At 61.5% G+C, this 112,625-nt stretch carries 106 protein-coding genes, 6 tRNA genes and 1 pseudogene (2 of these 113 only partly in view); 55 read left to right on the top strand and 58 right to left on the bottom strand.

Translation table 11 applies throughout. The features are described from left to right. Positions 1-14, bottom strand: the beginning of a protein-coding gene (locus AC0IYH_RS14870; RefSeq protein ID WP_116629129.1) for a tryptophan--tRNA ligase. It extends 1,339 nt beyond the left edge of the window; 14 of the gene's 1,353 nt are visible here — the first part of the coding sequence; it begins with the start codon at positions 12-14; its stop codon lies beyond the left edge, outside the window. 24 nt (positions 15-38) lie between these two features. Continuing rightward, the gene (locus AC0IYH_RS14865; RefSeq protein WP_471834976.1) at positions 39-668 is read right to left on the bottom strand and encodes an alpha/beta hydrolase; all 630 of its coding nucleotides are present in this window, start codon (positions 666-668) and stop codon (positions 39-41) included. Positions 669-815: 147 nt separating this feature from the next. Between AC0IYH_RS14865 and AC0IYH_RS14860 the strand changes: the two genes are divergently transcribed. Beyond that, the gene (locus tag AC0IYH_RS14860; RefSeq protein ID WP_017138275.1) at positions 816-1,253 is read left to right on the top strand and encodes a Z-ring associated ZapG family protein; all 438 of its coding nucleotides are present in this window, start codon (positions 816-818) and stop codon (positions 1,251-1,253) included. A gap of 207 nt (positions 1,254-1,460) precedes the next feature. Here AC0IYH_RS14860 and AC0IYH_RS14855 read toward each other — a convergent pair whose 3' ends face one another. From AC0IYH_RS14855 to AC0IYH_RS14845, 3 genes are all read right to left on the bottom strand, one after another. After that, positions 1,461-3,185 (bottom strand): ABC transporter ATP-binding protein/permease, encoded by a 1,725-nt coding sequence (locus tag AC0IYH_RS14855; protein ID WP_471834928.1) that lies wholly within the window; start codon positions 3,183-3,185, stop codon positions 1,461-1,463. 99 nt (positions 3,186-3,284) lie between these two features. After that, complete coding sequence (locus AC0IYH_RS14850; protein ID WP_116629131.1) at positions 3,285-3,845, bottom strand: response regulator transcription factor; 561 nt, start codon at positions 3,843-3,845, stop codon at positions 3,285-3,287. Next, positions 3,838-5,100, bottom strand: coding sequence for an ATP-binding protein (locus AC0IYH_RS14845; RefSeq protein ID WP_116629132.1), 1,263 nt, complete (start codon positions 5,098-5,100; stop codon positions 3,838-3,840). Before AC0IYH_RS14845 ends, AC0IYH_RS14850 begins: the two co-directional genes overlap by 8 nt. A 205-nt stretch (positions 5,101-5,305) precedes the next feature. Here AC0IYH_RS14845 and AC0IYH_RS14840 point away from each other — a divergent pair, with 205 nt between their 5' ends. From AC0IYH_RS14840 to AC0IYH_RS14795, 10 genes are all read left to right on the top strand, one after another. Further along, positions 5,306-6,019 carry an SIMPL domain-containing protein gene (locus AC0IYH_RS14840; RefSeq protein WP_471834925.1) on the top strand — a complete coding sequence of 238 codons (714 nt, stop codon included), beginning with the start codon at positions 5,306-5,308 and terminating at the stop codon, positions 6,017-6,019. Positions 6,020-6,109: 90 nt separating this feature from the next. Continuing rightward, entirely contained in the window at positions 6,110-7,711 is a 1,602-nt protein-coding gene (locus AC0IYH_RS14835) for an ABC transporter substrate-binding protein (RefSeq protein ID WP_116629134.1), read from the top strand. Positions 7,712-7,969: 258 nt separating this feature from the next. After that, positions 7,970-9,598 carry an ABC transporter substrate-binding protein gene (locus tag AC0IYH_RS14830; RefSeq protein WP_116629135.1) on the top strand — a complete coding sequence of 543 codons (1,629 nt, stop codon included), beginning with the start codon at positions 7,970-7,972 and terminating at the stop codon, positions 9,596-9,598. A gap of 365 nt (positions 9,599-9,963) precedes the next feature. After that, positions 9,964-11,508 carry an ABC transporter substrate-binding protein gene (locus tag AC0IYH_RS14825; RefSeq protein WP_471834974.1) on the top strand — a complete coding sequence of 515 codons (1,545 nt, stop codon included), beginning with the start codon at positions 9,964-9,966 and terminating at the stop codon, positions 11,506-11,508. Between the two features lie 173 nt (positions 11,509-11,681). Beyond that, on the top strand, positions 11,682-13,097 hold the full coding sequence (locus tag AC0IYH_RS14820; protein WP_471834922.1) for an OprD family outer membrane porin: 1,416 nt from the start codon (positions 11,682-11,684) through the stop codon (positions 13,095-13,097). 80 nt (positions 13,098-13,177) lie between these two features. Continuing rightward, positions 13,178-14,776, top strand: a complete 1,599-nt coding sequence (locus tag AC0IYH_RS14815; protein WP_116629138.1) for an ABC transporter substrate-binding protein — start codon at positions 13,178-13,180, stop codon at positions 14,774-14,776. A gap of 76 nt (positions 14,777-14,852) precedes the next feature. Next, entirely contained in the window at positions 14,853-15,863 is a 1,011-nt protein-coding gene (locus tag AC0IYH_RS14810; protein WP_017739471.1) for an ABC transporter permease subunit, read from the top strand. 10 nt (positions 15,864-15,873) lie between these two features. Continuing rightward, complete coding sequence (locus tag AC0IYH_RS14805; RefSeq protein ID WP_116629139.1) at positions 15,874-16,785, top strand: ABC transporter permease subunit; 912 nt, start codon at positions 15,874-15,876, stop codon at positions 16,783-16,785. Positions 16,786-16,795: 10 nt separating this feature from the next. Then, positions 16,796-17,764 carry an ABC transporter ATP-binding protein gene (locus AC0IYH_RS14800; protein ID WP_116629140.1) on the top strand — a complete coding sequence of 323 codons (969 nt, stop codon included), beginning with the start codon at positions 16,796-16,798 and terminating at the stop codon, positions 17,762-17,764. Continuing rightward, a complete protein-coding gene (locus tag AC0IYH_RS14795; RefSeq protein WP_124422362.1) occupies positions 17,764-18,735 on the top strand; it encodes a peptide ABC transporter ATP-binding protein in 972 nt (323 codons plus the stop codon). Before AC0IYH_RS14800 ends, AC0IYH_RS14795 begins: the two co-directional genes overlap by 1 nt. A gap of 117 nt (positions 18,736-18,852) precedes the next feature. Here AC0IYH_RS14795 and AC0IYH_RS14790 read toward each other — a convergent pair whose 3' ends face one another. The 3 genes from AC0IYH_RS14790 to AC0IYH_RS14780 all read right to left on the bottom strand — a co-directional run bounded on the left by AC0IYH_RS14790 (position 18,853) and on the right by AC0IYH_RS14780 (position 21,247). Continuing rightward, positions 18,853-19,116: a hypothetical protein gene (locus AC0IYH_RS14790; RefSeq protein WP_116629141.1), complete on the bottom strand. Its 264-nt coding sequence runs from the start codon at positions 19,114-19,116 to the stop codon at positions 18,853-18,855. An 83-nt stretch (positions 19,117-19,199) separates the two neighbouring features. Then, positions 19,200-19,445 carry a hypothetical protein gene (locus AC0IYH_RS14785; RefSeq protein WP_122773680.1) on the bottom strand — a complete coding sequence of 82 codons (246 nt, stop codon included), beginning with the start codon at positions 19,443-19,445 and terminating at the stop codon, positions 19,200-19,202. 218 nt (positions 19,446-19,663) lie between these two features. Continuing rightward, the gene (locus AC0IYH_RS14780) at positions 19,664-21,247 is read right to left on the bottom strand and encodes a peptide chain release factor 3 (RefSeq protein ID WP_116629143.1); all 1,584 of its coding nucleotides are present in this window, start codon (positions 21,245-21,247) and stop codon (positions 19,664-19,666) included. 331 nt (positions 21,248-21,578) lie between these two features. Between AC0IYH_RS14780 and AC0IYH_RS14775 the strand changes: the two genes are divergently transcribed. From AC0IYH_RS14775 to AC0IYH_RS14755, 5 genes are all read left to right on the top strand, one after another. Then, complete coding sequence (locus tag AC0IYH_RS14775) at positions 21,579-22,295, top strand: ABC transporter permease (RefSeq protein ID WP_025856261.1); 717 nt, start codon at positions 21,579-21,581, stop codon at positions 22,293-22,295. Between the two features lie 20 nt (positions 22,296-22,315). Then, positions 22,316-23,209 carry a glycine betaine ABC transporter substrate-binding protein gene (locus AC0IYH_RS14770; protein WP_116629144.1) on the top strand — a complete coding sequence of 298 codons (894 nt, stop codon included), beginning with the start codon at positions 22,316-22,318 and terminating at the stop codon, positions 23,207-23,209. A gap of 11 nt (positions 23,210-23,220) precedes the next feature. Continuing rightward, entirely contained in the window at positions 23,221-23,874 is a 654-nt protein-coding gene (locus AC0IYH_RS14765) for an ABC transporter permease (RefSeq protein ID WP_027604864.1), read from the top strand. Beyond that, on the top strand, positions 23,871-25,028 hold the full coding sequence (locus tag AC0IYH_RS14760; protein ID WP_099587069.1) for an osmoprotectant ABC transporter ATP-binding protein OsmV: 1,158 nt from the start codon (positions 23,871-23,873) through the stop codon (positions 25,026-25,028). Before AC0IYH_RS14765 ends, AC0IYH_RS14760 begins: the two co-directional genes overlap by 4 nt. Before the next feature lie 481 nt (positions 25,029-25,509). After that, positions 25,510-26,673, top strand: a complete 1,164-nt coding sequence (locus tag AC0IYH_RS14755) for a type III PLP-dependent enzyme (protein ID WP_116629145.1) — start codon at positions 25,510-25,512, stop codon at positions 26,671-26,673. A gap of 59 nt (positions 26,674-26,732) precedes the next feature. Here AC0IYH_RS14755 and AC0IYH_RS14750 read toward each other — a convergent pair whose 3' ends face one another. The 4 genes from AC0IYH_RS14750 to AC0IYH_RS14735 form a co-directional block, all read right to left on the bottom strand. Beyond that, positions 26,733-27,008 carry a type II toxin-antitoxin system RelE/ParE family toxin gene (locus AC0IYH_RS14750; protein ID WP_471834916.1) on the bottom strand — a complete coding sequence of 92 codons (276 nt, stop codon included), beginning with the start codon at positions 27,006-27,008 and terminating at the stop codon, positions 26,733-26,735. Further along, a complete protein-coding gene (locus AC0IYH_RS14745; RefSeq protein ID WP_471834914.1) occupies positions 27,008-27,274 on the bottom strand; it encodes a CopG family ribbon-helix-helix protein in 267 nt (88 codons plus the stop codon). The genes AC0IYH_RS14750 and AC0IYH_RS14745 overlap by 1 nt, the downstream gene beginning before the upstream one ends. Positions 27,275-27,339: 65 nt before the next feature. Beyond that, the gene (locus AC0IYH_RS14740) at positions 27,340-28,125 is read right to left on the bottom strand and encodes a tetratricopeptide repeat protein (RefSeq protein ID WP_471834912.1); all 786 of its coding nucleotides are present in this window, start codon (positions 28,123-28,125) and stop codon (positions 27,340-27,342) included. Position 28,126: 1 nt separating this feature from the next. Beyond that, complete coding sequence (locus tag AC0IYH_RS14735; protein WP_116629149.1) at positions 28,127-28,807, bottom strand: Fe2+-dependent dioxygenase; 681 nt, start codon at positions 28,805-28,807, stop codon at positions 28,127-28,129. Positions 28,808-29,014: 207 nt separating this feature from the next. Between AC0IYH_RS14735 and AC0IYH_RS14730 the strand changes: the two genes are divergently transcribed. Beyond that, entirely contained in the window at positions 29,015-31,309 is a 2,295-nt protein-coding gene (locus AC0IYH_RS14730; RefSeq protein ID WP_471834910.1) for a TonB-dependent receptor, read from the top strand. A gap of 136 nt (positions 31,310-31,445) precedes the next feature. Continuing rightward, a complete protein-coding gene (locus tag AC0IYH_RS14725) occupies positions 31,446-33,971 on the top strand; it encodes a PepSY domain-containing protein (protein ID WP_471834908.1) in 2,526 nt (841 codons plus the stop codon). 71 nt (positions 33,972-34,042) lie between these two features. On the opposite strand, the gene AC0IYH_RS14720 is transcribed toward AC0IYH_RS14725, so the two are convergent. From AC0IYH_RS14720 to ptsP, 4 genes are all read right to left on the bottom strand, one after another. After that, a complete protein-coding gene (locus AC0IYH_RS14720; RefSeq protein WP_122773675.1) occupies positions 34,043-35,584 on the bottom strand; it encodes an alkaline phosphatase D family protein in 1,542 nt (513 codons plus the stop codon). A 130-nt stretch (positions 35,585-35,714) separates the two neighbouring features. Beyond that, a complete protein-coding gene (locus AC0IYH_RS14715) occupies positions 35,715-37,427 on the bottom strand; it encodes a PTS fructose-like transporter subunit IIB (RefSeq protein ID WP_471834906.1) in 1,713 nt (570 codons plus the stop codon). An 11-nt stretch (positions 37,428-37,438) separates the two neighbouring features. Continuing rightward, positions 37,439-38,380, bottom strand: coding sequence for a 1-phosphofructokinase (gene pfkB / locus AC0IYH_RS14710; protein WP_471834904.1), 942 nt, complete (start codon positions 38,378-38,380; stop codon positions 37,439-37,441). After that, positions 38,381-41,239: a phosphoenolpyruvate--protein phosphotransferase gene (ptsP, locus tag AC0IYH_RS14705; protein ID WP_471834902.1), complete on the bottom strand. Its 2,859-nt coding sequence runs from the start codon at positions 41,237-41,239 to the stop codon at positions 38,381-38,383. Positions 41,240-41,532: 293 nt separating this feature from the next. Here ptsP and cra point away from each other — a divergent pair, with 293 nt between their 5' ends. Both cra and AC0IYH_RS14695 read left to right on the top strand, forming a co-directional pair. Beyond that, entirely contained in the window at positions 41,533-42,528 is a 996-nt protein-coding gene (cra, locus tag AC0IYH_RS14700) for a catabolite repressor/activator (RefSeq protein ID WP_471834901.1), read from the top strand. A 2-nt stretch (positions 42,529-42,530) separates the two neighbouring features. Then, the gene (locus AC0IYH_RS14695) at positions 42,531-43,307 is read left to right on the top strand and encodes a TatD family hydrolase (RefSeq protein ID WP_471834899.1); all 777 of its coding nucleotides are present in this window, start codon (positions 42,531-42,533) and stop codon (positions 43,305-43,307) included. Here the strand turns inward: AC0IYH_RS14695 and AC0IYH_RS14690 are convergent. From AC0IYH_RS14690 to AC0IYH_RS14665, 6 genes and pseudogenes are all read right to left on the bottom strand, one after another. Then, positions 43,254-43,685 (bottom strand): hypothetical protein, encoded by a 432-nt coding sequence (locus tag AC0IYH_RS14690; RefSeq protein WP_116629158.1) that lies wholly within the window; start codon positions 43,683-43,685, stop codon positions 43,254-43,256. The genes AC0IYH_RS14695 and AC0IYH_RS14690 overlap by 54 nt on opposite strands. A gap of 129 nt (positions 43,686-43,814) precedes the next feature. Next, positions 43,815-44,519: a methyl-accepting chemotaxis protein gene (locus AC0IYH_RS14685; protein ID WP_471834972.1), complete on the bottom strand. Its 705-nt coding sequence runs from the start codon at positions 44,517-44,519 to the stop codon at positions 43,815-43,817. Positions 44,520-44,672: 153 nt separating this feature from the next. After that, positions 44,673-44,876, bottom strand: a pseudogene (locus AC0IYH_RS14680) (HAMP domain-containing protein); the annotation flags it as partial. Positions 44,877-45,999: 1,123 nt separating this feature from the next. Next, a complete protein-coding gene (gene ampE / locus AC0IYH_RS14675) occupies positions 46,000-46,836 on the bottom strand; it encodes a regulatory signaling modulator protein AmpE (RefSeq protein ID WP_116629160.1) in 837 nt (278 codons plus the stop codon). Beyond that, a complete protein-coding gene (gene ampD / locus AC0IYH_RS14670) occupies positions 46,833-47,396 on the bottom strand; it encodes a 1,6-anhydro-N-acetylmuramyl-L-alanine amidase AmpD (RefSeq protein ID WP_116629161.1) in 564 nt (187 codons plus the stop codon). Before ampD ends, ampE begins: the two co-directional genes overlap by 4 nt. Positions 47,397-47,457: 61 nt before the next feature. Next, positions 47,458-49,608, bottom strand: coding sequence for a DUF1631 domain-containing protein (locus AC0IYH_RS14665; protein WP_471834897.1), 2,151 nt, complete (start codon positions 49,606-49,608; stop codon positions 47,458-47,460). 234 nt (positions 49,609-49,842) lie between these two features. Here AC0IYH_RS14665 and nadC point away from each other — a divergent pair, with 234 nt between their 5' ends. Continuing rightward, positions 49,843-50,691, top strand: a complete 849-nt coding sequence (nadC, locus tag AC0IYH_RS14660) for a carboxylating nicotinate-nucleotide diphosphorylase (protein WP_116629163.1) — start codon at positions 49,843-49,845, stop codon at positions 50,689-50,691. A 48-nt stretch (positions 50,692-50,739) separates the two neighbouring features. Here nadC and AC0IYH_RS14655 read toward each other — a convergent pair whose 3' ends face one another. From AC0IYH_RS14655 to AC0IYH_RS14640, 4 genes are all read right to left on the bottom strand, one after another. After that, the gene (locus AC0IYH_RS14655) at positions 50,740-51,045 is read right to left on the bottom strand and encodes a DUF6388 family protein (protein ID WP_122773667.1); all 306 of its coding nucleotides are present in this window, start codon (positions 51,043-51,045) and stop codon (positions 50,740-50,742) included. Positions 51,046-51,209: 164 nt separating this feature from the next. Next, positions 51,210-51,282, bottom strand: a tRNA-Thr gene (locus AC0IYH_RS14650). 48 nt (positions 51,283-51,330) lie between these two features. After that, positions 51,331-52,731, bottom strand: a complete 1,401-nt coding sequence (locus tag AC0IYH_RS14645; RefSeq protein ID WP_471834895.1) for an O-antigen ligase family protein — start codon at positions 52,729-52,731, stop codon at positions 51,331-51,333. Between the two features lie 34 nt (positions 52,732-52,765). Beyond that, positions 52,766-53,179: a pilin gene (locus AC0IYH_RS14640; protein WP_116629166.1), complete on the bottom strand. Its 414-nt coding sequence runs from the start codon at positions 53,177-53,179 to the stop codon at positions 52,766-52,768. A gap of 202 nt (positions 53,180-53,381) precedes the next feature. Between AC0IYH_RS14640 and AC0IYH_RS14635 the strand changes: the two genes are divergently transcribed. From AC0IYH_RS14635 to yacG, 4 genes are read left to right on the top strand one after another with little or no spacing between them, the layout of a single operon-like run. Then, complete coding sequence (locus AC0IYH_RS14635) at positions 53,382-54,590, top strand: type II secretion system F family protein (protein ID WP_471834894.1); 1,209 nt, start codon at positions 53,382-53,384, stop codon at positions 54,588-54,590. Then, on the top strand, positions 54,587-55,453 hold the full coding sequence (locus tag AC0IYH_RS14630) for a prepilin peptidase (protein WP_471834892.1): 867 nt from the start codon (positions 54,587-54,589) through the stop codon (positions 55,451-55,453). Before AC0IYH_RS14635 ends, AC0IYH_RS14630 begins: the two co-directional genes overlap by 4 nt. After that, positions 55,450-56,073 (top strand): dephospho-CoA kinase, encoded by a 624-nt coding sequence (gene coaE / locus AC0IYH_RS14625; RefSeq protein WP_471834890.1) that lies wholly within the window; start codon positions 55,450-55,452, stop codon positions 56,071-56,073. Before AC0IYH_RS14630 ends, coaE begins: the two co-directional genes overlap by 4 nt. Beyond that, positions 56,070-56,270 carry a DNA gyrase inhibitor YacG gene (yacG, locus tag AC0IYH_RS14620; protein ID WP_003188437.1) on the top strand — a complete coding sequence of 67 codons (201 nt, stop codon included), beginning with the start codon at positions 56,070-56,072 and terminating at the stop codon, positions 56,268-56,270. The genes coaE and yacG overlap by 4 nt, the downstream gene beginning before the upstream one ends. Here yacG and AC0IYH_RS14615 read toward each other — a convergent pair. Continuing rightward, complete coding sequence (locus tag AC0IYH_RS14615) at positions 56,267-56,482, bottom strand: hypothetical protein (protein ID WP_003171680.1); 216 nt, start codon at positions 56,480-56,482, stop codon at positions 56,267-56,269. The genes yacG and AC0IYH_RS14615 overlap by 4 nt on opposite strands. Positions 56,483-56,547: 65 nt before the next feature. Then, positions 56,548-57,237, bottom strand: coding sequence for an energy-coupling factor ABC transporter permease (locus AC0IYH_RS14610; RefSeq protein ID WP_471834887.1), 690 nt, complete (start codon positions 57,235-57,237; stop codon positions 56,548-56,550). A gap of 130 nt (positions 57,238-57,367) precedes the next feature. Between AC0IYH_RS14610 and AC0IYH_RS14605 the strand changes: the two genes are divergently transcribed. From AC0IYH_RS14605 to AC0IYH_RS14595, 3 genes are read left to right on the top strand one after another with little or no spacing between them, the layout of a single operon-like run. Further along, a complete protein-coding gene (locus AC0IYH_RS14605) occupies positions 57,368-57,997 on the top strand; it encodes a DUF1780 domain-containing protein (RefSeq protein ID WP_010213242.1) in 630 nt (209 codons plus the stop codon). A gap of 57 nt (positions 57,998-58,054) precedes the next feature. Beyond that, complete coding sequence (locus tag AC0IYH_RS14600) at positions 58,055-58,228, top strand: DUF3094 family protein (RefSeq protein ID WP_048724181.1); 174 nt, start codon at positions 58,055-58,057, stop codon at positions 58,226-58,228. 60 nt (positions 58,229-58,288) lie between these two features. Continuing rightward, positions 58,289-59,587 carry an NAD(P)/FAD-dependent oxidoreductase gene (locus AC0IYH_RS14595; protein ID WP_471834885.1) on the top strand — a complete coding sequence of 433 codons (1,299 nt, stop codon included), beginning with the start codon at positions 58,289-58,291 and terminating at the stop codon, positions 59,585-59,587. 132 nt (positions 59,588-59,719) lie between these two features. Here the strand turns inward: AC0IYH_RS14595 and AC0IYH_RS14590 are convergent. The 7 genes from AC0IYH_RS14590 to rluD all read right to left on the bottom strand — a co-directional run bounded on the left by AC0IYH_RS14590 (position 59,720) and on the right by rluD (position 64,814). Then, positions 59,720-59,796 (bottom strand) — tRNA-Pro (locus AC0IYH_RS14590). Between the two features lie 94 nt (positions 59,797-59,890). After that, positions 59,891-59,966: transfer RNA gene (locus AC0IYH_RS14585), tRNA-Lys, on the bottom strand. A 5-nt stretch (positions 59,967-59,971) separates the two neighbouring features. Further along, positions 59,972-60,048: transfer RNA gene (locus tag AC0IYH_RS14580), tRNA-Pro, on the bottom strand. 9 nt (positions 60,049-60,057) lie between these two features. Then, positions 60,058-60,133 (bottom strand) — tRNA-Asn (locus AC0IYH_RS14575). Positions 60,134-60,433: 300 nt separating this feature from the next. Beyond that, a complete protein-coding gene (gene clpB / locus AC0IYH_RS14570) occupies positions 60,434-62,998 on the bottom strand; it encodes an ATP-dependent chaperone ClpB (protein ID WP_116629172.1) in 2,565 nt (854 codons plus the stop codon). A 131-nt stretch (positions 62,999-63,129) separates the two neighbouring features. After that, entirely contained in the window at positions 63,130-63,855 is a 726-nt protein-coding gene (pgeF, locus tag AC0IYH_RS14565; RefSeq protein ID WP_471834883.1) for a peptidoglycan editing factor PgeF, read from the bottom strand. Beyond that, entirely contained in the window at positions 63,852-64,814 is a 963-nt protein-coding gene (gene rluD, locus AC0IYH_RS14560) for a 23S rRNA pseudouridine(1911/1915/1917) synthase RluD (protein WP_005784662.1), read from the bottom strand. The genes pgeF and rluD overlap by 4 nt, the downstream gene beginning before the upstream one ends. 149 nt (positions 64,815-64,963) lie before the next feature. On the opposite strand from rluD, the gene AC0IYH_RS14555 reads away from it, so the two are divergent. Together AC0IYH_RS14555 and AC0IYH_RS14550 are read left to right on the top strand one after the other, a co-directional pair. Next, the gene (locus AC0IYH_RS14555; protein ID WP_101266402.1) at positions 64,964-65,989 is read left to right on the top strand and encodes an outer membrane protein assembly factor BamD; all 1,026 of its coding nucleotides are present in this window, start codon (positions 64,964-64,966) and stop codon (positions 65,987-65,989) included. A 126-nt stretch (positions 65,990-66,115) separates the two neighbouring features. After that, positions 66,116-66,349 carry a PP0621 family protein gene (locus tag AC0IYH_RS14550; protein ID WP_122773660.1) on the top strand — a complete coding sequence of 78 codons (234 nt, stop codon included), beginning with the start codon at positions 66,116-66,118 and terminating at the stop codon, positions 66,347-66,349. Here AC0IYH_RS14550 and thiO read toward each other — a convergent pair. The 5 genes from thiO to pilV form a co-directional block, all read right to left on the bottom strand. After that, positions 66,336-67,445: a glycine oxidase ThiO gene (gene thiO, locus AC0IYH_RS14545; protein ID WP_116629175.1), complete on the bottom strand. Its 1,110-nt coding sequence runs from the start codon at positions 67,443-67,445 to the stop codon at positions 66,336-66,338. The genes AC0IYH_RS14550 and thiO overlap by 14 nt on opposite strands. 62 nt (positions 67,446-67,507) lie before the next feature. Then, on the bottom strand, positions 67,508-67,909 hold the full coding sequence (locus tag AC0IYH_RS14540; protein ID WP_471834882.1) for a type IV pilin protein: 402 nt from the start codon (positions 67,907-67,909) through the stop codon (positions 67,508-67,510). 11 nt (positions 67,910-67,920) lie between these two features. Then, the gene (locus AC0IYH_RS14535; protein WP_471834880.1) at positions 67,921-68,451 is read right to left on the bottom strand and encodes a pilus assembly PilX family protein; all 531 of its coding nucleotides are present in this window, start codon (positions 68,449-68,451) and stop codon (positions 67,921-67,923) included. Between the two features lie 7 nt (positions 68,452-68,458). Beyond that, a complete protein-coding gene (locus AC0IYH_RS14530) occupies positions 68,459-69,166 on the bottom strand; it encodes a PilW family protein (protein ID WP_471834878.1) in 708 nt (235 codons plus the stop codon). After that, the gene (gene pilV, locus AC0IYH_RS14525; protein ID WP_116629179.1) at positions 69,163-69,648 is read right to left on the bottom strand and encodes a type IV pilus modification protein PilV; all 486 of its coding nucleotides are present in this window, start codon (positions 69,646-69,648) and stop codon (positions 69,163-69,165) included. The genes AC0IYH_RS14530 and pilV overlap by 4 nt, the downstream gene beginning before the upstream one ends. A gap of 204 nt (positions 69,649-69,852) precedes the next feature. Between pilV and AC0IYH_RS14520 the strand changes: the two genes are divergently transcribed. Further along, positions 69,853-70,434, top strand: coding sequence for a GspH/FimT family protein (locus AC0IYH_RS14520; protein ID WP_116629180.1), 582 nt, complete (start codon positions 69,853-69,855; stop codon positions 70,432-70,434). Here AC0IYH_RS14520 and ispH read toward each other — a convergent pair. The 6 genes from ispH to murJ form a co-directional block, all read right to left on the bottom strand. Continuing rightward, a complete protein-coding gene (gene ispH / locus AC0IYH_RS14515; protein ID WP_116629181.1) occupies positions 70,388-71,335 on the bottom strand; it encodes a 4-hydroxy-3-methylbut-2-enyl diphosphate reductase in 948 nt (315 codons plus the stop codon). The genes AC0IYH_RS14520 and ispH overlap by 47 nt on opposite strands. A gap of 192 nt (positions 71,336-71,527) precedes the next feature. Then, on the bottom strand, positions 71,528-71,965 hold the full coding sequence (gene fkpB / locus AC0IYH_RS14510) for an FKBP-type peptidyl-prolyl cis-trans isomerase (protein WP_173390393.1): 438 nt from the start codon (positions 71,963-71,965) through the stop codon (positions 71,528-71,530). 7 nt (positions 71,966-71,972) lie between these two features. Further along, positions 71,973-72,482: a signal peptidase II gene (gene lspA / locus AC0IYH_RS14505; protein ID WP_116629182.1), complete on the bottom strand. Its 510-nt coding sequence runs from the start codon at positions 72,480-72,482 to the stop codon at positions 71,973-71,975. Continuing rightward, on the bottom strand, positions 72,475-75,306 hold the full coding sequence (ileS, locus tag AC0IYH_RS14500; protein ID WP_116629183.1) for an isoleucine--tRNA ligase: 2,832 nt from the start codon (positions 75,304-75,306) through the stop codon (positions 72,475-72,477). Before ileS ends, lspA begins: the two co-directional genes overlap by 8 nt. A gap of 14 nt (positions 75,307-75,320) precedes the next feature. After that, positions 75,321-76,259 carry a bifunctional riboflavin kinase/FAD synthetase gene (gene ribF, locus AC0IYH_RS14495; protein WP_163821435.1) on the bottom strand — a complete coding sequence of 313 codons (939 nt, stop codon included), beginning with the start codon at positions 76,257-76,259 and terminating at the stop codon, positions 75,321-75,323. Positions 76,260-76,378: 119 nt separating this feature from the next. Next, on the bottom strand, positions 76,379-77,917 hold the full coding sequence (gene murJ / locus AC0IYH_RS14490) for a murein biosynthesis integral membrane protein MurJ (RefSeq protein ID WP_116629185.1): 1,539 nt from the start codon (positions 77,915-77,917) through the stop codon (positions 76,379-76,381). Positions 77,918-78,170: 253 nt separating this feature from the next. Between murJ and rpsT the strand changes: the two genes are divergently transcribed. Beyond that, entirely contained in the window at positions 78,171-78,449 is a 279-nt protein-coding gene (rpsT, locus tag AC0IYH_RS14485; protein ID WP_003171647.1) for a 30S ribosomal protein S20, read from the top strand. A gap of 235 nt (positions 78,450-78,684) precedes the next feature. Here the strand turns inward: rpsT and AC0IYH_RS14480 are convergent, their stop codons facing one another. Then, on the bottom strand, positions 78,685-79,170 hold the full coding sequence (locus AC0IYH_RS14480) for an FKBP-type peptidyl-prolyl cis-trans isomerase (protein WP_003188398.1): 486 nt from the start codon (positions 79,168-79,170) through the stop codon (positions 78,685-78,687). Between AC0IYH_RS14480 and AC0IYH_RS14475 the strand changes: the two genes are divergently transcribed. The 3 genes from AC0IYH_RS14475 (at position 79,169) to AC0IYH_RS14465 (ending at position 82,538) form a co-directional block, all read left to right on the top strand. After that, positions 79,169-79,459 carry a DUF3565 domain-containing protein gene (locus AC0IYH_RS14475; protein WP_116629186.1) on the top strand — a complete coding sequence of 97 codons (291 nt, stop codon included), beginning with the start codon at positions 79,169-79,171 and terminating at the stop codon, positions 79,457-79,459. The two genes, AC0IYH_RS14480 and AC0IYH_RS14475, sit on opposite strands and share 2 nt — an antisense overlap. Before the next feature lie 79 nt (positions 79,460-79,538). Next, positions 79,539-81,638: a phosphate acetyltransferase gene (gene pta / locus AC0IYH_RS14470; protein WP_116629187.1), complete on the top strand. Its 2,100-nt coding sequence runs from the start codon at positions 79,539-79,541 to the stop codon at positions 81,636-81,638. Further along, entirely contained in the window at positions 81,639-82,538 is a 900-nt protein-coding gene (locus AC0IYH_RS14465) for an acyltransferase (protein WP_471834874.1), read from the top strand. It abuts the gene before it with no gap. Positions 82,539-82,651: 113 nt separating this feature from the next. Here the strand turns inward: AC0IYH_RS14465 and cysN are convergent, their stop codons facing one another. The 3 genes from cysN to AC0IYH_RS14450 all read right to left on the bottom strand — a co-directional run bounded on the left by cysN (position 82,652) and on the right by AC0IYH_RS14450 (position 86,433). After that, positions 82,652-84,550, bottom strand: a complete 1,899-nt coding sequence (gene cysN / locus AC0IYH_RS14460; protein ID WP_122773652.1) for a sulfate adenylyltransferase subunit CysN — start codon at positions 84,548-84,550, stop codon at positions 82,652-82,654. A 9-nt stretch (positions 84,551-84,559) separates the two neighbouring features. After that, positions 84,560-85,477: a sulfate adenylyltransferase subunit CysD gene (cysD, locus tag AC0IYH_RS14455; RefSeq protein ID WP_017137614.1), complete on the bottom strand. Its 918-nt coding sequence runs from the start codon at positions 85,475-85,477 to the stop codon at positions 84,560-84,562. A gap of 197 nt (positions 85,478-85,674) precedes the next feature. Then, entirely contained in the window at positions 85,675-86,433 is a 759-nt protein-coding gene (locus tag AC0IYH_RS14450; RefSeq protein WP_116629191.1) for a Nif3-like dinuclear metal center hexameric protein, read from the bottom strand. A 102-nt stretch (positions 86,434-86,535) separates the two neighbouring features. Here AC0IYH_RS14450 and algW point away from each other — a divergent pair, with 102 nt between their 5' ends. After that, a complete protein-coding gene (gene algW, locus AC0IYH_RS14445) occupies positions 86,536-87,690 on the top strand; it encodes a Do family serine endopeptidase AlgW (protein ID WP_116629192.1) in 1,155 nt (384 codons plus the stop codon). A 113-nt stretch (positions 87,691-87,803) separates the two neighbouring features. Further along, positions 87,804-89,900 (top strand): TonB-dependent siderophore receptor, encoded by a 2,097-nt coding sequence (locus AC0IYH_RS14440; RefSeq protein ID WP_471834871.1) that lies wholly within the window; start codon positions 87,804-87,806, stop codon positions 89,898-89,900. Between the two features lie 53 nt (positions 89,901-89,953). Here the strand turns inward: AC0IYH_RS14440 and hemH are convergent, their stop codons facing one another. Next, positions 89,954-90,973: a ferrochelatase gene (gene hemH, locus AC0IYH_RS14435; RefSeq protein WP_471834869.1), complete on the bottom strand. Its 1,020-nt coding sequence runs from the start codon at positions 90,971-90,973 to the stop codon at positions 89,954-89,956. Positions 90,974-90,987: 14 nt separating this feature from the next. Continuing rightward, the gene (locus AC0IYH_RS14430; RefSeq protein WP_116629195.1) at positions 90,988-91,887 is read right to left on the bottom strand and encodes a TIGR01777 family oxidoreductase; all 900 of its coding nucleotides are present in this window, start codon (positions 91,885-91,887) and stop codon (positions 90,988-90,990) included. 208 nt (positions 91,888-92,095) lie between these two features. On the opposite strand from AC0IYH_RS14430, the gene AC0IYH_RS14425 reads away from it, so the two are divergent. From AC0IYH_RS14425 to AC0IYH_RS14370, 12 genes are all read left to right on the top strand, one after another. Then, positions 92,096-93,082, top strand: a complete 987-nt coding sequence (locus AC0IYH_RS14425) for an FAD-dependent oxidoreductase (protein ID WP_116629196.1) — start codon at positions 92,096-92,098, stop codon at positions 93,080-93,082. After that, positions 93,079-93,294 carry a TIGR02450 family Trp-rich protein gene (locus AC0IYH_RS14420; protein WP_471834866.1) on the top strand — a complete coding sequence of 72 codons (216 nt, stop codon included), beginning with the start codon at positions 93,079-93,081 and terminating at the stop codon, positions 93,292-93,294. The genes AC0IYH_RS14425 and AC0IYH_RS14420 overlap by 4 nt, the downstream gene beginning before the upstream one ends. A 113-nt stretch (positions 93,295-93,407) precedes the next feature. Beyond that, positions 93,408-94,370, top strand: coding sequence for a YbgA family protein (locus tag AC0IYH_RS14415; protein WP_471834864.1), 963 nt, complete (start codon positions 93,408-93,410; stop codon positions 94,368-94,370). A gap of 3 nt (positions 94,371-94,373) precedes the next feature. After that, positions 94,374-95,303, top strand: coding sequence for a MerR family transcriptional regulator (locus AC0IYH_RS14410; RefSeq protein WP_116629199.1), 930 nt, complete (start codon positions 94,374-94,376; stop codon positions 95,301-95,303). Further along, a complete protein-coding gene (gene phrB / locus AC0IYH_RS14405; protein ID WP_471834863.1) occupies positions 95,304-96,746 on the top strand; it encodes a deoxyribodipyrimidine photo-lyase in 1,443 nt (480 codons plus the stop codon). Next, positions 96,739-97,164, top strand: coding sequence for a nuclear transport factor 2 family protein (locus AC0IYH_RS14400; RefSeq protein WP_471834861.1), 426 nt, complete (start codon positions 96,739-96,741; stop codon positions 97,162-97,164). The genes phrB and AC0IYH_RS14400 overlap by 8 nt, the downstream gene beginning before the upstream one ends. Then, positions 97,161-97,943 carry an SDR family NAD(P)-dependent oxidoreductase gene (locus AC0IYH_RS14395; protein WP_116629202.1) on the top strand — a complete coding sequence of 261 codons (783 nt, stop codon included), beginning with the start codon at positions 97,161-97,163 and terminating at the stop codon, positions 97,941-97,943. Before AC0IYH_RS14400 ends, AC0IYH_RS14395 begins: the two co-directional genes overlap by 4 nt. Beyond that, positions 97,940-99,187: an NAD(P)/FAD-dependent oxidoreductase gene (locus AC0IYH_RS14390; protein ID WP_471834859.1), complete on the top strand. Its 1,248-nt coding sequence runs from the start codon at positions 97,940-97,942 to the stop codon at positions 99,185-99,187. The genes AC0IYH_RS14395 and AC0IYH_RS14390 overlap by 4 nt, the downstream gene beginning before the upstream one ends. Then, positions 99,184-99,993 (top strand): DUF1365 domain-containing protein, encoded by an 810-nt coding sequence (locus AC0IYH_RS14385; protein WP_471834857.1) that lies wholly within the window; start codon positions 99,184-99,186, stop codon positions 99,991-99,993. The genes AC0IYH_RS14390 and AC0IYH_RS14385 overlap by 4 nt, the downstream gene beginning before the upstream one ends. Further along, the gene (locus tag AC0IYH_RS14380; RefSeq protein ID WP_116629205.1) at positions 99,980-101,251 is read left to right on the top strand and encodes an SAM-dependent methyltransferase; all 1,272 of its coding nucleotides are present in this window, start codon (positions 99,980-99,982) and stop codon (positions 101,249-101,251) included. Before AC0IYH_RS14385 ends, AC0IYH_RS14380 begins: the two co-directional genes overlap by 14 nt. Beyond that, positions 101,244-101,735, top strand: a complete 492-nt coding sequence (locus tag AC0IYH_RS14375; RefSeq protein WP_471834856.1) for a DUF2878 domain-containing protein — start codon at positions 101,244-101,246, stop codon at positions 101,733-101,735. Before AC0IYH_RS14380 ends, AC0IYH_RS14375 begins: the two co-directional genes overlap by 8 nt. Positions 101,736-101,788: 53 nt before the next feature. Beyond that, on the top strand, positions 101,789-102,094 hold the full coding sequence (locus AC0IYH_RS14370) for a YkgJ family cysteine cluster protein (protein ID WP_101266332.1): 306 nt from the start codon (positions 101,789-101,791) through the stop codon (positions 102,092-102,094). 76 nt (positions 102,095-102,170) lie between these two features. Here the strand turns inward: AC0IYH_RS14370 and AC0IYH_RS14365 are convergent, their stop codons facing one another. The 6 genes from AC0IYH_RS14365 to hemA form a co-directional block, all read right to left on the bottom strand. Next, the gene (locus tag AC0IYH_RS14365; RefSeq protein ID WP_116629207.1) at positions 102,171-102,689 is read right to left on the bottom strand and encodes an acyloxyacyl hydrolase; all 519 of its coding nucleotides are present in this window, start codon (positions 102,687-102,689) and stop codon (positions 102,171-102,173) included. A gap of 105 nt (positions 102,690-102,794) precedes the next feature. Continuing rightward, complete coding sequence (gene murI, locus AC0IYH_RS14360) at positions 102,795-103,589, bottom strand: glutamate racemase (RefSeq protein ID WP_471834855.1); 795 nt, start codon at positions 103,587-103,589, stop codon at positions 102,795-102,797. Beyond that, positions 103,582-104,337, bottom strand: coding sequence for a molybdopterin-synthase adenylyltransferase MoeB (locus AC0IYH_RS14355; RefSeq protein WP_122773639.1), 756 nt, complete (start codon positions 104,335-104,337; stop codon positions 103,582-103,584). The genes murI and AC0IYH_RS14355 overlap by 8 nt, the downstream gene beginning before the upstream one ends. Further along, a complete protein-coding gene (gene prmC / locus AC0IYH_RS14350; RefSeq protein WP_471834853.1) occupies positions 104,331-105,161 on the bottom strand; it encodes a peptide chain release factor N(5)-glutamine methyltransferase in 831 nt (276 codons plus the stop codon). Before prmC ends, AC0IYH_RS14355 begins: the two co-directional genes overlap by 7 nt. Beyond that, positions 105,162-106,244 carry a peptide chain release factor 1 gene (gene prfA, locus AC0IYH_RS14345; protein ID WP_116629211.1) on the bottom strand — a complete coding sequence of 361 codons (1,083 nt, stop codon included), beginning with the start codon at positions 106,242-106,244 and terminating at the stop codon, positions 105,162-105,164. Beyond that, positions 106,241-107,530, bottom strand: a complete 1,290-nt coding sequence (hemA, locus tag AC0IYH_RS14340) for a glutamyl-tRNA reductase (RefSeq protein WP_116629212.1) — start codon at positions 107,528-107,530, stop codon at positions 106,241-106,243. The genes prfA and hemA overlap by 4 nt, the downstream gene beginning before the upstream one ends. 182 nt (positions 107,531-107,712) lie before the next feature. Here hemA and AC0IYH_RS14335 point away from each other — a divergent pair, with 182 nt between their 5' ends. The 6 genes from AC0IYH_RS14335 to AC0IYH_RS14310 form a co-directional block, all read left to right on the top strand. Next, positions 107,713-109,437 (top strand): tetratricopeptide repeat protein, encoded by a 1,725-nt coding sequence (locus tag AC0IYH_RS14335; RefSeq protein ID WP_116629213.1) that lies wholly within the window; start codon positions 107,713-107,715, stop codon positions 109,435-109,437. 4 nt (positions 109,438-109,441) lie between these two features. Continuing rightward, positions 109,442-110,059, top strand: a complete 618-nt coding sequence (lolB, locus tag AC0IYH_RS14330; protein ID WP_122674799.1) for a lipoprotein insertase outer membrane protein LolB — start codon at positions 109,442-109,444, stop codon at positions 110,057-110,059. A 49-nt stretch (positions 110,060-110,108) separates the two neighbouring features. Beyond that, positions 110,109-110,912 (top strand): 4-(cytidine 5'-diphospho)-2-C-methyl-D-erythritol kinase, encoded by an 804-nt coding sequence (gene ispE / locus AC0IYH_RS14325; protein ID WP_471834970.1) that lies wholly within the window; start codon positions 110,109-110,111, stop codon positions 110,910-110,912. Between the two features lie 37 nt (positions 110,913-110,949). After that, a tRNA-Gln gene (locus AC0IYH_RS14320) sits at positions 110,950-111,024 on the top strand. A gap of 46 nt (positions 111,025-111,070) precedes the next feature. Beyond that, positions 111,071-112,012 (top strand): ribose-phosphate pyrophosphokinase, encoded by a 942-nt coding sequence (locus AC0IYH_RS14315; protein WP_003208392.1) that lies wholly within the window; start codon positions 111,071-111,073, stop codon positions 112,010-112,012. 139 nt (positions 112,013-112,151) lie between these two features. Continuing rightward, positions 112,152-112,625 carry the 5' portion of a 50S ribosomal protein L25/general stress protein Ctc gene (locus tag AC0IYH_RS14310; RefSeq protein WP_116629216.1) on the top strand. It continues 132 nt past the right edge of the window, so only the first 474 of its 606 coding nucleotides appear in the window; it begins with the start codon at positions 112,152-112,154; its stop codon lies off the right edge, out of view.

The raw sequence follows: 112,625 nt of genomic DNA, 5'->3' as shown, positions 1-112,625 counted from the left end.
GTACGAGTCGTCATGGGTAATCGCTTATCAGACTGCTATCAATTCGAGAGTCGCGGCAGCACCAGATCCTTGAGATCGGTGAGCTTGCCGTGAAAAAAGTGCCCGCATTCTGCCACTTTCAGCAGCTCATGGGGGCGATTCAGGGCGGCGGACCAGTCGTAGACAACTTGCGGGTCGACCACTTCGTCGGTTTCCGGCTGAATCAGGGTCAGCGGGCAGCCCTGCGGCAGCACATCCGTGTCACGCAGGCGCATCACGGCGGCGGCGACCATGAACAGGTGCGCGAGCTTTTCACCTTTGGCTTCCAGGCGGCCGCCGAGACTGGCTGCAACATAACCACCGAACGAAAACCCGAGCAGGGTGATCGGCAGGTCGGGGTGTTTTTCCCGCAGCCAGGTGGCGGCCGCTTCGGCATCGTCCACTTCACCGGTGGCCATGTCGTGAATGCCGGCACTTGCGCCGACGCCACGGTAATTGAAACGCAAAGTAATCAAACCGGCATCGCGGGCGGTGCGTTGCAGGGTCGAAACGACTTTATTGAGCATGGTCCCGCCCTGCACCGGGTTAGGGTGGCAGATCAGCGCCAGGCCACGTGGCTCGGGGTGATCCAGGTACAAGGCTTCCAATTGGCCCACCGGGCCATCGATCAAAACGGGGGTTTCACGCATGAGCAAGGAATGAACTCCGTGACCTCTCAAAGGGTCGACTCGTCTAGCTAAAAGTCTGTGCATGGCATCATTGCGAGCTTAATCGCGGTATACAGCGCAGGTCCGAGCCGTTAACGTAAAGCAAAGCCGTTTATAGAGGAAGGACTCGTGGAACACTCGCTCTTAGTTTGGTTGTTGCCGACTCTTGCCCTGGTTGCCGGTGTCGCCATTGGTTTCCTGGTTGCTCGCTTGCTGCCGAATGCCGCGCCTAACCGCACGCAGCGTCAGTTGGATGACATTCAGGAACGTTTTGACAGTTATCAGAACGAGGTTGTTACCCACTTCAACAGCACCGCGACCCTGGTCAAGAAGCTCACCCAGAGCTACCAGGAAGTACAGGATCATCTCGCCGATGGCGCTAACCGCCTGGCCCTCGACGACATTACCCGCCAGCGTCTGCTGGCCGCGCTGCATTCCGATGCACCGCAAGCTCCACGCGAGCGCCTGACCCCACCCCGGGAAAACCAGGAGCCGCCACGGGACTACGCGCCAAAAACGCCGAACGCCCCGGGCATGCTGGATGAGCATTACGGCTTGAAGAAGTAAGTTCTCTTCAAGCACAAAAAGCCCGGCTGATCGATGATCAGCCGGGCTTTTTTGTGCGTGCTCACTAGCCGGAACAATGAGGTCAAATGTGGGAGGGGCGGTGCGACGATTCGACTTGCCCCCGATGGCAGTGGGTCAGTGAACATATCTTTAACTGACAGACCGCTATCGGGGGCAAGCCCCCTCCCACATTGATCGAGTCAGGCCTTAGGCCACGGGTTGTTCCTGCAACAGCCCACCCTCAATCCGCACATGCCGCCCATGGAAGCGCTTGAGGCTGCTGCGGTGCCCGACACTGACAATGCTCAACCCCGGCAACTCATCGATCAACGCCTGGTACAACGTCGCCTCGTCCTCTTCATCCATCGCCGAAGTGGCTTCGTCCATGTACAGCCATTGCGGCGCGAACAACAACGCGCGGGCGAACGCCAGGCGCTGTTGCTCACCGGGCGAGAGCATGCGCTGCCAGTGGTTGGCCTCGTCCAGGCGCGCGACCAGATGCGGCAGGCGGCAGGTTTCCAGGACCTGTGCATAACGTTCCGGTGAGTAAACGCTGTCGTCCTGTGGATAACTCAACACCGCCTTCAACGTGCCAATCGGCAGGTAAGGCTTCTGCGGCAGGAACAGGTATCGCGCGGCCGGCAGGCGGATGTTGCCATGCCCCGTCGGCCACAGGTGGCCCATGGCACGCAGCAAGGTCGACTTGCCGCTGCCGGAACGGCCGCTGAGCATCAGGCGCTGGCCCGGCTCAACTGTCATGTCGGCATCGGTGAGCAAGTGGCGGCCGTCGGCCAGGTCCATGCCCAGGTTCTGCACCACCAGGCGTTCGCCTTCGGCGCGCACATCAATCGCCGGTGGGCGCTGTTCGTTCTCGCTCATGGCCTGGTGGAAGCTCAGCAGACGATCACTGGTGGCCCGCCACGACGCCAGCTCCGAGTACGCGTCGATAAACCAGCTGAAGTTCTCTTGTACGTTGCCGAACGCCGAGTTGATTTGCATCAGCTCGCCCAGCTCGATCTTGCCGGTGAAGTAACGCGGCGCTGCGACGATAAACGGGAAGATGATTGCGATCTGGCTGTAGCCGGCGGTAAAGAAGGTCAGGCGTTTGGACACTTTCATGATGTCCCAAAAGTTGTGCCAGACCTTGGCGAAGCGTGCGCTGAGGCGCTGGTTCTCATTCGGCTCGCCGTTGTACAGGGCGATGCTCTCGGCGTTCTCGCGCACGCGCACCATGGAGAAACGCAGGTCTGCTTCAAAACGTTGTTGTCGGTTGCTGAGCCCGATCAGGCGACGGCCGATCAGGTGCGTCAGCCAACTGCCCACCGCCGCATACAGCAATGCGCACCAGAACATGTAGCCGGGGATGGTGATGCCGAACACTTCTATGCTGCCCGACACGCCCCACAGGATGATCGAGAACGACACCAGGCTGACCACGTTGCGCAGCAACCCCAGGCCGAGGCTCAAGGTGCTGGAGGTGAAGTTGTTGAGGTCTTCGGAAATGCGCTGGTCCGGGTTATCGGTGTAGCCGCCCTGCTCCAGCTGGTAGTAGTTCTTGTGCGCGAGCCAGCGCGCGAAGTGCTTCTCGGTGAGCCAGGCGCGCCAGCGGATGGTCAGCATCTGGGTCAGGTACAGACGGTACACCGCGCCCAGGATCGCCACGGCGGCGATCCCGCCGAAATAGCCGATCAGTTGCCAGAAGGCGGCCGTGTCCTTCTTTTCCAGGGCGTTGTAGAAGTCTTTGTACCAGTGGTTGATCCACACCGAAATCGCCACGCTGAACAGCGACAGCGCGATCACCGCCGCCAGCAGCAGCCAGGCCTTGCCCTTCTCTTCACTGCGCCAATAGGGCGTGATCATCGCCCAGGTGCGGCGAAAGAATTGCCCACGCACCGCATCATTGACCGCGGAGTACTCAGCGTTCTGATTCATCGTTCAGGCTCTGTAAGAAAATGTGACAGGCGTTTGAACCGATCATAGACGATCGGTTCAGCGCTCCGTGCGGCCTGAAGCGGGTTGTTCAGCCGAGGTTCAGCGCCGTACCGGGCGCTTCTGCAACTTGCGCTGCAAAGTACGGCGGTGCATGCCGAGGGCACGGGCGGTGGCGGAGATGTTGCCTTCGTGCTCGGTGAGCACGCGCTGGATGTGTTCCCACTGCAGGCGGTCCACCGACATCGGGTTTTCCGGCACCAGGGTGTCGAGATCGGCGTGCTCGGAGAGCAAGGCGGCCAGCACGTCGTCGGCGTCCGCCGGTTTGCACAGGTAGTTGCAGGCGCCGCGCTTGATGGCCTCGACGGCGGTGGCGATGCTGGAGTAACCGGTGAGGATCACCACGCGCATTTCCGGGTCGAGTTCCAGCAGCTTGGGCAGCAGCACCAGGCCGGAGTCGCCGTCCATTTTCAGGTCGAGCGCGGCGTAGTCCGGCAGGTCGGCCTGGGCGATGGTCAGGCCTTCTTCGGCTGAACCTGCGGTGCTTACGCGGAAACCGCGACGGCTCATGGCGCGCGCCATCACGCGAGTAAAGGTGGCGTCGTCATCTACCAGCAGCAGGTGCGGCAGTTCTTCGCCTTCGACTTGGATCTCGTCAGTCATCGATATCTCCTCGTGCGACACGGGGCAGGCGCAGCTCGGTGAGCGTGCCGCCTTCCTCATGACTATAGAGCTTCACTGAGCCGCCCGCGCGGGTCACGCTGGCCTTGCTCAAAAACAGGCCGAGGCCGAAGCCTTTGCCCTTGGTGGTAAAGAAGGGTTTGCCGATCTGTTCGGCAATGGCCAGCGGCACGCCCGCGCCGTGGTCGCGAATGCTGATGGTCACGTCTTCCGCGTCCCAGTCCAGCTGCACGCCCAGGCCTTCGGGGCAGGCGTCAGCAGCGTTGTTCAGCAGGTTGAGCAGCGCCTGGGTCAGGTCGGGCGGCGGCGCCATGCGCGGCACCGTGCCCTGGCCGAGCAGGTTGAAGCGGTAACTGGCCTCGGGGCGCATCAGGTGCCAGCGGTTCAAGGCTTCGTCGAGCCACTGGGTCACGTCCTGCATCTCTACCGCCAGGCGGCGATTGGCTTCGGCGGCGCGCACCAGTTGCTGCAAGGTCTGTTTGCACTGCTTGACCTGCTCGCGCAGCACGCCGAGGTCTTCCTGCAGCGCAGGGTCGTGATGGTCCTGGGTCATTTCGTTGAGCAGCACGCTCATGGTCGCCAAGGGCGTGCCCAGCTCATGGGCGGCGCCGGCGGCCTGGGTGGCGACGGCCAGGAGTTGTTGATCGCGCAGGCCTTCTTCACGGCGAATGGCGCGCAACTCTTCCTGGCGGCGCAACTCTTCGGCCATGCGTGCGGCAAAAAAGGTGATGACTGCGGCGGACAGCGCAAAGCTCAGCCACATCCCGTAGATCTGCAGGTTTTCCCGGGCGATCGGGAAGGTTTGCAACGGATAGAAGCGCGCCAGCAACAGGGTGTACAAGGCCAGCGCGATACCCGACAGCGCCACCGAGTAGCGCCAAGGCAAGGTCACCGCGGCGATGGTCAGGGGCACCAGGTAATAGGAAACGAACGGGTTGGTGGAACCACCGGAGAAATACAGCAACACACTGTGGATAAACAGGTCGCAGGCCAGTTGCAGGGCGTATTCCAGCTCGGTTACCGGCCAGGTGGTGCGCAACCGGATGGCGGTGAACACACACAGCACGATGGAAAAACCGAGGGTCACGCCCAGTTGCAGCCAGGGCAGCGGCAACAGGTCGAACCAATACGCGAGCCCGACGGAGCCGGCCTGTGCGGCCAGTACCAGGGTACGAATAAACGTCAATCGCCAAAGGTTCTGGCGGGTGGCGGAAGTCAGTTTTACGGCGGCGAGCATGAGCTCTCCCGGTGAGCGCTGCAGGCGGATCGGCAGGAGTATAAACGAAGCAGACACGCTGACACGGCGTGTGTGGCTCTTTGCCGCAGGCCGGGCAAGCGACCGTTCGTCGGCACTCGCCCAACTTGTAGCGAATGTGTAAACCCGAAGAACCCGATGCCACCGTCTACAGTCATACCGAACACGAACATCCCAAGGAGCTTCCATGTCTCGTTTCACTCGCAGTGCAGCCGTTCTCACCCTCAGCGCCAGCGCCCTGGCCAGCCTTCCGGCGATGGCCGCCGATGAGCTGCATTACAACCAGATTTCCCTGCGTGCCGAAGTCAGCCAGGAAGTGGCCCGCGACAAGATGATCGTCACCCTTTATACCGAGTCGCAAAATGCCGACCCGGCCAAGCTTGCCGCCGAAATCACCACCACCCTGAATACCGCCCTCGGCCAGGCCCGCGAAGTCAAAGCCGTGACCCTGCGCCAGGGCAGCCGCAACAGCTACCCGATCTACGACAACAAGAACCAGAAGATCACCGGCTGGCGTGAACGCGCCGAACTGCGCCTGGAAAGTGCCGACTTCCCGGCCCTGTCCAAGCTCACCGGCGAACTGCTCAACACCCTGAAAATGGACAGCATGGACTTCGCCATCGCCGACAATACCCGCAAGGCCAGCGAAGATGCATTGCTCAAGGACGCCGTCGCCGCATTCAAGGCCCGCGCACAACTGGCGACCGACGCGCTGGGCGGCAAGGGCTACAAGATCGTCAACCTGAACTTCAACACCAACGGTTATCCACAGCCGTACGCGCGCGGTGGAATGATGATGAAAGCCGCCATGATGGATTCGGCGCCGACGCCGGAAGTGGAAGCCGGCACCAGCCAGGTGACCATGAGCGCCGACGGGGTGGTCGAAGTGCAAATGCAGTAACCCCCTACCTGACACACCTGAACGGCGGTAACCTCGGTGACCGCCGTTTTCGTTTGGGCAGCATTTATACCTGCCATTTCAGGGGTCTCCATGGACAGAATCGCCTTCAAACCGCTACTCCTCGCCGCCGGCCTGCTGGCGTTTATGCCAATGGCCCAGGCGGCCACCACCCTGGTCTACTGCTCCGAAGCCAGCCCCGCCGGTTTCGACCCCAGCCAGTACACCAGCGGCACCGATTTTGATGCCTCGGCCGAAACCGTGTTCAATCGCCTGACCCAGTTCAAGCGCGGCGGCACCGAGGTCGAACCCGGCCTGGCAACACGCTGGGAAGTCTCCAAAGACGGCCTGACCTATACCTTCCACCTGCGGGACGGGGTCAAGTTTCACACCACCGATTTCTTCACGCCGACCCGCGACTTCAACGCCGACGACGTGCTGTTCACCTTCAATCGCCTGCTGGATGCCGACAGCCCGTTTCGCAAGGCCTACCCTTCCGAGTCGCCGTACTTCACCGACATGGGCTTGAACACCACGATCAAAAGCGTCGACAAACTCGACGAGCACACCGTGCAATTCAGCCTGAACAACGTCGATGCCTCCTTCGTGCAGAACCTGGCCATGAGCTTCGCCTCGGTGCAATCCGCCGAATATGCCGACCAGTTGCTCAAGGAAGGCAAGGCCGAAGACATCAACCAGAAGCCGGTGGGCACCGGGCCGTTTGTGTTCAAGCGCTACCAGAAAGACTCGCAGATCCGCTACGTGGCGAATAAACAGTACTGGAAGCCCGAAGACGTGAAGCTCGACAACCTGGTGTTCGCCATCACCCCGGATGCCGCCTCGCGCCTGCAGAAACTCAAGGCCGGCGAATGCCAGGTCAGCGGCTACCCGCGCCCGGCCGACATCGAAGTCATGAAGCAAGACCCCAACCTGCGCGTGCTGCAGCAGGCCGGCTTCAACCTGGGCTTCCTGGCCTACAACGTGACACACCCGCCGCTGGACCAGCTCAAGGTACGCCAGGCCCTGGACATGGCCATCGATAAACCGGCGATCATCAAGGCCGTGTACCAGAGCGCCGGGCAATTGGCGCAGAACGCGTTGCCACCGGCGCAGTGGTCTTATGACCCGTCGATCAAGGACGCGCCGCATGACCCGGCCAAGGCAAAGGCGCTACTAAAAGAAGCAGGGGTTGCACCCGGTACCACCATCAACTTGTGGGCCATGACGGTCCAGCGCGCGTCCAACCCGAATGCGCGGATGTCGGCGCAAATGATCCAGCAGGATTGGGAAAAAATCGGCATCAAGGCCAACATCGTCAGCTATGAGTGGGGCGAGTACATCAAGCGCGCCAAAAATGGCGAGCACGACGCGATGATTTATGGCTGGACCGGCGATAACGGCGACCCGGATAACTGGCTCGGCGTGCTCTACAGTTGTGCTGCGGTCAAGGGCAGCAACTACGCCAAATGGTGTAACCCGGCCTACGACAAGCTGGTGCAACAGGCCAAGGTCAGCAATGACCGCGAGCAGCGCATCAAGTGGTATCAGCAGGCACAAAAAATCCTTAAGGAACAAGTGCCTATAACGCCTATTGCGAACTCGACGGTTTTCCAACCGTTGCGCAAGGAAGTCACCGACTTCAAGATCAGCCCGTTTGGCCTGACGCCCTTCTATGGCGTGGGTCTAGATAAGTAACAGCGACGCCCCAACCGAGTGCGCTAGACGCCTCGGTTGGGCTTTCTTGGTGCGCCTCCTGCACCGAAAAAACCCTCGAAATCGGTCCATTTATGTAGAAACTTTCATAATTGCGACATTCCTGTACGTTCGTACCACTGTTTGCCTATTGCAACGGTTCAACATCTTGCAATGGGTATGGCGCCTGCATAAGTATCCGCAGGCCGACTCACGAGGTCGCCCTCACCACCAAAAATGACAACAAATCATGAGGCCAACATGTTCAAACACGCAGTCCTTCCGTTATTAGTGAGTGCTGGCCTTATGGCCGCCGCCCCATTCGCCCAAGCGGCGAGTAACCTGGTGTTCTGCTCCGAAGGGAGCCCGGCTGGTTTTGACCCAGGCCAGTACACCACCGGAACAGACTTCGATGCCTCGGCCGAAACCATGTTCAACCGTCTGACCCAGTTCGAACGCGGCGGCACCGCTGTGATTCCTGGGCTGGCCACCAACTGGGACGTGTCCCCGGATGGCCTGACGTACACTTTCCACCTGCGCGACGGCGTCAAGTTCCACACCACCGCGTACTTCAAGCCGACCCGTACCTTCAATGCCGATGACGTGCTGTTCACGTTCAACCGCATGATCAACAAGGACGACCCGTTCCGCAAAGCCTACCCCACCGAGTTCCCGTACTTCACGGACATGGGGATGGACACCAACATCAAGAACATCGAGAAAGTCGATGACCACACCGTCAAGTTCACCCTTGGCACCGTGGACGCCGCTTTCATCCAGAACCTGGCGATGAGCTTCGCGTCGATCCAGTCCGCCGAATACGCCGCGCAACTGTTGAAGGAAGGCAAAGCCGCCGACATCAACCAGAAGCCGATCGGTACTGGCCCGTTCGTGTTCAAGAGCTACCAGAAAGACTCGAACATCCGTTACACCGGCAACAAGGACTACTGGAAACCTGAAGACGTGAAGATCGACAACCTGATCTTCGCCATCACCACCGACCCGTCGGTGCGTATCCAGAAGCTGAAGAAAAACGAATGCCAGGTCACCCTGTTCCCACGTCCGGCCGACCTCAAGGCGCTGGGCGAAGACAAGGACCTGAAACTGCCGAACCAGGCCGGTTTCAACCTGGGCTACATCGCCTACAACGTGATGGACAAGGTCAAGGGCAGCGATCAGCCAAACCCGTTGGCTGATATCCGCGTGCGTCAGGCTTTGGACATGTCGGTCAACAAGCAGCAGATCATCGACTCCGTGTACCAGGGCGCGGGCCAATTGGCCGTCAACGCCATGCCGCCGACCCAATGGTCGTATGACACCACCATCAAGGATGCCAAGTTCGACCCTGAGAAAGCCAAGGCGCTGCTCAAGGAAGCCGGCGTCAAGGAAGGTACCGAAATCGTGCTGTGGGCCATGCCGGTTCAGCGTCCGTACAACCCGAACGCCAAGCTGATGGCCGAGATGCTGCAAAACGACTGGTCCAAGATCGGCCTCAAGGTCAAGATCACCAGCTATGAGTGGGGCGAGTACATCAAGCGTTCCAAAGGCGGCGAGAACCAGGCCATGATCATTGGCTGGAGCGGCGACAATGGTGACCCGGACAACTGGCTGAACGTGCTGTTCGGCTGCGACTCGCTGGCTGGTAACAACTTCTCCAAATGGTGCGACAAGAAATTCGACGGCATCGTGAAAGAAGCCAAGGCCACATCGGATGTCGCCAAACGCACCGAGCTGTACAAGCAGGCGCAACATATCCTCAAAGATGCAGTCCCGATGACACCTATCGCGCACTCGACGGTGTATCAACCCATGCGCAACACCGTACAGGACTTCAAGATCAGCCCGTTTGGCCTGAACTCCTTCTATGGCGTGAGCGTAAGCGGCAAGTAAGGATCAGTAACGGCGACGTTTCATAAACGTCGCCGTTATTGCATTCGCCTGGACCCCAGGAAACCGATCACATCCGTAGTCGCTTCGTCCTACAGAAGCGGACCGCGACATGTGAATCTGTTGCCTACAAGGTCAGTCCGTTTTGGCGCATTTACTGCGAAGTCCACGACCCATACCGTCGTAGGACAGCAGAAGCGTCAACCTGGGAAAGGCACTTGCTGTGTGTGGGATCAGTGATGTCTGCCTGGCCGAACGCCAGGCTGATTGCTCACTGATGACAACTACAAACAAGGATCGGGATCGTCATGCGCCATACCACCGTTCTATCCGCAATTTTTGGCACCAGCCTGCTGGCTGTGGCCACGATGGGCCAGGCCGCCGACAAGAAGAGCCTGGTGTTCTGCTCCGAAGGCAGCCCGGCGGGTTTTGACACCGCGCAATACACCACCGCCACGGATAACGACGCGGCCGAGCCGCTGTACAACCGCCTGGTGGAGTTTGAAAAAGGCGCGACCAATGTGGTGCCTGGGCTGGCAACCAAGTGGGATATTTCCGAAGACGGCCTGACCTACACCTTTCACCTGCGTGAAGGGGTGAAATTCCACAGCAACAAGGAATTCAAGCCGACGCGGGATTTCAACGCCGACGACGTGCTGTTCACCTTCAACCGCATGCTTGACCCCGACCATCCGTTTCGCAAGGCCTACCCCACCGAGTTTCCGTACTTCAACGGGATGAGCCTGAACAAGAACATTGCCAAGGTCGAGAAAACCGACCCGCACACCGTGGTGATGACCCTGAACTCGGTAGACGCCGCGTTCGTGCAGAACATCGCCATGAGCTTTGCCGCCATCCTCTCGGCCGAATACGCCGAGCAATTGCTCAAGGACGGCAAGCCCAGCGACATCAACCAGAAGCCGATCGGCACTGGCCCGTTCGTGTTCCAGCGCTATCAGAAAGATTCGCAGATCCGCTATGTGGCCAACAAACAGTACTGGGACCCGAGCAAGGTCCAGCTGGACCAGTTGATCTTCGCGATCAACACTGACGCCTCGGTGCGCGTGCAGAAACTCAAGGCCGGCGAATGCCAGGTCACCCTGCACCCGCGCCCGGCTGACGTGGAAGCGCTGAAGGCCGATCCGAACCTGCAACTGCTGACCAAGCCGGGCTTCAACCTCGGCTATATCGCCTACAACGTGCGCCACAAGCCCTTCGACCAGCTCGAAGTGCGCCAGGCGCTGGACATGGCGGTGAACAAGCAGAGCATTTTGAACGCCGTGTACCAGGGCGCGGGGCAACTGGCGGTCAACGCCATGCCGCCGACGCAGTGGTCCTACGACGACAGCATCAAGGACGCCGCCTACAACCCGGAAAAAGCCAAGGAACTGCTCAAGGCCGCCGGCGTGAAGGAAGGTACCGAAATCACCCTGTGGGCGATGCCGGTACAACGCCCGTACAACCCCAACGCCAAGCTGATGGCCGAGATGCTGCAAAGCGACTGGGCCAAGATCGGCCTCAAGGTCAAGATCGTCAGCTACGAGTGGGGCGAATACATCAAGCGCACCAAGAACGGTGAGCACGATATCAGCCTGATCGGCTGGACTGGCGACAATGGGGACCCGGACAACTGGCTGGGCACCCTCTACAGCTGCGACGCCATTGGCGGGAACAACTACTCCATGTGGTGCGACCCGGCCTACGACAAGCTGATCAAGCAAGCCAAGGTCGTCACCGACCGCGAACAACGGACTGTTCTGTACAAACAGGCGCAGCAACTGCTTAAAGCGCAGGTGCCGATCACGCCAGTCGCCCACTCGACGGTCAACCAGCCGTTAAGCGCCAAAGTCGAAGGCTTCAAAGTGAGCCCCTTCGGCCGCAACGTGTTCTCGGGCGTCAGCATTACCCCATAAGAAAATAACCGGATGCGCGGAGAGCGAAAGTCGCTCTCCGGCAAACGTGCAGCCTTTTGTTGGGAAATTTCCCACGGCAAACGTTTGCAATAGCTTGAAAGAGTTACACACCCAAATAGTCGGATCACCAAAAAAGACCGGCATTAAAAAAGAGAACCAAAGGAGCTTCACCCATGAAACTGAGCAGCAAAGCGCTTCTGGCCCTGGCCATCAGCAGCATCACGGCCACCGCCTACGCTGAACCCGCCAGCCAGGAATTCGTTCCTACCACACTGGCCGGCTCCAGCGCCCAAAGCGAGGCCAAAGGCTTTATCGACGGTCAAAGCCTGGGCGGTACCACGCGTAACTGGTACTCCAACGAAATGAAATTTCGTGGCCAGAAGTTCGGCTACTACAAAAGCGAAGCCGACAAAGCCAATGACGTAACGACCCGAGTTTCGCGTCGCTATAACTGGGCTCAAGGCACCATCCTCAACTACACCTCGGGCTTCACCCAAGGCACAGTTGGCGTCAGCACTGAAGTTGCTGCTTACAACTACATCGCGCTCGACCGCGACCAGAAAGACATCGCCGGTGGTTCCAACCGTACCCTCGCTCACTCCTTCGGCGACGCCGTAGGCCAGTGGAGCAAGCTGGGCCTGGCCAACGTCAAGTTCCGTGTCTCCAACACCACCTTGACCGCAGGTCGCCAGAACTTCAGCACCGGTATCATCGACACCATCGGTAACCGCGCCCTGCCGTCGAGCTTCGAAGGTGTGAGCTTCAACAGTGAAGAGCTGAGCAACCTGTCCTTCCAGGGCGGTATCTTCGACCGCGTTTCGCCACGTACCGAGCAGAGCCTGTCGAAATTCCGCTCTGAATACGGCAATGGCCAGGAAACCGACAAGGTCAAGACCCTGGGCTTCAACTATCAGCCGTTCAAGAGCCTGAAAACCAGCCTCTTCGCCGCCAACGTTGAAGACTTCTGGAACCAGTACTACTTCGGCGCTACCCACGAACTGGGTGATGCTCAGACCCTGGCACTGACCACCGGCCTGAACTACTACAAGACCACCGACACCGGCAGCAAGAAGATGGGCAACATCGACAACGACACGTACTCGTTGTCCCTGGGACTGACTCACCAGGCCCACAGCCTGACCTTCTCGTACCAGGCCGTTAACGGTAACGAGTACTTCGACTACCTGCACGAAACCAACGGCATCTACCTGGCCAACTCCTTGACTTCGGACTTCAACAGCCCGAACGAGAAGTCCTTCCAGATCGCCTACGGCATCAACATGGCCGAATACGGCGTGCCAGGCCTGAAGTTCAACGTTTACTCGGCTCGCGGCTGGGGCATCGACGGTACTCACTACAACGGTACTGCCTACGGCACCGCCGGTGATTCGCGCAGCGACCTGCGCCTGATGGACGGCGAGAAACACCAGGAATACGGTGTGGGTTCGTCGTACGCCATTCAGAGCGGCCCACTCAAGGCCACCACCATCCGTGCAACCTACGTGACTCACCGCGCCAGCTCCGAACAGGCTGACGGCAACATCAAAGAGTTCCGTCTGGTCACCACCATCCCGTTCAACATTCTTTAATTAGCACCAGGTAAACGCCGGGCTCAGGACGAGCCCGGCGTCTACGCTTGTCTGGTCCCATCGATTGCAGAGGGCTCTGAATGAAAATGCTTCCGCTACAAGCCGCCATCGCTGCCGCCCTGTTGAGCGTGGCCGTGGGCATTTCGGCCAAACCGCTGGTGGTCTGCACCGAAGCCAGCCCGGAGGGTTTCGATCCGGTCCTGTACACCACGGCCGTTACCGCTGACGCCGCCGCGGAAACCATGTTCAACCGCCTGGTGGACTTCAAGCCCGGCACCACCGAAGTGATCCCCGCGCTGGCCAAAGACCTGCCCGAGATCAGCGCCGATGGCCTGACCTACACGTTCCACCTGCGTGACGACATCAAGTTCCACACCACCGACTACTTCAAACCCACGCGCAACCTGAATGCCGACGACGTGCTCTGGAGCTTCCAGCGCCAGCTGGACCCGAATCACCCGTGGCATAACAAGTCCCTCGTGGGCTACCCGTACTTTGAAAGCATGGGCTTCAAGGAACTGCTAAAGAGCGTGGAAAAGACCGACGATCACACTGTCGTCTTTACCCTGACCCGCCCCGAAGCACCGTTCCTCGCCGACCTGGGCATGGCATTCTCTTCAATCCATTCGAAGGAATACGCCGACCAGTTGCTCAAATCCGGCAAGACCGAAGACCTCAACGCCAAGCCCATCGGCACTGGCCCGTTCATCTTCACCCGCTATCAAAAAGACGCCCAGGCGCGCTTCAAGGCCAACCCGGACTACTTCCGCGGCAAACCGGCCGTCGACCCGCTGATCCTGGCGATCAGCACCGACAACAACGTGCGCCTGCAGAAGCTCAAGGCCAACGAATGCCAGATCGCGCTGTTCCCCAAGCCGGATGACATTCCAAGCATCAAGAAAGACCCAAACCTGAAAGTCGATGAGCTGGCGGCGATGACCACCAGTTACACCGCGCTGAACACCACCCACAAATACATGAGCGATGCGCGGGTGCGTCACGCGATCAACATCGCGTTCGACAAGGCCGGTTATACCGAAGCCCTGTTCGGCAAAGGCAACGCGGTGGTGGGTACCGGCCCGTATCCTCCGACCTTGCTGGGTTTCAGCGACAAACTGAAAAACCCGCCGCGTGACCTGGACAAGGCCCGCGCCCTGCTCAAGGAAGCCGGCGTGCCGGAAGGCACCGAGTTCACCCTGTTCACCCGTAACGGCGGTGGCCCGACCAACCCCAACCCGATGCTCGGCGCCCAGCGCATGCAGGCGGATTTGGCGCAGATTGGCCTTAAGGTCAACATCAAGGTCATGGAATGGGGCGAGATGCTCAAGCGTGCCAAAAACGGCGAGCACGACATGGTTTCGGCTGGCTGGGTCGGCGATAACGGCGACCCGGATAACTTCCTCACGCCGAACCTGAGTTGCGATGCCGCCAAAAACGGCGAAAACTACGCGCGCTGGTGTAACAAAGAGTTTCAGGACTTGATCGACAAAGCGCGCGCCATCGCTGAACCCGCCCAGCGCGCTGCACTCTATGAACAAGCACAGGACGTTTTCGACAAGGACCAACCATGGCTTCCCATGGCTTACCCGAAACTGTTCACGGCCATGCGCAAAAACGTAGAAGGCTTCACCCAAAGCCCTCTAGGTACAAATAACTTCGCCACCACACAGGTGAAGTAAATAAGAGAAACGCTCGGCACCGCCCACCAGGGGGGTGCCGAACCTGCCTAACCGGCTGATTGAGGTACACAACAAGATGTTTAGTTTTATTGCCCGCCGATTGGGGTTATTGATCCCCACGTTTTTCGGCATCACGTTGCTCACGTTTGCGTTGATTCGCATGATCCCTGGCGACCCCGTCGAAGTCATGATGGGCGAGCGGCGCGTCGACCCCGAGATGCACGCACAGGCAATGGAACGCCTTGGCCTTAACAAGCCGCTGTATGCGCAATACCTGGACTATGTCGGCAAGCTCGCCCAAGGCGACCTTGGCGAATCGCTGCGCACACGCACCAGCGTGTGGACCGAATTCACCGCCCTCTTCCCGGCGACCCTGGAATTGTCCATGGCCGCCCTGTTGTTCGCCGGTATCCTGGGCCTGCTGGCCGGGGTGATCGCGGCACTCAAGCGAGGATCGCTGTTCGACCACGGGGTGATGGGCATCTCCCTCGCGGGGTATTCGATGCCGATCTTCTGGTGGGGCCTGATCCTGATCATGTTCTTCTCGGTCAGCCTGGGCTGGACCCCGGTTTCCGGGCGGATCGACCTGCTCTACGACATCGAGCCGCGCACCGGTTTCATGCTCATCGACACGCTGCTGGCTGACGAGCCGGACGCCTTCTTCGACGCCCTGCACCACCTGATCCTGCCGGCCATCGTGCTCGGCACCATCCCGTTGGCGGTGATTGCGCGGATGACCCGTTCATCCATGCTCGAAGTGCTACGCGAAGACTACATCCGCACCGCCAAGGCCAAAGGCCTGTCGCCGGCGCGCGTGGTGTTCGTGCACGGCCTGCGCAACGCGCTGATCCCGGTACTCACCGTGGTCGGCCTGCAAGTCGGCACCCTGTTGGCCGGTGCAGTGCTGACCGAAACCATCTTCTCGTGGCCCGGCATCGGCAAATGGCTGATCGAAGCCATTGGCGCGCGGGACTACCCGGTGGTGCAAAACGGCATCCTGCTGATCGCCTGCCTGGTGATCCTGGTGAACTTCGTGGTGGACATCCTCTACGGCTTCGCCAACCCACGCATCCGTCACCAGCGCTGAGATCAAGACCATGACCACACCTACTCAAGTGTCAGCAGTCGATCAAAGCCTGCTGTACCCGTCCCCGTACAAAGAATTCTGGCAAGCCTTCTCCAAGAACAAAGGCGCGGTTGCCGGCCTGGCCTTCATGGTGCTGATCGTGTTCTGCGCGATCTTCGCCCCGTGGGTTGCACCGCATAACCCCAGCGAGCAATACCGCGACTTCCTGCTCACCCCGCCGTCGTGGCTGGAAGGCGGGCAGATCCAGTTCCTGCTCGGCACCGATGAACTGGGCCGTGACCTGCTCTCGCGCCTGATCCAGGGTTCGCGCCTGTCCTTGCTGATCGGCTTGTCGTCGGTGGTGATGTCGCTGATCCCGGGCATCCTGCTGGGCCTGTTCGCCGGGTTCTTCCCACGCCTGCTCGGCCCGACCATCATGCGTTTGATGGACATCATGCTGGCCCTGCCGTCGCTGCTGCTGGCTGTGGCCATTGTCGCGATCCTCGGCCCTGGCCTGATCAACACCGTGATCGCCATCGCTATCGTCTCGCTGCCGTCCTACGTGCGTCTGACCCGCGCGGCGGTGATGGGCGAGCTGAACCGTGACTACGTGACCGCCGCCCGCCTCGCCGGCGCCGGCCTGCCACGCCTGATGTTCATCACCGTGCTGCCCAACTGCATGGCGCCGCTGATCGTACAGGCCACCCTGAGTTTCTCTTCGGCGATCCTCGATGCCGCGGCCCTGGGCTTCCTCGGCCTTGGCGTACAACCGCCAACCCCGGAGTGGGGCACCATGCTGGCTTCGGCCCGTGACTACATCGAACGCGCCTGGTGGGTGGTGAGCTTGCCTGGTTTGACCATTTTGCTCAGCGTGCTGGCAATCAACTTGATGGGTGACGGCCTGCGCGATGCGCTGGACCCGAAACTCAAGAACGCCGCCTGAGGAGATTCCCATGTCACTGTTAGAAATCAAGAATCTCAATGTGCGCTTCGGCGACAAGACCGCCGTGCCGGTGGTCGATGGCCTCGACATTTCCGTCGACAAAGGCGAAGTACTGGCGATCGTTGGCGAGTCGGGCTCGGGTAAATCCGTGACCATGATGGCGCTGATGGGCCTGATCGAGCACCCCGGCATCGTCACCGCCGATGCGCTGAACTTCGACGGCAAGGACATGCTCAAGCTGAGCAACCGCCAGCGTCGCCAGATCGTCGGCAAAGACCTGGCAATGGTGTTCCAGGATCCGATGACCGCGCTGAACCCCAGCTACACCGTGGGTTTCCAGATCGAAGAAGTACTGCGCCTGCACCTGAAAATGTCCGGCAAGCAAGCGCGCAAGCGTGCCATCGAGCTGCTCGAAAAGGTTGAAATCCCGGGCGCTGCCAGCCGTATGGACGCCTACCCGCACCAGCTGTCCGGCGGTATGAGCCAGCGTGTGGCTATCGCCATGGCAATTGCCGGCGAGCCGAAACTGCTGATCGCGGATGAACCGACCACTGCGTTGGACGTAACCATCCAGGCGCAGATCATGGAGCTGCTGCTGGCCCTGCAGAAAGAACAGAACATGGGCCTGGTGCTGATCACCCACGATTTGGCTGTTGTGGCGGAAACCGCCCAGCGCGTCTGCGTGATGTACGCCGGCCAAGCGGTGGAAGTCGGCCAGGTGCCGCAACTGTTCGACATTCCGGCACACCCTTACAGCGAAGCGCTGCTCAAGGCGATTCCCGAGCACAGCCTGGGCGCCACGCGCCTGGCCACACTGCCGGGTATCGTGCCGGGCCGTTACGACCGCCCGCAAGGTTGCCTGCTGTCGCCGCGCTGCCCGTACGTGCAGGAAAACTGCCGCACTCAACGGCCTGGGCTTGATCCAAAAACCAACAGCCTCGCGCGCTGCTTCTACCCCTTGAACCAGGAGGTGGCGTAATGGCCGTCGTTCTTACCGCCCGCGACCTGACCCGTCACTACGAAGTCTCCCGTGGCCTGTTCAAGGGCCATGCGCTGGTACGCGCACTTAATGGTGTGTCGTTTGAGCTGGAAGCCGGCAAGACCCTCGCGGTTGTAGGCGAGTCGGGTTGCGGCAAGTCGACCCTGGCGCGTGCACTGACCCTGATTGAGGAGCCGTCGTCCGGCTCCTTGAAAATCGCCGGGCAGGAAGTTGCCGGCGCCGACAAGGCCCAGCGCAAGCAACTGCGCAAAGACGTGCAGATGGTGTTCCAGAGCCCGTACGCCTCGTTGAACCCACGGCAGAAAGTCGGTGACCAGCTCGGCGAGCCGCTGCTGATCAACACCAACCTGTCCGCCGCCGAACGCCGCGAAAAAGTGCAGGCGATGATGAAGCAAGTGGGTCTGCGCCCCGAGCATTATCAGCGCTACCCGCACATGTTCTCCGGCGGCCAGCGCCAGCGCATCGCCCTGGCCCGCGCCATGATGCTGCAACCCAAAGTACTGGTGGCGGATGAGCCGACCTCTGCCCTGGACGTGTCGATCCAGGCCCAGGTTCTCAACCTGTTCATGGACCTGCAGCAGGAGTTCAACACGGCCTACGTGTTCATCTCCCACAACCTCGCGGTGGTGCAACACGTCGCCGACGATGTGATGGTGATGTACCTCGGCCGCCCGGTTGAAGTCGGTCCCAAGGAAGACATCTATGCGCGCCCGCTGCACCCCTACACCCAGGCGCTGCTGTCGGCCACCCCGACCATCCATCCGGACCCGAACAAGCCGAAGATCAAGATCGTCGGCGAGCTGCCCAACCCGCTGAACCCGCCACCCGGCTGCGCATTCCACAAGCGCTGCCCGTACGCGACCGCACGCTGCAGCACCGAGGAACCGCTGTTGCGCCCGCTGGATAACCGCCAAGTGGCTTGCCACTATGCGGAGCAGTTTGTGGCCTGAGGCGTTCAGCCACAAAAAATGCCCTGGGGATAAGTCCAGGGCATTGACCGCGTTACACAGCCCCTCCCGTCAAGTTGCGCATCAGCCTGACGGGAGGGGCTTTTTTTTGGCTTTGGCCTACGTTTGGCTGTCGCCGTCGTCATCGTCCGGGTCGTCGCTGTCCGGCTCGTTGGTGGTGGAGTCATCGTCATCCTTGCTGCCGCCCTGGTCCTTGTCACCGCCTTCGGACTCCGACTTGGCCAGCTGCAAATCTGGCGCGCTGTGCGTCGCCGACAGCGCGGCACCGCCCTGCACCGGGTTGTGCGCCCAGGCCGTCGACATCCCCAACGACAACAGCACCAGCACTTTTATCAACAGCACGACTCGTTGAAAAATACTCATGGTTGATTCCGTCCAATCAGCTCGGCAGTGACGTACCGCCGCCAGCGTTGACGCTAGCCCCGATGCGGGGTTTGCGCCAGGCTTCAGGTTTCGCCATCGTCGTAAGTTTCACTGTCCTCGCCATCGTTGTAGGGGTTTTCCTGATCTTCCTTCGGCGCGGGCTGGGCCTGCGGTTTCCAGCTGCCGGAATTGACTTCCTGCTGTTTTTTCTTGGTGACGGGGCCGGTGTCTTTCCACTGGGGGGTGCCTGCGCCTGCTACAGCCTGGGGGATGGACAGCGCGAGGGTGGCGAGCAGGGCCAGGTGGAGGATGGGTTTGGCGCGGCGCACTAGGGTTTCCTTTTGGGTGGGGAATGGGGAAACGCTAGACCGGATGTGGGGTTTTTGCCAGTGTTTGGGGGCATATCCGTTGTTTGGGGTGTGGCTGATATGGGTTCCGCCCTTAAGGCGGGTCACTTTTGGAAAAGAGCCCCAAAAGTAACCCGCTGTAAGAGCGGAACCCTAAGCCGCCGTTACCTAAATAACGGATATGCCCCAAACCCAAGACCTTAATGATGCTCGCGAGTAGCCCGAAACTTCACATCCGGCCACCGCTCTTCCATCAACGCCAGGTTAACCCGCGTCGGCGCCAGGTAGGTCAGGTGACCACCGCCATCCACCGCGAGGTTTTCCACGGCCTTGTTGGAGAACTCTTCCAACTTCTTCTTATCGCTGCAATCAATCCAGCGCGCGGAATACACGGTGATCGGCTCATAAGAGCACTCAACCTTGTATTCCTCCTTCAAGCGGCTGGCCACCACATCAAACTGCAGCACACCCACGGCGCCCAGGATGATGTCGTTGCTGCGCTCGGGGAAGAACACCTGCGTGGCGCCCTCTTCCGCCAACTGCTGCAAACCCTGGCGCAGTTGCTTGGATTTGAGCGGGTCACGCAGGCGCACACGGCGGAACAACTCCGGCGCAAAGTGCGGGATACCGGTAAAGCCCAGCACTTCGCCTTCGGTGAAGGTGTCGCCGATCTGGATGGTGCCGTGGTTGTGCAAACCGATGATGTCGCCGGCAAACGCCTCTTCCAGCTGCTCACGCTCGGAGGAGAAGAACGTCAGAGCGTCGCCGATGCGTACGTCCTTGCCGGTGCGCACGTGGCGCATCTTCATGCCTTTTTCGTATTTGCCCGAGCAAATGCGCATGAAGGCGATGCGGTCGCGGTGTTTGGGGTCCATGTTCGCCTGGATCTTGAACACGAAACCGGTGAATTTTTCTTCCACAGGCTCCACGGTGCGCTCGTTGGCGACACGGGCCAAAGGCTTCGGCGCCCAGTTCACAACGGCGTCGAGCACGTGGTCGACGCCAAAGTTGCCCAGGGCAGTCCCGAAGAACACCGGGGTCAGTTGACCGTCGAGGAATTCCTGCTGGTTGAACTCATGGCAGGCACCCTGCACCAGTTCCAGCTGATCGACAAAGCGGTCGTACTCGTCACCCAGGTGCGCGCGGGCTTCGTCGGAGTCCAGCTTCTCGATGATTTTCACATCGGTGCGTTCATGACCGTGGCCGGCGGTGTAGACAATGATGTAGTCGTCAGCCAGGTGGTACACACCCTTGAAGTCGCGGTAGCAACCGATCGGCCAGGTGATCGGCGCGGCCTTGATCTTCAGGACCGCTTCGATTTCATCCAGCAACTCGATGGGGTCGCGGATGTCGCGGTCAAGTTTGTTGATGAAGCTGACGATTGGTGTGTCACGCAGGCGGCACACGTCCATCAGCGCGATGGTCCGTGGCTCTACACCCTTACCGCCGTCGAGGACCATCAAGGCCGAGTCCACCGCGGTCAGGGTGCGGTAGGTGTCTTCGGAGAAGTCTTCGTGGCCCGGGGTGTCGAGCAGGTTGACCATGTGGTCGCGATACGGGAACTGCATGACCGACGTGGTAATGGAGATACCCCGTTGTTTCTCCATCTCCATCCAGTCGGATGTCGCATGGCGGTCGGATTTGCGCGATTTCACCGTGCCGGCCACAGCGATTGCCTTGCCCATCAGCAACAGCTTCTCGGTGATGGTGGTTTTACCGGCATCGGGGTGGGAAATAATGGCGAAAGTGCGGCGTTTCGCGACTTCGGCGGCCTGGTGGGTCATGGGAAATCGCCTGGCAGGTGAGTCAAAAAAGGGCGGCGAGTATAGCGCAAACCCCGGGGGCCGGACCACCGTTCACCCGATTGGGGGTGGCTAAATGCTGCCAAGTATGGAACCTTTTAAAAGGTAGAGACGTCCACTCCCCTGCTACCGCACTCGGAACAGGGGCTGATAAATCAGCAAGTTAGCCTGACGAGGCTGCGCTCATGGCTCGATCGCATACCGCGTTGCCGGTATCGGCGAGCTGCTTTTCGCGAACTCATTCGCCGACAGCCAGGAATGGCATTGCCGCTCGGAAATGTGTTCGCCGACAAAAGAAAAAAGGAGTCCGCCTGTGGCTATTCGCTATGGCAAAGGGCTGATAGGAGGAGCGGTTGTCGTCGCCCTCTTGGCCCTGCTGGTCCACTGGATCGGCATCAACACGATCGAACTGTACCGCGACGATTTGTTGTTTTACCTGCAAGCACACCTGATCCTCGTTCTAGTCTCCATGCTGGCGGCCCTCGTTGTGGGCATCCCCGCCGGTATCCTGCTCAGCCGACCGAACATGGTCGGGCGCGCAGAACGCTTCATGCAGATCTTCAACATCGGCAACACCGTCCCGCCCCTGGCCGTACTGGCCATCGCCCTCGGCGTCCTCGGCATCGGCAGTGGCCCGGCCATCTTCGCGCTGTTCCTCGCCTCCCTCCTGCCTATCGTGCGTAACACCTACGAAGGCCTGAAAAACGTTCAAGGCTCGCTCAAGGAAGCCGCCACCGGCATCGGCATGACTCCACGCCAGGTGCTGTTTCGCGTGGAGTTGCCCAACGCCGTGCCGATCATCATCGGCGGTGTGCGCGTGGCCCTGGCGATCAACGTCGGTACCGCGCCGCTGGCGTTCCTGATCGGTGCCAACAGCCTGGGCAGCCTGATCTTCCCCGGCATTGCCCTGAACAATCAGCCGCAACTGCTGCTCGGCGCCGCGTGCACCGCGCTGCTGGCATTGCTGCTCGACGGTCTGGTGACCATGGCCAGCCGCCTCTGGCTGGAACGCGGGTTGCGTCCGTCTTAAGGCTGGGTAAAGGAAATCACATGAAAAAACTAAGCTTGATATTTGGCTGCGTCCTGCTGTTTGCAGGCATTGCGCAAGCCGCTGAAAAACCGGTTATCCGCATCGGCGCCCGGGTGTTCACCGAACAGACCCTGCTCGCCGAAATCACCTCCCAGTACCTGCGCACCAAGGGTTACGACACCCGCGTGACCGGCGGCCTGGGCAGCAACCTGGCGCGCAGTGCCCAGGAAAGCGGGCAACTGGATATGCTCTGGGAATATACCGGCGTGTCGCTGGTGGCTTACAACCATGTCGACGAGAAACTCGACAGCGCACAAACCTACGCCCGTGTGAAAGAACTCGACGCGAAAAAAGGCCTGGTCTGGCTGTCGCCGTCGAAATTCAGCAACACCTACGCGTTGGCGCTGCCCGACAACGTGGCCAAGGAATTCCCGCAGATCAACAGCATCAGCGACCTGACCAAGGCCCTCGCCGAGGACAGCAAACAAAACCGCCTGGTGGCCCTGGATACCGAGTTCGCCAACCGTTCCGACGGCATGGGTGGCATGGTCAAGCTGTACGACATGAACCTCACCCGCAAAAACACGCGCCAGATGGACGCCGGCCTGGTCTACACCGCCTTGCGTAATGGCCAGGTGTTTGCCGGTTTGGTCTACACCACTGACGGGCGCTTGAATGCCTTCAAATTGAAGCTGCTGGAAGACGACAAGCACTACTTCCCCGACTACACCGCCGCACCGGTGGTGCGTCAGGCGTACCTCGACGCGCACCCGCAACTGGCCGCCGACCTCAAGCCGCTGGCCGACCTGTTCGACGACGAAACCATGCGCCAGCTCAACGCGCGCGTCGACGTCGACCATGAAAGCCCGTCCGCCGTGGCCGCAGACTTCCTGCGCCAACACCCCATCAACTAAGAGGAGAAGACATGGAATTCCTGAACGCCTTTTCCCATCTTGATTGGGCCCAGGTCCTGCACCTGACCTGGCAGCACATCACCCTGGTCGGCATCGCAGTGATCCTCGCGATTGTCGTCGGCGTGCCCCTGGGCGTGCTGATGACCCGCTTCCCGACCCTGGCCGGCCCGTTGCAGGCCAGCGCCACGGTGCTGCTGACCGTGCCGTCCATCGCGCTGTTCGGCCTGCTGCTGCCGTTCTACTCCAAATTCGGCCAGGGCCTGGGCCCGATGCCGGCGATCACCGCCGTGTTCCTCTACTCCCTGCTGCCGATCATGCGTAACACCTACCTGGCACTCACCGGCGTGGAACCGGGCATTCGCGAGGCCGCCAAAGGCATCGGCATGACCTTCGGCCAGCGCCTGCGCATGGTCGAGTTGCCGATTGCCGTGCCGGTGATCCTCGCCGGTGTGCGCACCGCCGTGGTGATGAACATTGGTGTGATGACCATCGCCGCCACCATCGGCGCCGGTGGTCTGGGTGTACTTATTCTGGCTTCCATCAGCCGCAGCGACATGTCGATGCTGATCGTCGGCGCCGTGCTGGTCAGTCTCCTGGCCATCTTCGCCGACCTGCTTCTGCAATGGCTGCAACGCTCGCTGACTCCAAAAGGATTGCTCAAATGATCGAACTTCAAAACCTGTCCAAGACTTTTCAAAGCAACGGCAAGACCATCACTGCCGTCAACGATGTCAGCCTGACCGTCAATGAAGGCGAGATTTGTGTGTTCCTCGGCCCGTCGGGTTGCGGCAAGAGCACCACGCTGAAAATGATCAATCGCCTGATCAAGCCCAGCTCGGGCAAGATCCTGATCAACGGCGAAGACACCACTGACCTCGACGAAGTGACCCTGCGTCGCAACATCGGCTACGTGATCCAGCAGATCGGCCTGTTCCCGAACATGACCATCGAGGAAAACATCGTGGTCGTGCCCAAGCTGCTCGGCTGGGACAAGCAGAAATGCCACGACCGCGCCCGCGAGTTGATGAGCATGATCAAGCTGGAACCCAAGCAGTACCTGCATCGCTACCCGCGCGAACTGTCGGGCGGCCAGCAACAGCGTATCGGCGTGATCCGCGCGCTGGCGGCGGATGCCCCGCTGCTGCTGATGGATGAGCCGTTCGGCGCGGTCGACCCGATCAACCGCGAGATGATCCAGAACGAATTCTTCGAGATGCAGCGCGCGCTGAACAAGACCGTGATCATGGTCAGCCACGACATCGACGAAGCCATCAAGCTGGGTGACAAGATCGCCATCTTCCGCGCCGGCAAGCTGCTGCAGATCGACCACCCGGACACCTTGCTGGCGCACCCGGCCGACGAGTTCGTCAGCAACTTCGTGGGCCAGGACAGTACCCTCAAGCGCCTGCTGCTGGTGAAGGCCGAAGACGCGGCGGACAACGCCCCGTCGGTGAGCCCGGAAACCCCGGTGGCCGATGCCCTGGAACTGATGGATGAAACCGACCGCCGCTACGTGGTGGTCACCTGTGCCGAGAACAAGGCGCTGGGTTATGTACGACGTCGCGACCTGCACCGTCAGACCGGTACCTGCGGCCAGTACCTGCGCGAGTTCAACGCCACGGCGGCGTACGACGAGCACTTGCGCATCCTGCTGTCGCGCATGTACGAGTTCAACCGTTCGTGGCTGCCGGTGATGGACGCGGAGCGGGTGTTCCTCGGTGAAGTGACTCAGGAATCGATTGCCGAGTATTTGAGCTCCGGTAAGTCGCGTGGGGGCAAGACCAGCATCGTCTCGCCTGCCGAGACTGCCCTGGCCTGATCTGAACTGACACCGCAAAGTTCAAAATGTGGGAGGGGGCTTGCTCCCGATAGCGGTGGGTCAGTTACAGATTTATCAACTGACACACCGCTATCGGGAGCAAGCCCCCTCCCACATTTGCCCTGCAGTGTGTCAGGGAAATACCGTCGATTTGCCCCTTCCGGGGAACATCAATCCGTCACACCTGTCGGTTACATAAGTAGCTGCACGCCATCGCGCGACGAACGCGTGCAAAAACGCGACATTTTTAGTTGATCTAAAGCCCCTCACGCCCTAAAGTTCGCGCCGAACGTCCATGCTGGAAACGATCCATCCGGCTCAAGTACTGACGACGAGACAGCAAGGCCAAGGGCAGCGGTTATCCCATGGCCTTTTTGCTTTCGGCGACATGCCTTGGGAAGTAGGCGAACCAAAGTGGGGATACGGAGGACGTTCATTTGCACCCATTGTTAATTTCAGTTTGCCAGTAGGAGTTCCCAGCATGTCGATCAACGTCGAAGACTATTTCGCGCGCGCCACTTTTGACAAAATGAAGGCGTTCGCCGACAAACAGGAAACCCCGTTCGTGGTGATCGACACCGCGATGATCAGCCAGGCCTACGATGACCTGCGCGCCGGTTTCGAATTCGCCAAGGTGTATTACGCGGTCAAGGCCAACCCGGCCGTCGAGATCATCGACCTGCTCAAAGAGAAAGGTTCGAGCTTCGACATCGCCTCGATCTACGAGCTGGACAAGGTCATGGACCGCGGCGTCAGCGCCGACCGTATCAGCTACGGCAACACCATCAAGAAATCCAAGGACATCCGCTACTTCTTTGAAAAGGGCGTGCGTCTGTTCTCCACCGACTCCGAAGCCGACCTGCGCAACATCGCCAAGGCCGCGCCGGGCTCGAAAGTCTATGTGCGTATCCTTACCGAAGGCTCGACCACGGCCGACTGGCCTTTGTCGCGCAAATTCGGCTGCCAGACCGACATGGCCATGGACCTGCTGATCCTCGCCCGTGACCTGGGCCTGGTGCCGTACGGCATCTCGTTCCACGTCGGCTCGCAACAACGCGACATCAGCGTGTGGGACGCCGCCATCGCCAAGGTCAAAGTGATCTTCGAGCGCCTGAAAGAAGAAGACGGCATCCACCTCAAGCTGATCAACATGGGCGGCGGCTTCCCGGCCAACTACATCACCCGCACCAACAGCCTGGAAACCTACGCCGAAGAAATTATCCGTTTCCTCAAGGAAGACTTCGGTGATGACCTGCCGGAAATCATCCTGGAGCCGGGCCGTTCGTTGATCGCCAACGCCGGTATCCTGGTCAGCGAAGTGGTGCTGGTAGCGCGTAAATCGCGCACCGCCGTCGAGCGTTGGGTGTACACGGATGTGGGCAAATTCTCCGGCCTGATCGAAACCATGGACGAAGCCATCAAGTTCCCGATCTGGACCGAGAAGAAAGGCGAGATGGAAGAAGTGGTCATCGCCGGTCCTACCTGCGACAGCGCCGACATCATGTACGAAAACTACAAGTACGGCCTGCCGCTGAACCTGGCCATCGGTGACCGCCTGTACTGGCTGTCGACCGGTGCCTACACCACCAGCTACAGCGCGGTTGAATTCAATGGCTTCCCGCCGTTGAAGTCGTTCTACGTGTAAGAGCGCCACGCATAAAAAACCCATGACGTGTCATGGGTTTTTTTATGGCTGCCTGAACATCAACGATCTTCCCGCACGTGCCACAAGCGCAAAATGTAGAGGGTGGATTCTTGAATCTCGTAGCGCATTTCGTAATGCCCCACCAACAGCCGTCTTACGTCTCGCGGTTCGAACTCTTCGACCCTTTCGCCTATACGCGGATTGCTCAACAGACTCATAGGCGCCTGAGCAAGTGACTGCACAGTTCGTGCAGCAGCTTGGCGATTTACAACGGCGAGGAAGTCGAAAAGTCGTGCAAGGTCTGAAAGGGCTTTACTCGTCCACTTCAACTCCATCAGCGCGGCACCGCCAAGGGTGTGTCTGTGCTTAAACTATCGGCCCAGGCTTGGACCGCCTGCTGATCAATCACGCGGCCGGCATCAACATCTGCCAAGGCCTCTCGCGTAAGTCGGCTGCGCTCCTCTTCCAAATCTACCCAATCAGCCAGGGCTTGCTTGACGATCCACCCACGCGAACGATCCATACGCGCCGCCATCTGATCGACTTTTTGGGCCAAGGCCGTGGGGACGTGAGCTGTCAGTACTTTGGTGTCGGCGCCCATGAAACCTCTCTTCGCAACATTGCGTAGCATCTGATTGATATTGAATCAGAGTCAATCATAGTGATTTAAGCCTGAGCAGCAACCTCAGCAGCGTTCCGCTCATCGTTTAGTTGCGCGCCCCTTCGCTCAAACTCTACTGCTATAGCCCTGATTTTGGGCTGAGCTGCCTTTATAAGCATCCTATGCGCCGTTCGCAAAAACTTGAGGTTGCCTCCCGCCAGCGCCTTGCGCAACCAGTCCAGCGCCGCGTCGACCTGGCCTCGGTCCGCCAGCACCGCCGCATAGCTGAACTGCCCACGGAAATCCCCGGCTTCGGCAGAACGTCGGTACCAGTCCACAGCCGCGTGCAGATCCCGCGGGCAATGCTGACCGTCTTCCAGATACCGCCCCAGCAGGTTCATCGACTTGGCATGGCCCTGCTCTGCCGCCTGGCGATAGAAGCTCAGCGCTTGCGGCTGATCTTCAGCAACACCGCGACCGGTCGCCAGCAGGTTAGCGTAGTTGTACTGACCCCAATCCAGCCCCGCCTCGGCGGCCTTGCGGTATTCCCGTGCAGCGCCCGCCTCATCGAGGGCGCAACCCCAGCCGTGCTCCAGGCAACGTCCGGCCATATTGCGCGCCATCAAGTGTCCGCCGTGGGCCGCGATCTGGAACCAGCGCAAACCCAGCGCTTCATCGCGTGCAATGCCGCGGCCTTCCAGCAGGATTTGCCCGAGCAACGCCTGGGCATCCACCACGCCCTCCTTCGCCGCGATCAGGATCGCCTGGGCCGCGCGCACCGGCGAGTCGTCGAGCATGCTTTGCAACTGCTCGACGTTGAGCACTTCTTCGCGGCGCAATAAAAAGCCCATGTCAGACCTCGACCCAGCGGCGCAGCAGGTTGTGATAGGTGCCGGTGAGCTGGATCAGCGCCGGGTGGTCGGGCACGTCCGTGGTGAGTTGCTGGATCGCGCCGTCCATCTCGAACAGCAGCGTGCGCTGGCTGTCTTCGCGCACCAGGCTTTGGGTCCAGAAGAACGAGGCATACCGCGCGCCACGGGTTACAGCGTTGACTTTGTGCAGGCTGGAGCCGGGGTACAGCACCATGTCGCCGGCCGGCAACTTGACGCGCTGCAGGCCGAAGGTGTCCTGGATCTCCAGTTCGCCGCCGTCGTACTCCTCCGGGTCGCTGAAGAACAGCGTGGACGACAAGTCGGTGCGCACCCGCTCATGGCTGCCCCGGGCCTGGCGCACGGCGTTATCGATATGGAAGTCGAAGCTTTTGCCGGCGGTGTAGCAGTTGAACAACGGCGGGAACACCTTGTGCGGTAACGCCGCCGACATAAACAGCGGGTTGTTCCACAAGCGCTCAAGCATCGCCGCGCCGATTTCCTTGGCCAGCGGGTGGCCTTCGGGCAATTGCAGGTTGTGCTTGGCTTTGGCGGACTGGTGCCCGGCAGTGATTTTGCCGTCGGCCCAGTCGGTGTTTTCCAGGGCCTGGCGGATGCGCTGCACTTCCTCGCGAGAGAACAGGCCGGGAATGTGCAGGAGCATGGGGGCAATACCTGAAAGCAGAGAGGCGCCAATGGTATTGATTCTTATCCGCCGTGTAAAACGGCGCAGACGGATGAGTTCGTAAATACCGTAAGCAAAAAGTGTAAAGAATGTAAATTCAGTGCAATTAGCAATGTATCTCAATTGATATGAAGTCTTGTTCACCCTATATTCCGCGGCCTCACAGCCTTGGGGAAAGGACACGTCATGTCGCGCACTTCAATAAAAACACCGGCCGGTTCACCACGTTTGCTGGCCTCGGCCATCGGCGTAGCCCTCGGCGCCAGCTCTGCAGCCCATATGGCGCAAGCGGCCGAAGACACTGAGCAAAAGGGCCAGCGCAACAGCATCTCCCTGGGCGCCACCAGCATCACCGGCGAAGAACAGGACAACACCACCTATCAGGTCGAAAAAGCCTCTTCGCAGAAATACACCGCGCCGCTGGTGGACACCCCGCGCTCGGTCACCGTGGTGCCGCAACAAGTGCTCAAGGACACCGCCGCGACCTCGTTGCAGGATGCCTTGCGCACCGTACCGGGCATCACCTTCGGCGCCGGCGAAGGCGGCAACCCCCAGGGCGACCGCCCGTTCATCCGCGGTTTTGACGCCCAGGGCGACACCTACCTCGACGGCGTGCGCGACACCGGCGGCCAGAGCCGCGAAATCTTCGACATTGAATCGATCGAAGTCAGCAAAGGCCCCAACTCCTCGTTCGGCGGCCGTGGCTCGGCCGGTGGCAGCCTCAACCTGGTGAGCAAGACCCCCCAGGCGCGGGACTTCACCAACGGCGGCTTCACCTACGGCTCCGACCAGACCCGCCGCTACGTGCTCGACGTGAACCGCCAGTTCCTCGACGACAGCGCCGCGTTCCGTTTGAACCTAATGAGCCACGAACAGAACGTGGCCAGCCGCGATGCGGTCAACTACGACCGCTGGGGCGTGGCGCCGTCGCTGACCTTCGGCCTGGGCACCCCGACCCGCGTCAACCTCAGCTACTACCACATGGAAAGCAACGACCTGCCGGATTCGGGCATTCCGTATGGCTACGGCTCGGCCACTGCCACCACCCATGTGCACGACAAACCCACCGACGGTGGCGACAGCAATAACTTCTACGGCCTCAAAAGCCGCGATTTCCGCAAGACCCGCGCCGACATCAGCACAATCTCCGTCGAGCACGACCTGAGCGACACCATGACCCTGAAAAACACCCTGCGCCACGGCAGCACCGGCCAGGATTACGTGCTCACCCAACCGGACGACAGCCAGCGCAACGTCAGCCGTTTCGGCACCGTGTGGCGTCGCGCCAACACCCGCGTCTCGACCACCACGACCACCACCAACCAGACCGACCTGTTCGGCAGCTTCCAGGCACTGGGCTTGAAGCACAGCTACTCCACCGGCCTGGAATTCACCGGCGAAGAAACCCGCGTCAGCGGCTACACCGTGACCCCCAACACCAACCCTGCAGGCGGCTGCACCGTGGCCGGCGGCGGCCGAGGCGGCCAGTGCACCTCGCTGAGCAACCCGAACCCCGACGACGCCTGGAACGGCACCATCGCGCGCAACTACAACGGCACCAACACCAAGGCCACCAGTCGCGCCGCCTATGTGTTCGACACCATCGAGCTGGACCCCAAATGGCTGCTCAACGTCGGCCTGCGCTACGACACCTTCGACACCGAAGCCAACACCAACGCCACGGCGGGACGCAGCAAGGTCAAGGACGACAGCCAGTTCTTCAATTGGCAGGCCGGCCTGGTCTGGAAGCCGCTGGACAACGGCAGTATCTACACCTCCTACGCCACCTCGGCCTCGCCGGCCGGCGGCCTGGTAGGTGAAGGCGTCGACAACAACGCGATCCCGACCGGCATCAACACCAGCGACCTGCAACCCGAAGAAACCGTCAACTACGAGCTGGGCACCAAGTGGGACCTGTTCCACAACCGCCTGTCCCTGGCTGCGGCGGTGTTCCGGACCGAGAAGAAAAATACGCGCATCCTGGTGGATTCCAACACCTACGAAACCGCCGGTGAATCCCGCGTCGACGGCCTCGAGCTGTCGGCCAGCGGCAAGATCACCGAGCAATGGCAAGTGTTCGCCGGCTACAGCTACTTGAAAGCCGAGCTGGTTGACCCGGGCAAGAACGGCAACCGCCAAGGTGTCGTGCAGGTCGGTTCCAACAAAGGCAACCAGATGCCCAACACCCCAGAGAACTCGTTCAGCCTCTGGACCACCTATGCCCTCACACCCAAGCTGACCATCGGCGGCGGCGCCTTCTACGTGGACGATGTGTACGGCGATGCCGGCAACACCGTCTATGTGCCGTCCTACACCCGCTACGACGCCATGGCCAGCTACAAACTGACCAAGAACATCGACCTGCAACTGAACGTGCAGAACCTGACCGACAAGACCTACTACGACAAAGCCTACGCCTCGCACTTCGCGACCCAGGCAGCCGGTCGCACGGCGTTGTTGAGCACCAGTTTCCACTTCTAAACGCGGACAACAACCCGGCAAAAGCCCCACGCATCGGATGCGCGGGGCTTTTGCGTGTTAAACAGAATATTTCTCGATAACCCACGGCATAATGCGCGCCGTGCCCTACATATTCAGATAGACGAGGCGGTCAGACGTGTTGAAGAAAACCCTGTTCCAGTTGCACTGGTTCTTCGGCATCACTGCCGGGCTGGTCCTGGCCTTGATGGGGATCACCGGGGCTGCGGTCTCGTTTCAGGATGAAATTTTACGCGCGCTCAACCCCACGGTATTAAGCGTCGAAAAACGCGAAGCCGGTGTGCTGCCGCCCGCCGAACTGGTGCGCAAGCTCGAAACCACCGAAGGCAAGACCGTGGCCATGCTGTGGGTCGAAAGCGAAAGCGGCAATGCCGCCCGCGTGTTCTTCACCCCGCCGCCGGGCGAGCGTCGCGGCCAGATGCGCTACTTCGACCCCTACACCGGCGCCTACATGGGCGACGCCGTCGGCCAGGACGTGTTCGGCTTTATCCTGCAGTTACACCGTTTTCTGGTGATGGGCGAAACCGGTCGACAAATCACCGGCGCCTGCACCCTGATCCTGGTGTTTTTCTGCCTCTCCGGCCTGTACCTGCGCTGGCCGCGCCAGGTCGCGAGCTGGCGCGCCTGGCTGACCCTGGACTGGCGCAAAAAGGGCCGTAGCTTCAACTGGGATCTGCACTCGGTGTTCGGCACCTGGTGCCTGCTGGCTTATCTGTTGTCAGCGTTGACCGGGTTGTCCTGGTCCTACGACTGGTACAGCCAGGGTCTGACCAAGCTGCTGTCCGACGCCCCACAAAACGAACGCGTGCGCAAACGCGGCCCGGCGCCGGAAGGCCCGGCGCCCGTGGCCAACTACGACGCGATCTGGAGCAGCATCTACAGCAACGCGGGCGCCGGCCTGAGCGCCTATAACATCCGCATGCCGGCCGTGGCGGGCCAACCGGCCACCGTCTACTACCTGCTGAAAAATTCGCCCCACGACCGCGCGCTGAACCAGATCAACCTGGACCCGGCCACCGGCGAGGTCAAATCCCACGAGCAGTACGCCAGCAAGAGCTTCAAGGCGCAGATCCTGACCAGCCTCTACGCACTGCACACCGGCAGTTATTTCGGCCTGGCGGGGCGGATTATCCTCACCGTCACCTCGCTGTTGATGCCGCTGTTCTTTATCACCGGCTGGCTGTTGTACCTCGATCGCCGCCGCAAAAAACGCCAGGTGCGGGATGCGCGCAAGAGCCTGGGCGCCAACCACAGTGACGCGCCGGCCTGGCTGATCGGCTTTGCCAGCCAGAGCGGGTTTGCCGAACAGTTGGCCTGGCAGACCGCCGGGCAATTGCAGGCGGCGGGCTTGCCGGTGAAGGTGCAACCATTGGGTAGCGTCAGCCCGGACGACCTGCGCCAGTCGGAAAATGCATTGTTTGTCGTCAGCACCTTCGGCGACGGCGAAGCCCCCGACAACGCCCGGGGTTTCGAGCGCAGCGTGCTCGGCCAGGCGCTGCCCCTCAACGGTCTGAACTACTCGGTGCTGGCCCTGGGTGATCGCCAGTACGAACACTTCTGCGGCTTTGCCCGGCGCCTGCATTTCTGGCTGACCAACCAGGGCGGCAACCCGTTGTTCGCGCCAGTGGAAGTCGACTGCGGCGACAGCGCCGCGCTGCTGAGCTGGCAGCAACAGCTGGGGCAATTGACCGGCCACGCGCCGGCGGCCGCCTGGCCGACCGCCCAGTATGAACACTGGACGCTCGGCCAGCGCACGCTGCTCAACCGTGGCAGCAGCGGCTCCGACGTCTACCTGCTGGGCCTCACCAGCGAATCCCCGCACAGCTGGCAAGCCGGTGACCTGGTGGAAGTGCTGCCGCGCAACTGCCCGTGGGCCATCGAACACTTCCTGCACGGCCTGGGCCTGGCCAGCAGTGATGGCGTGCTGATCGACGGCCTGGCGCAAAGCCTCAACCAGGCCCTGGCCACGCGCCAACTGCCGGACAACCGCGCCCACCTGGTGGGCCTGCATGCCCAGGCACTGGTGAATGCGCTGGCACCGTTGGCGATGCGCGAATACTCCATCGCCTCGATTGCCAGTGACGGCGTGCTAGAGCTGATCGTACGCCAGGAGCGCCACGCGGACGGCAGCCTGGGCCTGGCCTCGGGTTGGCTCACCGAACACGCGGCCATCGGTTCGGCGATCAGCCTGCGCCTGCGCCGCAACAGTGGTTTCCACCTGCCGCAGGTGCCGGTGCCGCTGATCCTGCTCGGCAACGGCACCGGCCTCGCCGGCCTGCGCAGCTTGCTCAAGGCGCGGATTGCCGACGGCCAGCAACGCAACTGGCTGCTGTTCGGCGAACGCACTATCGCCCACGACTACCTGTGCCAGGACGAGCTGCAAGGCTGGCTGGCCAGTGGTGACCTGGCGCTGCTGGACCTGGCGTTTTCCCGCGATCAGGAGGAGAAAATCTACGTCCAGGACCGCCTGCGCGAATCGGCCGACGTGCTGCGTAAATGGCTGGCCGACGGCGCGGCGATTTATGTGTGCGGGAGTTTGCAGGGGATGGCAGCCGGGGTGGACCAAGTGCTGCATGAGGTGCTGGGCAGTGAGGCGGTGGAGCGGTTGATCGAGCAAGGCCGCTATCGCCGGGATGTGTACTGAGTACCTGAAGCAACACAATTCTAATGTGGGAGGGGGCAAGCCCCCTCCCACATTTTTAACTGCATTCCAAATCAGACCGGTTGCAGCTTTTGCTCGAACACTGAGACACCATCCAGATCCCGCAAAGTAACGGTCAACTCCCCCGTCTGCCCCTCAATCTGCACCTCACCAAAAAACTGAAACCCCGCAAACGGCGAAGTGTTCTGCGCCGGCGGTGCCTTCTCGAACACCACCTCGGGCCCAAAGGTTTTATCCAACGGATTAGGCCCGAAACTCCCCGCGTTCAGCGGCCCCGCCACAAACTCCCAGAACGGTTCGAAATCCTGGAACACCGCACGATCCGGGTGGTAGTGATGCGCCGCGCAGTAATGCACATCCGCGGTCAGCCACACATGGTTGCGCACCTGTTGCGCCCGCAAAAATCCCAGCAATTCGGCGATTTCCAACTCGCGACCCTGGGGCGCACCCGGGTCGTTGTTGGCGATCGCTTCCCAGCGCGGCACACCGGGGCTGACTTCGCCGTCGGGCACGCCGAGGCCAATCGGCATGTCGGCGGCAATCACCTTCCACTGCGCCTGGGAAGCCTTGAGTTCGCGCTTGAGCCAGTCCAACTGCTCACGGCCGAGAAAGGGTTTTTCGCCGCCGAGGTTATCGTCGTTCGGCCCGCGATAGCTGCGCATATCCAGCACGAATACATCCAGCAACGGGCCATAACTGAGCTTGCGATAAATGCGCCCGCCGCCATCGGCGCTTTGCCGGCGCATCGGCGAATATTCCAGCCAGGCCTGGCGCGCGCGGCCCACCAAGGTATTGATGTCCTTGGTCTGGTAACGCTCATCGAGTTGCTTGCTCGGCGACCAATTGTTCACCACTTCGTGGTCATCCCACTGCCAGATCTGCGGCACTTCGGCATTGAAGCGCCGCACGTTTTCATCCAGCAGGTTGTAGCGATAATTGCCGCGATATTCATCCAGGGTTTCGGCGACTTTGCTCTTGGCGTCGGTGGTGATATTGCGCCAGATACGCCCGCCCTCGGTGGCAAGCTGCGCGGGCACCGGGCCGTCGGCGTAGATGGTGTCGCCGCTGTGGATAAAGAAGTCCGGCAGGCGCAGGCGCATGGCTTCGTAAATGCGCATGCCGCCGATGTCCGGGTTGATGCCAAAGCCCTGCCCCACGGTGTCGCCGCTCCACACAAAGCGGATGTCGCGCCGCGCGGACGGCACGCTGCGCAAGTGGCCGAACCACGGCTCGCTGGCCACGCCGGTCTGGGCGTCTTCGAAGTGCACGCGGTAGAAAATCGCCTGGTCGGCGGGCAGGCCGCTGAGTTCGACGCGGGCGGTAAAGTCGCTGCGGCTGTCGGCCAGCGGTGAGACGAATCGGCGTGGGTTGCTGAACACGCTGCGGGTGTCCCACTCCACCACCATGCGCGCGGGGCGGTCGCTGCGGCTCCAGATCATCGCGCGATCGCCCAGCAGGTCGCCGGACTGCACACCGTCGGTGAGTTGCGGCCGGTCCTTGACCGAAGCAATCACCGCCGGCGCCAGGCCCGGCAGCAACAGCCCGGCGCCAACGGCTTGCATCACACGGCGACGGCCGAGATCGAAGTGGCTCATGCAGGTGCCCTCTTGGTATCAAAAGGGAGACTTAAGCATGAGCGGATGAAGCAGAGATGACACCGATCTTGTGATCACCGGAGATCAAATGTGGGAGGGGGCTTGCACCCTCCCACATTTTTGATCGATGTCAGGCCTTGGCTGAGGTGACTGCCAGCTCCACCGCGTCCGGCTGCTTGATCAGCGCATACACCAACCCCGTCAGCACACTACCCGCCACAATCGCCAGCAAGTACAGCAGCGCATGGTTGATCGCATTCGGAATCACCAGCACAAACAGCCCGCCGTGGGGCGCCGCCAGCTTGCAGCCAAAATACATCGATAGCGCACCAGTCAACGCGCCGCCGGCGATGCTCGCCGGGATCACCCGCAACGGGTCCTTGGCGGCAAACGGAATGGCGCCTTCAGAGATAAAGCACAGCCCCAGGATCATCGCCGCCTTGCCGGCCTCGCGTTCGGTCTGGGCGAACTTGCGCCGCGCCAGGAACGTGGCGATGCCCATGCCGATTGGCGGCACCATGCCGGCGGCCATGGTCGCGGCCATCGGTGCGCCGCTCGACGCCGCCAGCAGGCCGACGGAAAACGCATACGCGGCCTTGTTGATCGGCCCGCCCAGATCGACACACATCATGCCGCCCAACAGGATCCCCAGCAGCACCGCGTTGGTGGTGCCCATGGTCGCGAGGAAGTCGGTAAGGCCGGTGAGCATGCGCGCCACCGGCGGGCCCACCAGGTAGATCATCGCCAGGCCGGTGAACAGGCTCGCCAGCAACGGGATAATCAGGATCGGCTTGAGTGCCTCCATGCTTTGCGGCAATCGCACGGCACGGGTGATCAGCTTGACGCAGTAGCCCGCGAGGAAACCGGCGAGGATGCCGCCGATAAACCCAGCGCCCAATGTACCCGCCAGCAGGCCGCCGATCATGCCGGGCGCAATGCCGGGACGGTCGGCAATCGAGTAGGCGATATACCCCGCCAGCAGCGGCACCATCAGGGTAAAGGCGGTATTGCCGACGGTTTTTAATGCCGCCGCCAACGTGCCTTCCTGTTCAAACGCGTGAATGCCAAAGGCAAACGACAAGGCGATCAGCAAACCGCCCGCCACCACCATCGGCAGCATGAACGAAACGCCGGTGAGCAAGTGTTTGTACACACCGGTTTTTTCTTGCTTGGCCACCGCGCCAGACGCCGCGCTTTCAACCGCGCCTTCGGCGAGGGCCTTGTTGAGGGTCGCTTCGGATTGCTTGAGGGCAATGCCGGTGCCGCAGCGGTAGATCTTCTTGCCGGCGAAACGCTCGGTGGCCACTTCGATATCGGCGGCGAGCAACACCACGTCGGCATCGGCGATGGCCTGCGGGCTCAACGGCGTGCGCGCGCCCACCGAGCCCTGGGTTTCGACCTGCAGGTCATACCCCAAGCGCTTGGCGGTTTGCTGCAAGGCTTCGGCAGCCATGAAAGTGTGGGCCACGCCGGTCGGGCACGCGGTGATCGCGACGATGCGCGGCGCGTTTTTCGCCGCCTGTTCAGTCGCGACATACACCTGCGCCTCTTCAGCGCCGCGTCGCAGCACAGCGTCGACATCCGCCAGGGCCTGGGCCGGCGTGCTCTGGAACACGCGCTTACCGACAAACCGTTGCATGTCCACCGGCGTGCTGCTGACCAGCAACACCCACTCGGCGTCGTCGATCACCGTCTGGGACAACTGGCGTTCCGGGCGCTGCTCATCCACCACTTCAACGCTGGTGCTCCACCCCTGGCGCTGCGCGGCGGCGTCCAACAAGCGGGCGCACAGCACACTGGTGACCATGCCGTTCGGGCAGGCGGTAACAATGGCTAACTTCATCACAAACCCTCTTATTGTTCTGTCAGCGCGCGTACATCGACGCCGCCTTGCAGATGCGCCAACTGCGCGTCATCGCTGATGCCAAAACCGATCTGCGTCACTGCCATCGCGGCAATCGCCGTGGCGCGGCGCAGGGTCTGTTCGGGGGCTTCGAAACTGAGCAGACCGTGGAGCATCCCGGCCAGCAACGAGTCACCGGCGCCCACGGTACTGGCGACGCTGACTTTGGGCGGCGTGGCATGCAACGCCACGCTCGGGCCGAACCAGTTCACGCCGTCGGCGCCATGGGACACCACCACATGCTGCACGCCCTGCAGTTGCAAACGCTTAGCGGCCTGGGCCTGTTGCGCGACCGAATCGGTCGGGCACTCGAGGGCCTCGGAGAGTTCTTCGGTGTTGGGTTTGATCAACCATGGCCCGGCTTTCAGGCCGGCGCGCAGGGCTTCGCCGCTGGTGTCCAGGGCGACTTTCAAACCAAAGCCTTTCAAGTGTTCCAGCAGGTTCTGCAACCACTGCGGGCTGACACCAAGCGGCAAGCTGCCGGCAACGACCACCGCGTCGTGGCCCGGCGCGATCCACGCCAACTGGTCGAGCAAGGCTTGCTGCGCCTGCTCACTGACAAACGGGCCCGGCGCGTTGATGTCGGTGACCCGGCCATCCTGTTCGGCAATCTTGATATTGCTGCGGGTTTCGCCCGGCACGCGGATAAACGCATCGGCAAACCCACGCCGTGCAATCAGCGCCTCGAACGCCTGGGCGTTGTCGGCGCCGAGAAAGCCGCCCACGGTCACGTCATGGCCGAGGTCGGCCAGCACTTGCGCGACGTTTACGCCCTTGCCGGCAGCGTGGGTCAGCAGGGTGTCGCTGCGGTTGACCGCACCCGGCGCCAGCTGCGCCAGGCGTACGGTGAGGTCCAACGCCGGGTTCAGCGTCAGGGTCAGAATCTTCGCCATTTACACGGCCTCCACAAGGGCACGCACTTCGGCGGGCGAACCCACCGCGAGTGCTTTTTGCGCCAGGCCCTGGGCCTCGCTCAGACTGAATTCACGCACCCGCGCCTTCACTTCAGGAATGCTGCGGGCCGACACACTCAACTCATCCACCCCCAGGCCGACCAGCACCGGCACCGCCAGCGGGTCGGCCGCCAGCTCGCCGCACACGCCGACCCATTTGCCACGGGCATGGGCGGCGCGCACGGTGATGTCGATCAGTTGCAACACCGCCGGGTGCAGGCCGTCAGCCTGGGCCGACAAGGTCGGGTGGCCACGGTCGATGGCCAGGGTGTATTGGGTCAGGTCGTTGGTGCCGACGCTGAAAAAATCCACTTCCTTGGCCAGCACCGGCGCGAGCAGCGCGGCGGAGGGCACTTCGATCATGATCCCCAGTTGCAGGTCGGCCACCGGAATTTCCAGGCGCAGGCGCTCGGTCATGTCGCGGGCCGCGCGCCATTCGTCCACGCTGCCGACCATCGGGAACATGATGCGCAGCGGGCGGTTGTCGGCCGAGCGTAATAGCGCGCGCAGCTGAGCTTCCATGATTTGCGGGCGTTGCAGGGTCAGGCGAATGCCGCGCACGCCGAGGAAGGGGTTTTCTTCCTCGGCAATCGGCCAATACGGCAACGGTTTGTCGCCGCCCACGTCGAGGGTGCGCACCACCAGGGGGCGCCCGTCGAGACCGTCGAGCACGCGGCGGTATTCGGCTTCCTGGGTGGCTTCGTCCGGCGCTTGCGGGTGGGCCATGAAAATCAGTTCGGTGCGCAGCAGGCCAATGCCTTCGGCGCCCTGCTCCACCGCGCTGGCCACGCCAGCGCTTTCGCCGATATTGGCGAACACTTCCACGGCATGGCCGTCGCGGGTCAGCGCCGGTTCATGGCGCTGGGCGGCGGCGGCTTGCAGGCGTTGTTCGCGGGTATCACGCTCGACGGTGGCACGTTGCAGGGTGGCGGCGTCGGGGGCCACGTGCAGGCGGCCGCGTTGGCCATCCAGCAGCAGCGCGGTGCCGCTGGCCAGCAGCAACACGCCGGAACCGGCGCCGACCAGCGCAGGAATCCCAAGGGCACGGGCGACGATGGCACTGTGCGCCGTGGCGCCGCCACGGGCGGTAAGGATGCCGGCGACGCGAGCCGGGTCCAGGCGCGCGACGTCGGACGGGCCGACCTCGTCCATCACCAGAATGTACGGCTCGCTCGGCTCCTGGGCGGTTTCAACGCCGCACAGTTGCGCCAGCACGCGGCGGCCGATGTCACGCAGGTCGGCGGCGCGCTCGGCGAGCAAGGCGTCCTGCAACGACTCCTGCTGCTTGGCGGCGGCTTCGATCACGCTCATCCACGCGGCTTCGGCGCTTTCGCCTTGCTTGAGGCGGGTGTCGACTTCGTCGGTGAGTTCCGGGTCGTCGAGCATTTCCTGGTGGGTGATGAAAATTTCGCGGATGGCCTTGGCCTGGCTGCGTTCGATCAGGCCCTGGATGTCGCGGCGCACCTCGGCCAGGGCGTTTTGCAGGCGCTGGCGCTCAATGCCTGAGGACTCGCCGCGCAGCGGGTAGTCAATGACCTGCTGAACCTGGATATGCGCCGGACCGATGGCGATGCCGGGCGCGGCCGCGATGGCCTGCAGCTGGCTGCCAGCCTGAGGGGCGCTGACCACAGGTTCGATGTCGAGGGCGGCGGGCTGGGCGCTGGCGGTCGGCAATGGCTCGACCTCTTCACCGAGGCCTTCTTCGACGGCGGCCAACAAGGCTGGCAGCGCATCGCCGGCAATGGTTGGCTCGGCGATAAATTCCAGCACCTGGCCACGGCGGGCGCCCAGGCTCAGCAGTTTGCTCAGGCTCTTCACCGACACGGCGCCCACCGGGCCATCGATAACGCGCACGCGGATATCGCCGTCAAAACTTTTCGCCAATTGCGCGAGAATCTTCGCCGGCCGCGCGTGCAGGCCGTGGGCGTTGGCCAGGGTGATGCGCGCGCTCGGCCAGTCCGGCGGCAGTTCGCCGCCCAGCACTTCAAGCACCGCGCGGCTGCTGGTGGCGCGGCCCAATTCCTGGCCGCGCCCTTCAATCAATAACGCGCACAGGCGTTCAAGCAGGGCCTGGTGGGCTTCGCCGAGGCTGGCGAGGCAGAACAAGCCATTGAGCGGCTGCCCGAGGTAGCGCATGGGTTTGTCCGGGGTGACAAACGCCAGGCCCGGGCGCTTGACGGTCTGCTCGCTGTGCAGCCACCACAGGCCATCGCCCAGGGGCAGCGCGTCGACCTGCTGCAGCACGGCGGCGAAACCATTGCTGACACAATCGGCCTGGCGCAACAGACGGGCGCCACGCCACACCAACTCTTCGAAATCATCGGCGGACACGCCGAGGCTGATCATCTGCGCGTCCAGCGCCAGTTCCTGCGGCGCGCCTTGCAGCAGTTTCAGCAACGCTTCGGCGCTGCCGGCGCGGCGCAGCGCCTGGCCGAGGTCGGTTTCGCCGAGGGCGCGGGTGAGCAATTGCAGCAGGCGCAGGTGTTCGTCGGATTTGGCGGCAATGCCAATGGCCAGGTAGACAATCTGGCCGTCGCCCCAGTCCACCCCTTCGGGGAACTGCAGCAGGCGCACGCCGGTGGAAAAAACCTGGTCGCGGGTTTCGGGCGTACCGTGGGGGATGGCAATACCTTGGCCGAGAAAGGTCGAGCCTTGGGCTTCACGGGCTTGCAAGCCGCTGAGGTAACCCTCGGCAACCAGGCCATCGGCCGCCAGTTTGTCAGCGAGCAGGTGCAGGGCGGCAGATTTATCCACAGCCGTCTGGCCCATGGAAATCTGCTCTACAGTGAGCTCAAGCATGCCGTTCTCCTAGTTAGTGCGGTGGCCGCACTAGGTATTGTTTTAAACAAACAGTGTAAGGGGTGTTCATGAATACTGACTGAGCAGTCAATTGGCAGTAGGCACTCAGTCGCGAACGTCGTAAAAATACGCTGGCTGAAACGTTTAATCTAGAATTTATGGCAGATTACGCGTTAATTGCGCATCCTTGAAGGACCACTCGGCGTTTGAGCTGAGACATTAGTCGCGTGCAGTAATCGGTTACGATCGGACAAAATGTCGGGGCAAGCTCCAAAAAACAAGGAAATCCCGGTTTGAAACTCAGTGATATCGCACGTCTGGCCGGTGTGTCCGTAACCACCGCAAGCTACGTCATCAATGGCAAGGCCGAGCAGCAACGCATCAGCAACGCAACCGTCGAACGGGTGCGCGCGGTGGTTGAAGCCCATGGCTTTACGCCCAACCCCCAGGCGGCAGGGCTGCGCAGTCGGCACACGCGCACCTTGGGTTTTATCCTGCCGGACCTGGAAAACCCCAGTTACGCACGTATTGCCAAGTTGCTCGAACAAGGCGCCCGCGCCCGTGGCTATCAGTTGCTGATCGCCAGTTCCGACGACGAGGCCGGCAGCGAACGCCAATTGGCACAGCTGTTCCGCGCGCGGCGGTGCGATGCGCTGTTTGTCGCCAGCTGCTTGCCGGCCAGCGACGACATGTACCGCGAGTTGCAAGCCAAGGGCCTGCCGGTGATTGCGATTGACCGGCAGATGGAGCCCGCGCAGTTCTGCTCAGTGGTCAGCGACGACCGCCAGGCCTGCCAGCAATTGACCACCAGCCTGTTGCAACCGCTGCCCAAGCAGATCGCGTTGATTGGCGCGCGGCCCGAGCTGAGTATCAGCCAGGAGCGCGCGGCCGGGTTTCAGCAGGCGCTGCAAGGCTTCACCGGCGAGGTGCTGGTCGAGCACGGCGAAGCCTTCAGTCGCGACTGTGGCCGACAGCTGATGGAGCAATTACTGCAAAGCCTGGGGCATTTACCTGACGCGCTGGTGACCACGTCCTACGTACTGCTGCAAGGCGTGTTCGACGCACTGCATGACTTCCCGTTGAAGTCGCGGCCTCTGCGCCTGGGCACCTTTGGTGATACCCAGCTGCTGGATTTCCTGCCGCTGCCGGTCAACGCCATGGCCCAGCAACACCAGCAGATCGCCGACACCGCACTGCGCCTGGCCCTGGCTGCGATTGAAGAAGAGCAGTACCAACCTGGCGTGCACGCCATCGGGCGGACGTTCAAGCAGCGGATTCACGAGGCCTGAGCGTGGAGCTGATCGACACCCACACCCACCTGGACTTCCCGGACTTCGACAGCGATCGCCGTGAAGTCCTCACCCACAGCCGTGAGGTCGGTGTGGGGCGCATGGTGGTGCTGGGGGTGTATCAGCAGAATTGGCAGCGGTTATGGGACCTGGTGCAAACCGATGCAGGCTTATTCGCCGCCTTCGGGCTGCACCCGGTGTACCTCGACGACCACCGCCCCGCCGACCTTTCCGAACTGGGCGACTGGCTGACCCGCCTGCAGGGCCATCGCCAGCTGTGCGCGGTGGGTGAGATCGGCTTGGATTACTTCCTCGAAACCCTGGACCGCGAGCGCCAGCAGCAGCTGTTCGAAGCACAGCTGAAGCTGGCGGTGGACTTCCAACTGCCGGCGCTGCTGCACGTACGCCGCAGCCACGCGGCGGTGATCGCCACCCTCAAGCGCATCCGCCTGCCGCGCGGCGGCATCATCCATGCCTTTGCCGGTAGCCGGGAAGAAGCCCGCGAGTACATCAAGCTCGGTTTCAAGCTGGGCCTGGGCGGCGCCGCGACCTGGCCTCAAGCGCTGCGCATGCACAAGGTGCTGGCGCAGTTGCCGCTGGACGCGGTGGTGCTGGAAACCGACTCGCCCGACATGGCACCGGCCATGTACCCGGGCCAGCGCAACAGCCCGCAGCACCTGCCGGCGATCTGCAGTGCGCTGGCCGAACATATGGGTATCAGCGCTCTACTGCTGGCTGAGGCGAGCACACGCAATGCGTGCGAGCTGTTCAACTGGTAGCGCGGGTTTCACCACGTGCAGGTCCAGGGTGAACCGCTGCCGGTGGCGGGCATAACGCAGTGCCAGGAAATGCACCAGCAGCACCACCAGTGACAGATTCAACTGCCCAATCACGCTGATAAAGCCTACCCACTGCGCCACCAATGCCACGGTCAGCACTCCGCAGGTCAGCACCATCATGCTCGGGCTCACCAGCGCCCAGTGATCCAGCGACTTGAGCCGGCGCAGCTGCCGGGGGCAGCCTGCCTGCAGGATGCGCTGGCAATACGGGCACTCGAACGGCTCCTCGATGGCGATGGCATTCAGTTGCCAAGGCTTGAGTTCAAACGTGATGTCGCAATGGGCGCAGTGCCCTTTGATGCCGATTGCCGGGGTCATCGCTGTGCCTCCCCTGAACTTGAATGTGTGTAAAAAACACATTCAAGCTCATCTTCGGGGCGGCAACAGAGCCTCTGGCAAATCAAGACAAGCACCACATCAGCAAACGAGTTTTCCCACGCTTACGCCTTACACGCGAAACGCGCCGATCAAGTGCTTCAACTCGATCACCTGCATCGACAGTTGCCGGCTCGCCGCTTCGGTTTGATGCGCCCCGTCGGCCGCATGCTCGCCGGCGCGGTTGATGGCGACGATGTTCTGGTCGATATCGTGGGCAACCGCGGTCTGCTGCTCCACGGCGGCGGCGATCTGCTGGTTCTGGTCAACGATCATCCCGACGGCGCCCAGGATGTTTTCCAAGGCCTGCTGGACTTTTTCCGACTCGCCCACCGTGCCACTCGCCATTTCATGGCTGCTGCCCATGGCCTTCACCGCCGCCGCCACGCCACTGTGCAGGCGGCTGATCATCTGTTCGATTTCTTCCGTAGAGTGCTGGGTGCGCCGCGCCAGGGTGCGCACCTCGTCGGCCACCACCGCAAAGCCGCGTCCCTGCTCGCCGGCCCGCGCGGCCTCGATGGCGGCATTGAGCGCCAGCAGGTTGGTTTGTTCTGCGATGCTTTTGATCACTTCCAGAACACTGCTGATCGCCTGGCTGTCGATAGCCAACTGGTTGATCACCCGCACCGACTGGTCGATCTCCGACGCCAGCCGCGCGATGCTGCCCTGCTGGGATTGCACCAGGCTACGGCCGCTGACGGTTTCGTCATTGACGCTGTGGGCACTGCTGACCGCCGCCGCCGCACTGCGCGCGACTTCCTGGGCGGTGGACGACATCTGGTTCATGGCCGTGGCGACCTGCTCGATCTGCGTGCGCTGGCCGGAAACCGCCTGGTTACTCTGGGCCGACACGGCTTGCACCTGGCCGGCCTGCAGTTCGACCTGGCTGACGGTATGCCCGACGCGCTCGATCAAATCATGGATTTTCGCCACGGTGCCGTTGAACACCTGGCCCAGCTCGCCCAGCTCATCGCGGCTGTGGGCAACAAAGGTGACCGTCATGTCGCCGGCCGCCACCTTGTCCATCATCGCCCCCAGGCGCCGCAACGTAGTGCGGGTGGAGGCGTAGAAGCCGGCGTACAGATAGAAAATCAGCAGAAACACGGCGGTCAGGGCCGACACCAGCACCACCATGTGCGTGCGGTTCTGCGCCAGGCGTTGCTCCAGTTGCTGACCGATAAAGGTCAAGGTCGCCTCATCGAGTTGATAGGTCTGGGCCATCAATTGGCTGACGTTGTCGTAGAAACCTTGCCAGGGCGCGTCGAGGGTTTCGGCCATCACCACCTGCTCTTCAAAAAGCTCGCTGCCTTTTTTGAGGCTGGCGTTGCTGGCCTTGGCCAGCTCGTCCAGCGCTGCGTGCGCGGGCTTGCTGGCGCCAAGGGCGTCCTGCAACTTGAGGCCATATTCGGCCTGGAGTTTCTCCAATTGCTGCAGCAACTCGTCAAAGCGCGTGCTGGAGGAGGAATTCAGAAACCCCTGGCCCAGGGAATAAGCACCCATCGCCCGGCCTTCGCCGAGGGTCTGGGTGACTTGCGGGGTCACGCTGGTGATCAGTTCGCTGAGCTGGCGCAGGTCGCTCTGGGGGTCGCGGCTCAAGCCGGCCTGGCTGGCGATGATCTGGCTGAGCATCTGCGCCTTGTTCAGCAATTTGCCGATCAAGGCACTTTTGCTGAGCAGCGAGGTTTCCTGCTGCTGGGCCTTGAAGGCCGCCACCATCTCGTCGCGTTTGGCATCAAACGCGGCGACCTGTTCAGGCTCGGTGGTCATCGCGCGCAGGTCTTGCAGGCGGCCCAGTACATTGGTTTCCAGGGCCGTGATCTTGCCTTCAAGGTCGCCGGCCTTGCCCGCCTGGCCGAGGGTCGCGTTGATTTGTACCTGGTTGTTGAGGGTTTCCAGGTCACGGCGCAGCGCCAGGCTGCTGCCGAGCAACTCGAGGCTTTGCAGTTCGGTGCGGGTGCCCTGGAATTCGCGCCAGGAATCGCGCACCAGGTAATAGTTGGTCGCCAGCATCGGCAGCAGGAACAGCACGCTGATCAGGCTGAACTTCATGCCGAAACTCAAACGGTTCATCAGCGCGACGGCGGGATAGAGCAAGCTCTTCACAGGTGAACTCCCTTTCTTTTATTTTTATTTGAGGCGCAGGGCGGCGGCAGAAAGCCACTATTTGGCGCTCTGCCTGTATAGCTCAAATTGAAAGGGAGTTTTGTAACTTAAGGTTAACAACTTGTGGGAGGGGCAAGCCCCTCCCACAGTCTGATCAGGGCAACACGGTCCAGATGGCAAAGCCGGCGTACCACAGCACAGCGGCGCGCAGCAGCAGTTCCCACAGACGGTCGAGGCTGTTGATGCCGTCCGCGCCGACCACTGGTGGCGGGATTTCGGCGGCTACCAGGCCGACTTTTTCCATCAGTTGGGCGGCGCTGATGTCCCAGCTCAACAGCTCATGGAGCATCACGCGGCTGACCGCGACGAAGTTGCCCACCAGGGCAAAGCTGGCGGCCAGCAGGCGCACTGGCAACCAGTCGAAGGCATGACGCAACTGCACGGCGCGCTCGGCCACCAGGGGGTTCTTGCTGTGTTCGCTGGCCAGGGCCAGCAGGCGATACGCCAGCGCAGCCACCGGGCCCAGCAGGAAGTACCAGAAGATCACCGCGAAAAAGCTCTGGTAGGCCTGCCACAGCAGATGGCCCTGGACGCGTTCGAGCAGTTGTTCACCGCTGTCGGCGCTCAGGTTCAAGTCGCGCTCGGCCACGTGCTCGGCGGCTTGCAAGTCACCGCGTCGCCAGGCATCGCGGAAGGGACCGAGACCGGCGAGCACATCACCGCGCCCCAGGCTGTAGATCACCACCAGCAGGTGCACCGGCAGGGCCAACAAGCCGTAGGCCACCGGCTCCAGCACCAGCAGCAACAGCCCCAGCAACGCCACCGGCAACAACACCAGCAGCACCAGAATCAGCCAGGGTTGCTTGCCCATGCGCGGGCTCGCTTCCAGCTTGGCCAACTCGCGCAGCCAACCGCCATCGCGCTGCAACCGCTGGCGCAGGGCCGAGAATTTCTCGATCCATACCGCCAGCACCAACACCAGAAAACTCATCGTGCGTGTCCTCCATCCTGCAGGGCGCTGCGAAAGCGCGTCCAATCAAAAGCGGGGCCGGGGTCGGTCTTGCGCCCCGGTGCGATGTCGCTATGACCACAAATGCGCTGCGCGGTGATGCCAGGGTAGGCCGCCAGCAACTGGCGGGCCAGGTCGATCAGCGCGGCATATTGGGCGTCGGTGAACGGCAGGTCATCGGTACCTTCCAGCTCAATGCCCAAGGAAAAGTCGTTGCAGGTTTCACGCCCTTCGAAGCAAGAAACCCCGGCATGCCAGGCCCGGTCGCTGCAGGACACAAACTGCGTCACCGCGCCGTCGCGCTCAATCAGAAAATGCGCGGACACCCGTAGGTCGGCAATCCCTTCAAAGTAGGGATGTTCCGTGACATCCAGGCGATTCTGAAAAAACTCCTGCACTTTCCCGGTGGCGAACTGCGCCGGCGGCAGGCTGATGTTATGCACCACCAACAGTGATATTTCGCCGGCGGGGCGCTCGTTGAAGTTGGGCGAAGGGCAATGACGAATGCCCTTGCACCAACCACTGGTGGAGTCCAACTGCATACAGGTTCCTTGAACGCGACAAAGTGTTACCAGTATGCCGCGTTCGCCCCTGTGGTTGCGATCACTTGGCGCGATTGAGTTGGCGCAGCTTGCCCACCACCTCCGCCAACGCGCGCTCGAACAGCGGCCCGTCATCCAGCACGTGCAACGCGTCACGCTTGAACGCCAACGCCAGTTCCCCGGCGCTGTGCTCCAGCACCTTGAGCCCGGTGCGGCTGACAAAAATGTAGCTGCCGGCCGGCGCCATGATCGCGGTGAGCCGGCAGCGCAGGGAGTTGGCCGCGCGCGCCTGAAACACCATCCAGGTACCGACCCGCAACTGGTGAACCTTGAGCAGGTCGGGGTCATTGGCCGGCAGGTCTGCGGCTGGGTCCCGCGCCACGGTGCCGAGTACAAATGGCTCGCGCACTTCGATCAACTCGTCGACGCCGTCGGGCGCCTGAATATGCAGGGCCTGCAACCGCACAAAAAATTCTCGGGTGCTGAAAGGGTCGAACGCGGCGCTGGTCAGGCCGTCGCGCAACGCCTTGAGCAGGCCCGGCAACTGTTCGAGCAGGTGGCGCCCGGCTTCGGTGTCCTGCTGCAGGCTGACACTCCAGATCAAGTCATCCATGGTGCGCAGCCCCGCCTGCCATTGCACCGACTGCTCGCCGTACTTGAGACTGGCCAGTAACAGCACCTGGCTCCAGGCCTGTTGCAGGAACTGCACCACCGCCAACGGCAGCACCTTGCCCAGCAAGCGTCGATTAAGCACATCCGCCACGCGCTGGCGGGCTGCTTCGGTGCGCACGCGGCCTTCTTCGGCATCGCGGGTGTGCTGTTCAAGCAGTTCGCTGCGCCGACGCTCGTCGGCAGTAAACGCGCTGAACTCGGCGAGCAACTGGGAGAAAATCGCCGGGTCTTCGACAAACTCATTGAGCAAGCGCTGGACCACATGCTCAATGCGCAGGTAGAGGGGGTCGCGCGGGTAGTCCTCACGCGGGCTCCAGCCCATGGCAGCCGCCGCGATTTCGTTGAGCAGGCGCCGCGCCGGGTGGCTGGCGCAACTGAAAAAGCGCTTGTCCAGTACCGCCACTTTCAGCATCGGGATCTGCAGGCGGGCGATCAACGCCTTGAAGGTATCCGGCACCGCGCGGTCGTTGAGGATGAACTCGAACAACAGCGCGATCAGGTTGATCACGTCTTCGTCCGAATCCTCCACGACTCGCGACTTGCCACTCTTGACGCTGACACGGGTGAGTAATTGCCCCAGCTGGTTGCGCAGGTCGAAATCATCTTCCGCCTCAGGCGCAGGCACGTATTGCTGCAAATGCGACAGCAGGCGCAGCAGGTCACGGGTGGCAATCGGCTGGGGTTCGGCACTGGCTTCGAGGGTCGGCGCGACGCTGCCGCGCAACGTGGTCAGCAATACCTGCAAGGCGGCAAACGCTTCGTGACCATTTTCGTCAACCGGCTGCTCGACGCTCGGCGGCACGTGCGGGCTCGACTGCTCACGGGCCACACGCCCGCCAGCGCGGCGCGATGGCACGGCCTTGAGTTGCGGCAACACTCCCGTTGCGACCAGCAATTGATTGGCTTCGCCGTACAGTTGGTCGGCGTCACTGAGGACGTATTTTTCGAACAGCTTGAGCATGATCAACTTGACGCGGATCTCCACGCCCAGGCTACGCCCCGCCCGCAGGAAAAACTCGCACAACAGTGCCGGGCCCAGCGGGTTTTCACGGTCATCCAGGTGGTTGCCAAGCAGCGCGCTCAAGCGCGCGGTGAGTTGCCCAAGGGCCAGGCCGTCGCGGTGGCGCACCCGCCCCAACATGGCCTCCAGCGCCACGGCTTTTTCCAGTGCATCCCGGGACGTACCTGGTGCCGCGTCATAGGACAGCACCGGCACCAGTTGCAGCTCGCCGCGCCCGGCCTGGCCCAGCTCGGCAAAAGCGTCGAACAGGCGCTCCATGAACACGCGCTCGAAATTCTTGCGCTTGAGGCGCAGGTCGCGCATGGCTTCAAAGAAAATATGGTGGTCGACGTTGCTGCGGGCCTTGTCGGCCATTTCGAACAGCGTGTCGTCGGCGTTATCGAACAGTTCCTGCAGACCTTGCTGCAACTGCTGCGCGGCCTTGTCGCGAACCTGCAGCAACACCACCGGCAGTCGGGCGAGCGGCGATGGCGTGGCCTGTGCCTTGTTGATTGGCACCACCTTTCCGTCATTGTGCATCCTGGCCTCCTGAAACGGCGGTATTGAATTGGGTACAGGCCCGTTGGGCACCATGGAAAACCGGCTATCACCAAGTCGTCAAAGCTATGACGCCAATTGCAAGGCGCGAGATTATCTTGCAAATGAGGGGGGTTGCGCCAGCAAACTCTGCCATTGCGCGGTAAATCAGCGCCGAGCCTGCCTTCGGGCCCGCACTGCCCCTATAATCGGGGCACTTTGTTTGTGGAGCCTGTTATGCCGAATCTCCGTCTTGCCGACCTCACCGCCGAAATCGAAGCCAACGTGCGCCGCGCACTGCTGGAAGACATCGGCAGCGGCGACATCACCGCGCAATTGATCCCGGCCGAACGGCTGGCCACGGCAGCCATCATCACCCGCGACAGTGCGGTTATCGCCGGCACTGCCTGGGTGGACGCGGTCTTCCGTCAACTGGACCCACGGGTCGCCGTGCACTGGCAGGTGGCCGACGGTGAGCGTGTCAGCCCCAACCAGGTGCTGTTTCACCTCGAAGGCCCGGCGCGTTCGCTGCTCAGCGGCGAACGCTGCGCGCTGAATTTTCTGCAATTGCTGTCAGGCGTTGCCACGCGCGCGCAGTACCTGGCGGATTTTGTCGCGAGTACCCAAGTCAAGTTGCTGGACACGCGCAAAACCCTGCCGGGCCTGCGTCTGGCGCAGAAGTACGCGGTAACCTGCGGCGGCTGCCACAACCACCGCATTGGTTTGTATGACGCGTTCCTGATCAAGGAAAACCATATCGCGGCCTGCGGTGGTATCGCCCAGGCCATCACCGCCGCGCACAAGATTGCGCCGGGCAAACCGGTGGAAATCGAAGTGGAAAGCCTGGATGAACTGCGCGAAGCGCTGGCGGCAGGCGCCGACATCATCATGCTCGATGAGTTGAGCCTGGAGGATATGCGTGAAGCCGTGCGCCTGAACGGCGGCAAGGCCAAGCTGGAAGCCAGCGGCGGGATCAATGAAAGCACCCTGCTGCCCATCGCCGAAACCGGGGTGGACTACATCTCCATCGGTGCGATGACCAAGGATGTGAAGGCGGTGGACCTGTCGATGCGCCTCAGTATCTGAGGCGTTCATGCAGGAGCGAGCGGGCTCGCTCCTGCACGGAGTACGCGTTTAAACGACCAGGTCGTTCATCTCGCAATACTCTTCCCATTCAACACCCAGCACCTCGGCCGCCTCTTTGTGCAAGGCCAGCCGCGCGGCTTCAAACTCTTCCGGCGTCGAGGTGTACTTGAGGGTCAGCTCCCAGGGCTGGTAGCCCTGGCTCTCGGCCTCGTCCTCGAATGCCCACTGGATCTGGTCGCGCTGATCATCGGCGCTCAGGTCCTTGATCTCTTCTTTAAGCTGCGGCGTGGCCTCGAGGTATTTGTCGAGAGCTGCTTGATGCCGAACTTCCTGGGTCATCTCTGTAGTGGTCATGTTGTTCTCTTAGATCAAGGAATGGGGATGCATCTGGGTCATCAAGGTTGCGCAGATACAAAAGAGCGGGCACGAATGCCGACTCGCCTGGCCTTCAGAACCATTCTGGGATCATCTGAAAACGTTGCCTTTGAAACGGTACCTTTGAAACAGCGTTGCCTTTATGCCCGAGACAGGAGTTGAACCTGCGACCTTCGCGTTACGAGTGCGCTGCTCTACCAACTGAGCTACACGGGCGGTGGACTAAAGCTAGCACCGCATCGGGCGTCCGGCAACTTGCGGGCTTCAGCGGGCAATAACCCCCTGGGCCCAGAAGCGGGGTTGCAGATGAGTGTCGGGGGCGGCCAGGTATTGCCGCTGGGCCTGCTCGATATGCGGCACGTCGCGCACCGCGACAAATACCAGCAGACCAACGGCCAATACACTCAGTATTTTCCAGGATTTCCATACCCATGGCAGTGTCGCGCCTGCCGGCGTTCGCCACACGTGCAGCGCCATCAGCCACCCCACCACCAGCGCCAGCCAGACCTGGGAGTTGGGCATCACGATCACTCCATCGACCATCGACTGCACCAACGCCCCGACCAGCGCCGCAAACAGGCATAAACGCAGCAGGTCGGCGCGCGCGCTGGACAGTGCCCGCTCGTGCAGCACCGACAAGGTGGCCCAACCGGCCCGCCAGGCCAAAGCCATCACACACAACGCCGAGGGCAGACCCCATTCGCTGGCCCATTGCAGGATGGACTGGTGAGGGTGGGCAGCAATCGGGTTGGCAATATCGGCAAACTGCATCGGCCCAAACCCCAGCCAGGGTCGCTCGACCAGCATCTGCCAGGCCTGCGACCAGATCGGGCCGCGCCCTGACAGCGAGGTGGTGAGGCGATCACCGGCGCCGTTGGCAACCACGATTCCCAGGTACCCCGCCAACAGCGTAAACACCAGCCAGTACAGCAACACCCCGACCAGTACAGCGGCCAGTTGCCAACCCAACCAACGCCGTCCCCACGGCCCAACTACCGCCAGCACCGCACCCGCCACGCCCAGGCCAAGCCAGGTACCCCGCGTACCGCCGCCGATCGCGATCAACCACCATACGCACAGCAACGCAAATACCGCACCTCGCAGCGCCCGGGAGACATTCGGCAACAACAAAGGCAGCGCCAACAGCGGCAGGGTGAAGGTCTGGAACTGGCCGTAGAAACGCTTGTTGGAAAAGCCGGACAGCAGCAGGTCAGGGTCCAGCGTGCGCTCGCCACTACTGAACGCGAGTGCACCGGCATACAGGTATTGGACCGACTTGATCAGGCATATCGCGACTACCGCCAGGATTAGCACACGATCCACAGGCTCGCCGCCATTACGACGCAGTGAGGCAAGCGCCACGGCGATCGCCGCGCAACTGACAAACAACGCCACTTCCGTAAACGCCCACAACGGTTGGTGCGCCAGCGCCGAAGACACCAGCCCCAGCCCAATGATCAGCGCCAGGCCGAGCGCGGTGGGCCGGTCCACCCAACGCTCTGCCGACGTGACCCAAAGCCCGTACAGCGTCGCGCAAACCCCGATGGCGATCTGCATTGCACGCTGCAGGTCATGCCCACTGAACGGTGCACATATCCCGACGATCAACAAAACCACGGTCACGGCCAGGAAAACGCCACCACGCTGCTGTACGGATAACCCCATCGGCCACCTCTCGTCCATGTGAAGGGTTTAGCAGTTATGCCCCGTCGGCGCCGCAGCCCTTGCCGACATATTTTGCTTCAGCGCTGGTCGTGCACTTCCAGCCGGTGGTGGCGCTGCGCGTCAGGCTGATGGTCTTGCCCTGCACCGGGGCCGGCGCGTCGAGTATTTCGCAATTGATGGAGCCAGCGCCCGTGGCCACGTCGCCAGCCACGTCGATCTTGCAGTTGGCGGTGGGGCTGGTGCCGCCAATCAGCGCCAACGTGGGTACGGTGCCCTCGTTGATGACACTTTCGTACCCGGCCTTCAACGCGGCGATCTCAGCCAGGCCCGCGGTGAACTTGGCCTTGGCCTGGTGCGTGGTATACATCGGCAGGCCGATGGTGGCCAAGATGCCGATGATTGCCACGACGATCAACAGCTCGATCAAGGTAAAACCTTTTTGACGCATCACATTCACTCTCCAGAATAAAACTCATGACAAGGCGCTTCCTGCGCCCCGTGGTGTGCAGCGGCGCAAGTGTACTCAACCGCACGCGCTCAATCGCCTGCAAGACGCACATTCTGACATTTTATCCTTGGCCATCCGCCTGCCCGATTCCGTCACGTGACTAAGCTATAAATCTTCGACGACCTGTGTGCGGAACCGCGACATGAACAACGCTTCGACGCTTTACGCCTGGGAAGGCACCAACCGCAAAGGACGCAAGGTGTCCGGGCAAACCCGTGGGCACAACCCTGCCCTGATCAAGGCCCAGTTGCGCCAGCAAGGCATCAGCCCAGGGCGCGTGCGCAAGCAGTCGCCAATGCTCGCAAGCTTCTCAGTGCCGATAAAAACGTCAGACATCACCTTGTTCACTCGCCAGTTGGCCACCCTGCTGAAAGCCGGGATTGCCCTGCTGCAAGCCTTCGACATCATCAGCGAAGGCGTCGAAAACCGGTCGATGCGCGAGCTGGTGCAGGGGTTGAAACAGCAGATCGCCGCCGGCACCAGCCTCCATGAAGCGCTGCGCAAACAACCGCGTTACTTCGATGATTTGTATTGCCACCTGGTGGCTGCCGGCGAGCAGGCCGGAGCCCTTGAAACCTTGCTGGAACGCGTGGCGCTCCACCGGGAAAAAAGCGCACAGCTCAAAGCCAGAATCAAAAAAGCCATGACCTACCCGGTCGCGGTGCTGGTGGTCGCCTGCCTGGTCACCGGCGTATTGCTGGTGCATGTGGTGCCGCAATTCCAGGCACTGTTCGCCAGCGTCGATGGCAAGCTGCCCGGTTTGACCTTGCAGGTCATCGCCCTTTCCGAGTTCATGCAGCAAGCCTGGTGGGGGCTGGCGTTGGGCATGGGCGCAGGGGCGATTGGGCTGCGTCACGCTTACCGAAACTCAACCGGTTTTCATCATTGGCTGGACGCCGGTTTGTTGAAAATGCCCCTGGCAGGCAAACTGCTGCACAAATCGGCCGTCGCCCGCTACGCCCGCACGCTGTCCACCACCTTTGCCGCCGGCGTTCCGCTGGTGCAGGCGCTGGGCTCCGCGGCCGGGGCCGTGGGTTCAGGGCCGTTCAAACAGGCGATCGAGCATATGCGACACGATGTATCTACCGGCATGCAGTTGAATCAATCCATGGCCGCCAGCGGCCTGTTTCCCGGCATGGCGATCCAGATGACCGCCATCGGCGAAGAGTCGGGCACCCTGGATCGCATGCTGGAAAAAGTCGCCAGCCACTATGAAGCCGATGTGGATGACCAGGTCGATAACCTTACAAGCCTGATGGAGCCGCTGCTCATGGTGGTGCTGGGGGGGATTGTCGGGACGCTGGTCATCGCCATGTACCTGCCAGTGTTCCAGCTGGGGAGTGCATTTTGAGCCTGCTGTTGCTTGAGTATCCATGGGCCTTTGTGGCGATGGCGCTGGTGCTGGGCTTGATCGTCGGCAGTTTTCTCAACGTGCTGGTGTGGCGCCTGCCGAAAATGCTCGAACGCGAATGGCGTGCCCAGGCCCATGAAGTCCTTGGCTTGCCTGCCGAGCCCGCCGGGCCGACCTACAACCTCATTCACCCCAATTCCTGCTGCCCGCATTGCGATCATGCGATCCGCCCGTGGGAAAATATCCCGCTGCTCAGCTATCTGTTCCTCAAGGGCCGCTGCGCCCATTGCCAGGGTTCGATCAGCGCCCGCTATCCGCTGACCGAGCTGGCCTGCGCGCTGATGACCGCCGTGGTGGCCTGGCATTTCGGCTTCGGCTGGCAGGCGGCAGCGGTGATGGTCTTGAGCTGGGGCTTGTTGGCGATGAGCCTGATCGACGTGGACCACCAACTGCTGCCGGATGTGCTGGTGCTGCCGTTGCTGTGGCTGGGGCTGATCGTCAACGGCTTCAGCCTGTTCACGCCGCTGGCCGATGCCCTGTGGGGCGCCGTATTGGGATACATGAGCCTGTGGACGGTGTTCTGGCTGTTCAAGCTGGTCACCGGCAAGGACGGCATGGGCCACGGCGACTTCAAGTTGCTGGCGCTGCTCGGTGCCTGGGGCGGCTGGCAGATTCTGCCGATGACGCTATTGATGTCGTCCCTGGTGGGGGTGTTTATCGGGTTGATTCTGTTGCGCCTGCGCAAGGCGCAAGCCTCGAGCCCCATGCCATTTGGTCCGTATCTGGCGATTGCCGGCTGGATTGCATTGCTCTGGGGTGGTCAAATAACCGACTTCTATTTGCAATCTGTCGGTTTCAGATGACCACTTGTGTTGCAACACCCTGGATTCTCGGCCTCACCGGCGGCATCGGCAGCGGCAAGAGCGCGGCGGCCCAGCACTTTATCGACCTGGGTATCGACCTGGTGGACGCCGACCACGCCGCGCGCTGGGTGGTCGAACCTGGCCGGCCGGCACTGGCACGCATCGCCGAGCACTTTGGTGCCGGCGTTTTGCAGCCTGACGGCCAGTTGGACCGCGCCGCCCTGCGCAAGCTGATCTTTGAACTACCCGAAGAACGGCGCTGGCTGGAAGCCTTGCTGCACCCGTTGATTGGCGAGGAGATTCGCAGCCATTTGGCGCGCGCCCGGTCGCCTTACGCGATCCTCGTGTCACCGTTGCTGATTGAATCCGGGCAGTACAGCATGGCCCAGCGCATCCTGGTGATCGACGTGCCGCAATCGCTGCAGATTCAGCGTACCCTGCAGCGCGACGGCATCAGCGAGCAACAGGTGCAGGCGATCCTCAAGGCCCAGTCCAGCCGTGAAGAGCGCCTGAACCATGCCGATGACGTGCTGGTCAATGACCAGGACCTCGCCTGGCTGCACAGCGAGGTCGAGCGACTGCACCACTTTTACCTTACTTTGCATGGAGGCCGATCATGAGCCAACCCTTGACCGTCGACTGCCCAACCTGCGGTGCACCCGTGGAATGGAAAGCGACCAACCTCAACCGGCCGTTCTGCTCGGACCGCTGCAAACTCATCGACCTGGGGGCCTGGGCCGCTGAGGAACACAAGATTCCGGTAGCCCCGGACGCCGAAGACGAGCTGTTTTCCGAAGACCTGCCGCCGCGCCATTAAGGCCGCATAAAGGCGTATTCCTGCTGGTCGTCGAGGTTTTCTGCGAGGTATTGCAGCTCGTCGGCCAGGTCTTCGAAACTGCGCACGCCCTTGCTCTGTTGCACCACCGCGCTGAGCATCGCGCGCAGGGTCAGGCCCGGGTCAAAGCCGATTTCCTGTGCCGCGTCCTGGCTTCTGCGCAACTCCTGCCGTGCCCACTCGTACACACTCATGATCCGTGCTCCTGAAAAATTCTGCAGAGCATGAGCCTGCCGAGTCGCGCAGGATTTGACCTGGATCAACGCTGCGAATCGTCATCCTTCCAGGGAGCCGAGAGGTAGCGTGTGCGGTTGAAGGTCTCCAGCCACTCCGGGCAAAACACCACCAGGGCGCTGATAACCATGCCGTTGATAAAGGCCTCGGGGAAGATGATCAGCCACAGGTAGCCGACAAAGTCCTCCAGCCATTCGGGCATGGCAAAACGACCGTCAAACCACAGCAAACCCAACCCCAGCAGCAGGCAGAGCAAGGCCGACAGCGCGGCGGCAAAAAAACCGGAACAGAAGATGTACACAAACGGATTGCGCGGTTGCGCACGCTCTACCAGCAGCGCACAGCCCTCGGTGACCAGCACCGGCAGCACCACCAGCAACAGGCCGTTGACGCCCAGGGCGGCCAGGTCCTGACGCCCCAGCAGCATCAACCCAAGCTGGGCAGCAAAGCCACCGACGATTGCCAGCGGCCAGTCCAGCAGCAGGGTCACGGCGGTCATGCCGATAAAGTGGTAGGAGACGCCTGTTTCGAAATCCCGCCGTACCAGCCACAGAATGAACAGCGCGAACACCGTACCGAACAGCAAATGCTGACGCCGCCGGTCGGCAAACAACTCGACCCACGGCGAACGCAGGATCGCCCACACCAGCACCGGCGCATACAGCAACCAGCCGACGCCGAGCGTGGCTGGCGCCAGCACGGCGGCGCTGATCACGTGGGTTGCTCCACTGCAAAAAATGCCACGTCACACCCCTGACACTGGTTTTCAAGTCGAGTGGCCAGTCTACACCGGCGTTTCAAAGCAAGACTTCCTGCAGTCATCATTTGAACGCTAAGCTGCAAATATGGATGACTCAGATTACCTGCGCCTGCTCACCGTCGCGGCCGAACAAGCCAACGCGTTCCTGTCCAATGCCCGCAAATGGGAGCGTGAGCGTTGGGTCTGCCAGCGCCTGCTGCAAGGCTTGAATGTGCCCTATCGTGCCGAAGAGTTTCACGCCGCCGGGCAAGAGCCGCCGGACGTGCTGTTTCGCGACGCCAGTTTCGAGGTGTTTTTCGTACTGGATGAAGGGCGGCGCCTGAACGACGAATGGCGCGACGAATTGCTGCGCCGCCGCAGTGCATTCTCCCTGAGCCAGCTGGTGCGGCGCGAAGCCAAGCCTCGGCGCATCCCCGCCCATGAGTTTCTGTTGCGCCTGGCGCCGACGCTGCGCAAGAAAGCGCACAACTATAAAGAGCGCGGTATGGACCTGGGCGAGTTGGATATTGTCGCCTTTACCAGCCTCAAGCGCGAAGTGCTCGACCTCAACAGCCACTTTCCACCGCCCACCGAATACCTGCGCCAGGGCTGGCGCTCGCTGTCACTGGTGGGGCCGACCTTTGCGCGAGTGTTGTTCGCGCACCCGGATGCGCCGGATTTCTTGCGCAACAACCTGGGCCGCAGCATAGTGTTCGACGTGGGCATCAGCCTCTGACCCCTCCCGGACTGTAACGTGGCGCCCTTTTGCAACGTCTACCTGACGAGGCCTTATATGACCAGCCGCCTGAACCCCGATGACCAACAGCATGTCGAAGAGTACCTGCAACTCTCCCAGAACCAAGTCGAGCGCAAGCCTTTCCGGCCGTGGCTGCTCCTTGGTGTGGTGCTGGTAGTGGTGATCGGGCTCGGTTTGCTGAGCCGCCTTTTGAGTTACCTGACGCTATGAGCTGCCTGGCGCTCGCGGGGGTAACTGCTCCGATTTCTTTTAGCCTTGCGAGATATCCCCATGACCCATCGTATTATTATCGTCGGCGGCGGCGCCGGCGGCCTGGAGTTGGCTACCCGCCTGGGTAAGACTCTGGGCAAGCGCGGCACCGCCAGCATCACGCTGGTGGACGCCAACCTGACCCATATCTGGAAGCCCTTGCTGCACGAAGTAGCCGCCGGCTCGCTGAACTCTTCGGAAGACGAACTCAATTACGTCGCCCAGGCCAAATGGAACCACTTCGAGTTCCAACTAGGGCGTATGAGCGGGCTCGACCGTGAACAGAAGAAAATCCAGCTGGCCGCCACCCTCGATGAGGAGGGTCGTGAACTGGTGCCCGCGCGCGTGCTGGGCTACGACAGCCTGGTGATCGCAGTGGGCAGCACCACCAACGATTTCGGCACCGAGGGCGCGGCGCAACACTGCCTGTTCCTCGATACCCGCAAGCAGGCCGAGCGTTTCCACCAGCAGTTGCTCAACCACTATTTGCGCGCCCATGCCGGGCAGACCGATACCATTGAGCAAATCAGCGTTGCCATCGTCGGCGCTGGTGCCACCGGCGTCGAGCTGGCCGCCGAGCTGCATAACGCCGCCCATGAGCTGGCGGCGTATGGCCTGGATCGCATCAAGCCGGAAAACATGCACATCACCCTGATCGAAGCCGGCCCACGGGTATTGCCGGCCCTGCCCGAGCGCATCGGCAGGCCTGTGCATAAAACCCTGGAGAAACTCGGGGTGACCGTGTTGACCAACTCTGCAGTCAGCGAAGTGACGGCCGACGCCTTGATCACCAGCAGTGGCCAGGTCATTCCAGCGAGCCTCAAAGTGTGGGCCGCCGGGATTCGTGCGCCGGGCTTCCTCAAGGACATCGATGGCCTGGAGACCAACCGCATCAACCAATTGCAGGTGTTGCCGACGCTGCAAACTACCCGCGACGAAAATATCTTTGCCTTTGGTGACTGCGCCGCCTGCCCGCAACCGGGCACCGACCGTAATGTACCGCCGCGTGCCCAGGCGGCTCACCAGCAAGCCTCGTTGCTCGCCAAGTCGCTGAAGCTGCGTATCGAAGGCAAGGACCTGCCGTCCTACAAGTACACCGACTACGGCTCGCTGATTTCGCTGTCGCGCTTTTCGGCGGTGGGTAACTTGATGGGTAACCTGACCGGCAGCGTAATGCTCGAGGGCTGGTTGGCGCGGATGTTTTATGTGTCGTTGTACCGCATGCACCAGATGGCGCTGTATGGTTTTTTCCGCACGGCGATGTTGATGCTGGGGAGCAAGATTGGTCGAGGCACTGAGCCGCGCTTGAAACTGCACTAACAACACTGTCCCAGGTGGGGCTTGGTCAATGTGGGAGGGGGCTTGCCCCCTCCCACATTTGATCTTCACTGCCCGTGCGTTTCGCGCAGGCAAAAAAAATCCCCGTATCTTTCGATACGAGGATTTTTAATATGGTCGGGGTAAGGGGATTCGAACTCCTGACATCCTGCTCCCAAAGCAGGCGCGCTACCGGACTGCGCTATACCCCGGTAAAAAAAAGGCGACCTTTCAGTCGCCTTCTTCGATCAGCGCTTTTGGCCTCTGATCTTAAGATTCGATTCCAGCGCTAACTGGTCTCAAAAATGGTGGGTCGTGTGGGATTCGAACCTACGACCAATTGGTTAAAAGCCAACTGCTCTACCAACTGAGCTAACGACCCAAATATGGTCGGGGTAAGGGGATTCGAACTCCTGACATCCTGCTCCCAAAGCAGGCGCGCTACCGGACTGCGCTATACCCCGGTTTGAAATTGGCTCCGTGACCAGGACTCGAACCTGGGACCCAATGATTAACAGTCATTTGCTCTACCGACTGAGCTATCACGGAACTACATATTTCAAAGTACTACGTTACTGCTTACTGCCTTCTCTTCAGCGCTTCCGTATCGCTACGTTAGTGCCTCTGAGGCGCGCTATTCTACAATCTTAAAAACCCCTGTCAACCCTTTAAATTGCTTTTAAGACAATGATTTGCGCTTCTTTCTGATTTCTTCTTGGGGAGAAGAAACCCTTGGGCTGACGTTGCTGCGGGGCGCACTTTACAAGCCTTTGCCTTACAGTTCAACGCCCTATCGAAAAAAAAGGCCCCGCAATGCGGGGCCTTCTCTTATTGCGCTACAGCCTGGGCTCAGTGGAAGACGATTTCGTCGTTTTCCACAGTCGCTGCAACGCTGGTGCCCGGCATAAAGCTGCCCGACAGGATCAGCTGGGCCAGCGGGTTCTCGATCCAGCGCTGGATCGCACGTTTCAAAGGCCGTGCGCCATACACCGGGTCGTAACCCACCGCGATCAGCTTGTCCAACGCCTCGCGGCTCAGGTCCAGCGACAGCTCGCGCTCGGCGAGACGACTACGCAGGCGGCCCAACTGGATCTCGGTAATGCCCGCGATCTGATCCCGCGCCAAAGGCTCGAAGATCACCACTTCATCGACCCGGTTGATAAATTCCGGGCGGAAGTGCGAGGTCAACGCATCCATCACCGCAGCGCGCTGCGCCTCACGATCACCTACCAGCTCCTGGATCTGCGCCGATCCCAGGTTGGAGGTCATTACGATGACCGTGTTGCGGAAGTCGACAGTACGCCCGTGGCTGTCGGTCAGGCGGCCGTCTTCCAGCACTTGCAACAGGATGTTGAACACATCCGGGTGCGCCTTCTCGACCTCATCCAGCAGGATCACCGAGTAAGGCTTGCGCCGCACGGCTTCGGTCAGGTAGCCCCCCTCTTCGTAACCCACATAGCCTGGTGGGGCGCCGATCAGGCGCGCCACCGAGTGTTTCTCCATGAACTCGGACATGTCGATCCGCACCATCGCCTCTTCGGTATCAAAGAGGAACTCGGCCAAGGCCTTGCACAGCTCGGTCTTACCCACGCCGGTCGGGCCGAGGAACATGAACGAGCCGCTCGGGCGGTTCGGGTCGGACAACCCGGCCCGCGAACGCCGCACCGCATTGGACACCGCCACCACGGCCTCTTCCTGGCCAATCACGCGCTGGTGCAACAGATGTTCCATTTTCAGCAGCTTGTCGCGTTCGCCTTCAAGCATCTTCGACACAGGAATGCCGGTCCACTTGGAGACGACTTCGGCGATTTCTTCCTCGGTCACCTTGCTGCGCAGCAACTGGTTCTCAGGCTTGCCGTGCTGGTCGACCATCTGCAGGCTGCGCTCCAGGTCGGGAATCACCCCGTACTGCAACTCCGCCATGCGGTTCAGGTCGCCTTTACGGCGCGCGGCTTCCAACTCCTGACGGGACTGCTCGATCTTTTGCTGGATCTGCGCCGAACCCTGTACTTCGGCTTTTTCCGAGGTCCAGATTTCTTCGAGGTCCGAATACTCACGTTCCAGGCGGACGATTTCTTCCTGAAGTTTTTCCAGGCGTTTCTTCGCGGCCTCGTCTTCTTCTTTCTTCAGCGCCTGGGATTCGACCTTCAGTTGAATCAGGCGTCGGTCCAGACGGTCGAGCACTTCCGGTTTGGAGTCGATCTCCATGCGAATGCGGCTGGCCGCTTCGTCGATCAAGTCGATGGCCTTGTCCGGCAACTGACGGTCGGTGATGTAGCGATGGCTCAATTTGGCCGCCGCGATGATCGCGCCGTCAGTGATGGCCACCTTGTGGTGGACCTCATAGCGTTCTTTCAGGCCACGCAGAATCGCGATGGTGTCTTCTTCGCTTGGTTCTTCCACCAGCACTTTCTGGAAACGCCGCTCAAGGGCCGCATCCTTCTCGATGTACTGGCGATACTCGTTGAGCGTCGTGGCACCGACGCAGTGCAATTCGCCCCGCGCCAATGCCGGCTTGAGCATATTGCCGGCGTCCATGGAGCCTTCGCCTTTACCGGCGCCGACCATGGTGTGCAGTTCGTCGATGAACAGAATGATCTGCCCTTCCTGCTTCGACAGCTCATTAAGCAGGGATTTCAGGCGCTCTTCGAACTCGCCACGGAACTTGGCGCCGGCGATCAGCGAGCCCATGTCCAGAGACAACAGGCGTTTGCCTTTAAGGCCGTCCGGCACTTCACCATTAATGATGCGTTGGGCCAGGCCCTCGGCAATCGCGGTTTTACCCACGCCAGGCTCACCGATCAGCACCGGGTTGTTCTTGGTGCGGCGTTGCAGCACCTGGATGGTGCGACGGATTTCATCGTCACGGCCGATCACCGGGTCAAGCTTGCCTTCTTCGGCGCGCTTGGTCAGGTCGACGGTGTATTTGTCCAGGGCCTGGCGCGACTCCTCATGGTTGGGGTCATTCACCGCATCGCCACCACGCAGGTTGTTGATGGCGTTTTCCAGGGCTTTCTTGCTCACGCCCTGGCCCAACAACAACTTGCCGAGCTTGCTGTTCTCGTCCATGGCAGCGAGCAGCACCAGTTCGCTGGAGATGAACTGGTCGCCCTTCTGCTGGGCCAGGCGGTCAGCCTGGTTGAGCAGACGCGCAAGATCCTGCGACATATTCACGTCGCCGGTCGGGTTCTGGATTTTCGGCAGTTGGTCGAGCTCTTTGCTCAACTCCTTGCGCAGGCTGTTGACGTCAAAGCCCACCTGCATCAGCAAGGGCTTGATAGAGCCACCTTGCTGTTCCAGGAGCGCCTGCATCAAGTGCGCAGGCTCAATAGCCGGGTGGTCGAGGCCCACCGCCAGGGATTGGGAGTCAGATAGAGCCAACTGCAATTTGCTGGTTAAACGATCAATACGCATTAGTCACCTTCCTTTTGAGCAGGCCGGAGCTATAAAACATTCCTGAATGAAGAAACCTGCCAGATACCCCTATAGATGTGGTCGATTCTGGGAGATTCAAGCTACGGATAGTTGACGCAGGTCAGGAGAGTCTAGCGTTCAAGCCAGATAAGGGAGGCAAATCGACCGGTACGCGGGCTGCGCCGGTAAGAAAAGAAGCGCGGGTCGGTGACGGTGCACAAACCGCCACCATACACCGCGGTGACGCCGCGCGCGGCAAGGCGCAGGCGGGCCAGCTTATAGATGTCGGCCATGAACTTGCCGGGGTTACGGCTTGGTAAGAAGGCTTCGGCGCTGGCCGGCAATTGCTGCATAAAGGCTTCACGCACTTCCGGGCCGACTTCAAAGGCATGCGGGCCAATGGCCGGACCGAGCCAGACCAGCACATCAGCGGGTTCGGCCTCCAGGCTTTCGAAGGCCGCTTCGAGCACGCCCGCCGCCAGGCCACGCCAACCGGCATGGGCCGCAGCCACGCGAGTGCCGACGCGGTTGCAGAACAATGCGGGCAAGCAATCGGCGGTCATGGCCGTGCAAGCGACGCCTGGGGTGCCGGACCAGCTGGCATCGGCTTCGGCAATGCGTGACGGGTCCGCCTCGACCACGGCGATTCCGTGGACTTGGCGCAACCAGGCAGGCTGAATATTGAACGCGTCGGTTAGACGCCGGCGATTTTCGAGGACGGCCTCGAGGCTGTCATCGACATGATCGCCCAGGTTGAGGCTGTCGAACGGCGCCAGACTGACGCCGCCCGCACGGGTGGTGACGCAGGCCTTGACCTGAGCCGGCGCGGGCCAGTCAGGAATCAGCCAGTCACTCATCCGATAAACGCCTCGCGATCCTGCTTGAGCAACGACAACAACCAGACCAGATCGTCCGGCAGAGGCGATTCCCAGCTCATCCGCTTACCGCTCGTCGGATGATCCAGCTCCAGGAAGCGTGCATGCAGTGCCTGGCGCGGGAAGGATTTCAGCGATTCAACCATGGTCTGGCTCGCCGCAGGCGGAATGCGGAAGCGACCACCGTAGGCCGGATCGCCGACCAACGGGAAGTTGATGTGGGCCATGTGCACCCGAATCTGGTGGGTACGACCGGTTTCAAGCTTGACCCGCACGTGAGTGTGGGAACGGAAACGCTCCAGCACACGGTAGTGGCTGACGGCCTGCTTGCCGCCTTCCATCACCGCCATACGCTGGCGCTGCTGGCCGTGGCGACCAATAGGTGCGTTGATCTTGCCACCCGCCACCACCACGCCGATCACGATGCACTCGTAGATCCGGCTGACGCTGCGACTCTGCAATTGTGTGACCAACTGCGTCTGCGCTTGAATGGTCTTGGCCACTACCATAAGGCCGGTGGTGTCCTTGTCCAGGCGGTGCACGATGCCGCAGCGCGGGACATTGATGATGTCCGGCACGTGGTGCAACAAGGCATTGAGCAAGGTGCCATCAGCGTGCCCGGCCGCCGGGTGAACCACCAGGCCTGCGGGTTTGTTGATGACCAGGATGTCATCGTCCTCGTAGACGATATCCAGCTCAATGTCCTGGGCGACCCATTCTCCCTGGGCTTCCTGCTCGGCAGTCAGCTCAAGAATCGCACCGCCATGCACTATGTCTCGCGGGCGGATAACCGCTCCATCCACAGTCAGGCGGCCGTCTTTGATCCAGGCGGAAAGGCGCGAGCGCGAGTGCTCAGCGAATAATTGTGCGGCGACTTGATCGAGGCGTTGGCCGCCCAATTCGGACGGCACCTCTGCGCGAAGTTCAATTTTATCGGACATGCTCAGACTAGGCGTGGCACAGCCTTTGGTTTCGGCTGCGCGCTTGTGGTTAAATACGGCGTCTTTTGCCCCGAGGCTTTCAACGGGGCGCTCATCATAACAGGACGGCCCCGCCCAAGACAGCGGCCGTCATAGGGACGCAAGCCGCCATGCAAGTGAAACACCTGCTGCTGATCGCCATCCTCGCCATGACTGCTGCTTGCTCGTCAACAAAGGAAGTCGTCGACGAAAACCTGAGCGAAGTCGAGTTGTACCAACTGGCTCAGAAAGACTTGGACAATAATAGCTACACCAGCGCCACAGCCAAGCTGAAGGCACTGGAGTCGCGTTACCCGTTCGGGCGCTACGCCGACCAGGCCCAGCTCGAGCTGATCTACGCCAACTACAAGAACGCCGAGCCGGAAGCTGCCAAGTCCGCCGCCGAGCGTTTCATCCGCCTGCACCCGCAGCACCCGAACGTCGACTACGCCTACTACATGAAGGGCCTGACCTCGTTCGACCAGGATGTTGGCCTGCTGGCGCGCTTCCTGCCGCTGGACATGACCAAGCGTGACCCGGGCGCTGCCCGCGACTCCTACAACGAGTTCGCCCAGCTGACCAGCCGCTACCCGAACAGCCGCTACGCGCCGGACGCCAAGCAGCGCATGATCTACCTGCGCAACCTGCTGGCCTCCTACGAGATCCACGTGGCCCACTACTACCTGACCCGTCAGGCTTATGTAGCCGCCGCCAACCGTGGCCGTTACGTGGTGGAAAACTTCCAGGAAACCCCCTCCGTGGGTGACGGCCTGGCCGTGATGACCGAGGCTTACCAGCGTCTGCACCTGGACGAACTCGCCAGCACCAGCCTGGAAACCCTGAAGCTCAACTACCCGGATCACCCGAGCCTGAAGGACGGCCAGTTCGTGCCGCAGGTTGCCGAGGCGGATAACCGTTCGTGGCTGAGCAAGTACACCCTGGGCCTGATCGAATCCCGTCCACCGCTGCCGCCAGGCGAAACCCGCGCCAACCAGGACGTGATCAAGCAGTACCAGGACGCCAAGGAAGCGATTCCTTCGGAGCTCAAGCCTCACGACGAGAACGGCGACGTGATCGAAGAGGAAGAACCGCAGGCCCTGGGCAACAACCAGGACCGTTCGTGGTTCAGCTACATGACCTTCGGTGTGTTCGACTGATCTGTCGACGCAACGTAAAAAGGGAGCCCCTAGGGGCTCCCTTTTTTGTGGGCCAGCATTATTGCTCTGTGCGCCTGCCACGTCCTTGGCTAAACTGGCGCATTCCTTGTCGAGAAACTACCCATCATGGTTCGTCTACTGTTCTGGATTGCCGTCATTGCTGCCGCGGTATGGTTCTGGCGCAAATTCAAAAGCCCGGCCGCCAAGCAACAGCGTTCCAGCGAGCCCGGCGCGGCTCTGATGGTGCGCTGCGCCCACTGCGGCGTGCACCTGCCGCAGAATCACGCACTCAGCTCACGCCAGGAGTGGTATTGCACCCAGGCGCATCTGGAACAAGGGCCGAAGTCTATCCAGCGCTGAGCCGACCAGCGGGGGCATACGGCGCCGGGTCGATGATCGGCGCGCGCTCCAGCAACAAGTCGACAAACAACTGGCAGGATGCCGGAGCCAGTACCAGGCCGTTGCGGTAATGCCCGCAGTTGAGCCATAAACCTTTGAAGCCGGGCACCCGGCCGATGTAGGGAATGCCTTCGGGTGAGCCGGGGCGCAAGCCGGCCCAGTGCCCCACCACTTCCGCGCATGCCAATGCGGGAATCAGCTCGACTGCCGAGGCCTTGAGGCTTTCCAGCGCGGTTTCAGTGGGGGTCTTGTCGAAGCCTTCATGCTCCAGGGTACTGCCGATCAGGATGTGGCCATCACGCCGAGGAATCGCATAACGCCCCTTGGCCAGGACCATGCTCGACAGGAAGTCCGACGCGCACTTGTACAGAATCATCTGCCCCTTGACCGGCTCCACCGGCAACCCCAGGCCCAGCGTGCCGAGCAGCTCACCACTCCACGCGCCGGCTGCCAGTACCACCTGATCGCCGAAAATCGGACCATCCGCCGTTTCCACACCCACTACGCTGGCGCCATCGCGCACAAACCCGGCGACCTCGCATTGTTCGTGAATCGTCACACCGGGCAGCGCCAACAGTGCCGCCTTTAGGGATTTGACCAGGCGCGGGTTGCGCACATTGGCCACGTCGGCCATGTAGATTGCCTGGGAATACCCGCCGCCCAGCACCGGCACGGCATCGTGGGCGGCGGACACATCGACTTTGCTCAAGGGCCGCCCTTCACGTTGCGCCCAAGCCAGCGCCTCGGCCTCGTCGTCCAGGTCGAGCCAGTACAACCCAGTGGTGTGAACCTCAGGGTCGACGCCCGTGGCAGCGAACAAGCGCGCGGCCAGCTGTGGATAAAAATCCTGGGACCAATGGGCCAGCGCCGTCACCGCCGGGCTGTAGCGCCAAGGATACAGCGGGGAGACAATCCCGCCACCGGCCCAGGAAGACTCCTGCCCGACCCCTGCACGCTCGAGCAGCACCACAGCCTGGCCTTGGGTCGCCAGGTTATACGCCGTCAACAAGCCGATGACTCCGCCACCGACAATCACCACTTGCTGTTGCTTAGCCATCATTAAATCCAGCCAATAAATAGGAACACGCGCGCTTGGCGCCGAAACTTCCAGCATCTGCATCATTGACCCCAGCATGCCGTATGCGGCATGTGCGGCGCAGCGCCGGGGTTGGCCCGCGCACCGCTACTGATCAGGCTGAAGTCGCCGCAAGCGTCGCCGGCCATCATCGAGCCTGCCACTGGCGTGGCCACCAGGCTGAAATCCTGAGGGTTCAATGCAGCGCTGATTCTATAGCGATCGTTGCCCAAGCTGACGCCGCTTGCGTCAATAAAAGTGCCATTCCTCGTATAAAACCGCTCCAGGTGCTGGGCCTGCTCGGTCAATAGCCCGACAATTTCGGCGCGGTACGCCTTTTTCATATGGCCGGTGTAACCCGGGTATGCGATCCCGGCCAGAAACGCGATGATCGCCACAGCGATCAGTAACTCGATCAGGGTAAAGCCCTGGCTGTCCATGCTCATCTTGTTGCTCCTTATTGAAGTTGCCGCCACATCACTCGTCGAAACCGTAAGCCTCCCTCCCCATCCACACGCGCGTACACACTCTCCAGCACGGTGCGCGATTGACCGCTTAACCCAACGGCCGTCACCCGATAAACAGCGGCCGGGGTTTGCGCCGGCAATTGCGCCAGGCCGATCCCAGGCCCCAGGGATTGAACAGCGTAGAGGCCACCTTTCATGGCGACCCAGTTGACCGCCGAACCCGGACTCACGCCGCCAGCCACGCCCCGAAGCGCTTCACCCGGCGGCGCACACGCGACAACCGATCGGCACAACGGTAACGCCGCCGATTCCCGTTGCACCCTAGACTCACCGAGCCTCAAGCCACTTTCGGCACTCTGCAGCGACTGGTTGCGATGCCAGAGGCTGCCGGCCATCTTTTGCTGCGCCACCGCCCCTTGCATCGCCGACAAACCCACCAGTGACAACAGCAGCAGGAACACCAGGCTGATCAGCAGAGCCATGCCCGCCTGCCACCCATACACCCTCTCGGAAAGCACCATGGTCGCCCTACCCCAAACGGTTTCGCAGCGCCGCGACGACGCTGTAGGTTTGATCCTTCACCCGGCCCGCAGGGTCTTGCAGCGTCAACAGGATGCGCACACTGCGTATCAACGAGGGGTCTGCCGGGTTGGCGTCGTAGCGCGCCACTCGCACCGATTCAGGTGTGGCGGCCATGCCGAAACTGATATCGAAACGCTGCACGTTATCCACCAGCACCGTTTTGGCCGGTGCTGCCAGCGTGCTGACCTTCAACTGGCCGGCCTCGAAGGTGTAGGTGAGTTGGCGCAGCGCAAAGCGGATTTGCCCGGGCGCGGGCGCAGGTGAATGTGCGGCATACGCCTGGGCCGTGCCCGTGCAATCGGACAGTACGGTCCAGTCAGGCTGTCCGCCTTCGCCGCCGACGTCGGTTGTGATCAGCGTCAGCGACGTCGCGCCGCCACCGGCCACCCAGCCGATCGGCCGATCAAAGGCCGGCGGGGCGTTGTCGATAAGGGCCGTGGACAAACAGCCGAACATGCCGACCTGGCGTATGTCCTGAAGCAACTTGCTCAGGGCAAATCGCGCATCGTCCTGCAGCAGCATTGCGGCCTGCTGGCTGGCCTGGGTCGCGCGCGAACCGATCACCACCTGGCTGACACCGAGCACCAGCACCAGCCCGACGGCCATTGCCACGAGCAGCTCCAACAGGCTGAAACCGCGTATCCAACCTCTCATTGCGCCGCCCTCGGCTCATCGCCGATGCGCCCGGTCAGGATGAAGGTTTCGCGAGCGTCGGCAGACCTCGTGCCCCGGCGATCATCCCAACTGATACTGACGGTCACCTCGCTTGCGCTGATCGCGACCGAGCCGTCGCCGGTCTCTCCGGCAAAGCCGCGAATATTGGCCTCAAAGTCATGCAGGTCCAGGTCACGTACGCTGGCGCTGGCGTTGCTGGCCGGTGCGCGCGCGTCTCGGCGCCATGCGTAGTCGGCACCGGCATTGGCGCGAATCCGGTCGAGCATGTCGTAGGCAATAAAACTGGCCTGGCTGGTCATCCTTGAACTGTCGGTGTACTTGAGGGCATTGAGTTGGATCACCGCTGCGCCCAGCAGGCCGATGGCGAGAATCAGCACCGCCACCAGCACCTCGATCAGCGTCATGCCGGTTTGATAGCGATGCAAAGCGTAGGGAAAACAGGTGTTCGAGCAGGCAAGCATTACCGTCGTCATCCGTGTCGAGGGCCGAAAAAAAGCAGGCAAACCCTGCTGTGCGACCCAAGACTAGCGCCGGTTTTCGGCCCGTGCTGCTGCGGGAACAAAGGGAAATACTTTGGACATGAAGGCCATCATCCGGCGCCAGCGCCAGGGCGCTATACCTATGGCTGCACCAAACTATTACCCACGTCCACGGAGGGACGCTTTATGCAACAACGAGGTTTCACCCTGATAGAACTGCTGCTCGGGCTGCTCCTGAGCGGCGTCCTCGCACACCTGGCGGTACCTAACTTCAAGAGCCTGCTGGATTCGCAGCAACAGCAAGGCGCAGCACAATCCCTGGCCGGCGGCCTGCGTTATGCACGCACGGAGGCCATCGCACGCAACCATGCGGTGGTAATTCATGCGCTGGAAGAAGACTGGAGCCAGGGTTGGCGAGTGATACTGGATGTGAGCGGGCGCGGCCATCTGGATGATGACAACCCGGTGCTGCTGGAGCGCCAGGACAGCGGGCGCGTGCCGATGGTGGGCAACGGGCCGGTCAGGAGCCAGGTTCGCTTCAGCGGGTTGGGCGAACCGGTATTTTCAGGCGGGGGCTTCCGTGCCGGCACCGTGCATGTGTGCGCCACGGAGCAGGCGCAGAGCCTGTATCAGATCGTGCTGGCGCCCAGCGGGCGCATCAGCCTGCGCAGCGACAGAGCCGAGCAGGCGCTGTGCCGGAGCTACACCGGCACCCTGGCAGTCAAAGCAGCGAGCGAACCCGCAGCTCCTTGGGCATGGAGAAAGTGATGTTTTCTTCGCGCCCGGCCAATTCATCCGCGCCGGTTGCACCCCAGGCGTGCAGCTGCTGGATAACCCCGCGCACCAGCACTTCCGGAGCCGAGGCACCGGCGGTGATGCCGATACGCTCAACGCCGTCGAACCAGCTGCGCTGCATGTCTTCGGCACCGTCGATCAGGTATGCCGGTGTCGCCATGCGTTCAGCCAGTTCGCGCAGACGATTGGAGTTGGAGCTGTTAGGGCTGCCGACCACCAGCACCACGTCGCACTCGTCGGCCAGTTGCTTGACGGCATCCTGGCGGTTCTGGGTGGCGTAGCAGATGTCGTCCTTGCGCGGCCCACCGATGGCCGGGAAGCGGCTGCGCAGCGCGTCGATCACGCGGCTGGTGTCGTCCATGGACAAGGTGGTCTGGGTCACGAACGCCAGACGTTCCGGGTTCTGTACCTGCAGGTTGGCGACGTCATTTTCATCTTCCACCAGGTAGATGGCGCCGCCATTGCTGGCGTCGTACTGGCCCATGGTGCCTTCGACTTCCGGGTGGCCGGCATGGCCGATCAGGATGCATTCACGGCCATCGCGGCTGTAGCGCGCGACTTCGATATGCACCTTGGTCACCAGTGGGCAGGTGGCGTCGAACACCTTGAGGCCACGGCCTGCCGCTTCGGTACGTACCGCCTGGGAAACACCGTGGGCGCTGAAGATGACGATGACGTCGTCCGGCACCTGGTCCAGCTCTTCGACGAAGATGGCGCCGCGCGCGCGCAGGTCTTCGACCACGAATTTGTTGTGGACGACTTCATGGCGCACGTAAATCGGCGGCCCGAAGACTTCCAGGGCGCGGTTGACGATTTCGATCGCCCGGTCCACGCCGGCGCAGAAGCCACGGGGGTTGGCGAGTTTGATTTGCATGCTGTGCCTCGTGTGTTGCAGCTGCTGTGGGTCGGGACTGATGTGGCTCAACTGACAATGAAGATCAAGGTGGGAGGGGGCTTGCCCCCGATGGCGGTGGATCAGTTAAAGATATGTTCACTGATACACTGCCATCGGAAGCAAGCCCCCTCCCACACAAGCCCAGCCCACACATTAATTGTGTTTCGCCAGTCAGATCGCTTTAACGTCGATGATTTCAACGTCGAACGTCAAGGTTTTACCGGCCAACGGGTGGTTGAAGTCGATGGTCACTTGCGCGTCATCGAAGGTTTTAACCACACCGGGCAGCTCGGTATTCGCCGCATCGTTGAAGATCACCAGCAGGCCTTCCGACAGGTCCATGTCCTGGAACTGCGAACGCGGGATGATCTGCACGTTTTGCGGGTTGGGCTGGCCAAAGGCGTTTTCCGGCAGGATCTGCAGGGTGCGCTTGTCGCCGGCCTTGAAACCGAACAGGGCTGCTTCAAAACCCGGCAGCAGGTTGCCGTCGCCAACCTTGAAGGTCGCCGGGGCCTTGTCGAACGTGCTGTCGACCGTGTCGCCATTCTCCAGGCGCAGTGCGAAGTGCAAAGTGACTTCCGTGTTCTGGCCGATGCGTTGCTCAGCCAATACCTGATCAGTCATTGACGGTCTCTCCGGTTTTCTTGCTTTTGAACATGTCCAACGCCAGCATGATTGCACCGACGGTGATGGCGCTGTCGGCAAAATTGAACGCCGGGAAATACCAGCGGTTCTGCCAATGCACCAGAATAAAGTCGATCACATGGCCCAGGGCGATGCGGTCGTACAGGTTACCCAGCGCGCCGCCCAGCACCAGGGCCAGGGCGATTGCCAGCCAGGTGTCATCGCGGCCGAGGCGCTTGAGCCACACCACCAGCACGGCACTGACCACCACGGCGATCAAGGCAAACAGCCAGCGCTGCCAGCCGCCGCTGTCAGCCAGGAAGCTGAAGGCGGCGCCGGTGTTGTAGGCCAGTGTCCAGCTGAAGTAGTCAGGAATGACCACGATCTGCTGGAACATCTCCAGGGAGCCTTCGAAGTGAGCCTTGCTGACCTGGTCAATGACCAGGACCAGCAAGCTCAGCACGAGCCAACCCAGACGTCCGAAACGGCTGGAGTTAGGCATAGTGGCGAACCTCGCCTTCACCCGAGATGTTGTCGACGCAACGACCGCAGATTTCCGGATGCTCAGGGTTCACGCCGACGTCTTCACGGCAGTGCCAGCAACGGGCGCACTTGGGGAAGGCCGACTTGACGACTTTGAGCTTGAGGCCTGGCACTTCGGTCGCCAAGGCGTCTGCCGGGGCCTGGGCGAAAGGTGCCAGGCTCGCGGTGGAGGTGATCAGCACGAAGCGCAGTTCGTTGCTCAGTTTGGCCAGGTCGGCGGTCAGGCCGTCCTCGGCAAACAGGGTGACTTCGGCCTGCAGGTTGCCACCGACGGCCTTGGCCGCACGCTGCACTTCCAGTTCCTTGTTCACCGCAACCTTCACGGCCATCACGCCTTCCCAGTACTCGCGGCCCAGTTCGAAGTCGGCCGGCAGTTCGGTCAGGCCTTCGTACCAGGTGTTGAGCATCACGGACTCGTTACGCTCGCCCGGCAGGTATTCCCACAGTTCGTCGGCGGTAAAGGCCAGCATCGGCGCGATCCAGCGCACCAGCGCTTCGCTGATGTGGAACAGCGCGGTCTGCGCCGAACGGCGTGCCTTACTGTTGGCGCCGGTGGTGTACTGGCGATCCTTGATGATGTCGAGGTAGAAACCACCCAGCTCCTGCACGCAGAAGTTGTGGATCTTCGAGTACACGTTCCAGAAGCGGTATTCGCCGTAGTGTTCCTGCAACTCGCGCTGCAGCAACAGGGTGCGGTCCACGGCCCAACGGTCGAGGGCGAGCATGTCCTCGGCCGGCAGCAGGTCGGTGGCCGGGTTGAAACCGGTCAGGTTCGACAGCATGAAGCGTGCGGTATTGCGAATACGGCGGTAGGCATCGGCGCTGCGGGCCAGGATCTGGTCCGACACGGCGATTTCGCCCGAGTAATCGGTCGACGCTACCCACAGACGCATGATGTCGGCGCCCAGGGTGTCGTTGATCTTTTTCGGCTCGATCACGTTCTTCAGCGACTTGGACATCTTGCGGCCCGTCTCATCGACGGTGAAGCCGTGGGTCAGCAGCTCGCGGTACGGGGCGTGGTCGTCGATGGCGCAACCGGTCAGCAACGAGGAGTGGAACCAGCCACGGTGTTGGTCCGAGCCTTCCAGGTACAGGTCGGCGCGCGGGCCGGTCTCGTGACCCATCGGGTGCGAACCGCGCAGCACGTGCCAGTGGGTGGTGCCCGAGTCGAACCACACGTCGAGGGTGTCGCTGATCTTGTCGTACAGCGGCGCTTCGTCGCCCAGCAGTTCGGCGGCGTCCAGCTTGAACCACGCTTCGATGCCTTCCTGCTCAACGCGCTGGGCCACGACTTCCATCAGTTCGACGGTACGTGGGTGCAGCTCGCCGCTTTCCTTGTTGAGGAAGAACGGGATCGGCACGCCCCAGTTGCGCTGGCGGGAGATGCACCAGTCCGGGCGGTTGGCGATCATCGAGTGCAGGCGCGCCTGGCCCCAGGCCGGGACGAACTTGGTCTCTTCGATGGCCTTGATCGCGCGGTTACGCAGGGTTTCGCCGCTGGTCGGCTGCTTGTCCATGCCGATAAACCACTGCGCGGTGGCGCGGTAGATCAGTGGGGTCTTGTGGCGCCAGCAGTGCATGTAGCTGTGCTTGATGGTTTCGGACGTCATCAACGCACCGACTTCACGCAGCTTTTCGATGATCGCAGGGTCAGCTTTGAAGATGAACTGGCCGCCAAAGAACTCCAACGATGGCACGTACACGCCATTGCTTTGCACCGGGTTGATGATGTCATCGTTGACCAGGCCGTACTTCTTGCAGATCACGAAGTCGTCCACGCCATAGGCGGGCGAGCAGTGAACAATACCAGTGCCAGACCCCAGTTCAACGTAGTCAGCCAGGTATACCGGCGACAGGCGGTCGTAGAACGGGTGACGGAAGTTGATCAGTTCCAGCGCGGAACCGGTAGTGGTGGCGATCACCGAGCCTTGCAGCTCGTAGCGCGCCAGGCACGACTCGACCATTTCTTCGGCCAGCACCAGCAGGCGATCACCGACGTCCACCAGGGCGTAGGTGAATTCCGGGTGCACGTTCAGCGCCTGGTTGGCCGGGATGGTCCACGGGGTGGTGGTCCAGATCACGATGGCGGCCGGCTTGCTCAGGCTTGCCAGGCCAAAGGCCTCGGCCAACTTGGCGTCGTCGGCGATCGGGAAGGCCACGTCGATGGTCGAGGACTTCTTCTCCTCGTACTCGACTTCCGCTTCGGCCAGGGCCGAACCGCAATCGAAGCACCAGTTCACGGGCTTGAGACCCTTGAACACGAAACCGCCCTTGACGATTTCGGCCAAGGCACGGATTTCACCGGCCTCGTTCTTGAAGTTCATGGTTTTGTACGGGTTGTCCCAGTCGCCCAGCACACCCAGGCGGATGAACTCGGACTTCTGCCCTTCGATCTGCTCGGTGGCGTAGGCACGGCACAGTTCGCGGGTTTTATCCGCGCCCAGGTTCTTGCCGTAGGTCACTTCGACTTTGTGTTCGATCGGCAGGCCGTGGCAGTCCCAACCCGGGACATACGGCGCGTCGAAGCCCGACAGGGTCTTCGAGCGGATGATCATGTCCTTGAGAATCTTGTTCAGCGCATGACCGATGTGAATCGTGCCGTTGGCATAAGGAGGGCCGTCGTGCAGGACGAATTTCGGACGATCCTTGCCAATTTCGCGCAACTTTCCGTACAGGCCAATACTGTCCCAGCGCTGCAGGATCTGCGGTTCGCGCTGTGGCAGGCCGGCCTTCATTGGGAAGGCGGTGTCCGGAAGGTTTAGCGTGGCTTTATAGTCGGTCATTTAAGGCTCTTCGGTTAGCGATGGGCGCTAGGTGCGGCTAGTGCACGGGCGGCGGCGACATCCGCATTGATCGCCGTTTTCAACGCCTCAAGGGAGGCGAAACGCTGCTCTTCACGCAGCTTTTGGTGGAAAACCACCGTCAAACGCCGGTCGTATAAATCACCGGCAAAATCCAAAAGGTGAACTTCCAGGTGGGCCTTGCCATCACCTGCAACCGTGGGCCTGACGCCTATGTTGGCGACTCCCGGCCACGGCTGGCCGTCGATGTCGACGCTCACCAGGTAGACCCCGGTGAGTGGCACACGACGGCGCTTGAGTTGCACGTTGGCGGTTGGCGTGCCCAGTTGGCGCGCCAGCTTCTGGCCGTGCAATACCCGCCCGGCAATGCGGAACGGGCGGCCGAGCAAACGCTCGGCCAGGGCGAAGTCGGCAGCGGCCAGGGCATTACGCACCTGGGTGCTGCTCACGCGCAGGCCGTCCAGTTCGACGGTTTGCGCGGCTTCGACGGTAAAACCCTGAGCGATACCGGCATGTTGCAGGAAGTCGAAATCGCCGACGCGGTCACAGCCAAAACGGAAATCGTCGCCGACTTCCAGGTGCTGTACGCCCAGGCCGTCGACGAGGATACGGTCGACGAACTCGGCGGCGCTGAGGCTTTGCAAACGCTGGTTGAAGGCCAGGCAGAGGACGCGGTCCACGCCTTCTTCGGCCAGCAGTTGCAGCTTGTCCCGCAGACGGGCCAGGCGCGCCGGCGCCGTTTCGGGAGTGAAGTATTCCCGCGGCTGCGGCTCAAAAATCACCACGCAGCTGGGCACGCCCAACTCGACCGCACGTTCACGCAGCCGGCCCAGGATAGCCTGGTGGCCACGGTGAACACCGTCAAAGTTGCCAATAGTGGCGACGCAGCCCCGATGCTCGGGGCGCAGGTTGTGGAGACCTCGAACCAGCTGCATAACGCGCTTCTTGCTCATAAAGTGGTCGATTATAACCACACCCGGCCCCGGACGACAGGCAACAGCGCAGGCCAAATGGATCGAATCGATAAAACAGCCGCTTTATCGCGGCAAACTCTCTAACTCAGCGACTTGCGATTGAAATCCCGCAGGCGGAAGCCCTGCAGCAGCAACATCCCGAAGTACACCACCACACCGGCGACCACCAATACACCCAGGCGCATAAAGCGCTCCAGCATATGGCCTTCGCTCCAGGCGGGCATAAAGTGCATCAGCCCCAGCAACACCGCCGACATCATCGCCACCGCCACCAGCAGCTTGAGCGCAAACAGGCCCCAGCCCGGTTGCGGCTGGAACATCTGCTGCTTGCGCAGTTGGTAAAACAGCAGGCCGGCGTTGATACAGGCACCGGCGCTGATCGCCAGGGCCAGGCCGGCGTGGGCCAGCGGGCCGATAAACACCAGGTTGAGCAGTTGGGTGACGATCAGCGTGAAGATTGCGATCTTGACCGGCGTACGAATGTTTTGCTGGGCGTAAAAGCCCGGCGCCAGCACCTTGATCACAATGATCCCGAGCAGGCCGACGGAGTAGGCGACCAGCGCGTGCTGGGTCATCAGTGCGTCATGCGCATCGAACTGCCCGTACTGGAACAGCGAGACGGTCAACGGCTCGGCGAGGATCCCCAGCGCCAGGGAACACGGCAACACCAGCACGAAACACAGGCGCAGGCCCCAGTCGAGGATGCGCGAGTATTCCTGGCGATCCTTGCTCGCATAGGTACGCGCCAGGGTCGGCAACAGGATTGTGCCCAGCGCCACGCCCAGCACGCCGGACGGCAGTTCCATCAGGCGATCGGCGTAATACATCCACGACACCGAGCCCGACACCAGCAGCGAGGCAAACGCGGTGTTGATGATCAGGGAAATCTGGCTTACCGACACGCCAAGGATCGCCGGCAGCATATTGCGCATCACGCGCCATACACCGGTGTCCTTGAGGTTGAGGCGCGGCAATACGAGCATGCCGATTTTTTTCAGATGCGGCAGTTGATAGAGCAACTGCGCCAGGCCGCCGGCCAGTACGGCCCAGCCCAGGGCCATTACCGGCGGGTCGAAGTACGGCGTGAGGAACAGCGCGAAAATGATCATGCTGACGTTCAGCAAGGTCGGCACGAAGGCCGGCACCGAGAAGCGGTTCCAGGTGTTGAGGATCGCGCCGGCCAGGGATGACAGGGAAATCAGCAATATATAAGGGAAGGTCACGCGCAACAGATCAGTGGTCAGCGCGAATTTTTCCGGGGTATTGGCGAAACCGGGGGCCGTGGCCCAGATGACCCAGGGCGCGGCGAGCATGCCGGCGATGGTCACCAGCATCAGCACCAGGGTCAACAGGCCGGAGACATAGGCAATAAAGGTGCGAGTCGCCTCTTCGCCCTGCTGGGTCTTGTATTCGGCCAGGATCGGCACGAACGCCTGGGAAAAAGCGCCCTCGGCGAAGATGCGCCGCAGCAGGTTGGGAAGCTTGAAGGCAATAAAGAAGGCATCCGTGGCCATGCTGGCGCCAAAAATGCGCGCCAGCAGGGTGTCACGCACAAACCCCAAAACCCGGGAGATCATCGTGATAGAGCTGACGGCAGCCAACGATTTGAGCAGATTCATTGAAAGAGTTTGCGCCTATAGATAAAGAGCAGGCGAACTGTGCGCCTACTTATGCGATACTGCGCGCCTGCAACAGCACAGAGCCAAAGCTCGCGAGTTTACAGGTCAAGCGCCGGAAATAAATCACCCGCCTCTTCAGATCGACCACTCAGCAGTTCGCATCAGCCGCCCTTGACAACCCATCAAGTCATCGGCATGATTCGCGGCCTATTTTGTTTGCTATTTCCTAAAAAGTCTTTCGAGGAGCTCGACGGTGGCCAACACACCTTCCGCCAAAAAACGTGCAAAACAGGCTGAGAAGCGTCGCAGCCACAACGCCAGCCTGCGTTCCATGGTTCGCACCTACATCAAGAATGTAGTTAAAGCCATCGACACCAAAGACGCTGAAAAAGCTCAAGCAGCTTACGTTCTGGCTGTGCCAGTTATCGACCGTATGGCCGATAAAGGCATCATCCACAAGAACAAGGCCGCTCGCCATAAGAGCCGCCTGAATGGCCACATCAAGGCTCTGAACGTCGCTGCAGCAGCCTAAGTGGTAACAACTGAAGCGTAACCCTGGTTGCGCAACAGTTAAGAAATGCCCCGTACCGAAAGGTCCGGGGCATTTTTGTTTGTGCCGGAAAATACACACCATTCAAATGTGGGAGGGGGCAAGTCGAATCGTCGCACCGCCCCTCCCACATTTGGATATGTGGCGCATTTTCAAATGTAAAAAAAACGCCCCGAACCAGTCGGGGCGTTTTTGTTACCGATTGATCAAACCACAATCAATGGTGGTGACCGCCTTCACCGTGGACGTGGCCGTGAGCCACTTCTTCCTGGGAAGCGTCGCGGATGGCAACGATCTTCACTTGGAAGTTCAAGCGCTGGCCAGCCAGAGGGTGGTTGCCGTCGACGGTAACGTCATCGCCGTCCAGGTCACGGATGGTGACGATCTGCATTTGGCCGTCCGGCGCCGAAGCGTGGAACTGCATACCAACTTCCAGCTCATCAACGCCTTCGAACATGCTGCGGCTCAGGGTGCTGACCAGTTCGGCGGAGTACTCGCCGTAAGCATCTTCAGGCTCTACGGCAACGGTCAGTTCGTCACCGACGTTCTTGCCTTCCAGCGCCTTTTCCAGGCCTGGGATGATGTTACCTGCGCCTTGCAGGTAGACCAGCGGCGCGCCGCCGGCGGAGCTGTCGATGACCTCACCAGCGTCGTTGGTCAGGGTATAGTCGATGGAGACAGCCTTGTTAGCGGCGATCGTCATGGGGCGAGACCTTTTGCATAAGAATGAAGAACGGACAAGTCTAAACAAGGATTTGCCCGAAAGCGAACAGAACCCGGACAGACGGAGCCGATCGACGGCATCCTTCATCATTGGCTTCCACCAGGACGACGACGGGCACTGGGTTGCCGAGCTGTCCTGCGGCCACACCCAGCACCTGCGCCACCAGCCGCCATGGCAGTCACGTGCCTGGGTGCTCGACCCCGCGCAACGCCTTGAAAAAATAGGCCAGCCCTTTGCCTGCGGCTGGTGTGCGCAAGTGCTCGAATAACGATAACCTTGGCGCCTGATTCGCGGTAGGCACTCACCCATAGAGCGCCACCCAAGCCATGCACCTCCAGAGAATTCGCATGCAGACTTTTTTTATCGCGCCCACCGATTTTGGTGTGGGTCTGACCTCCATCAGCCTTGGGCTGGTGCGTACCCTTGAGCGGGCCGGGCTGAAAGTCGGCTTCTTCAAACCGATTGCCCAGCCGCACCCCGGCGATACCGGCCCCGAGCGCTCTACCGAACTGATCGCCCGCACCCACGGCCTGAAACCGCCACAGCCGCTGGGCCTGGCGCACGTAGAGCGCATGCTCGGCGACGGCCAACTGGATGAACTGCTCGAAGAAATCATCACCCTTTATCAGCAGGCCGCCGTGGGCAAGGACGTGCTGATCGTCGAAGGCATGGTGCCAACCCGCAGCGCCAGCTATGCGGCGCGGGTCAACCTGCACCTGGCCAAGAGCCTGGACGCGGAAGTGATCCTGGTGTCGGCCCCGGAAAACGAAGTGCTCACCGAGCTATCAGGCCGCGTGGAATTGCAGGCCCAGCTGTTCGGCGGCCCCAAAGACCCGAAAGTACTCGGCGTGATCCTCAACAAGGTCCGCACCGACGAAAGCATGGAAGCCTTCTCGGCGCGCCTCAAGGAGCATTCGCCGTTGTTGCGCAGCGGCGATTTCCGCCTGCTCGGCTGCATTCCTTACCAGCCGGAACTCAACGCGCCGCGCACCCGCGACGTGGCCGACCTGATGGGCGCGCAGATCCTCAACGCCGGTGACTACGAAACCCGACGCATGACCAAGATCATCATCTGCGCGCGCACCATGCGCAACACCGTGGAGCTGCTCAAGCCCGGTGTGCTGGTGGTCACCCCCGGTGATCGCGATGACATCATCCTCGCCGTCAGCCTGGCCGCGATCAACGGCGTGCCCCTGGCCGGCCTGTTGCTGACCAGCGACACCCTGCCCGACCCGCGCATCATGGATTTGTGCCGTGGCGCGTTCCAGGCCGGGCTGCCGGTGCTGTCGGTGAGCACCGGTTCCTATGACACGGCGAACCAGCTCAACAGTCTCAACAAAGAGATTCCGATTGATGACCGCGAGCGCGCCGAAATCATTACCGATTTTGTCGCCAGCCACCTCGATGCGCGCTGGCTGCACCAACGCTGCGGCACGCCACGGGAGATGCGCCTGTCGCCGGCGGTGTTCCGTTACCAGTTGATCCAGCGCGCCCAGGCCGCCAACAAACGCATCGTGCTGCCCGAAGGCAGCGAACCGCTGACCGTGCAGGCCGCCGCGATCTGCCAGGCGCGCGGCATTGCCCGCTGCGTGCTGCTGGCCAAACCAGAGGACGTGGAAGCCGTCGCGCGCGCCCAAGGTATCGAGCTGCCGGAAGGCCTGGAGATTCTCGACCCGGACCTGATTCGCCAACGTTATGTCGAACCGATGGTTGCGCTGCGCAAGAGCAAAAGCCTCAACGCGCCGATGGCCGAGCAGCAACTGGAGGATACGGTGGTGATCGCCACCATGATGCTGGCGCTGGACGAAGTGGACGGCCTGGTTTCCGGGGTTATCCATTCCACCGCCAACACCATCCGCCCTGCCCTGCAGCTGATCAAGACCGCACCGGGCTGCACGCTGGTGTCGTCGGTGTTCTTCATGCTGTTCCCCGAGCAGGTGCTGGTGTACGGCGATTGCGTGATGAACCCGCACCCGAGCGCCGCCGAGCTGGCGGAAATCGCCCTGCAAAGCGCCGACTCCGCGGCTGCGTTCGGCATTACCCCGCGCGTGGCGATGATCAGCTATTCCAGCGGCGATTCGGCCAGCGGCGAGGAAGTGGAGAAAGTCCGCGAAGCCACCCTGCTCGCCCACGAACAGCAAAGCTCGCTGCTGATCGACGGCCCGTTGCAATACGACGCCGCCGCCAACGAAACCGTTGCCCGCCAACTGGCGCCCGACAGCCTGGTGGCAGGCAAGGCCACGGTGTTCGTGTTCCCGGACCTCAACACCGGCAACACCACGCACAAGGCTGTACAACGCAGCGCCGATTGCGTGAGCCTGGGGCCGATGCTCCAGGGCCTGCGCAAACCGGTCAACGACCTGCCGCGTGGCGCCCAGGTCGACGACATCGTGTACACCATCGCACTGACTGCGATCCAAGCCGCCAACCGACCTATGGATATCTAAATGCTGGATTTTCTACCTGCCGCCGTGCGCGGGGTGATCGCATCCCTGCTGTTGGCACTTAACACGATCCTGCTGTGTTCTTTCCTGTTTATCGTCGCGCTGTTCAAGGCGCTGCCGTTTGCCAAACGCTTCAGCGAATGGCTGATGAACCACACGCATGAAGCCTGGGTGACCAACAACAAGGGCTGGATGAACCTGGTGCGGCGCACGCGCTGGCACCTCAAAGGCCTGGAAGGCCTGGACTATGAGCACTCGTACCTGGTGACCAGCAACCACCAGAGCTGGGTCGACATCATGGTGCTGCAGTACGTGCTCAATCGGCGGATTCGCCCGTTGAAGTTCTTCCTCAAGCAGGAGCTGATCTGGGTGCCGGTGATTGGCCTTGCCTGGTGGGCGCTGGGTTTCCCGTTCATGAAGCGCTACACCAAGGCCTACCTGGAAAAACACCCGGAGAAGAAAGGCAAAGACCTGGAAACCACCCGCAAGACCTGTGCGAAGTTTCGCGACAACCCGGTGGGGATTTTCAACTTTGCTGAGGGCACACGGTTTACGCCGGGCAAGCATGCACAGCAGAACTCGCCGTTTCGCTACCTGCTCAAGCCCAAGGCGGGCGGGATTGCGTTTGTGCTGGATGCGATGGGTGAACAGCTGAAATCATTGGTGAACGTGACCATTCACTACCCTGCCGGGCGCCCGGGTTACTGGGATTTGCTCTGTGGCAATGTGCAGGATGTGGTGGTGCAGTTTGAAGAGGTGCAGATCCCGGCCGAGTTCATTGGCAAGAATTATGAGCAGGATGGGGAGTATCGGTTGGCGTTCCAGGGTTGGATCAACCGGTTGTGGGAAGAGAAGGATGTGCTTCTAGAAAAACTGCACACTGACTTCCCAGAAAAAAGATGATCAAAATGTGGGAGGGGGCTTGCCCCCGATTGCTGAGTGTCAGCCACTGCATCTGGTGACTGACCCACTGCCATCGGGGGCAAGCCCCCTCCCACATTTAACAACTGCAATCCTTAGATCGCGCCGCGCTGACGTAACAGTTCCAGCACTTGCTTGACGCTGTCTTCCAGCGACAGGGCCTGGGTGTCGATCACCAGGTCGGCATTCAACGGCACGTCGTACGGGAAAGACTCGCCCGGGATGTTATCCCCGCCAGCCGCGTACAGACCTTGCGGATCACGCTCGGCGCATACCAGTGGCGACGCCTGCACGTACACGGTCAGCAAACGATCACCGCCGATCAGCGCCTTGGCCTGTTCGCGGCCTTCGGCATCCGGGGCAACGAACGCGGCCAGGGTCAGCAGACCGGCTTCGTTGAACTGACGCGCCACGTGGGCGGCACGACGCCAGTTCTCGGTACGCCCGGCACGGTCCTGCGGCAGACCTTTATTCAGGTCGTGACGCAGGTTCTGGCCATCCAGCACGAATACCGCACGCCCCATGTCGAACAGCTTGCGCTCAACCGCATAGGCCAGGGTGCTCTTGCCCGCGCCCGACAGGCCGCTGAACAGCACGGTGGCCGGTTGCTGGCCGAAACGCTGGGCACGTTCTTCGGTGGCCACGTGGGCCAACTTGCCGTGCTGCGCTGCGCTGCCGTGGGTGACCGGCGGCGCGATGATCATGCCCGCAGCCACGGTGCCGTTGGTCAAGCGGTCGATGACGATAAACGCGCCGGTGGTGCGGTTACTGTCGTAGCCGTCCAACGCGATGGCGGCGTCGAGGCTGACCTTGACGCGGCCAATCTCGTTCAACTGCAGCGAACTCGCCGGGCCTTCGGCCAGGGTGTTCACGTCCACGCGGTGCACGATGCTGGTGATCGAACCAGGCACGTAGCTGGTGGCGCGTTTGATGTCGTATTTCTTGCCCGGCAGCATCGGCTCTTCGGCCATCCACACCAGCATGGCGTCGAAGCCGTCGGTCACTTGCGGCACGTTGTCGGCATGTACCAGCAGGTCGCCACGGGAGATGTCGATCTCGTCTTCCATGGTCAGGGTCACGGCCTGGCCCGGACCGGCGTGTTCCAGCTCACCGTCGAAGGTGACGATGGATTTGACGCGGCTGCTCTTGCCCGACGGCAGAACAACGATTTCGTCGCCCTTGTGCACGATGCCGCTGGCCAGGGTGCCGGCAAACCCACGGAAATTCAGGTTCGGGCGGTTGACGTACTGCACCGGGAAACGCAGATCGGTGTAGTTGCGGTCGTTGGCGATCTCGACGGTTTCGAGGATCTCCATCAGCGACTGGCCGGTGTACCAAGGCGAGCGCTCGCTCTTGTTCACCACGTTATCGCCCTTGAGCGCCGACATCGGTACAAACGCCATGGTGCTTGGCTTGAAGGCGATACCGTCGGCGAACTTCAGGTAGTCGGCCTTGATCTGCTCGAATACGCTCTGGTCGAAGCCATTGATGTCCATCTTGTTGACGGCGATCACGATGTGCTTGATGCCCAGCAACGAGGCGATAAAGCTGTGGCGACGGGTCTGGGTCTGCACGCCGTAGCGGGCGTCGATCAGGATGATCGCCAGGTCACAGGTGGAGGCACCGGTGGCCATGTTGCGGGTGTACTGCTCATGGCCGGGGGTGTCGGCGATGATGAATTTGCGCTTGGCGGTGGAGAAGTAGCGGTAGGCAACATCGATGGTGATGCCCTGCTCGCGCTCGGCCTGCAGGCCGTCGACCAGCAAGGCCAGGTCGATGTCGTCGCCGGTGGTGCCGGATTTCTTCGAATCGCGGGTGATGGCTTCCAGGTGATCTTCGTAGATCATCTTGGAGTCGTGCAGCAGGCGCCCGATCAGGGTGCTCTTGCCGTCATCGACGTTGCCGCAGGTCAGGAAGCGCAACATTTCTTTGCGCTCGTGCTGGCCCAGGTAGGCGAGGATGTCCTCGCTGATCAAATCAGATACGTGCGACATGACAGCCCCTTAGAAATAGCCTTGACGTTTTTTATCTTCCATCGAGCCTGCACCATCGTGGTCGATGACACGGCCCTGGCGCTCGGAAGTTCGCGTCAGGAGCATTTCCTGAATGATGTCGGTCAGCGTCTCGGCTTCGGACTCCACCGCGCCCGTCAACGGGTAGCAGCCAAGGGTACGGAAACGTACTTTCTTTTTGACGATTCGGGCTTTGTCTTCGTCAGACAAGTGCTCGAGGATGCGGTCGTCGTCGATCATGATCAACGTGCCGTTCTTCTCAATCACGTCGCGCTCGGCGGCGAAGTACAGCGGCACAATCGGGATGCCTTCCAGGTAGATGTACTGCCAGATGTCCAGCTCGGTCCAGTTGGACAGCGGGAACACGCGGATCGACTCACCCTTGTTGACGTTGCCGTTGTAGACGTTCCACAGCTCCGGGCGCTGGTTTTTCGGGTCCCAGCGGTGCTTGCTGTCGCGGAACGAGTACACGCGCTCTTTAGCGCGGGATTTCTCTTCATCGCGACGGGCGCCGCCGAACGCTGCGTCGAAACCATGCTTGTCCAGGGCCTGCTTGAGGCCTTCGGTCTTCATGATGTCGGTGTGCTTGGCGCTGCCGTGGGTGAACGGGTTGATGCCCTGCGCCACACCATCGGGGTTGACGTGGGTGATCAGGTCCAGGCCAAGCTCTTCGACCATCTTGTCGCGGAACTTGTACATCTCCTGGAATTTCCAGCGGGTGTCGACGTGCATCACTGGAAACGGCAGCTTGCCCGGGAAAAAGGCCTTGCGTGCCAGATGCAGCATCACGGCGGAGTCTTTACCGATCGAGTAGAGCATCACCGGGTTATCAAACTCGGCAGCGACCTCGCGGATGATGTGGATGCTTTCCGCCTCCAGCTGTTTCAGATGCGTCAGTTTGTCGACCATGGTTACTCACGGAAAAACGATCTTATGGACGGCCAAGCGGGCCGTGTTCGAGCGGGGCATGCTAGCACAGCACCTTCTTCTATTCAGGGAGCTGGCTAGATCGAAACGGTATATGAATATGCCGACAGGTTTGGCCTGCAATGGGGTCAAGTGTGTGAGGGGGCTTGCCCCCTCCCACACTTGATTCCGGGCGTTAGTTAGATCGGGTTGGGGCAGTCGATGAACAGGTGTTCGAGGGCAAAGCGCCGCGCCAGGTAATCGCCCAGCGCCTGCACGCCGTAGCGCTCGGTGGCGTGATGACCGGCGGCGATGAAGCTGATGTCGTTTTCCCGCGCGCTGTGGAAGGTCTGCTCGGAGGCTTCGCCGCTGAGGAACAGGTCGACCCCGGCGGCAATCGCGTCGTCGATGTAACCCTGGCCGCCGCCGGTGCACCAGCCGACGCGGCGGATCATCTCGCTGCCTTCGACCAGCAGCGGTTCGCGGCCCATGACTTCCTGTACGCGGCGAGCAAAGTCACGCGGTGACATCGGCTCGGCGAGGGAGCCCACCAGGCCGACAATCTTCGGGTTGCTCGGGTCCAGTGGGCCTTCGACGGTGATGTCCAGCTGGCGCGCCAGCTGCACGTTATTGCCCACGTCCGCATGCAGGTCCAGCGGCAGGTGGTAGGCCAGCAGGCTGATGTCGTGCTTGAGCAGGGTTTTCAGGCGGCGTTGCTTCATGCCGGTGATGCAGGGGTTTTCGCCTTTCCAGAAATACCCGTGGTGCACCAGCACCAAATCGGCCTGGGCTTCGACGGCGGCATCCAGCAATGCCTGGCTGGCGGTGACGCCGCTGACGATGCGCATCACCTGCGGGCGGCCTTCGACCTGCAGGCCATTGGGGCAATAATCGGCAATTTTTGCGCTGCCGAGGTAGCGGTCCGCTTCCTCGACGAGGGTGCTCAAAGCAACGGCCATAAAAGACTCCTAAATATCCCGTTCCGAGGCGCTCGCAGCCTCGTATAATGCGCGACATTATGGGCGCTCTCCCGCCCCCTGCAACCTGTCAGGACTTACTTGATGCTCAAGGCACTGCGTTTTTTTGGATGGCCATTGTTGGCTGGCGTGCTGATCGCGATGCTGATTATTCAGCGTTACCCCGAGTGGGTGGGCTTACCCAGCTTTGATGTGAACCTGCAACAGGCCCCGCAAACCAGCGCGGTGGTGCAAGGCCCGGTGACTTACGCCGACGCGGTGGTCATCGCCGCGCCGGCCGTGGTCAACCTATACACCACCAAGGTCATCAACAAACCGGCGCACCCGCTGTTTGAAGACCCGCAGTTCCGCCGCTATTTCGGTGACAACGGGCCCAAGCAGCGGCGCATGGAATCCAGCCTGGGTTCCGGGGTGATCATGAGCCCCGAGGGCTACATCCTCACCAACAACCACGTGACCACCGGCGCCGACCAGATTGTGGTGGCCCTGCGTGACGGCCGCGAAACCCTGGCGCGCGTGGTGGGCAGCGACCCGGAAACCGACCTGGCCGTATTGAAGATTGATCTCAAAAGCCTGCCCTCGATCACCCTCGGCCGCTCAGACGGCCTGCGCGTCGGTGACGTGGCGCTGGCCATCGGCAACCCGTTCGGCGTTGGCCAGACGGTGACCATGGGCATCATCAGCGCCACCGGGCGTAACCAATTGGGGCTCAACAGCTACGAAGATTTCATCCAGACCGACGCAGCGATCAACCCGGGCAACTCCGGCGGCGCGCTGGTGGATGCCAATGGCAACCTGACCGGTATCAACACGGCGATTTTCTCCAAGTCCGGCGGTTCACAGGGCATCGGCTTTGCGATCCCGGTGAAGCTGGCGATGGAGGTGATGAAGTCGATCATCGAGCACGGCCAGGTGATTCGCGGCTGGCTGGGGATTGAAGTGCAGCCGCTGACCAAGGAACTCGCCGAGTCGTTTGGCCTGACCGGGCGCCCGGGTATCGTGGTCGCGGGGATCTTCCGCGACGGCCCGGCGCAGAAAGCCGGCCTGCAACTGGGGGATGTGATCCTCAGCATCAACGGCGAACCGGCCGGCGACGGGCGCAAGTCGATGAACCAGGTGGCGCGGATCAAGCCGACCGACAAGGTGGCGATCCAGGTGATGCGCAACGGTAAAGAGATCAAGCTGCTGGCGGAAATCGGCCTGCGCCCGCCGCCGGCACCGGTTAAAGAAGAAGAGTAACCGGCACGCCTCAGGTACCCGTGCGCGGGTACCTGTAAGCGAATATTTCAAAGCGCAGGCATTCTCATTAGTCATGTTATATTGTTTCAATATCGCTATTGGAACGCTCTATCATGCCGTCTCGAAGAATTGCCCCCTTGGCTGGCCTGGCCCTGGGGTTGCTGCTGGACCCTGCCTTCGCCGAAGACAACACCCTGGAACTCGACACCATCAGCGTCACCACTGACGCCTATGAATCCGCCACTGGCCCGGTCAAGGGCTACCGCGCCACCCGTTCCGCCAGCGCGACAAAAACCGACACGGCCTTGCGCGATATCCCACAGTCCATCAGCGTAATTCCTGCCACGGTGCTCAAGGACCTCGGCAGCACCAACGTGGAACGCGCGCTGGAATTTGCCGGCGGCGTGTCCAAGCAAAACAACTTCGGCGGCCTGACCCTCTACGAATACAGCGTGCGTGGCTTCACCACCTCAGAGTTCTACCAGGACGGTTTCAGCGCCAACCGTGGCTACCCGAGCACGCCGGACGCGGCCAATATCGAACGCATCGAAGTGCTCAAGGGCCCTGCCGCCAGCCTGTATGGGCGCGGCGATCCGGGCGGCACGGTGAATATCGTCACCAAAAAACCACAACCGGAAGCCTTTACCACCCTGCAAACCAGTGCCGGCAGCTGGGACCGCTATCGCACGGCCCTCGACCTCAACACCCCGCTGGACAGCGAAGGCAACGTGCTGTCACGGGTCAACCTGGCCGTGGAAGACAACCACAGCTTCCGCGACCACGTGCAGAGCAAGCGCGTGTTCGTCGCGCCCTCGTTCAGTTGGCAACTGAGCCCAGACACCAGCCTGCTGGTGGAAAGCGAATTCGTGCGCCACAGCTCCACCTTCGACCGAGGCATCGTCGACGCGCCGGGTATGTCGCGATCAACCTTCCTCGGTGAGCCCAACGACGGTGACATCGACAACCACAACAACCGCCTCCAGGCCACCCTCGAACACCACCTCAATGACGCCTGGAAACTGCGCCTGGCCAGCCACTACAAACAAGGCAGCCTGTGGGGCGACGCCTCGGAAAACAGCGCGCTGAATGCCGATGGCCACACCATTAACCGCCGCTACCGCGAGCGCTCCATGGGCTGGCACGACAGCATCACCCAGCTGGAACTGCGCGGCCTGTTCGACATCGGCAGTTGGCAGCATGAATTGCTGATCGGCACCGAGTACGAGGACTACCGCAAGAAAGAGCGCGTGACCGCGATTGGCGGCAGCCCATACGCCATCGACATCTACAACCCGGTCTACGGCCAGCCCAAACCCAACGGCGCGCGCACAGGCACGGATTTCTTCGAGCAGACCAAAAGCCACGCGCTGAACCTGCAAGACCAGATCATCTTCACCGACCGCCTGCGCGGCATGGTTGGCGCGCGCTTCGAGCATTTCGAGCAACGCATCGACGACTTCACCGGCAACGCCCCACCCAGCCGACAAACCCACGACGCCCTCACCCAGCGCGCCGGCCTGCTCTACCAGCTCACGCCCGAGGTCGGCGTGTTCGCCAACGCTTCCACCTCGTTCAAGCCCAACAGCGGGCTGGACGCCAACAACAAATCGTTCAAGCCGGAAGAAGGCGTGGGCTATGAAGTGGGGGTCAAGACCGAGCTGTTCGACGACCGCCTCAGCGCCACCCTCGCCGCGTTCCATATCGAAAAGGAAAACGTACTCACCCTGGACCCGGCCACCAACACCAACCGCGCCATGGGCAAGGCCCGCAGCCAGGGTTTCGATCTGCAATTGACCGGGCAGGTCACCGACGCCGTGCGGGTGATCGGTGCTTTTGCGTATATAGACGCCGAGGTAACCAAGGGCGACAAGGCCATTCCGGCCGGCAGCCGCATCCTCGGCGTGGCCAAGCGCAGCGGCAGTCTGCTGGGGGTGTATGAGTTTCAGGATGGGATGTTGCGGGGTTCAGATTTGGGCGCAGCGCTCACCTACGTAGGGGACCGCTCGGGTGAAGCCGGCAGCAGCTTTGAACTGCCCGCGTATCACACCGTCGACCTGCTGGCCCATTACAAAGCCACCGATAACGTGACCGTGGGCTTGAACCTCAATAACCTGTTTGATGAGAAGTACTACGAGCGGTCGTACAGCAACTACTGGATCAACCCGGGTGAACCGCGCAACCTGACGGTTAGCCTGACCCTAAACCTGTAATGCGGTAAAAAATGTGGGAGGGGCACCGCCCCTCCCACATTTGAATCTAAGCATCACCCGGCGGCTTTTTCACACAGGGTATTGAGCGCCTTCGCCCACTGCGGGTCATCATTCAGGCACGGCACCAGCACCAACTCCTCGCCCCCCGCCTCGCGGAACTGCTCCAACCCGCGATCACCAATCTCCTCCAAGGTCTCGATGCAATCGGCCACAAACGCCGGGCACATCACCAGCAGCTTTTTCACGCCTTGCTCGGCCAGGGCTTCCAGGCGCGCCTCGGTGTAGGGTTCGATCCACTTGGCACGGCCCAGGCGTGACTGGAACGCCACCGACCATTTGCCCTCCGGCAGGCCCAAGCGCTCGGCAACATCACGGGCAACGCTGAAGCATTGTGCGCGGTAGCAGGTCTTCAGCACTTCAGGCGATGCGTTCTTGCAGCAGTCTGCATCCTTGAAGCAGTGCTGGCCAGTCGGGTCGAGCTTGGTCAGGTGACGCTCGGGCAGGCCGTGGAAACTCAGCAACAAATGATCATAATCGCGCTCGACATAAGACCTTACGCTTTGCGCCAGGGCATCGAGGTATTCCGGCTGATCGTAGAACGGCTGCAGGATCGAGAACTGCACGTTGAGCTTCTGGTCGCGCACCACACGCCTGGCTTCTTCAATCACGGTGGTCACGGTGCTGTCGGCGAACTGCGGGTACAACGGTGCCAAGGTGACTTTTTGAATGCCTTGGGCGGCCAAACGAGTCAGCGTGGTTTCCAGGGACGGCTCGCCGTAGCGCATCGCCAGCTCCACCGGGCCCTGAGTCCATTGCGCAGTCATCTGCTGTTGCAGACGGCGGCTGAGGACTACCAGCGGAGAGCCCTCGTCCCACCAGATGGAGGCATAGGCGTGGGCCGATTGCTCGGGGCGCTTGATCAAAATCAGCGACACCAGCAAGCGCCGCACCGGCCACGGCAGGTCGATCACATAAGGGTCCATCAAAAACTGATTGAGGTAGCTGCGCACATCGGCCACCGAAGTGGACGCCGGTGAACCCAGGTTGACCAGTAACAACGCGTGATCCGTCATGCAACATCCTATTTCTAGAGGCGGCTGGACAAGTCGTCCAAAGCCGCGCGCAACTCAGTGAACTGGAAAGTGAAACCGGCGGCCAGCAAGCGCTCGGGCAGCGCCTTCTGCCCGCCCAGCAACAGGCCCGACAACTCGCCCAGGCCCACCTTCAACGCAAAGGCCGGCATCGGCATAAAGGCCGGGCGGTGCAGCACCTGGCCGAGCGTCTTGGCGAACTCGCGGTTACGCACCGGGTGCGGCGCGCAGGCATTATAAGGACCGCTGGCACCCTCCTTGTGCAGAAGAAAATCAATCAGGCCGATTTGATCCTTTATATGCACCCATGGCATCCACTGCCGACCATTGCCGATAGGCCCGCCCAGCGCGAGTTTGAACGGCAGCAGCAGGCGCGACAAAAAGCCGCCCTCGGCCGCCAGCACCAGGCCGGTACGCACCAGCACCACCCGCATGCCCAAGGCTTCGGCGCGCTGGGCGGTTTCTTCCCAGGCGATGCAGAGCTGGCTGGGGAAATCGTCCAGCACCGGGCCGCTGGCTTCGGTCAATTCACGCTCGCCGCCGTCGCCGTACCAGCCCACCGCGGAACCCGAGATCAACACCGCCGGCTTTTGCTCCTGACGCTCCAGCCATGCCAGCAGGGTTTCAGTGACGCCAATGCGGCTGCTCCACAGCAAGGCCTTGCGCTTGTGCGTCCACGGGCGGTCGGCGATGGGGGCGCCGGCGAGGTTGACCACCGCGTCCACAACGCCGATCACCTCTTCCAGGCGCGCAACGCCAAGCACCTCGGCGCCGCATAACGAAGCAACTTTGTCCGGGTCGCGGCTCCACACCGTCAGGCGATGGCCCTGGGCAATCCAGTAACGGCAAAGTTGGCGGCCGATCAAACCCGTACCGCCGGTCAGCAAAATATGCATGGGATCTTCCTCATGTAACGTTCGCCGCCCATCACTGGTCTATTTTGTATAGAGGGATGTGTAATCGGGCGTGGCTCTTGTTTAAGCCTCAGCTTTAACCATAGGTCACGCCGTTAGAACAGGCACGCCAAAACTTATACCAAAAAACAATATTGTACAGCTATTGGTGTCGGCGTAGTCTGTACCCAACGGTAAAACGAGGCCTCCCATGACTGTTCCCATCGCGATCATCGGCACCGGCATCGCCGGTCTCTCCGCCGCCCGAGCGTTACAAGACGCGGGGCACGCAGTAAAACTCTTCGATAAAAGCCGCGGCAGTGGTGGGCGCATGTCCAGCAAGCGCAGCGATGCCGGCGCCCTGGACATGGGCGCGCAATATTTCACCGCCCGCGACCGCCGCTTCGTCAACGAAGTGCAGCGCTGGCAGAGCAATGGCTGGGCCGAGCAATGGAAACCGCAGCTGTACAACTTCAAATCCGGCCAGCTCACCCCCTCCCCCGATGAACAGATCCGCTGGGTCGGCACGCCGCGCATGAGCGCGATCACCCGCGCCCTGCTCGATGACCTGCCGGTGGAATTCGGTTGCCGCATCACCGAAGTGTTCCAAGGCACACAGCACTGGAACCTGCTGGATGCCGACGGCGGCAATCACGGCCCGTTCAGCCACGTGATCATCGCCACGCCCGCCCCGCAAGCCACCGCCCTGCTGGCCGCCGCGCCGAAGTTGGCGAGTGCCGCCGCCGGCGTGAAGATGGACCCGACCTGGGCCATCGCCCTGGCCTTCGACAAACCGCTGGATACGCCCATGGAAGGCTGCTTCGTGCAAGACAGCCCCCTCGACTGGCTGGCGCGCAACCGCAGCAAACCCGGGCGCGATAACACCCTCGACACCTGGGTGCTGCACGCCACCAGCGCCTGGAGCAAGGCCCATCTGGACCTGCCCAAGGAAGCCGTGATCGAACACCTGCACGGCGCCTTCGCCGAGTTGCTGCACAGCGCCATGCCCGCGCCGTCGTTCAGCCTGGCGCACCGCTGGCTGTATGCGCGCCCGTCCAGCGCGCATGAATTTGGCGTGCTCGCCGACGCCGACCTGGGCCTGTATGTGTGTGGCGACTGGTGCCTGTCGGGCCGCGTCGAGGGCGCCTGGCTCAGTGGCCAGGAAGCCGCACGACGCTTGATCGAGCACCTGCAATGAACCGCATCAACCCCGCCAAACTGCTGCTGTCGAAGTGGACAGCAGCCCATCCGCGCAACAAGGAAAAACACTTCCTGGTCACCGAGCTGTTTCGTGACGAGGAAGGCAGCGTGCTGGAAATCGAACTGCAAGCCGTGATGACCCGACGCGCCGAGCGCCTGGCCTGGCAAACCCTGCAAGACGCCGAAGCCTGGCGAATGGGCTGGAAATAACCCGCCTGGAAAATACTTGTACAAAATATTTGACTTGTACAGCATCAAACCTATGATGAGATTTAGTTGTACAAGATTTCAACCTTGTACAGGAATCTCGCAGAGGTTTGCTTATGTCCAACACCGGCTCCAAGCCCAAGATCGCCATCAGCGCCTGCCTGCTCGGCGAGAACGTGCGCTTCAACGGCGGGCATAAACAATCCCTGCTGTGCAGCCAGACCCTCGCTGATTATTTCGACTTTGTGCCGCTGTGCCCCGAAGTCGCCATCGGCCTGGGTATTCCCCGCGAACCGATCCGCTTGGTGGGCGACCCGGCCCACCCGCAAGCCGTGGGCACCGTGCACCGCGAGCTGAATGTCACCCAGCCGCTGGACGATTACGGTCAACAGATGGCCGCCGAACACACCGATCTGTGCGGTTACATTTTTATGCAGAAGTCGCCGTCTTGCGGCCTGGAGCGGGTCAAGGTCTACCGCGACAACGGCACGCCGGTGGACGGCGGCGGGCGAGGCATCTACGCCCAGGCGTTTTGCGCACGCCACCCCAACTTGCCGGTGGAAGAAGACGGTCGGCTGAATGACCCGGTGCTGCGGGAAAACTTCCTGACCCGCGTCTTCGTCTACGCCAGCTGGCAACAACTGCTGGCCGAAGGCCTGACCCGCCACCGCCTGCTGGCCTTTCACTCGCGCTACAAGTACCTGCTGATGGCCCACAGCCCGGTGCATTACAAAAGCCTCGGCCACTTGCTCGGCAGCATGGGCAAGGGCACCCACCTCAGTGAATTGGCTGACTGCTACTTCACCGAACTGATGACCGGCCTGAAAAAATGCGCGACGCGCGGCACCCACACCAATGTGCTGCAGCACATAAGCGGCTACCTCAAGCAGGCCATCAGTGCCGATGACAAACAGGAAATGCAAACCGTCATCGGCCAATACCGCCACGGCATCGTGCCGCTGGTGGTGCCGCTGACCTTGCTCAAACACCATTTTCGCCAACACCCGGACCGCTACATCGCGCAACAGGCTTACCTGCAACCGCACCCGGAAAACCTCAGCCTACGTAATGCGATCTGACCGATGAAAGCTGCCCTGCAAGACGAACCCGGCGAAGACCTCGCCCAAGCCTTCGAAGACGGCTGGCTGCCGATTCGCGAAGTGGCGCGCCAAACCGGCGTCAATGCCGTGACCCTGCGCGCCTGGGAACGCCGCTATGGCCTGATCGTGCCGCAGCGCACACCCAAGGGCCATCGGCTGTTCAGCGCCGAGCATGTACAACGCATCCACACCATCCTCACCTGGCTCAATCGCGGCGTGCCGGTCAGCCAGGTCAAAGGCCTGATCGACTCGGCCCAGGCCTTGCCGGATACGGTCGAGAACGAATGGCATGCCTTGCGCCAAACCCTGGTCAACGCCATCAGCGAGCTGAATGAACGCCGCGTCGACGACGCCTTCAACCAGGCCATGGCGCTATACCCACCGCGCACCCTGTGCGAGCAACTGCTGCTGCCGCTGCTGCAAGAATTGGAACTCAAATGGCAGGGGCAATTTGGCGCGCAGATGGAGCGGGTGTTTTTCCTGTCGTGGCTGCGCAGCAAGTTTGGCGCGCGCATTTATCACAACAACCGCCAGCTGCAGGGCCCGCCGCTGCTGCTGGTCAACCAGTCCGACCTGCCCCTGGAACCGCACCTGTGGCTCAGCGCCTGGCTGGCCAGCAGCGCCGATTGCCCGGTGGAAGTCTTCGACTGGCCGCTGCCCGCCGGCGAGCTGGCCCTGGCGGTGGAACACCTGCAACCGCGCGCCGTGCTGCTGTATTCGAGCAAGGCTCTCCACCTGTCGGCACTCGCAAAACTTTTGGTTAACGTCGATTGCCCAACGTTAATCGTCGGACCAACGGTATGCATCCATCAGGCGGAGCTGGCCGTATTAACCCGTGACACCCCGCAATTGTGCGTGGCCGAAGACCCTTTGTCGGCCCATCAGATACTGATCCAGCGTGGACTTCTTTAAATGCACTTGATCTGGCTGCGCACCGACCTGCGCCTACACGACAACACCGCCCTGACCGCCGCCTGCCAGCGCGGCCCAGTGGCTGCCGTGTACCTCATCACCCCAGAACAATGGCTGGCCCACGATGATGCACCGTGCAAAGTGGATTTCTGGCTGCGCAACCTGCAGCACCTGAGCCGGGCCCTGGGCGAATTGAATATTCCCTTGCTGATTCGCCACGCGGCAACCTGGGACCAGGCGCCCGCCGTGCTCGGTGAGCTGTGCCGCGAACTGTCGGTGGAGTCGGTGCACGTCAACGAAGAATATGGCGTGCATGAAAGCCGCCGCGATGCAGCAGTGGCAAAGGCGCTGGAAGCCGACGGCGTGACCTTCCACAGCTACCTCGACCAACTGTTTTTCCAACCCGGCAGTGTGCTGACCAAAACCGGGACCTATTTCCAGGTGTTCAGCCAGTTCCGCAAGGTCTGCTACAGCCGCTTGCACAGCGCTCTGCCACGTTTGGTCGCGACGCCAAACGCCCAGGCACCGCTTGAGTTGAAAAGCGACCCGATCCCCGATCAGGTTAAGGGTTTCGAGCCGCCGAGCGACACCTTGCGCGCCCTCTGGCCCGCCGGTGAAGACGAAGCCCGGCGCCGCCTCGACGCCTTCGCCGATCAGCAGATCAGCTATTACAAGGACGAGCGCGACTTCCCGGCCAAGCCCAGCACCAGCCAGCTGTCTGCCTACCTCGCCGCCGGCGTGGTTTCGCCGCGTCAATGCCTGCACACGGCGCTGCAAACCAACAGGGGCGAATTCGAAAGTGGCGACATCGGCGCCATCACCTGGATCAACGAATTGCTCTGGCGTGAGTTCTACAAACACATTCTGGTCGGCTACCCACGGGTCTCGCGGCATCGCGCGTTCCGCCCCGAGACCGAAGCGCTGGCATGGCGTAACGCGCCCAAGGACCTCGCCGCCTGGCAGCAAGCGCGCACCGGCCTGCCGATAATCGACGCGGCCATGCGCCAACTGCTCGAAACCGGCTGGATGCACAACCGCCTGCGCATGGTGGTGGCGATGTTCCTGACCAAGAACCTGCTGATCGACTGGCGCGAAGGCGAGCGCTTCTTCATGCGCCACCTGATCGACGGCGACCTGGCGGCCAACAACGGCGGCTGGCAGTGGAGTTCGTCGACCGGCACCGACTCGGCGCCGTATTTCCGGATTTTCAGCCCGTTGAGCCAGTCGGAAAAATTCGACGGCGAAGGCGTGTTCATCAAGCACTGGCTGCCGGAACTGGCCGCGCTGAATAAAAAGGAAGTGCACAACCCCGACGCCGTCGGCGGCCTGTTCGGCGTGGCCGATTACCCACGCTCGATTGTCGACCTCAAGCAGTCCCGCGCGCGCGCCCTGGCGGCCTTCCGCGACCTGCCTTCACGCCAGGGGGTCGCCGAACATGAGTGACTTCCTGCGCCGGTTCGCCCAAGCCTTTGCCACGCTGGACAAGCACAACCTGCACCTGCTCGACAGCCTGTACAGCAAAGACATCGCCTTTACCGACCCGCTGCATGAGGTTCACGGCCTGCCCGCGCTGCAGCGTTACTTCGCCGAGCTGTACAGCAACGTGAGCCAGCTACGCTTCGATTTTCACGGCTTCGACCCAGTGGCCGAAGGCGAAGGCTACCTGCGCTGGAAAATGAGTTTTTGCCACCCGCGCCTCAACGACGGGCAGGTGATCCGAGTGGAAGGCTGCTCGCACCTGATGTGGCGCGACAACAAGGTGTACCGCCATCGCGATTATTTCGATGCCGGCGCCATGCTTTATGAACACCTGCCGGTACTCGGCCGGGTCATAAGCTGGCTGAAAAGGAGAATGGGATGAACCCTACACCGCCCCGCCGATATTGGCTGACCGGCGCCAGCAGTGGCATCGGCGCGTCACTGGCCGTGGAGTTGCTCAACAGCGGCGCCCACGTGGCCCTCAGCTCGCGCAGCAAAGGCCCGCTGCAAGCCCTCGCCCAGCGCTTTCCGGGGCAAGTGCTGGTGGTGCCCGGCGACCTGACCAACAGCCAGACCGTGCGTGAGATCGGCGAGCAGATCGCCGCCGCCTGGGGCTCGGTCGACACGGTGATTCTCAACGCCGGCACCTGTGAATACGTCGACGCACGGCAATTTGATTCTTCCATCGTCGAGCACGTGGTGCGCACCAACCTGCTGGCGAGCAGCTATTGCATCGAAGCCGCGCTGCCGCTGTTGCGCGCCGGCAACACGCCGCACCTGGTGGGCGTCGCCAGCGCCGTGACCTATCTACCGATGCCCCGCGCCGAAGCGTATGGCGCGTCCAAGGCCGGGCTGCGCTACCTGTTTGAAGCGCTGCGCATCAGCCTGTCGCCGGAAAACATCGACGTCACGGTGATCAGCCCGGGCTTTGTCGACACGCCGCTGACCGAACGCAATGATTTCCCGATGCCCCTGAGTTGGTCGGCGGATAAAGCTGCGCGGCATATCTTCGCCAAGCTGGACAAACGCCCGCTGGAAATCGCCTTCCCTGCGATGTTCATCGCTACCTTGTGGCCGCTGTCCAAGCTGCCCAACCGTGCGCAATTGATCATCGGCAAACGCATGCTGCGCAGCCCGCCACCGCAGAAGGACGACCTGTGAAGATCGCCATTATCGGCAGCGGCATCGCCGGCCTGACCAGCGCCTACCTGCTCAGCCGTAGCCACGACATCACGCTGTTCGAGGCCGGCGACCGTATAGGCGGGCATACCCACACGGTCGACGTGACGGTTGAGGGTAAAAGCTACGCCGTGGACACCGGTTTCATCGTGTTCAACGACTGGACCTACCCGAACTTCATCCGCCTGCTGGGGCAGATCGGGGTCACGTTCAAACCCACCGAAATGAGCTTTTCGGTGTGCGACCAGAGCCAAGGGTTCGAGTACAACGGCAATAACCTCAACAGCCTGTTTGCCCAACGGCGCAATATTCTGTCGCCGGGGTTTTGGGGCATGTTGCGCGACATCCTGCGCTTCAACCGCCAGGCGCCGCTGGACCTGCAAGAGCAACGCATCAGCGCCGAGATGACCCTCGGCGACTACCTCGAAGCCGGCGGTTATGGCCCACGCTTTATCCGCCATTACATCGTGCCGATGGGCGCGGCGATCTGGTCGATGTCCCTGGCGGACATGCTCGGTTTCCCGTTGCAGTTCTTTGTGCGCTTCTTCAAGAACCACGGTTTGCTGTCGGTGAACAACCGCCCGCAATGGTGCGTGATCGAGGGCGGCTCCAGCCGCTATATCGAACCGCTGACCCGCAGCTTTCGCGAACAGATCCGCCTCAACTGCCCGGTGCACGGGGTTGAACGCGACGCCGAGGGCGTGGTTATCCATAGCACCGCCGGCACCGAAGCCTTCGACAAGGTGGTGTTCGCCTGCCACAGCGACCAGGCACTGGCGCTGCTCGCCGACCCGAGCCCGGCCGAACAGGAGATTCTCGGCGCCCTGCCCTACGCCGACAACGACGTGGTACTGCACACCGACACCCGCCTGCTGCCGGACCGCAAACTGGCGTGGGCCAGCTGGAATTATCGGCTCACCGACAGCGCGCAGAACCAGGCCGCCGTCACCTACGACATGAACATCCTGCAAGGCATCGACAGCGCCACCACCTTTTGCGTCAGCCTCAACCAGACGGCGATGATCAACCCGCTGAAGGTGCTCGCGCGCTACACCTACGCCCATCCGCAATACAGCCTGGCGGCGGTGGCGGCGCAAAATCGCTGGGAAGAATTGCATGGCGCGCGCCACACCTACTATTGCGGCGCCTACTGGGCCAACGGCTTTCACGAAGACGGCGTGGTCAGCGCCTTGCGCGTGGCCCAGGCGTTCGGGGAAAGCCTGTGAACAGCGCCCTGTACAGCGGCTGGATTGCCCATCGGCGCTTCGCGCCCAAGGCCCACGCCTTTCGCTACCGCATCGGCCTGCTGTACCTGGATTTAAGCGAGCAAGACCAAGTGCTCGGGCTCTCGCCCCTGGCCGGCGCGAGCCGCCTGGCGCCCTTCGGTTTTCGCCAGCAGGATTACCTGCGTGAATTGACGCGCCACGGCATGAGCCTCACCGATGCCGTGCGCCAGGAAGTCGGCAAGGCCCTGGGGCGTAGCCCCGAGGGCGTTATCTGCCTGCTGACCCAGGCCCGCAGTTGGGGCCTGGCTTTTAACCCGGTGAGTTTCTTCTACTGTTTCGAGGCCGACGGGCAACTGGCCGCGATCCTGTGTGAAGTGACCAACACCCCATGGCGCGAACGCTACCACTACGTGCTGCCGGCCCAGGCCCTTGGCGCAGACGAGCACCAGCATTTCGCCGTGGCCAAGGCGTTTCATGTGTCGCCGTTTTTGCCCCGCGACCTGGAATACCGCATGAGCTTCAGTCCGCCCGCCGCGCGCCTCGGCGTGCACATGGCCGACTGGCAGGGCGAACACAAAGTCTTCGACGCCACCCTCAGCCTGCAAAAAGAAGCCCTCGACCGCGCCAGCCTGCACCGCTACCTGTGGCGCTTTCCGTGGATGACCGCCAAGACCTGCCTCGCGATTTACTGGCAGGCCCTGCGCCTATTGCTCAAACGCACACCGATTTTTTCCCACCGGGCCGCCGATGGCGTCTCCCGTACTGCAGTCGGGTATACCAAGGATCGCCGCCATGAAATCCCCTAACTTATCGGTCAAGGCCAACCGCCTGAACGTCAACGGCGTGACCACGGCGCTGCTGCGCAAGGGCGTGCTGCGTCAACTCAGCCAACTGCGCCACGGCCAGTTGGTGGTGATTGAGGACGGCGAACGCCAAGTGTTCGGCGCACGGGAAGCGCACCTGCTGGGGGAGATCCAGATCCTCGACTCGGCGGTGTGGGGCCTGGTGGCCGCCAACGGCTCCATCGGCGCCGGCGAGGCGTTTATCCACGGCTACTGGAGCACCCCGGACTTAACCGCCGTGGTGCGCGTGATGGTCAGCAACCTCGACGTGCTGGACGCGATGGAAGGTGGCCTGGCACGCCTGGCGCGGCCGTTTACCCAGGGCCTGCACTGGCTCAACCGCAACACGCGCAAGGGCTCGCAGAAAAACATTGCCGCCCATTACGACCTGGGCAACGACCTGTTCGAAGAATTCCTCGACCCGACCATGATGTATTCGGCCGCGCAATTTCTGACCCCCGACGACAGCCTGGAACAGGCGCAGTTGAACAAGCTGGAACGCATCTGCCAGAAACTCGCGCTCAAGCCGACCGACCACCTGCTCGAAATCGGCACCGGCTGGGGCAGCATGGCGCTGTATGCAGCGCAGAATTATGGCTGCAAGGTCACCACCACGACCCTGTCCAAAGAGCAGTTTGCCTACACTGAAAAACGCATCGAGGCCCTGGGGCTGCAGAATCAGGTGACCCTGCTGCTGCAAGATTACCGCGACCTCACCGGCGAGTACGACAAGCTGGTGTCCATCGAGATGATCGAAGCCGTGGGCCATCGCTTCCTGCCGACCTATTTCAAGCAATGCGCGCAGTTGCTCAAGCGCGACGGCCTGATGCTGCTGCAAGCCATCACCATCCGTGAGCAGCGTTTCGAGCAGGCCAAAAACAGCGTCGACTTTATCCAACGCTACATCTTCCCCGGCGGCGCCCTGCCCTGTGTGCAGAACATGCTGCAGATCGTCAGCCGCGACACCGACATGAACCTGTTGCACATGGAGGATTTCGGCCTGCACTACGCGCGAACCCTGCGCCTGTGGCATGAGAATTTTCGCCGCGCCCATGGCCGCCTGACGGAATTGGGCTACGACGAATACTTCCTGCGTCTGTGGGAGTTTTACCTGTGCTACTGCGAGGGCGGCTTTATGGAGCGCACCATCGGCACCGCGCAATTGCTTCTGGCCAAGCCGTCGGCCATCAACCCGCCGCTGCTTGGGCGCTTCAGTGCTTAAGAACCTCGCCAATGCCGCGCTGTTCCAGTGCGGCTGGTTTGCCTGCGTGCTCGGCGGTAACAGCCGCTGGCTGCTGGTGGGCTTGGCGGTGCTGGCGATTCATCTGCTGTGGATAAGTGCGTGGAGCAAGGAGGGCCAGGTGATCCTGGCCGTGACGCTGTTGGGGACAGTCATCGACACCTCACTGCGCACCTTCGGCGTGTTCCACTTCAGCATGCCGGGGCCGTTGATCCCGATTTGGTTGATCCTGTTGTGGGCGCTGCTGGCCACGACCTTGCGCCATTGCCTGGCCTGGAGCGCGCAGCCCTGGTGGCGCGCCAGTGTGTTGGGCGCGCTGGGTGGGCCGCTGTCGTATTACGCGGGCAGCCAGTTGGCGGGGGTCAGCTTTGGCTATGGCACCGTGCCCAGCATGATCGGCCTGGCCGTGCTCTGGGCCCTGGTGTTCCCGCTGCTGCATTGGGTCGCCGACCAACTGGGGCACTGACGCCCGTCGAGCATTCATACGCTTATCACTTGCTTGCCTTACACTGCGCGCCTATGACCAACATCCCCCACACCCAGATCACCGAACCCGCCGTCACCTGCTCGACGTGCGCGGCCTGCTGCTGCCAACTGGAAGTGATGCTGATCACCGACACCGGCGTGCCGGAACGCTACATCGACACCGACGATTGGGGCGGCGAAGTCATGCTGCGCCTGGACGACGGCTGGTGCGCGGCGCTGGACCGCGACACGATGATGTGCACGATCTACGAGCGGCGCCCGCTGATCTGCCGGGAATTCGAGATGGGTGCACCGGAGTGCATTGACGAGCGCCAGGGGATTGCCACGGCGTATCGCTGATTCTGAACCCTGTGAAATTCAAATGTGGGAGGGGCGGTGCGACGATTCGACTTGCCCCCTCCCACAAGGGATTTGCTTACAGCGGCAAGGTGTAGTGCACCGCGTAACTCTCTACCCCGTCGTTATTGCTGCTGATGCCGGCATTGGAGTAGTGCGTCGCGCGAATCCCCACTTCATGCCCGCCGTTGAAGCGCAGGCCGAAGCCCAGGCGGTCTTCGAACTGGAAGGCCTGGCCGATGTTGTTGTCTTCAACCTTGGTGCGCGAGAACACCGCCACGCCGATGCCCGCCTCGATGTAAGGCTTGACCGACTCGCCGGCAAACTCATACACAAACACCGGCGAGAACGACAGGCTGCTGACGCTGGCGCGCTTGTCGCCATCCCAGTAGGTGTAGGCGCCGCTCCAGTAACCGGTCAATCGACCGGTATCGCTTTGCCACCAGCTTTTGTCCCAATCCGACGTGAGCCCCAGCCGATAGGTCAGCGTCGAATCGCTGGTGCTCCCCACACCCATTTCCAGGCCGGCGGCCTGGGCCGAAAAAGAGTGTCCCACCACAACGGCCGCAATCGCGGCCAAACAGAACAAGCGCTTCATAAGAAACATCCTTTCCGAACGAAGTTAGTTGGTTTTTTTGTACAGGCACATCTCGCTATAGAAGCTGACGCAGAGTCAGAAGTTCAGCGAATTTTCACGAATTTTTCACGAGCCGAAGCTTCGCACAACTCCGTGATGTTTCCATAGTGTCGGTAGGATATTTCTGAGGTGATACACATCACCGCTGGTCCAGAACTGCGCAGGTTCAGGATCGCCGCTGGCGAGCAGATCGCGCTCACCCAGCAAACGCTTGAGTTGGCGGGCCACGGCGGCACCGGTATCGATCAGGATAATGCTGGGGGGCAGCATCTGCGCCAGGAGCGGCTTGAGGAAGGGATAGTGGGTGCAACCGAGAATAATGGTGTCGCAACCGGCACTGAGCAGCGGTTCGACATAGCCCTGCAACAACCGGCGCAGGGCGGGGCTGTTCAGGTCGCCGGTTTCAATCAGCTCGACCAGGCCCGGGCATGGCTGGGTCACCACCCGTACGTCAGTGGCGAAGCGATCCAGCAATGCCGCGAATTTGGCGCTTTGCAGGGTGCCGGTGGTGGCGAGCACACCCACCACGCCACTGCGGGTCGCGGCTGCAGCGGGCTTGACGGCAGGTTCCATGCCCACCAAGGGCCAGTCGGGATAGTCCTGGCGCAAGTCCGCAACCGCCGCAACGGTGGCGGTGTTGCAGGCAATCACAAACGCCTTGGCGCCCTGTTCGTGAAAGAACGCAGCAACCCGTCGCGAACGCTCAAGAATGAACGCCGGGGTTTTCTCGCCGTAGGGGATATGCCCGCAGTCGGCCACATACAGCAGCGATTCGTGAGGCAGCAGCTGCTGGATTTCATCCAGCACCGACAAGCCGCCGACGCCGGAATCGAACACACCGATTGGCGCGTCCTTAACCATGGTGCGTCCCGCAGACGCTGCAACCCGGGTCGCGTTTGACGCGCAACTCGCGAAACTTCGTAGTCAACGCATCGATCAACAGCAAGCGGCCTACCAGCGGTTCGCCGAAGCCGGCCAGCAGCTTCAGGGCTTCCAGCGCTTGCAGGCTACCGACCAGCCCCACCAGCGGACCGACCACGCCGGCTTCGCTGCAGGTGAGTTCGGTGTCGCTGCCGTGCCCATATAAACAGTGGTAGCACGGGCTTTCGGCGCGGCGCGGGTCGAATACCGACAATTGCCCTTCAAGCCGGATCGCCGCGCCACTCACCAATGGCTTGGCGGCCGCGACGCAGGCGGCGTTGACCGCTTCACGGGTGGAGAAGTTGTCGCTGCAATCAAGCACCACGTCTACCGCCGCCACGGCCGCCGCCAGGGAATCGGCATCAAGCGCGCTACGATGGGCAATCAAAGTGATTTCGGGGTTGATGGCAGTCAGCCGACGCAATGCCGAGTCAACTTTGGTCTGGCCGACGCTGTCGGTGTCATGGATGATCTGGCGTTGCAGGTTGGTCAGGTCGACGGTGTCGAAGTCCGCCACATGCAACTCGCCGACACCGGCGGCCGCCAGGTACAACGCCACCGGCGCGCCCAGGCCGCCGAGGCCGACAATCAAAGCGCGGCTGTTTTTCAGGCGCAACTGGCCGTCGATGTCGACCTGCTGCAACAGAATCTGTCGGCTATAGCGCAACAGCTCCTGATCGGTCAGCACGGGCGGCGTCCCAGGGTGATGCGCTCGTGGCCGCCGAGGTCGAGGCGGCTGTGCACCTCCTCAAAACCCTGGTTCAGCAACAGATCGCGTACGGCCGAAGCCTGGTCGTAACCGTGTTCAAGCAACAGCCAGCCACCGGCGTTCAAGTGGGCCGGCGCCTCCTGGATGATCAGCCGCAGGTCGTCCAGGCCGTCATGGCCCGCCACCAAAGCGCTGGCGGGCTCGAAACGCACATCACCGGCCACCAGGTGCGGGTCGTTGTCGGCGATGTACGGCGGGTTGCTGATGATCAGATCAAAGGTCTGCCCTTGCAACGCGCTGAACCAATGGCTGTTCAGCACCGAAGCATTATTAAGGTGCAGGCGCTGGCGATTGCGCTCGGCCAGGGCCACGGCTTCCAGCACGCGGTCGACGGCGGTGACCTGCCAGGCCGGGCGCTCGCTCGCCAGGGCCAGGGCGATGGCACCGCTGCCGGTGCCCAGGTCGAGGACCTTGGCGGGCGTGGCCGGCAACAATTCCAGGGCCGCCTCCACCAGCAGCTCGGTTTCCGGACGCGGGATCAGCGTGTGTGGCGCGACCTCCAGGTCCAGCTTCCAGAAGCCTTGCTGGCCGAGGATGTACGCCACCGGCTCACCGGCCCGGCGGCGTTGCAGGTAGTCGGCAAAGGTCAGCGCAGCTTCGCTGCTGACGATTTTCTCCGGCCAGGTGTGCAGGTAGCTGCGCGACTTGCCCAATGCAGCGGCCAGCAACAGTTCCACATCCAGGCGCGCGGTGGGCGAGTCGGGCACGTCGGCGGCGCGCAGCAGGCTGGCGATGATGGTCATTTATTCACCTATCGCCGCAAGCTGATCGGCCTGGTATTCGGCGAGCAACGGCTCGATCACCGCATCCACGCCGCCGGCGAGGATCTCGTCGAGGGAATACAGGGTGAGGTTGACCCGGTGGTCGGTGACCCGGCCCTGGGCAAAGTTGTAGGTACGGATGCGCTCGGAACGGTCGCCCGAGCCCACCAGCAACTTGCGCTCGCTGGCAATCGCGTTGGCGGCGGCGCTGGTTTGCTGGTCGTTCAACTTGGCCGACAGCCAAGACATGGCCCGCGCGCGGTTCTTGTGCTGGGAACGCTCTTCCTGGCACTCGACCACGATGCCCGACGGCAAGTGAGTGATGCGGATTGCCGAATCGGTTTTGTTCACGTGCTGGCCACCGGCGCCCGACGAGCGGTAGGTATCGACCCGCAAGTCAGCCGGGTTGATCTCGATGGCTTCCTGCTCGTCCGGCTCGGGCAACACCGCCACGGTGCACGCCGAGGTGTGGATACGGCCTTGGGATTCGGTCGCCGGCACCCGCTGCACACGGTGCGCGCCGGACTCGAACTTGAGCTTGCCGTAGACGTTGTCGCCTTCGACCCGCGCGATGACTTCTTTATAACCGCCGTGCTCACCGATGTTCTCGGACAGGATCTCCACACGCCAGCCACGACGCTCGGCGTAACGCGAATACATGCGGAACAGGTCGCCGGAAAAAATCGCCGCCTCGTCGCCACCGGTACCGGCGCGGATTTCGAGGAACACGTTGCGCCCGTCGTTGGGGTCCTTGGGCAGCAGCATGCGTTGCAGGTCGCCTTCGAGCTGGACCAGTTTGTCCTTGGCTTCGCGCACTTCTTCCACGGCCATTTCGCGCATGTCCGGGTCGCTGTCCTTGAGCAGCGCCTGGGCGCCTTCGAGGTCGGCCTGGGTTTTCAGCCAGTGGCTGTAGGTAGTCACAATCGGCTCAACTTCCGCGTATTCCTTGGAATAGGTGCGGAACTTGGTCTGATCGGAGATGACTTCGCCATCGCCCAGCAAGGCGGTCAGTTCTTCGAAACGGTCCTGGAGCACGTCCAGTTTATTGAGCAGTGACGCTTTCATTGCGGTTTTTTATCCGAAGAGCTATCTGACGCGCCCTCACCGAGGGCAAAGAGTTCCTGGGCCATGGCCAGCGCATCGAGGCGGCCTTCGGCAGTCAATTTTTTAAGCTGTACGCTGGGGGCGTGAAGTAGCTTGTTGGTCAGGCCGCGGGCCAGTTGCATCAGTACGTCCTCGGCGCTGCTGCCGTTGGCGAGCAAGCGCTGGGCCTTGAGCAGCTCTTCGTCGCGCAGGCGTTCGCCTTGCTGACGATACGCCTTGAGCACGTCCACCGCCGCCAATTCACGCAGGCGCACCATGAAATCTTCGGCGCCGGTGCTGACCATCTCCTCGGCCGCCTGGGCTGCACCCTGGCGGCTCTTGAGGTTTTCGGCGACCACTTCATGCAGGTCGTCGACGCTGTAGAGATAAACGTCGTCCAACTCGCCGACTTCTGGCTCGATATCCCGGGGAACGGCGATATCCACCATGAAAATCGGCTTGTGCTTGCGCAGCTTCAGCGCGCTTTCTACCGCGCCTTTGCCAAGAATCGGCAACTGGCTGGCGGTGGAGCTGATGACGATATCACTGCGCACCAATTCGGCCGGGATGTCCGACAGCAACACCGCGTGGGCGCCGAACTGCTCGGCCAGGATGCTCGCGCGCTCCAGGGTGCGGTTGGCGACCACGATGCGCTTCACGCCCAGGTCATGCAGGTGGCGGGCGACCAGGGTGATGGTTTCGCCGGCGCCGATCAGCAGGGCCTGGCTGCGCTGCAAGTCGCTGAAAATCTGTTTGGCCAGGCTGACGGCGGCAAACGCCACGGACACCGGGTTTTCGCCGATGGCGGTGTCGGTGCGCACCTGCTTGGCAGAATTGAAGGTGGCCTGGAACAGCCGGCCGAGCAGCGGGCCGACGGTGCCGGCCTCGCGCGCTACGGCGTAGGCGGATTTCATCTGGCCCAAAATCTGCGGCTCGCCCAACACCAGCGAATCGAGCCCGGCCGCCACGCGCATCATGTGACGAACTGCCGCATCCTCTTCGTGCACATAAGCACTGGCGCGCAGGTCCTCGAGGCTCAAATGGTGGTAATCGGCCAGCCAGCGCAGTACCACATCCGCTGAAAGATGTTCCTGCTCTATATACAGCTCGCTGCGATTGCAGGTCGAAAGGATTGCAGCTTCGCGGCTGTCGGTGAGCCGGCAGAGCTGCTGCAAGGCCTCAACCAACTGCTCTGGCGTAAACGCCACGCGCTCGCGCACGTCTACGGTTGCAGTCTTGTGGTTAATACCGAGTGCGAGGAAGGCCATTCAATATCGCTGATGATGTCGGGAAGCCGGCAATTGTCCTACTTCGAAAGATTCAGAACAACCACCGTCGTCTATTGTCCTAATGCCTTGTGTCTATAAAGGCATCAACTGAGACTCGGTTATGTTTGGCCGAGGGCTTGTGTCATGATGATCCGACCGCAGGTTAGTCGTCCTCTTCCTATATGAATAGATCTTCCGCGTTGCTCCTTGCTTTTGTCTTCCTCAGCGGCTGCCAGGCCATGGCACCCGTGTCGCCGGACAGTACCCCGCCGGTGGAAGACAGCACCCCCGCCCCTGAAAAGCCCAAGGTTTATTCCTCGTTCAGTGAAGAAACGGTGTTCAGCCTGCTGAGCGCGGAGCTGGCCGGCCAACGCAATCGTTTCGACATTGCGCTGGATAACTACGTGACCCAGGCCATCAACACGCAGGATCCGGGCATTTCCGAGCGCGCGTTTCGCATCGCCGAGTACCTGGGCGCCGATCAGGCAGCCCTGGACACCTCGCTGATCTGGGCGAAAAACGCCCCGGATGACCTGGAAGCACAGCGCGCCGCCGCCATCCAGCTGGCACGCGCCGGGCGCTATGACGACTCCATGGTCTATATGGAGAAAGTCCTGCAGGGCAAGGGCGACACCCATTTCGACTTCCTCGCGCTGTCGGCCGCCGACACCGACCAGGACACGCGCAATGGCCTGATGAAGAGTTTCGACCGCCTGCTGCAAAAACACCCAAAGAACAGCCAGCTGATTTTCGGCAAGGCCTTGCTGCTGCAACAGGATGACGAAGCCGAGGCTGCGCTGAAGCTGCTGGAGCAGAACCCGCCGGAAGACGGCGAAATCGCGCCGATCCTGCTGCGTGCACGCCTGCTGCAGAACCTCAATCGCGGCAAGGAAGCGATTCCGCTGCTGGAAAAAAGCATCAAGAAGTATCCGGAAGACAAGCGCCTGCGCCTGACTTACGCGCGCACGCTGGTGGAGCAGGACCGCATGGAGGACGCCAAAGTGCAGTTCGCCGCCTTGGTCCAGCAATACCCGGACGACGACGAGCTGCGCTACTCCCTGGCGCTGGTGTGCCTGGAAGCCAAGGCCTGGGACGAGGCCAAGGGCTACCTGGAAGAGCTGATCCAGCGCGAAAGCCATGTGGATTCGGCGCACCTGAACCTCGGCCGCATTGCCGAGGAGCGCAACGACCCGCAAGCCGCCCTGCTCGAATACGCCCAGGTCGGCCCCGGCAACGACTACCTGCCCGCTCAGTTGCGCCAAGCCGATATCCTGATGAGCAACGGCCGCACCGACGAAGCGGAAAAACGCCTGGGCGCCGCTCGCGATGCCGAACCGGATTACGCGATCCAGCTGTACCTGATCCAGGCCGAGACCCTGTCGGCCAACAATCAGGGCGAGCGCGCCTGGAAGGTATTGCAGCAAGCCTTGCTGCAATACCCCGACGACCTGAATTTGCTCTACACCCGCGCCATGCAGGCGGAAAAACGCAATGACCTGACGCAGATGGAAAAAGACCTGCGCCTGATCATCAAGCGCGACCCGGACAACGCCATGGCGCTCAATGCCCTCGGCTACACCTTGTCCGACCGCACCACGCGCTACGCCGAAGCCAAGGTGCTGATCGAGCAAGCCCACAAGCTCAACCCGGAAGACCCGGCCGTCCTCGACAGCCTCGGCTGGGTGAATTACCGCCTGGGCAACCTGGACGAAGCCGAGCGTTTGCTGCGCCAGGCGCTGGAGCGCTTCCCCGACCAGGAAGTCGCCGCCCACCTGGGCGAAGTGCTGTGGGCCAATGGCAAGCAGCGCGAAGCCCGGCAAGTCTGGGAAAAATTCCTCAAGGAACAACCCGAAAGCCCCATCCTGCGCGGCACCATCAAGCGCCTGACCGGATCCGAGACCCTTTAAGCTTATGTTCTTGCGCCACGTTATCGTTTTCAGCTTCATCGCCCTGCTCGCCGGTTGCGCGGGCGTCGGCACCCGTGAATCCGTTGAGGGCCAGGGCAACCCGGCGCAATGGCAACAGCACAAGGACCAGCTCAGCAGCATCGATGGCTGGCAGATCGAAGGCAAAGTCGGGGTACGCGCGCCAAAAGATTCCGGCAGCGGCACCTTGTTCTGGCTGCAACGCCAGGACTACTACGACATTCGCCTGTCCGGCCCACTCGGCCGAGGCGCCGCCCGCCTGACCGGCCGACCGGGGCAAGTCAGCCTTGAAGTGGCCAACCAGGGCCGCTATGAGGCGACCTCGCCGGAAGCGCTGCTGGAAGAGCAGATCGGCTGGAAACTGCCGGTTTCGCATCTGGTGTGGTGGGTGCGTGGCTTGCCCGCGCCGGACAGCAAAAGCCGCCTGAGCCTCAATGGCGACAGCCGCCTCGCCTCGCTGGAGCAGGATGGCTGGCAGGTCGAGTATTTGAGCTACGTGCAACAAAGCGGTTATTGGCTGCCCGAGCGCATCAAGCTGCACGGCACCGACCTCGACGTCACGCTGGTGATCAAGGACTGGCAACCGCGCAAGCTGGGGCAATAACGTGACCGTGCAAAAGCTGACGCTGCCCTCCCCGGCCAAACTCAATCTGATGCTGCATATTCTCGGGCGCCGTGCAGACGGCTACCACGAACTGCAGACGCTGTTTCAATTTCTCGACTACGGCGACGAACTCACGTTCGCCGTCCGCGATGACGGCGTGATCCAGTTGCACACCGGATTCGAAGGTGTGCCCCACGACAGCAATCTGATTGTGAAGGCGGCGAAAAAGCTGCAGGAGCAATCTGGTTGCTCGCTGGGCATCGACATCTGGATCGATAAAATCCTGCCCATGGGCGGTGGCATCGGTGGCGGCAGCTCGAATGCCGCGACCACATTGCTCGGCCTGAATCACTTGTGGCAACTGGGCTGGGACCATGATCGCCTGGCTGCGCTAGGCCTTACGCTGGGCGCCGACGTCCCGGTTTTCGTGCATGGACGCGCCGCTTTTGCCGAGGGCGTCGGGGAGAAACTTACCCCGCAATACCCCGAAGAGCCTTGGTATGTCGTGCTTGTCCCGCAAGTATCTGTAAGTACAGCAGAAATTTTTTCAGATCCGTTGTTGACACGTAACTCTTCTCCCATTAAAGTGCGCCCCGTTCCCAAGGGAAACAGTCGAAATGACTGCTTACCGGTTGTAGCAAGGCGTTATCCAGAGGTACGTAACGCTTTGAATTTGTTAGGTAAATTTACCGAAGCAAAATTAACCGGAACTGGAAGTTGTGTGTTTGGGGGCTTCCCAAGCAAAGCTGAAGCTGATAAAGTCTCGGCCCTTCTTACAGAGACCCTTACAGGGTTTGTAGCAAAGGGAAGCAACGTTTCGATGTTGCATCGCAAGCTGCAAAGTCTGCTCTAAAAGGAACCGAGTACTGGGTACTCGTTGCAACAGATACAGGGGCGTCGCCAAGCGGTAAGGCAGCAGGTTTTGATCCTGCCATGCGTTGGTTCGAATCCAGCCGCCCCTGCCATTTTCTAATACTCATCCAGGTTACCCTCAGCCTCTAGGTACTGCGCGTGTCCAAGATGATGGTCTTTACGGGGAACGCCAACCCCGATCTGGCTCGACGTGTCGTACGTCAGCTGCATATCCCTCTCGGTGACATCTCTGTCGGTAAATTCTCCGACGGCGAAATTACAGCCGAGATCAATGAAAACGTCCGCGGTAAAGACGTCTTCATTATTCAGCCGACCTGCGCTCCGACCAACGATAACCTGATGGAACTCGTCGTGATGGCTGATGCCTTCCGCCGCTCCTCAGCGACTCGAATCACAGCTGTAATCCCTTACTTTGGTTATGCCCGTCAGGATCGCCGTCCGCGTTCCGCACGTGTGGCTATCAGCGCGAAAGTCGTTGCTGACATGCTGACCGTGGTAGGCATCGACCGTGTTCTCACGGTTGACCTGCACGCTGACCAAATCCAGGGGTTCTTCGATATCCCGGTAGATAACATCTACGGTTCGCCAGTATTGGTGGACGACATCGAAGACCAGCGCTTTGAAAACCTGATGATCGTGTCCCCGGACATTGGTGGCGTCGTGCGTGCACGGGCTGTTGCCAAATCCCTGGGCGTGGATCTCGGGATCATCGACAAACGCCGTGAGAAAGCCAATCACTCTGAAGTGATGCATATCATCGGTGATGTCGAAGGGCGTACCTGTATTCTGGTTGATGACATGGTCGACACCGCCGGCACCCTGTGCCACGCGGCAAAAGCCTTGAAAGAGCACGGTGCAGCAAAAGTCTTCGCCTACTGCACACACCCTGTGCTGTCGGGCCGAGCGATCGAGAACATCGAGAACTCCATGCTGGACGAACTGGTGGTGACTAACACCATCCCGTTGTCCGCAGCAGCTCAAGCCTGTTCGCGTATCCGTCAACTGGATATCGCACCGGTAGTTGCCGAAGCGGTTCGCCGCATCAGCAACGAAGAATCGATCAGCGCGATGTTCCGTTAAGGGTCAAACCTTACGTAACATCTCACTGACGAAAAGCGCCCCGCCCCAGCATTCTGTTGGGGCGGGGCTTTTTTGCCCATATCGCCTTTAGCGCTGGTCGCAAACGCTGGGGCGAATGTGGTTATTTTGGAGATACAACATGAACGATTTTACTCTGAATGCTGAAGTGCGTTCCGACCTGGGGAAAGGTGCGAGCCGCCGCCTGCGTCGTCTCGCAAGCCTGGTTCCAGCTGTAGTTTACGGTGGCGAAAAAGCCCCTGAATCCATCAGCATGCTGGCTAAAGAAGTTGCCAAACTGCTCGAAAACGATGCTGCCTACAGCCACGTGATCGAACTGAACGTTGGCGGCAAAAAGCAAAACGTCATCATCAAAGCTCTGCAACGTCACCCGTCCAAGGGTCACGTTCTGCACGCTGACTTCGTACGCGTCGTAGCCGGCCAGAAACTGACCGCTATCGTGCCTGTGCACTTTGTTGGTGAAGAAGCTCCGGTCAAGAAAGGTGGCGTTGTTTCCCACACTACTACCGAGATCGAAGTAAGCTGCCTGCCGAAAGATCTGCCTGAGTTCATCGAAGTCGACCTGTCGGCTGCTGAAATCGGCACCATCATTCAC

The organism is Pseudomonas sp. AC463 (assembly GCF_979253585.1).
Note: the sequence above shows the minus strand (reverse complement) of the source record. Positions and strands in the feature narration are given on the sequence as shown.

What these genes read in the sequence shown, in the direction of transcription:
- AC0IYH_RS14380 (WP_116629205.1), top strand. Translation starts at nt 99,980, where the DNA reads ATGAAATCCCCTAACTTATCGGTCAAGGCCAACCGCCTGAACGTCAAC.
- AC0IYH_RS14735 (WP_116629149.1), bottom strand. Translation starts at nt 28,807, where the DNA reads ATGCTCCTGCACATTCCCGGCCTGTTCTCTCGCGAGGAAGTGCAGCGC.
- AC0IYH_RS14765 (WP_027604864.1), top strand. Translation starts at nt 23,221, where the DNA reads ATGGAATTCCTGAACGCCTTTTCCCATCTTGATTGGGCCCAGGTCCTG.
- lspA (WP_116629182.1), bottom strand. Translation starts at nt 72,482, where the DNA reads ATGCCTAACTCCAGCCGTTTCGGACGTCTGGGTTGGCTCGTGCTGAGC.
- AC0IYH_RS14335 (WP_116629213.1), top strand. Translation starts at nt 107,713, where the DNA reads ATGAATAGATCTTCCGCGTTGCTCCTTGCTTTTGTCTTCCTCAGCGGC.
- AC0IYH_RS14720 (WP_122773675.1), bottom strand. Translation starts at nt 35,584, where the DNA reads ATGAGCCACTTCGATCTCGGCCGTCGCCGTGTGATGCAAGCCGTTGGC.
- murI (WP_471834855.1), bottom strand. Translation starts at nt 103,589, where the DNA reads ATGGTTAAGGACGCGCCAATCGGTGTGTTCGATTCCGGCGTCGGCGGC.
- ptsP (WP_471834902.1), bottom strand. Translation starts at nt 41,239, where the DNA reads ATGCTTGAGCTCACTGTAGAGCAGATTTCCATGGGCCAGACGGCTGTG.
- AC0IYH_RS14410 (WP_116629199.1), top strand. Translation starts at nt 94,374, where the DNA reads ATGAAAGCTGCCCTGCAAGACGAACCCGGCGAAGACCTCGCCCAAGCC.
- AC0IYH_RS14645 (WP_471834895.1), bottom strand. Translation starts at nt 52,731, where the DNA reads ATGGGGTTATCCGTACAGCAGCGTGGTGGCGTTTTCCTGGCCGTGACC.
- AC0IYH_RS14595 (WP_471834885.1), top strand. Translation starts at nt 58,289, where the DNA reads ATGACCCATCGTATTATTATCGTCGGCGGCGGCGCCGGCGGCCTGGAG.
- AC0IYH_RS14750 (WP_471834916.1), bottom strand. Translation starts at nt 27,008, where the DNA reads ATGGAGTTGAAGTGGACGAGTAAAGCCCTTTCAGACCTTGCACGACTT.
- clpB (WP_116629172.1), bottom strand. Translation starts at nt 62,998, where the DNA reads ATGCGTATTGATCGTTTAACCAGCAAATTGCAGTTGGCTCTATCTGAC.
- AC0IYH_RS14845 (WP_116629132.1), bottom strand. Translation starts at nt 5,100, where the DNA reads ATGCTCGCCGCCGTAAAACTGACTTCCGCCACCCGCCAGAACCTTTGG.
- AC0IYH_RS14715 (WP_471834906.1), bottom strand. Translation starts at nt 37,427, where the DNA reads ATGAAGTTAGCCATTGTTACCGCCTGCCCGAACGGCATGGTCACCAGT.
- pgeF (WP_471834883.1), bottom strand. Translation starts at nt 63,855, where the DNA reads ATGAGTGACTGGCTGATTCCTGACTGGCCCGCGCCGGCTCAGGTCAAG.
- AC0IYH_RS14825 (WP_471834974.1), top strand. Translation starts at nt 9,964, where the DNA reads ATGGGCCAGGCCGCCGACAAGAAGAGCCTGGTGTTCTGCTCCGAAGGC.
- lolB (WP_122674799.1), top strand. Translation starts at nt 109,442, where the DNA reads ATGTTCTTGCGCCACGTTATCGTTTTCAGCTTCATCGCCCTGCTCGCC.
- AC0IYH_RS14740 (WP_471834912.1), bottom strand. Translation starts at nt 28,125, where the DNA reads ATGGGCTTTTTATTGCGCCGCGAAGAAGTGCTCAACGTCGAGCAGTTG.
- AC0IYH_RS14855 (WP_471834928.1), bottom strand. Translation starts at nt 3,185, where the DNA reads ATGAATCAGAACGCTGAGTACTCCGCGGTCAATGATGCGGTGCGTGGG.
- AC0IYH_RS14830 (WP_116629135.1), top strand. Translation starts at nt 7,970, where the DNA reads ATGTTCAAACACGCAGTCCTTCCGTTATTAGTGAGTGCTGGCCTTATG.
- AC0IYH_RS14755 (WP_116629145.1), top strand. Translation starts at nt 25,510, where the DNA reads ATGTCGATCAACGTCGAAGACTATTTCGCGCGCGCCACTTTTGACAAA.
- AC0IYH_RS14530 (WP_471834878.1), bottom strand. Translation starts at nt 69,166, where the DNA reads ATGAGAGGTTGGATACGCGGTTTCAGCCTGTTGGAGCTGCTCGTGGCA.
- AC0IYH_RS14840 (WP_471834925.1), top strand. Translation starts at nt 5,306, where the DNA reads ATGTCTCGTTTCACTCGCAGTGCAGCCGTTCTCACCCTCAGCGCCAGC.
- ampD (WP_116629161.1), bottom strand. Translation starts at nt 47,396, where the DNA reads ATGCAGTTGGACTCCACCAGTGGTTGGTGCAAGGGCATTCGTCATTGC.
- ispE (WP_471834970.1), top strand. Translation starts at nt 110,109, where the DNA reads ATGCTGCATATTCTCGGGCGCCGTGCAGACGGCTACCACGAACTGCAG.
- AC0IYH_RS14475 (WP_116629186.1), top strand. Translation starts at nt 79,169, where the DNA reads ATGGGGCGAGACCTTTTGCATAAGAATGAAGAACGGACAAGTCTAAAC.
- AC0IYH_RS14685 (WP_471834972.1), bottom strand. Translation starts at nt 44,519, where the DNA reads ATGTCGTCCACCGCCCAGGAAGTCGCGCGCAGTGCGGCGGCGGCGGTC.
- AC0IYH_RS14790 (WP_116629141.1), bottom strand. Translation starts at nt 19,116, where the DNA reads ATGAGTATTTTTCAACGAGTCGTGCTGTTGATAAAAGTGCTGGTGCTG.
- rluD (WP_005784662.1), bottom strand. Translation starts at nt 64,814, where the DNA reads ATGTCCGATAAAATTGAACTTCGCGCAGAGGTGCCGTCCGAATTGGGC.
- nadC (WP_116629163.1), top strand. Translation starts at nt 49,843, where the DNA reads ATGCCGAATCTCCGTCTTGCCGACCTCACCGCCGAAATCGAAGCCAAC.
- AC0IYH_RS14605 (WP_010213242.1), top strand. Translation starts at nt 57,368, where the DNA reads ATGGATGACTCAGATTACCTGCGCCTGCTCACCGTCGCGGCCGAACAA.
- AC0IYH_RS14440 (WP_471834871.1), top strand. Translation starts at nt 87,804, where the DNA reads ATGCCGTCTCGAAGAATTGCCCCCTTGGCTGGCCTGGCCCTGGGGTTG.
- thiO (WP_116629175.1), bottom strand. Translation starts at nt 67,445, where the DNA reads ATGGCTAAGCAACAGCAAGTGGTGATTGTCGGTGGCGGAGTCATCGGC.
- yacG (WP_003188437.1), top strand. Translation starts at nt 56,070, where the DNA reads ATGAGCCAACCCTTGACCGTCGACTGCCCAACCTGCGGTGCACCCGTG.
- prfA (WP_116629211.1), bottom strand. Translation starts at nt 106,244, where the DNA reads ATGAAAGCGTCACTGCTCAATAAACTGGACGTGCTCCAGGACCGTTTC.
- hemH (WP_471834869.1), bottom strand. Translation starts at nt 90,973, where the DNA reads ATGACGGATCACGCGTTGTTACTGGTCAACCTGGGTTCACCGGCGTCC.
- cysD (WP_017137614.1), bottom strand. Translation starts at nt 85,477, where the DNA reads ATGGTCGACAAACTGACGCATCTGAAACAGCTGGAGGCGGAAAGCATC.
- AC0IYH_RS14600 (WP_048724181.1), top strand. Translation starts at nt 58,055, where the DNA reads ATGACCAGCCGCCTGAACCCCGATGACCAACAGCATGTCGAAGAGTAC.
- AC0IYH_RS14805 (WP_116629139.1), top strand. Translation starts at nt 15,874, where the DNA reads ATGACCACACCTACTCAAGTGTCAGCAGTCGATCAAAGCCTGCTGTAC.
- pilV (WP_116629179.1), bottom strand. Translation starts at nt 69,648, where the DNA reads ATGCTTGCCTGCTCGAACACCTGTTTTCCCTACGCTTTGCATCGCTAT.
- AC0IYH_RS14615 (WP_003171680.1), bottom strand. Translation starts at nt 56,482, where the DNA reads ATGAGTGTGTACGAGTGGGCACGGCAGGAGTTGCGCAGAAGCCAGGAC.
- ispH (WP_116629181.1), bottom strand. Translation starts at nt 71,335, where the DNA reads ATGCAAATCAAACTCGCCAACCCCCGTGGCTTCTGCGCCGGCGTGGAC.
- AC0IYH_RS14690 (WP_116629158.1), bottom strand. Translation starts at nt 43,685, where the DNA reads ATGACCCCGGCAATCGGCATCAAAGGGCACTGCGCCCATTGCGACATC.
- AC0IYH_RS14465 (WP_471834874.1), top strand. Translation starts at nt 81,639, where the DNA reads ATGCTGGATTTTCTACCTGCCGCCGTGCGCGGGGTGATCGCATCCCTG.
- AC0IYH_RS14770 (WP_116629144.1), top strand. Translation starts at nt 22,316, where the DNA reads ATGAAAAAACTAAGCTTGATATTTGGCTGCGTCCTGCTGTTTGCAGGC.
- AC0IYH_RS14425 (WP_116629196.1), top strand. Translation starts at nt 92,096, where the DNA reads ATGACTGTTCCCATCGCGATCATCGGCACCGGCATCGCCGGTCTCTCC.
- ileS (WP_116629183.1), bottom strand. Translation starts at nt 75,306, where the DNA reads ATGACCGACTATAAAGCCACGCTAAACCTTCCGGACACCGCCTTCCCA.
- AC0IYH_RS14635 (WP_471834894.1), top strand. Translation starts at nt 53,382, where the DNA reads ATGAACAACGCTTCGACGCTTTACGCCTGGGAAGGCACCAACCGCAAA.
- algW (WP_116629192.1), top strand. Translation starts at nt 86,536, where the DNA reads ATGCTCAAGGCACTGCGTTTTTTTGGATGGCCATTGTTGGCTGGCGTG.
- AC0IYH_RS14655 (WP_122773667.1), bottom strand. Translation starts at nt 51,045, where the DNA reads ATGACCACTACAGAGATGACCCAGGAAGTTCGGCATCAAGCAGCTCTC.
- AC0IYH_RS14795 (WP_124422362.1), top strand. Translation starts at nt 17,764, where the DNA reads ATGGCCGTCGTTCTTACCGCCCGCGACCTGACCCGTCACTACGAAGTC.
- coaE (WP_471834890.1), top strand. Translation starts at nt 55,450, where the DNA reads ATGACCACTTGTGTTGCAACACCCTGGATTCTCGGCCTCACCGGCGGC.
- AC0IYH_RS14450 (WP_116629191.1), bottom strand. Translation starts at nt 86,433, where the DNA reads ATGGCCGTTGCTTTGAGCACCCTCGTCGAGGAAGCGGACCGCTACCTC.
- AC0IYH_RS14555 (WP_101266402.1), top strand. Translation starts at nt 64,964, where the DNA reads ATGCAAGTGAAACACCTGCTGCTGATCGCCATCCTCGCCATGACTGCT.
- AC0IYH_RS14370 (WP_101266332.1), top strand. Translation starts at nt 101,789, where the DNA reads ATGACCAACATCCCCCACACCCAGATCACCGAACCCGCCGTCACCTGC.
- AC0IYH_RS14520 (WP_116629180.1), top strand. Translation starts at nt 69,853, where the DNA reads ATGCAACAACGAGGTTTCACCCTGATAGAACTGCTGCTCGGGCTGCTC.
- AC0IYH_RS14850 (WP_116629131.1), bottom strand. Translation starts at nt 3,845, where the DNA reads ATGACTGACGAGATCCAAGTCGAAGGCGAAGAACTGCCGCACCTGCTG.
- AC0IYH_RS14480 (WP_003188398.1), bottom strand. Translation starts at nt 79,170, where the DNA reads ATGACGATCGCCGCTAACAAGGCTGTCTCCATCGACTATACCCTGACC.
- AC0IYH_RS14760 (WP_099587069.1), top strand. Translation starts at nt 23,871, where the DNA reads ATGATCGAACTTCAAAACCTGTCCAAGACTTTTCAAAGCAACGGCAAG.
- AC0IYH_RS14535 (WP_471834880.1), bottom strand. Translation starts at nt 68,451, where the DNA reads ATGGTGCTTTCCGAGAGGGTGTATGGGTGGCAGGCGGGCATGGCTCTG.
- AC0IYH_RS14415 (WP_471834864.1), top strand. Translation starts at nt 93,408, where the DNA reads ATGTCCAACACCGGCTCCAAGCCCAAGATCGCCATCAGCGCCTGCCTG.
- murJ (WP_116629185.1), bottom strand. Translation starts at nt 77,917, where the DNA reads ATGAATCTGCTCAAATCGTTGGCTGCCGTCAGCTCTATCACGATGATC.
- pta (WP_116629187.1), top strand. Translation starts at nt 79,539, where the DNA reads ATGCAGACTTTTTTTATCGCGCCCACCGATTTTGGTGTGGGTCTGACC.
- AC0IYH_RS14865 (WP_471834976.1), bottom strand. Translation starts at nt 668, where the DNA reads ATGCGTGAAACCCCCGTTTTGATCGATGGCCCGGTGGGCCAATTGGAA.
- cysN (WP_122773652.1), bottom strand. Translation starts at nt 84,550, where the DNA reads ATGTCGCACGTATCTGATTTGATCAGCGAGGACATCCTCGCCTACCTG.
- phrB (WP_471834863.1), top strand. Translation starts at nt 95,304, where the DNA reads ATGCACTTGATCTGGCTGCGCACCGACCTGCGCCTACACGACAACACC.
- hemA (WP_116629212.1), bottom strand. Translation starts at nt 107,530, where the DNA reads ATGGCCTTCCTCGCACTCGGTATTAACCACAAGACTGCAACCGTAGAC.
- ampE (WP_116629160.1), bottom strand. Translation starts at nt 46,836, where the DNA reads ATGAGTTTTCTGGTGTTGGTGCTGGCGGTATGGATCGAGAAATTCTCG.
- AC0IYH_RS14835 (WP_116629134.1), top strand. Translation starts at nt 6,110, where the DNA reads ATGGACAGAATCGCCTTCAAACCGCTACTCCTCGCCGCCGGCCTGCTG.
- AC0IYH_RS14730 (WP_471834910.1), top strand. Translation starts at nt 29,015, where the DNA reads ATGTCGCGCACTTCAATAAAAACACCGGCCGGTTCACCACGTTTGCTG.
- prmC (WP_471834853.1), bottom strand. Translation starts at nt 105,161, where the DNA reads ATGACCATCATCGCCAGCCTGCTGCGCGCCGCCGACGTGCCCGACTCG.
- AC0IYH_RS14420 (WP_471834866.1), top strand. Translation starts at nt 93,079, where the DNA reads ATGAACCGCATCAACCCCGCCAAACTGCTGCTGTCGAAGTGGACAGCA.
- AC0IYH_RS14550 (WP_122773660.1), top strand. Translation starts at nt 66,116, where the DNA reads ATGGTTCGTCTACTGTTCTGGATTGCCGTCATTGCTGCCGCGGTATGG.
- ribF (WP_163821435.1), bottom strand. Translation starts at nt 76,259, where the DNA reads ATGCAGCTGGTTCGAGGTCTCCACAACCTGCGCCCCGAGCATCGGGGC.
- AC0IYH_RS14640 (WP_116629166.1), bottom strand. Translation starts at nt 53,179, where the DNA reads ATGCGTCAAAAAGGTTTTACCTTGATCGAGCTGTTGATCGTCGTGGCA.
- AC0IYH_RS14665 (WP_471834897.1), bottom strand. Translation starts at nt 49,608, where the DNA reads ATGCACAATGACGGAAAGGTGGTGCCAATCAACAAGGCACAGGCCACG.
- AC0IYH_RS14395 (WP_116629202.1), top strand. Translation starts at nt 97,161, where the DNA reads ATGAACCCTACACCGCCCCGCCGATATTGGCTGACCGGCGCCAGCAGT.
- AC0IYH_RS14780 (WP_116629143.1), bottom strand. Translation starts at nt 21,247, where the DNA reads ATGACCCACCAGGCCGCCGAAGTCGCGAAACGCCGCACTTTCGCCATT.
- AC0IYH_RS14815 (WP_116629138.1), top strand. Translation starts at nt 13,178, where the DNA reads ATGAAAATGCTTCCGCTACAAGCCGCCATCGCTGCCGCCCTGTTGAGC.
- pfkB (WP_471834904.1), bottom strand. Translation starts at nt 38,380, where the DNA reads ATGGCGAAGATTCTGACCCTGACGCTGAACCCGGCGTTGGACCTCACC.
- AC0IYH_RS14400 (WP_471834861.1), top strand. Translation starts at nt 96,739, where the DNA reads ATGAGTGACTTCCTGCGCCGGTTCGCCCAAGCCTTTGCCACGCTGGAC.
- AC0IYH_RS14800 (WP_116629140.1), top strand. Translation starts at nt 16,796, where the DNA reads ATGTCACTGTTAGAAATCAAGAATCTCAATGTGCGCTTCGGCGACAAG.
- AC0IYH_RS14365 (WP_116629207.1), bottom strand. Translation starts at nt 102,689, where the DNA reads ATGAAGCGCTTGTTCTGTTTGGCCGCGATTGCGGCCGTTGTGGTGGGA.
- AC0IYH_RS14745 (WP_471834914.1), bottom strand. Translation starts at nt 27,274, where the DNA reads ATGGGCGCCGACACCAAAGTACTGACAGCTCACGTCCCCACGGCCTTG.
- AC0IYH_RS14810 (WP_017739471.1), top strand. Translation starts at nt 14,853, where the DNA reads ATGTTTAGTTTTATTGCCCGCCGATTGGGGTTATTGATCCCCACGTTT.
- AC0IYH_RS14430 (WP_116629195.1), bottom strand. Translation starts at nt 91,887, where the DNA reads ATGCATATTTTGCTGACCGGCGGTACGGGTTTGATCGGCCGCCAACTT.
- AC0IYH_RS14540 (WP_471834882.1), bottom strand. Translation starts at nt 67,909, where the DNA reads ATGAGCATGGACAGCCAGGGCTTTACCCTGATCGAGTTACTGATCGCT.
- AC0IYH_RS14820 (WP_471834922.1), top strand. Translation starts at nt 11,682, where the DNA reads ATGAAACTGAGCAGCAAAGCGCTTCTGGCCCTGGCCATCAGCAGCATC.